A 111,467-nucleotide genomic window follows, 5' to 3' on the forward strand; every position below is an offset into this window, starting at 1 on the left:
GCCGAGCTGGAGGCGTTCGTCGCCGACATCGCCACGCGCCTGGGCCTGGACCAGCCGCAAGCGGTGGCCGAGGAAGCCATGCTGTGCATCGAAGGCATGATCGTGCGCTACCAGATGCAGCCGGATGCGGCGGTGGTCGAGGCGGGGCGGCGGTTGCTGGGCCGGCTGCAGGCCGGCTGATTGGCTTGGGGGCTGCTCACTGAGGCTGAGGACTGCCCGACGCTTCCTTCGTCTGGCTTAGCGCCGCGGCAGTATCCGGTGCGATTTGGCGTAATCGCGCAGTGCGTCGTTCATCAGCGTTTGCCATCCGCTGCCGGTGGCCTTGTAGGCGTCCAGTACATCGGGATCGATCCGCAAGGTCTGGTTGACCTTGCGCTCGCCAGCCGGCTTGGCCGGCCTGCCACGGCGTTTCACCAGCGCATCGGCTTTTTCTTTTCCCACTACCTGCTCGGGTACCTTGCGCGCCGAGCGCATCCGCTTGATTTGCTCGGTCGGCAACGACACCGCATCGGGGTCTCCGGCAATGCCGCGCGCAATGGCGGCATCCTCCGCGGGCGTCGGCATGGTGAGGTCAGGTTTCCTGTTCATAGTCTCGCACCTCTCGGGAGTTGGCTTTACGCAGGCTGATTACCCGTAGCGTGTTGCCGCGTATGGTGAATACCGGGCAATACAGGCGCCGGCCAATCGGCCCATATGCGATGTAGCGGGTTTCGCCATATGGCTTGCGGTCATCGATCTCCAGCAGGGCGCTACCAAGTCCATCAACCCCGCGGCGGCCAGTGACAACCCGTGTTGACGTTGGTTGATAGCGTCCTTTGCCAAGTCAAACTCGATTTCCATTCGGATTTACTGTAGCAGCAAGAAATAGGGTGGTGCGACATTTTTATGCTACAGCGTTAATCCTGGCATCGTAGTAAAGCGGAAAGCTGATCACTCTGCAGCAGGCAGTCCAGGGGGCCATAGAAAATGTCTCTCTTCTGACACATTCAGGCTACAATCTGTTGTAATTGAGAATTAGTCGTATTCGTAATCAGGATTTTCCACTTGCCACGCCGCGCCTGCGGGGTAGCTACCTTCCGATCCCTGAGTGATGTATCTCCACCCCACCAAGCGGGCAAAGCCGCGCTTTGCCTGCCCCGCGCTTGTCACCCCGCGCGGCCTTTCGCTGACCACCCTTGTGCTGAGCCTGCAGGCGGGCGGCGTGTTTGCCCAAGCCGGCGAAGTGCCTGCGCCGGCAACGGCCAGCGCGGCGGCTGAACTGCCGGCCGTCACGGTCCGCGCCAGCAGTGACGACGAAACCGCCACCGGCCCGGTCCATGGCTTCGTGGCAAAACGCAGCGCCTCCGCCACCAAGACCGACACGCCGGTGATGGAGACGCCCCAGTCGATCACCGTCATCACGCGCGACCGGATGGAGGCACAGGGCGCGCAGAGCGTGCAGCAGGCCATCGGCTACAGCGCCGGGGTCTATGCCGGCCCGTACGGCAACGATGCGCGTGGCGACTGGGGCAAGTTCCGCGGCACGGATTTCACGCAGTATCGCGACGGCCTGCTGAACCAGGTCGGCTTCTACAACAACGTGCGGCCCGATGTGTACGCGCTGGAGCGCATCGACGTGCTGCGCGGGCCGTCGTCGATGCTGTTCGGGCAGGGCGCGGTCGGCGGCATCCTGAACCTGGTCAGCAAGCGCCCGCAGCCTGAAGCGGCGCGCGAGATCGGCGTGCAGTTCGGCAACTACAACCGCAAGCAGGTGCAGGCCGACCTGACCGGCCCGCTCGATGCGGACGGCAAGTGGCTGTACCGGCTGGTGGCGCTGGCGCGCGACAGCGACACGCAGGTTGACTACGTCAAGGACAACCGCTACCTGATCGCGCCTTCGCTGACGTGGCGCCCGAGCCAGGACACCTCGCTCACGCTGCTGGCCAACTTCCAGCGCGATGAAAGCGGGACCTCGGTCGGCTTCTTCCCCTGGCGCGGCACGCTGCAGGCCAACCCGGCCGGCCAGATCCCCGATCACCTGTTTATCAGCGAGCTCGGCTTCGACCGCTACAACGCCGAGCAGGCGTCGGTGGGCTATGAGTTCCAACACAAGTTCAACGACACCGTGACGGTGCGGCAGAACCTGCGCTATTCGCACAGCACGGTGGACTACCGCAGCATCTACGCGACCGGCTTCAATGGCGCCGGCCACGGCTGGGTGGCGGGCAGCGATACGCTGATGCGCCGCACGGTTTACCTGAACCAGCCCACGCTGAACTCGTTCGCGGTCGATACCCAGGCGCAGACCAACTTCCGCACCGGCCCGGTCCAGCACACACTGCTGACCGGCGTCGACTACCAGCACGCCGAGATCACGGGGCGCGCCGGGGTGGGGGGCACGGCCGCGCCGCTTAATGTGTTCAACCCGGTCTACGGCAATTTCACCCTGCCGGGCACGCGCGACCTGAACCCCGCCACGCATGCGCAGACCGGCTTGTACGTGCAGGACCAGCTGTCGTGGAACAAGTGGCTGCTGATGCTGGGGCTGCGCTATGACTGGTCGCGCGCCGCGCAGGACAACACGCCTTCGGCCAGCCGCGACGACAGCGAGCTGACCAAGCGTGGCGGCCTGATGTACCGCTCGGACATCGGCCTCAACCCGTACGTCAGCTATTCCGAGTCGTTCCAGGGGCTGGCCGGCTTCAACAAGGCCAACCAGGCCTTCAAGCCGCTGCGCGGTTCGCAGTGGGAGGCGGGGATCAAGTACCAGCCGCCGGGCAAGAACGCCACGTTGACCATCGCCGCATTCGATATGCGCGAGAAAAACCGCAAGACCGCCGGCGTGGTCAACGGCATTCCCGATTCGGTCCAGGTGGGCGAGGCGCGTACACGCGGCATCGAGGTGGAGGCACTGGCCTCGCTGTCCAGCCGACTGGACCTGATCGCAACCTATACCTACCTGGATGCGCGCGTGATCGACGGCACGCCGGCCGAGGTGGGCAAGAAGCTGCCGAGCACGCCGTCGAACATGGCGTCGCTGTGGGCCAACTATCGCTTCAGGCTGTTTGGCGTGCCGGGCTTTGTCGCCGGCGGCGGGGTGCGCTATGTCGGTCCCAGCTATGACGGTGCCGACCAGAACCGGGTGGGCGGCGTCACGCTCTACGACGCGATGATCGCCTATGACCACGGCCCGCTGCGCGTCTCGTTGAATGCCAACAACCTGTTCGACAAGCAATTCCTGACCACCTGCCTGGCGCGCGGTGACTGCTACTTCGGCGCGCGCCGCACGGTGGTGGGCAGCGTTACCTACCGCTTCTGAGCCGCCTTGCGTGGGAGCGAGCCCGCGGCCATGGCGGCGAAAGCGGCGCGCTTACTCCGAGTCGGGGATTGGCGCTCCCTGCACTTTGGGCGCCGGTTCGGCCCGCATGGCGTCCGCGGGCAAGAGGGTCAGGAAGGTGCGCGCGACCTCGGGATCGCGGCAGGCGAGCCAGTCGTCCCACTGTTCACGCGGCACGATGACCACTGACCGTTTTTCATCGCCCGGCTTGTGGAAGCGCTGCATCACCGGGTGCTGGGCCGAGTTGATGGTCAGCATGGTGAAGGACAGCGACTGGTCCGGCCAGCTGCGCCACAGGCCCGCGATGCCGAAGGCCTGCTCGCCGGGTAGCCAGACGCGCCAGCGCACCGGCTTGCCGGACGTGCCGCCGGGCACTGCATCTTCGGGATACGCAAACTCATAGAACGCCGTGGCCGGCACCAGACACAACTGGCCCTGGCGCCAGTAGCGCGCAAAGGCGGGGCGCTCGCCCACGGTCTCGCTGCGGGCATTGGTGGTGTCAAAGCGCCGTGCGCCGGGCGGGATGCGCGGGCGCGGCACCATGCCGAACGAGGCCAGTGCGCCACTGCGCGCGCCATCGTCGGCGGCGCGCACGATCGGCGCCGCGTAGTCCGGATAGGTTTCAGCCTTGTACATCCCCGGCGGCGGTTCCACGCCGAAGATTTCGCGCAGGATCCGACGCTGGACCGGGGCGTAGTTGGTGCACATGCGCTGTCTCCTGGCGGTGATGCCCGTATCGTCGGCGCCGGGCGGTGCCGCGTCAAGGGTGGCTCGGGGTGCCTCAGGGCTCACGGCAGGAATGGCAAAAACCGTCAGCGGCGCTGGCGGAATCGGCTATTGCCTGCTCCCCTGGCGCTCGCGCACACTCTTGCGGCAGCCGCTGCGCGCCGCCATGCCGCGCGCACTGGCCACCTACCAAAAGGCACAAGCCGGAATACAGGAGACACCATGCGCGACTACGCCCAAGCCTTCGACGGATTTTCCTATGACGACGCCGTGGCACGGCAGCTGCACGGCAGCCTCGAGGCAATGAACGCCTGCGTCGAATGCTGCGACCGGCACGCGCTGCCCGGCCGTATCGCGCTGTTCTGGGAAGGGCGCGACGGCAATTCGCGCAGCTGGACCTTTACCGAGCTGCAGGCACTGTCCGCGCAGTTTGCCGGTTTCCTGAAGGCGCAGGGCGTGCAGCCGGGCGACCGCGTGGCGGGCCTGCTGCCGCGCAATGCGGAACTGCTGGTGACGATTCTCGGCACCTGGCGCGCCGGCGCGGTGTACCAGCCGCTGTTCACGGCCTTCGGCCCCAAGGCCATCGAGCACCGGCTCAATGCGTCCGGCGCGAAGATAGTGGTCACCGATGGCGCCAACCGCCCCAAGCTGGATGACGTGGATGGCTGTCCCGCCATCGTCACCGTGGCCGGCGACAAGGGCCGCGGCCTGGTGCGCGGCGACTTCAGCTTCTGGGCCGAGCTGGAACGCCAGCCGGCGTCGTTCGAGCCGGTGCCGCGCCGGGGCGACGACCCCTTCCTGATGATGTTCACCTCCGGCACCACCGGCCCGGCCAAGCCGCTGCTGGTGCCGCTCAAGGCCATCGCCGCGTTTGCCGGCTATATGCGCGACGCGGTCGACCTGCGCGCGGAAGATGCTTTCTGGAACCTGGCCGATCCGGGCTGGGCCTACGGCCTGTATTACGCGGTCACGGGCCCGCTGGCGCTGGGCCATCCCACCACCTTTTATGATGGCCCGTTCACCGTGGAGAGCACATGCCGTGTGATCCGCAAGTACGGCATCACCAACCTGGCCGGCTCGCCCACGGCATACCGGCTGCTGATCGCCGCGGGCGAGGCCGTGTCAGGCCCGCTGCGCGGGCGGCTGCGCGCCGTCAGCAGCGCGGGCGAGCCGCTCAACCCGGAAGTGATCCGCTGGTTCGCCAGCGAACTGGGCGTGACCATCCACGACCACTACGGCCAGACCGAGCTGGGCATGGTGCTGTGCAACCACCATGCGCTGGCGCATCCGGTGCGCATGGGCGCGGCCGGCTTTGCCAGCCCTGGGCACCGCGTGGTGGTGGTGGACGATGAACAGCGTGAACTGCCGCCGGGCCAGCCGGGCACGCTGGCGCTGGACCTGAAGCGCTCGCCGATGTGCTGGTTCGGCGGCTATCACGGCACGTCCACCAGCGGGTTTGCCGGCGGCTACTACCTGACCGGCGATTCCGCCGAGCTGAACGACGACGGCAGCATCAGCTTCATCGGCCGGGCCGACGACGTCATCACCACCTCGGGCTACCGCGTGGGCCCGTTCGACGTGGAAAGCGCGCTGATCGAACACCCGGCCGTGGTCGAGGCAGCGGTGATCGGCAAGCCCGATCCGGAGCGCACCGAGCTGATCAAGGCCTTTGTCGTGCTGGACCCGCAATATCGCGCCGCGCCGGAACTGGCCGAGGCGCTGCGCCAGCACGTGCGCAAGCGCCTGGCCGCCCATGCCTACCCGCGCGAGATCGAGTTCGTCGCCGAACTGCCCAAGACCCCCAGCGGCAAGGTCCAGCGCTTTATCCTGCGCAACCAGGAAGTGGCCCGTGCGCGCGAGGCAGCCGCTGCCTGAGAGCCGAGCCGTTCCCGGACCGCTTCCTATAATGAGGAAGCGGTTGCCAGGGCCCCGGGGGTGAAGGAGCCTGCGGCGCCGCGCCAGGCGCGCCTGCAGGCAGGGGCGCGCGTCTTCCATCTCCAGACCAATCGGGCGAGGCGAACAAAATGCAGAGTAGCGAAGCGGTGCTGACGCAGGCGCGCGCAGCCTTGGCGCATGTGCCTTATCAGGGTCATGTCCTCCATCCTACCATCCAGTTGCGGCTTTCCGACGGCGCGCTGATCCTGGAAGGCGAGGTGGCCGATATCGTCGACAAGACCCGGGCCGCGGCGACGGTGCGGCGCGTGGACGGCGTAACCAGCGTGATTGATCACCTGCGCGTGGCCGACGGCGGCATGCAGGTCGGCGACGGCGAACTGCGCGACGCGGTGTGCGAGCGCCTGCTCAATGCCATCGATTTCCGCAATTGCAAGATCTGCGCGCGCGTCAAGGGCAAGCCCGAGGCCATGCGCGAAGCCGTGGGCGAACGCAGCGGCTGGATTGAAGTGGAAGTGCACGACGGCGTGGTAACGCTGTGGGGGCAGGTGATCAGCCTGTCGCACATGCGCCTGGCAGGGGTGCTGGCCTGGTGGTCGCGCGGCTGCCGCTGCGTGGTCAATGAACTGGTGGTGGCGCCCGCCGAAGCCGACCGCGACGATGAAATCACCGAGGCACTGATGCTGGTGCTGGAGACCGATCCCTTCGTCGATGCCGGCCAGGTCAGCGTGCATACCGAGAACCGCGTGGTGACGCTGGAAGGCTGCGTCACCAGCGAGGACACGCGGCGCCAGGCCGAGCGCGACGCATGGTACGTGCAGGGCGTGGAGAACGTGGTCAACCACATCGCCTTGCGCACCTGAGCGCTGCCCTGGGCGCGGTCACTCCCCGGTGCCGCGCCGTACCGCCGCATCTTCCATGCGCCAGTAGCGCCGCCGCGCCCGCAGCGCAAAGCGGGCGCGATAGTCTGACATTGACATGCCCGTGGTGCGCTGGAACAGCCGCCGGAACGCAGCGGCGTCGCTGTAGCCGCAGGCTTCGGCAATGCCCTGCGTGCCGTGCAGCGTGACTTCCAGCAGCATGCGCGCGCGTTCCACGCGCAGGGTGTGCAGGTAGTCCAGAGGGCTCAGCCCGGTGACCTGACGGAAATGCCGCAGCAGCGTGCGTTCGCTGACCGCGGCCGCCTGGGCCACCGCGGCCAGCTTGTAGGGCTCGGACACATGTTTCTGCAGCCATTGGATGGCGCGATACACCGGGCTGTCGGCGGTGCGGCTGAGCCAGCGTTGCGACACCAGCGCCGGCACGCTGCGCTGGCGCTCGGGCTGGAACAGCATCAGCCGCGACGCCGCCTGTGCCAGGTCCGGGTCGTGCAGGTGGCCCAGCACGCGCAGCATGAATTCCACCTGCAGCGCCGGCGCCACGCACGAGAACACACGCTGGTGCACGCTCATGGCTTGGTCGCTGCCCAGGTCGCAATGCGGATACTGGCGCATCATCCAGCTCTGGTACATCCACGGCGCGCCGGTCCTGGCGCCGTCGAGCAGCCCCAGCTGCAGCGGAAAGACCATCCCCGACGAACACGCCGCGATCCAGCCGCCGGCCTGCGCATGGCGTTCCATCAGGCGCAGCGCCGCAGCATCGCGCTGCACGATCTCGCCCAGCTGCAGCGCATTGCTGGCCAGCAGGGCCGGGATCACCAGCAGCGTGCGGCGGTCCGCGGCCCGTGCGCGCCGGGTGGAGGACACCAGCCCCGGCAGGTCCGCCGCCAGCGTGCGCCCGTTGCTGCCGCACAGCTGCCAGCTCAGCGTGGGCGCGGCGTCGGGCCGCTGCAGGCTGGCGACGCCGGCCACGGTGCGGAGCACGTCGAGCGTGGTGAACAGGCTGCCCGGCATGGCTTGCGGCAGCCATAGCAGGCGGACATGCAGCGGGATGTTCTGTGACGGCTGCTCGATGGCGGCTGGCATGCCTGGGGGCGTGGTCGGGTGCATGGCGCGAGGAGTTGGCAGGATGCCGTGGCGGGATCGGCATCCGGATTGGCGATATTGATCCTCCCCTAAGGTTCTGGCAAGGGCTAGCATCGTGCAGTTGTGCCGTGGCGCTGCCCGTGCGCCGGGGCATGGCACCAACAAGACCAATCCGAGGAGATTCCATGCCGTTTTCCGTTCGCCACGTTGCCGTTGCCGCCGCCCTGACGCTTGCCGGGGCCGGCACCCTGGCCAGTGCCGCCCAGCCCGACGCCGCGCTGCTGTCCGCCGCGCAGTCGGCCCAGCCCGCGCTGGTGCAGTCGCTCAAGGAGATGGTGACGATCGAATCCGGCAGCGCCAACGCGAAGGGGCTGGCGCAGATGGCCGGCTATACCGAGAAGCGCCTGAAGGCGCTGGGCGCGAAGGTTGAACGCATGCCGGTCACCAAGGGCCCGGGCACCATGGTCAAGGCCACCTTCACCGGTACCGGCAAGCGCCGCATCATGCTGATCGCCCACATGGACACGGTGTACCCGGAAAACACGCTGGCCACGCAGCCCATCCGCGAGGAAGGCAACCGGCTCTACGGGCCGGGCATTGCCGACGACAAGGGCGGCATCGCCGTGATCCTGCATTCGCTGGAGATCCTGAAGAACCAGGGCTGGCGCGACTACGCGCAGATCACGGTGCTGTTCAACCCTGACGAAGAGGTCGGCTCGGTCGGCTCCGGCGAAGCCATTGCCGCGCTGGCCGCGCAGCACGACGTAGTGCTGTCGTGCGAGCCCACCGCGGCCAAGGATGTGGTCAAGGCCGAGTCGCTGCTGCTGGGTGCCTCTGGCACCGCCACTGCCACCATGCAGGTCAAGGGCCGCGCATCCCACGCCGGCGCCGCGCCGGAGCGCGGCCGCAATGCGCTGATCGAACTCGCCCACCAGCTGCAGCAGACGCGCGACACCGCCAGCCAGGTGCCGGGCTCGCAGCTGAATTGGACCCAGGCGCAGGCCGGCACGGTGCGCAACCAGATCCCGGAAAGCGCTGTCGCCTACGGCGATGTGCGCACCACCGCGGCCGGCGCTGCCGAGAAGCTGAAGGTGGCGCTGCAGGAAAAGGCCAAGTCCAGCCAGCTGGTGCCGGAGACGCAGACCACGGTGACGATGGAAGAGGGCCGCCCGCCGTTCGTGGCCGACGCGCGCGGCCGCGCGCTGGCCAAGCGCGCGCAAGAGATCTACGCCGAGCTGGACGGCCGCACGCTGGCCCTGGCCGAAGGCACCGGCGGCGCCACTGACGCCAGCTATGCCGCGCGCTCGGGCAAGCCCGCGGTGGTGGAAAGCTTTGGGCTGGCCGGCTTCGGCTATCACGCCCGCGACGAGTACATCGAACTGGACTCGATCGTGCCGCGCCTGTACCTGATGACCCGCATCCTGCAGGATATCGGGCGCAACTGAGGCGGTGCCGCCAGGCCTGCGCTGCCAGCGCCTGGTTGCCTCTCCCGGCAAGCCTGCTACAGTGTCATGGCTGCCCGCATGCGGCGGCCATGACAAAAGAGAGATTGCAGGGGGAGACGGAGATGAACCGCAAAGGCTTGCTGGACGCGGCCACGGCACTGGAAGACCTGGCCGCCGGCCGCACGCCCGAACCCGCGCAGGTGGCCGCCGGCGCCGCCGCGCTGGAAAAAATCCATGCCGATTATCCAGCCTGGCGTGACGTTGGCGATGCCTTGTTTGGCCTTAAGGCGCTTGCCGGCGGCAGCGGCATGGCGCTGGACACCAAGGGGCGCCAGCGCGCCGGCCGGCTGGCCGATGTGGTGCGCAGCCTGCTCGACCAGATCTGACGGGCCGCGCTCCCGGGTACCCGTTCTACAGCATCGACTCGATCGGCAGAATCGACATGAACCAGATGCTTAGCCGGCGCCACCAGCTGGTGTTCGGCTCGGTGTCGTGGCGGATGACTTCATCGTCGCGCCGTTCCAGCCAGTACAGCTTGCCGGTTTCATCTAGCCTGACCTGGTAGGCCGCGCTCGGCACCACGCTGGCAAAGGTGGATTCGATCCGGCCAGCCAGCTCCGGGCTGTCGATGACGAAGCCCAGTTCGGTGTTGATGGTGGCCGAGCGCGGGTCGAAATTGAACGAGCCCACGAAGACCCGGGTGCCGTCGACGGCAAAGGTCTTGGCGTGCAGGCTGGAGCCCGAGCTGCCGAAGGGGCCGGCGCGCTCTTCCTTCTTGCCGGGCGCGGCCGAGCGCCGCAGCTCATACAGGTCCACGCCGGCTTCCAGCAGCGCCTTGCGCCGCTTGGCATAGCCCGAATGCACGGCGGCCACGTCGGTGGCTTCCAGCGCATTGGTCAGCACGCGCACCGCCACGCCGCGCTTTGCCATATCGGCGAAATAGGACGTGCCGCCCGTCGATGGCACGAAGTAGGGCGAGACCAGGTCAAGCTCGCGCTGCGGGTCGCCCAGGATTTCACGCAGCTGGTGCGCCACCAGGGTGTCGCGCGACGCCTCGCCGAGCGCCTTGGCGGGGTTGTCGCTGACCATGCGCGTTGTTGCCCACTGGAACTGCAGCGTGCCGTTCAGCATCCGCTGCACGTCGGGCAGGTCGCGCACTGCGGCGAGGTAGGCGGTGGCAGCCGGATTCTGCTCGACGGCGCGGGCATTGCTGGCCAGCGCCTGCAGCCGTTCCACGCTGACGGGCGGCACCAGCCGGTCCACCGGGTAGGCCGACGCACTGGACCAGTAGCGGTCGAAATCGTGCGCCACGTCGCCGGCGGCTGGTCCGACGGCGATCACGTCGAGGTCGGCAAACAGCACGCCATTGGTGGCGCCGAAGTATTCGTCGCCGACATTGCGCCCGCCGATGATGGTGGCGACGCCATCGGCGGTGAAGGACTTGTTGTGCATGCGCCGGTTCAGGCGCCGGAAATCCGTCAGGAAATTGAGCGTCTTGGGGTGGCGGATCACGAACGGGTTGAAGATCCGCACCTCGACCTGCGGATGCGCGTCCATGGCCGCCAGCAATTCGTCCAGGCCGGCGATGCCGTTGTCGTCCAGCAGCAGGCGCACGCGCACGCCGCGGTCGGCGGCTTCATGCAACGTTTCCAGCAACAGGGTGCCGGTCAGGTCGTCGCGCCAGATGTAGTACTGCACGTCGAGCGTGCGCTGCGCGGTGCGTGCCAGATGCACGCGCGCCGCAAAGGCGGCGTAGGCATTCTCGAGCGGATGGATGCCGCTCAGGCCCGGATGGCGCGTCACTTCGCCGGCCACCGCCTGGCCCAGCGGCGTGGCCTGGGATTCGGCAGGCGTAAGCGCAGAGGATTCAGTGCGGTGATCCAGCGGCGGCAAGGCGCAGCCGCCGAGCAGGGCAGCGCAGCACAGCAGCAGCGAATTGGCGCGCAGGCGGCGGTGGGGGGCGAACGCGGCGTCTGTCGGCGATGGCATGACGGGTCCTTGCGGACCCCTCGCGGGGTCCGATCGTTACGGCAATTCCGTCATGTTGCCATGCCGCGCGGGCGGCGGGCTTAATTACGCACCGGGAGCGTGAAGTGGCGGGGCGCCACCGGGCTCCGGCGCATCGCTCAGGCCAGGGACGGGATAGACACGGGCGTGCTCTCCTTACGCCTTGAGGCGGCGGTCCGACGGCGCGGGCAGGAACTGGTCAGTCCAGATGTCCGCCACCGTCAGCGGCGCCTTGATGCCGAAGGCGCCGACGGTTTCATCCAGCGTTGCCTGCAGCCGTGCCGGCGTGGCCGCGCCCCAGCCGTCGCGCCGGGTGTCGGGCGTCTTCATGGTGCCGTCGACGATCAGGCGCAGGCGCTCCGTCTCCAGCGCCTGGTCGGCCAGCGGCTCACGCGCCTTGACCGCGGCACCGCCCGCGGCGGGATCGGCAATGGCGTCGAGCCAGCCGCGGGTCGAGGCCTTGACGAAGGCCTTCATCACCTCCGGATCGGATGTCATGCTCTTGCGGTTGGCCACCAGCCCGTTGCCGTAGGACTTCATGCCGTAGTCCGAGAAGCGGAACACCGTGATCTTCTCTGGCCCCATGCCGCGCGCCTTCAGGTTCAGCAGGCCGGTGAAGAAAAAATAGGCGGCGGCATCGAAGTCGCCCTTGACGAAGCGCGTGTCGCCGATATCGGGCGTGACGCTCTCCCACTTCACGCCGCCGGGGTCGAAGCCCTGCGCCCTGGCGAAGACAGGGAACAGCTTGCGCGAGGCATTGAACGGCTGGCCCAGGATGGACTTGCCGGCCAGGTCCGCGGGCCTGACGATGCCGCTGCCCTTGCGCACCAGGATCGCGTTCGGATTCAGGTCGTACTGGATGGCCACCGCCTTGAGCGCGGCGGACGGGTTGGTGGTGTTGAATTCGATCATCGCCGCCAGGTCGGCCGAGGCGCAGTCATAGGCGCCGCCCGCGACCAGGCTGATGGCCGAAGCCGAGCCGTTGCCAGTATCGATGGTGACGTCGAGCCCGGCGTCCTTGTAGTAGCCGCGCTGGTGCGCCAGCAGGAACCCCGCGCCCGAGGCTTCCACCTTCCAGCCGAGATTGAACTTGAACTTCTGCAGCGAGCCCGCCGCGCGGACATGGGGCACCGCGAACGGGGCGGCGGCAAGCAGGGCGGTGGCGCCAGTGGCGCGCAGGAAGGAACGGCGACGCATGTCTTTCTCCGGAACGAATGTCACTGGACGATGCGTGCGCGGGCGGCTGGCGCGGGTGCAGAAGGAGAGCGTGGCCTCCCGAGACACCGGCACCACGCCGCGCCGGCATGCGGCCAGGGCATGCGCGGGGACCGTGCACATCATCGGGAGCAATTTCCGGGCGGCGTGCCGCTGAACGCTTCTACTCCGTAGCGGTTTCAGCAGGATCCGTGCCGGGCGCTGCGCGGCGCCATGCACCAAGCCGTTGCCCGGCATGCGCCATCACAGCGCAATCCCCGGCGCAATGCTGCGATCCCGGTGCAAAACCCCTGGCCCGGAACCTGCATAACCTCAAGCAAGAGTAGAAGCGTTCACCATCCCCGCGGCGCGTCGCAGACGCACGCCGGATGGCCGGGAATTGCTCTTGAAGTCCGTGCCCCTCGCCATCGCGCAGGCTGGCACAGGCGACCTCAGGAGCGCGTTGTCCCGGCGTGCGTTGCCATGGGTGGTCTGCCTGTGCCGGCGAGGGGCCAATCCCTGACCCGCATTGCACAAGGAACACCATGAGCCAACCAGACACCGCCTACGCCCTGGCCGAACTCCACCGCGAATCGCGCATGGGCGCGTTCGGTTCGGAAACCCGCCAGCGCGAGATCCGCCGCATCGACCTGTCCGACTACGCGCGGCGCAAGGCGCAAATCGCCGATGAACTGTGGAAGGCATCGGTCGACGTCGGCTTCTTCCAGATCGCCAACCACGGCATCGACCTGGCCAGGGTGCGCGAAGCCTTCGCCATGACCGAGCACTTCTTCGCGCTGTCCGACGCCGTCAAGGCGCAATACCCGCTGCAGAAGGCCAACAACGCCGGCTGGGAAAGCCGCGCGCAGGTGCGCCCCTCGACCGGCACCCCGGACCAGAAGGAGTCCTACCAGATCACGCGCCCGCATATGGCCGGGCTGTGGCCCGGCGATGACGAACTGGAAGGCTTCCGCGCCACCATGCTTGCCTTCGAGGCGCAATGCTGGGAGGTGGGCATGAAGGTGCTGTCGTGCTTTGCCGGCAAGCTCGGCTTTGCCAGCGACTTCTTCACGCAGGCGCACGATCCGCGGGCGCCGGACTACCAAAGTACGCTGCGGCTGCTGCACTACTACGCGATCCCGCCCGAACTGCGCGACAAGCTGGACCTCTGGCGCGCTGGCGCGCATACGGATTTCGATTGCCTGACGCTGCTGTTCCAGCGCCCCGGCCAGGGCGGCCTGCAGGTCTGCCCCGGCAAGGAGATGGAGGCGCAGGCATGGACCCCGATCGAGCCGGACGAGGAAGTCATCACCTGCAATATCGGCGACATGCTGATGCGCTGGAGCGACGACCGGCTGCCGTCGAACTTCCACCGCGTGCGCAATCCCGCGCCGGATGAATACATGGGTCCGCGCTACAGCATGGCGTTCTTCTGCCAGGCCAACCGCAGTGCGATGATCGAAGGGCCCGGCGGCAAGTATCCGCCGATCAGCGCGGGGGATTACCTGCGGCAGCGGGTGAATGCGAATTTCAAGGGGTATTGAGGCAGCGAGTGATTGTCGCTGCCGAGGGAGAACACCGGTGGGCTTGTCAAAGCCCGCCGGCCGTTTGTGACGCGATCACGAAGCCGCCACCACGCCGCAAGCAATCCGCCCGCCCGCATTCCCGGTCGGCTGCGTCTTGTAGTCGTCCGGGTCCTTGTGTACCACCACCGCGCGGCCGATCACGCCGTTGGCGCCCGTGCCAACGGTCAGGTCCGGCAGCAGCATGCTGACGCGCACGTTGCCGTTGGCGTCCGCGGTGACGTTGTTCATGTCGCCGGCGTGGTGGTCGGGCATGGTCATCTGGCCGTGGGGCTTGCCGGTCGGGTTGAAGTGGCCGCCCGCGCTCATCGCGTCAGGCGCCGAGCAGTCGCCCTTCTCATGGACGTGGAAGCCGTGCACCGAGCTGGGCGGCAGGCCGGTGATCGCCGCGGTCATCATCACGCCGCCCGGCTGCTGCTGGAAGTTCACGGTGCCGGCGGTATTGGTGCCGCTCTTGGGCTGGAGCGTGGCCGTCGCCCTAGCGCTGGCGCTGGCGCTGGCGCTGGTGCTGGCGCCGGACGCGCTGGCTGCAGACGAGGAGGTCTTGCCGGAGCCGGCGCAGCCGGCCAGTGCAATGGTCGCTGCAATGCAGGCCGCCAGGGGGGTAAGCACTTGTTTCATCGGACTCCTCTTCTTGTCGTGATTTCGGAAGAAACAGTATAGGCTGGCCGGCGCCAGGCCGATTTCCGGTTTTGTCCTACATACCGCACTAGACTGCGGCCACTAGCCTATCACGCCATCAGGCCGCGACCGCCAGCCGCTGCTGTGCCGCACCAAAGTGCGGGTGGCGCGAGAACAGGTCCGCTGCCCAGTTGACGAACACCCGCACCTTGGCCGACAGGTGCCGGTTCTGCGGATACATCGCCGAGATCGGCAGTTCTTCGGTCTGCCAGTCGGTCATGATCTCCACCAGCCGGCCGCTGGCCACATAGGGCTCGGCCATGGCGCGCGAGACCCGTGCCACGCCGTGGCCTTCCAGCGCGCAGCCCATGTAGACATCGGCATCGTTGGTGGAAATGGCCGATGGCAGCAACACCTCGCTGCGCTCCATGCCGCGCGCCATGGGCCACGGCATCTCACGGCCGGTGCGGTTGGACAGGAAATTGACCGCCTTGTGCTGGGCCAGCTCGGCCAGGTCGTGTGGGGTGCCGAAGCGGTTCAGGTAGATCGGCGAGGCGTAGAACGCCAGTTGCACATGGCCGATGCGGCGGGCCACCATGGATTCCTCGACCGGCGTGCCCACGCGCAGCACCACGTCCACGCCTTCCTGCAGCAGGTCGATCGGCTTGCCGTTGATGGTCAGGTTCAGCTTCAGGTCCGGGTAGGCCTGGAAGAATTCATGCAGGTGGGGCACCAGCACCAGCTGCGCCAGCCCCGCGGTGGTGTCCACCGACAGCGTGCCGCGCGGCGAGTTATTCTGCCGCGTCAGCGACTGCTCGGCCTCCTCGACATCGGCCAGGATGCGCACGCACCGTTCGTAATAGGCCGCGCCGTCGTTGGTCACGCTGATGCGGCGCGTGGTCCGGTGCAGCAGCTTGACGCCCAGGTGGGTTTCCAGGTTCTGGATCAGGCGGGTCAGCGTGGCCTTGGGCAAGTCCATCGATTCCGCGGCGCGCGCAAAGCTGCCGACGTCCACGACCCGGGTGAATGCCTGCATTGATACGAGACGGTCCATGATGAGGTTCCGACGATAGATCCGAACGGCGTGCCGCGCGCGCTCGTGACGCACGTGGCCATGCTGGTTGTTGTTGTGGGGAGTCTGCGGGCTGGCTGGTACTGGGACTGCGCGCTGGCTGGGCGCGGGTTCCGGCATGGATTCTGATCGGGCGCGCACCGGCCTGGCAGACCGCCACGCGTGCCGAGAGCCGCAGTGAATCACAAAATCCAAGACCTTGTCATGCGTGGGGATATGCCGTTTCAGTGGCATGACGAGGCGGTTTGCGATTATTCCAATCCCGGAACAGTGCATTGGCGATCTCTCGCTTTATCCCATCCTCGTCAATCACCATAATCCGTTGCATCGCAACACTCAAGCGCATTGTTTCTTTCGTGCGCCAATGCCATGTCCCAGAAGCCAGGCCAACGCCCTGATGCAGCCAGCGCCGCCACTGCCCCCACGGCAGCCGGGCAGGGGCAGGCGCGCGTGGCCGAGCATACGGTGACCAGCGACGGGCGCGAGATCCTGGTGCGGGTGTGCTACCCGGCGGGCTATCCGGCGCCGGGTGCCGAGGGCGCGCCCCTGCTGCCCTGGCTGGTGTACCTGCATGCCGGCGGCTTTGTCGAAGGCGGCCTGGAACACGCATGCAAGCTGGTGCAGGACCTGGCCACCACGGTGCCGGCGGTGGTGGTAACGCCGGCGTATTCGCTGGCGCCGGACCATCCGTTCCCGGCGGCGCCGGAGGACGCGCACAGCACGGTGCAGTGGGTGCTGCGCAATGCCCGGCGCCTGAAGCTGGACAAGACCCGCTTTGCGCTGGTGGGCGAGGAGGCCGGGGGCAACCTGGCGATCGCGCTGGCGCAGATGCTGCGCGACCGCGGCACCGCGCAACCGCGCGGGCAATGGCTGATCCGCCCGGTGACGGACCCGTGCCTGCAGCATGCCTCTTGCGCGGGGTTCGACGGCGGGCAGGTGCCGATGGACACCCTGCGGCGCTTGGCCGACAACTATCGCGACTACCTGCCGACGCCGGCGGATACGGTGCATCCGTATGCCGCCCCGGCGCTGGCCTCGCGCCTGGCCGGGCTGCCGCCCACGCTGGTCCAGGTGGCTGAATACGACGCGCTGCGTGCCGAGGGCGAAGCCTTCGCCGGGCGCCTGGCCAAGGCCGGTGTGCCGGCCCAGGCCATGATCATGCCCGGCGCCTGCGGCGACGGCGTGGAAGAGGCCCATGACAGCTGTCAGGCATGGGTCGACGAAGGTGCGCGGTTCCTGCGGCGATGTCTGGCCGCGGCCGACGATACCTCATCCCTGACTGAACGCCGCGCTGACGCCAACGCCAGCCGGCCTGGAGCCAAGCCCGCCGGCTGAGCCGCTCCAGACAACCGCCAGCCGGCTCTGTTTCGGCCAGAGCCAGGACCGCCGCAATACGCAAGCGGTCCTAAGTCCGACCATCAGTTTGGCCATGGTTCCGGTCCGCCCACGCGGACCGGCAGGCGGCGTTCGGCCATTTGCTTTTCCGGTTGAAGAAAACCCGATCCAGGAGTTTGAGAAATGCAGCAGCAGAAACGACGTACCCTGATTGCCCTCGCCATCGTCTTGGTGCTGGGCGCCGGCGTGGCCGGCTCGATCCTGCGCCCGTGGCATAGCGGTGAAGCTCATGCCAACACCCCGCCGCCCGCGCCGGCGATTGAAGTGGCCGCTGTGGTCGGCCAGACCATCACCGAGTGGGACGAGTTCTCCGGACGGATCGAGGCCGTGGAGCGCGTAGAGATCCGTCCGCGCGTCGGCGGCACCATTGACGCCGTGCACTTCCGCGAAGGCGCGCTGGTGAAGAAGGGCGATCCGCTCTTCACCATTGACCCGCGTCCTTATGCCGCGGAAGTCGCCCGTGCCGACGCCGCGCTGGCCGCGGCGCAGGTGCGCGCCGCCCACGCGCAGAGCGAACAGACGCGCGCCCAGCGGCTGCTGGATGACAACGCCATCTCGAAGCGCGAGTTCGACGAGCGCATCAACGCGGCCCGCGAAACCAGTGCCAACGTGCGCGCCGCGCAGGCGCAGCTGGAAACCGCACGCCTGAACCTGGCCTACACTCGCATCACCGCGCCGGTGGCCGGGCGCGTGTCGCGCGCCGAGATCACCGTCGGCAACCTGGTGGCACCGGGCGCGGCCTCGCCGGCGCTGACCACGGTGGTATCGGTGTCGCCGGTCTATGCCAGCTTCGAGATCGACGAGCAGAGCTACCTGCGCTACACCGCGCCGGGTGCCGGCGGTGGCCAGCCCAACCTGCCGGTCTACCTGGGCCTGGCCAACGAGGACGGCAATCCGCATGAGGGCAAGATCCAGTCGGTCGACAACCGCCTGGACCCGCGCAGCGGCACCATCCGCGTACGCGCGGTGTTCCAGAACGAAGACGGACGCCTGCTGCCGGGCCTGTACGCCAAGGTCAAGCTGGGCGGCGGCGCGCCGCATGCGGCGGTGCTGGTCAATGACCGCGCCGTCGGCACCGACCAGGGCAAGAAGTTCGTGCTGGTGGTCGACAAGACCAACAAGCTGGTCTACCGCGAAGTGGAACTGGGGCCCAACCATGACGGCTTGCGCGTGGTGCGCAAGGGCCTGAAGCCGGGCGAGACCATCGTCGTCAATGGCCTGCAGCGCGTGCGCCCGGGCGACACGGTCCAGCCCAAGCCGGTGGCCATGGCCTTCCGCAGCGAACTGGAACCGCGCGGCACCACGCCCGACCGCAAGCAGGCCGCCAGCGGCAAGGCCAGTGCCGAAGGCGACGACGGCAAGCCCGTGATCTGATCCCCGGACCCGAGCAACCAGCACAGCCAGACAACTCCAGCGCTCCCCGTGATGTGGATGGCGCCCGCTTCAGCGGGCCGCCAGGGGAGCCGCTACGCCAACGCAGGCAGAGACCAAGATGAATCTCTCTAAATTCTTTATCGACCGCCCCATCTTCGCGGGGGTGCTGTCGGTGCTGATCTTCCTGATTGGCGCCATATCGATGTTCAAGTTACCGATCTCGGAGTACCCGGAAGTGGTGCCGCCGTCGGTGGTGGTGCGTGCGCAGTTTCCGGGCGCCAACCCCAAGGTGATTGCCGAGACGGTGGCTTCGCCGCTGGAAGAGCAGATCAACGGCGTCGAGGACATGCTGTACATGTCTTCGCAGTCCAACAGCGACGGCCTGCTCACGCTGACCGTGACCTTCAAGCTGGGCACCGACCCGGACAAGGCCCAGCAGCTGGTGCAGAACCGCGTCTCGCAGGCCGAGCCGCGCCTGCCGGAAGACGTGCGCCGGCTGGGCATCACCACGGTCAAGAGCTCGCCGGACCTGACCATGGTGGTCCACCTGGTCTCGCCCAACGACCGCTATGACATGACCTACCTGCGCAATTACGCGGTGATCAACGTCAAGGACCGGCTGGCGCGCCTGCAGGGCGTGGGCCAGGTGCAGCTGTTCGGCTCAGGCGACTACGCCATGCGCGTGTGGCTGAACCCCGAGAAGATGGCCGAGCGCCAGCTTGCCACCAGCGACGTGGTCAAGGCCATCCGCGAGCAGAACGTGCAGGTGGCGGCCGGCGTGATCGGCCAGTCGCCGGCGCTGCCGGGCGCGGACCTGCAGCTGTCGGTCAATGCGCAGGGCCGCCTGAGCACGGTGGAGGAGTTCGGCGACATCGTCGTGCGCACTTCCGCCGACGGTGCCGTCACCTACCTGAAGGACGTTGCCCGCATCGAGCTGGGCGCGTCGGAATACGCGCTGCGCTCGCTGCTGGACAACAAGCCGGCGGTGGCCATCCCCATCTTCCAGGCGCCGGGCTCCAACGCCATCCAGATCTCCGATGACGTGCGCAAGACCATGGAGGAGCTGAAGCAGAACTTCCCGGACGGCATCGACTACAGCATCGTCTACGACCCCACGCAGTTCGTGCGCCACTCGATCGAGGCAGTGACGCATACGCTGTTCGAGGCCATCGCGCTGGTGGTGCTGGTGGTGATCCTGTTCCTGCAGACCTGGCGCGCGTCGATCATCCCGCTGCTGGCGGTGCCGGTGTCGATCGTAGGTACCTTCGGGCTGATGCATGCGTTCGGCTTTTCGATCAACGCGCTGTCGCTGTTCGGGCTGGTGCTGGCGATTGGTATCGTCGTCGATGACGCGATCGTGGTGGTGGAAAACGTCGAGCGCAATATCGAAGAGGGGCTGACGCCGAAGGAGGCCACCTACAAGGCCATGCGCGAAGTCAGCGGCCCCATCATCGCCATCGCGCTGACGCTGATCGCCGTGTTCGTGCCGCTGGCCTTCATGACGGGCCTGACCGGCCAGTTCTACAAGCAGTTCGCGCTGACCATCTCGATCTCGACCATCATCTCGGCGTTCAACTCGCTGACGCTGTCGCCGGCGCTGTCGGCACTGCTGCTCAAGAGCCATGACGCGCCCAAGGACTGGCTGTCGCGCTGGATGGACCGCGTGTTCGGCGGCTTCTTCAAGCGCTTCAACCGCTTCTTCGGCCGCAGCGCTGAAAGCTATGGCCGTGGCGTGAAGGGCGTGATCCGCCGCAAGGGCTCGGTATTCGGGGTCTACGCGGTGATGCTGGTGCTGACCTGGGGCGTGTTCCAGCTGGTGCCCAAGGGCTTTGTGCCGGCGCAGGACAAGCAGTACCTGGTGGGCTTTGCCAAGCTGCCGGACGGCGCGACGCTGGACCGCACCGAGGACGTGATCCGCAAGATGAGCGACATCGCGCTCAAGCATCCGGGCGTGGAATCGGCGGTGGCCTTCCCGGGCCTGTCGATCAACGGCTTCACCAACAGCCCGAGTGCCGGCATCGTGTTCGCCACGCTCAAGCCGTTCGAGGAGCGCAAGACCAAGGAACTGTCCGGCGCGGCGATTGCGGCCGACCTGAACCAGAAGTACGCGGCCGTCCAGGATGCCTTTATCGCGGTGTTCCCGCCGCCGCCCGTGCAGGGCCTGGGCACCATCGGCGGCTTCAAGCTGATGATCGAGGACCGTGCGGCGCTGGGCTATGACGCGCTGTTCGAGGCCACCAACGCGTTTGCCAACAAGGCGCGCGCCACGCCCGAGCTGAGCGGCATCTTCAGCAACTACCAGGTCAACGTGCCGCAGCTCGACGTCAAGCTGGACCGCGTCAAGGCCAAGCAGCTGGGCGTGCCGGTGACCGAGGTGTTCGACACGCTGCAGACCTACCTGGGCTCGGCCTATGTCAACGACTTCAACAAGTTCGGCCGGACCTACCAGGTCAAGGTGCAGGCAGACGCGCCGTTCCGCGCCCATGCCGAGGACATCCTGCAGCTGAAGACGCGCAACGCCGCCGGCGACATGGTGCCGCTGTCGTCGCTGGTGCAGGTCAAGCAAGGCTTTGGTCCGGACAGCGTGGTGCGCTACAACGGCTTTACCGCCGCCGACATGAACGGCGGGCCCGCGCCCGGGTTCTCGTCGGGCCAGGCCCAGGCCGCGGCCGAGCGCATTGCCGCCGAGACGCTGCCCAAGGGCATGAAGTTCGAATGGACCGAGCTGACCTACCAGGACATCCTGGCCGGCAATGCGGGGGTGTGGATCTTCCCGCTGTGCGTGCTGCTGGTGTTCCTGGTGCTGGCTGCCCAGTATGAAAGCCTGACGCTGCCGCTGGCGGTGATCCTGATCGTGCCGATGAGCCTGCTGGCGGCGATGACCGGGGTGTGGCTCACGCGTGGGGACAACAACATCTTCACGCAGATCGGCTTCATCGTGCTGGTCGGCTTGTCAGCGAAGAACGCGATTCTGATCGTGGAGTTTGCGCGCGAGCTGGAGCATCACGGCCGCACCGTGGTGCAGGCCGCGATCGAAGCCAGCCGCCTGCGCCTGCGCCCGATCCTGATGACCTCGTTCGCTTTCATCATGGGCGTGGTGCCGCTGGTGATCTCCACCGGCGCCGGCTCCGAGATGCGCCATGCCATGGGCGTGGCAGTGTTCGCGGGCATGCTCGGCGTGACCTTCTTCGGGCTGTTCCTGACGCCGGTGTTCTATGTGGCGCTGCGCCTGCTGGCCACGCGCGGCCAGCGCCGCGCGGCTACGCAAGAGCAAAGCGCGCAACTGACTGCATCGGCTGAATAATGGTGATCAACATGAATGCCCCTGCATTTTCGACAACAAATTGGCTGCCTAAGCTGGCGACACTGGCGGCAGCGCTAGTCCTTGCGGGTTGCTCGCTGGCCCCGACTTACAAAGTGCCCGAAACGGCCACCGTGCCGGCCTTCAAGGAGGCTGAGGCCGCCCAGGCCGAAGGCGCGCAATGGAAGACCGCGACGCCGGCCGAAGGCCAGCATCGCGGCGAATGGTGGAAGATCTTCGGCGATGCCGAACTGGACCGCCTGATCGACGCGGCTGGCAGCTCCAACCAGGATCTGGCGATTGCCGCTGCCCGCCTGAAGCAGGCACGCGCCTTCACGGGTGCCACTGAGGCGGACCTCTACCCGCAACTGAGCGTCGGGCTGGACCCGACGCGCAGCCAGCCGTCGGCGGCCTCGCAGGGTCTGCCCGACGGCACGCGGGTCTCGCCGCAGACGGTGCTGAAGGCACGCGCCTTCGCCAGCTATGAGCTTGACCTGTTCGGCCGTGTCGCGTCCAGCGTCAATGCCGCCCGCGCCGAAGGCGAGGCCGCGGAGGACCTGTATCGGTCGGTGCAGCTGGCGCTGCAGGCCGACGTGGCGCAGGCGTACTTTGCGCTGCGCACGCTGGACAGCGAGCGCGACCTGCTCAACGCCACCATCAGGCTGCGCGAGGATGCGCTGTCGCTGCTGAAGAAGCGCTATGACGCCGGTGAAACCACCGACCTCGATCCCGCCCGTGCCGAAGCTGAACTCGGCACCGCGCGCGCGGACCTGGCCGGCATCGAGCGCCGCCGCGCCAACCAGGAGCATGCGCTGGCGGTGCTGACCGGCGTGCCGCCGGCGGCATTCTCGCTGCAGGCGCGCCCGTTCGACGCCGCGCCGATCGCGGTTCCCGCCGGGCTGCCGTCCGAACTGCTGGAGCGGCGCCCCGACATCGCCGCGGCGGAACGCCAGATGGCCGCGGCCAACGCGCGCATCGGCGTTGCCAAGGCGGCGTTCTTCCCGCGCATCACGCTGACCGGGCTGTTCGGCTTTGAATCGGCGGACCTGTCGAACCTGTTCAAGTGGTCGTCGCGCACCTGGATGCTGGGGCCGCTGATCGGCTCCACCATCGCACAGACCGTGTTCGATGGCGGCCGCAACAGCGCCAACCTCGCCGGTGCCCGTGCCGCGCATGAGGAAACCGTGGCCGGCTACCGGCAGACCGTGCTGGTGGCGTTCCGCGAGGTGGAAGACAGCCTGGCGGACGTGCGCTGGCTCAGCCAGCAGGCCGGCGCGCTGGACGGCGCACTTGGCGGCGCCCGGCGCGCAGCGCGGATCTCGCGCAGCCGCTATGACGCCGGCGCGGTCGATTACCTGACGGTGATCGATGCCGACCGCACCGTGCTGCAGTCGCAGCGCGAGGCCAACCAGGTGGCCGGCCTGCGCGCTGCCGCAACGGTGTCGCTGATCCGCCGGCTGGGCGGCGGCTGGGGCCCGCTGCCGGAGACGGTGGCGGCCGTGCCGGCGCCGGCGGCCGAGGGCGCGCCGGCCTCACAGGCCCGCTAAGCCGCGCGGGACTGGCGCGATGCTTCCCAGTCACTACACTGGAAGCATCGCGCCATGCGTACGGGATGCACGGGTGCGCCCCGGATGCGTCCTGTCCCGCCGCCATGCTTGTTCGACACAGGAAACCGTTCTGGGGACTGATCTTCGCCGCGATCACCGTGGGCATGCTGCTGGCGCCGCTGCCCTGGTCCGACCGCACCGCCATCCATGACGAGGTGGTGATTGCCCGCCCGGCGGCCCAGGTGTTCGACTACGTGTCGACGCCGCGGCACTGGCCGGAATGGCATCCGGCCTCGCTTGGGGTGGCGGGAGCGACCGACCATCCGCTGGGGCAGGGCGAGCGCGTGACCGAGACCTTCATGGTCGCGCAGCGCGGTGGCGCGGTGGTCTGGACCGTTATCGAAAGCCAGCGGCCGCGCACGTGGTCGATCGAGGGTGTGGCCGACGGGCGCAGGGTCGGCACCATCACCTACCGGCTTACGCCCGCCATGACGCCGTCGCTGACCCCATCGGCCGAACGCACGCGCATCGAGCGGGAATTCCGCTACCGGTCGCCTACGCTGCTCTTTGCGCTGATCAACCGCCTGATGTTGCGCGAGCGCGTCCAGGCCGAGTCCACCGTAGCCGTGCGCCGGCTCAAGGCGCTGCTGGAGGCGCCCGCTGCCGCCATCGCCTTGCGCGAGGCACCGATCCGGCCTAAGTTGGAGCCATCCCTCAATGCGTCCAGCGAGGCCCGTATGCCGTTCCAGCTGCAATCGACCGCATTCGCCCCGGGTGGCGAGATCCCCGCAGAGCACACCTGCGAAGGCGCCGATATTTCCCCGCCGCTTGCCTGGACCGGCCTGCCGCCCGGCACGGCCAGCCTGGCGCTGATCGTCGACGATCCCGATGCACCCGATCCCGCCGCGCCGAAAATGACATGGGTCCACTGGCTGCTCTACAACCTGCCGGCCCATGCCGAGGCGCTGCCGGGGGACATCGGCAAGGCCGGGCTGCCCGCCGGCACGCGCGACGGGCTGAACGACTGGCACCGCGCCGGCTATGGCGGCCCATGCCCGCCGATCGGCCGGCACCGCTACTTCTTCAAGCTCTATGCGCTGAACGCGGCGTTGCCGGACCTGGGGATGCCTGACAAGGCGGCGCTGGAGCGGGCGATGCGGGGCCATATCCTGGCCACCGCAGAGTTGATCGGCACTTACCAGAAGCTGCAGCGCTAGGACGCGGTGCGGCCGGAGGCTACATCATGTCGCACCGAATGCTTCGCCTCGATGCCCGTGGGCCGTGGTGGCGGCTGGCGGCTGTCGTGGCGCTGGCACTGCTGGCCGTGGCCGGCCCGCTGCGCGCCCAGCCACATGAATCCGGCCCGATCACCATCGGCGGTTCGGCGCAGGTGCAGGGGCCGCTGACCGTGCACGGCAAGCTGGTTGTCGCCGGACACGTCTATGCCAGCGGTCCGCTCACCGCGGCGTACTTCACCGGACCCGCCAGCGCGCGCGGGCTGCCGTACGGCGGCGGCTATCTCAAGGTCTTCAACGGCCCGGTGACGGTGCATGGCGACATGGTGGTCAGGGGCGATCTGAGCGTGGCCGGCCCGCTGACCGTGGACGGCCCCATTGCCGCCAGCGGCGGCATCGATGCCGACGGGCCGATGCGCGAGCGCGAATACGGACGCTGAAAGCGCGCACCGGCGCCATGCAGGCTGCTGCATTGCCTGCCAGTGTTGCACAATACCGGCTTTGCAATTCTTGCATCGACCGGGGACACCGCATGACAAAGCAGGGCGCACTGGGCCTGAGGGGCATCGCATTGTTTGAAGCCGCCAAGGGCTTGCTGGTGATCGTGGCCGGCCTGGGCCTGGCTGCACTGCTGCACCGCGACGCCCAGGCGCTGGCGGAAGCCATCATCCAGCGCATTCACGTCAACCCGGCCAGCCGCTATCCCACCATCTTCCTGTCCTTGCTTGCGCATCCCGACAACGCGCGCCTGTGGGCCATCGGCGGCTCTGCCGCGGTCTATGCGCTGATGCGCTTTGCCGAAGCGTACGGGCTCTGGCGCGGGCTTGCATGGGGCAACTGGATCGGGGTGTGGTCTGGCGGCATCTACATTCCGCTGGAACTGTACGAGGCCCTGGTCCACCCCAGCTGGCTGCATGGCACGCTGGCGGCAGCCAACCTGCTGGTGGTGCTTTACCTGGCGCGGGGGCTGCTGGCGAAGTCGACCACCAAGGGGTCGTGATCTGACGAACGGTAGGGGTCGGGCGCGTAGTGGCCCGGCACCGCAGGCGCACCCGGCGCCGGGGCGTAGGAGAAGGCCGGGGGCTCGTCGGCATTGATATGCCAGGCATGCACGGCGATGACATGCCGGGCCGCGACGGCATCGGCAAGCACATGATCGAGATAGCCGGCCTGGCCGTTGTAGACGTAGCTGTAGGCCGGCTTGCCGGCGAATTCCGCAACCATGTCGGCGTAGCCGTGGCGCGCCAGCACGCGCACGGGGTCTTCCATCGCATAGCTGTTCAGGTCGCCGATCACCAGCACGCCCGCGCCGGGCACGCCCGTCGGCGTCGCGCCCAGCCATTCGGCCAGCGCGTGGGCGGCCTGCACGCGCGCGGGATTCCAGCAACCCTGGCCATCGCCCTGGTCGGCCTGCGTGCCGGTGGCTTCGGTGCACGTCTTGGATTTGAAATGATTGACCACGACCGTGACCGGCGCGCCGCCAGCTGTCGCGCGGAAGGTGCCGGCCAGCGGCTGGCGGCTGCGCTCGCCCAGCCAGGTGGTGGCCGCACGCCCGGCGGGCACGGCGGTGCGGGCGTTGTACAGCAGGCCGACCGCAATGGCATCGCTGCCAAGCGCCGGCGTGCCGGCGTCGAGCACGCGCCAGTCCGGCCCGAGCCGCGTGGCCAGTTGGCGGATTGCGCTGTACTGGCCGTAGCCGTCGTTTTCTGCCTCCATCACGCCGATCACGTCCGCATCCAGCCCCCGCAGCGCGGCGAGCAGCTTGGCTTGCTGGCGCGCCAGCGCCTCGGCGCCCTGCGCGCCGCGGTTGCCGGGGGCATCGAAGCCGCCGCCCTGGCCGTCACCGTTGAAGTAGTTCTGCAGATTGAAGGCGGCCACGCGCAGCGTGGTGGCCGGATGTCTTGACGGCGCGCCGCGGCGCGGGTTGGTGGCCTGGAACACCGGCGCGCTCGCACCGGGCACCGGCTGCACGCGCCACTGCCCGTGGCGTTTTTCCAGCACCCCCTGGACGCCGCTGACCGTGTCCCCGGCACGCACCGGATGGTCCGCGGCCAGGCGCGGTGGCGGGTAGGGCACCGCGGCGGGATACTGGCGCGTCGAGCCATCGTCAAGCAACAGCCGGTTGCGGGCGTTGGCGGCGGCGGCTTGTCTGGCGGCCGTGCCCGGCAGTGCCTGTTGCGTCGGTGCGATGGGCCGGCCGTCGCTCAGCGCCAAGGTGCCATAGCGACCAAGTTCATGGGTGTCGGCAACCGTCAGCGTCTGCGGCAGGCGCACCAGCATGCCTTCACGCGCGGCAAGACCGGATTCGCCGGCGACCGGCAAGGTCACCGTCTGCGGCGTCACCGCCATGCCGCGCGCGCACACCGCCAGCGGGCCGGACAGCACCAGCTGCGTCTGCCCGAATTTCTCTTCGACCCTTCCGGACACGCGCACCATGTCGCCGGCGCGTGCCGTGGTGCGTGGCGCATAGACGAACAGGCCTTCCGACACGCCGGGCCGGTGCAGGCGTTGCGCGTCCGCGGTCTGCAGGAAGAAACCGCGCAGGCCGCCATCGCCGCTGAAGTCCGCGGTGACGACGGCCTCTACCTCCACCACGCTGCCCGCGAGCGGTGACGTCGCGGCTGCACTCTGGATCTCGGCAATCGGCGTCGCAGGCGTGCCGCATGGCTGCGATGCAGCATGCGCGCCCGCCATGCAGGTCAAGGCGAGGGCGGGCAATACGGCCCGGGCGAGGTGGCGCTTGCGCAGGGACAATCGCATGGCGTTATCGGCAGGTAGTGGCAGGGTGGACGATGCTAACCGCCGCGTGTAACGGAATGCTTGCAGCAGGCACGCGGCCCCGCGATCGTGCTAAGGTAGCAGACACCCGCCGGTGCGCCGGCTTCTACTCCATTGGTAAAACCACCATGATCAAGGAAATCGCACAACTCACCATCAAGCCCGGCATGGACAAGCAGCTGGAGCAGGGCGTGAGCCAGGCCACGCCGCTGTTCCTGCGCTCGCGCGGCTGCCACGGCGTGCAGCTGTTCCGCTCGATCGAGCAGCCGGAACACTACACGCTGGTGGTGGAATGGGAGACGGTGGAAGACCACATGGTCCATTTCCGCGAGTCGCCCGAGTTCCAGCAATGGCGAGCCCTGGTGGGCGAAACCTTTGCCGCGCCGCCGAACGTGCATCACGTGGCCAAGGTCCTGTAAGCGCGCACCATGAGCACCCGGCCGGAACGTCCCCGCCATTTCTCGATGCTGCGCGAGCTGCAGCTGGCCGATGTCTTTACGCTGGGCAACGCGGCCTGCGGCATGGGGTCGGTGTTCTTCGCCATGTTCTACGTGGCCGACCAGCAGCTGTCGCATTTCTTCACGGCGGCGGCGCTGGCGCCGCTGGCCTTTATCTTCGATGTGCTGGACGGCCGCATCGCGCGCTGGCGCCATGCGCATTCTGCGCTGGGGCGCGAGCTGGATTCGCTGGCCGACGTGATCTCGTTCGGCGTCGGGCCGGCCACGCTGGCCTTTGCCGCCGGCATGCGCGGCGGCTGGGACCTGGCCGTGCTGATCTACTTTGTCTGCTGCGGCGTGAGCCGGCTGGCGCGCTTCAACGTCACCGCCGAATCGCTGGCCGAGGGCAGCGACAGCGGCAAGGTGGCCTACTTCGAAGGCACGCCGATCCCGACCAGCGTGCTGCTGACCGCGGTGCTGGCATGGTGCGCCTGGCAAGGCCAGCTGGGCGGCGAGCTGCCGGGCGGCGCGTGGGTGCTGGGACCCACGGTGCTGCATCCGCTGGTGCTGCTGTTCGCGCTGTCGGGCACGCTGATGGTCAGCAAGACGCTGCGCATTCCCAAGTTCTGATCCGCCGGGGGCCTCAGGCAGGCACCGCGTTTCCCGCCTCAGGGCCTGCTGGCCGCGTGATGACCTGCCCGTTGCGCGACCCGCTGTGCGCGCCGTGCTGCCAGGTAATGGCGCCGTTGACGATCACGGTGTCGATGCCTTCGGCTGGCCGGGTGGGGGTCTCGTAACTGGCGGCATCGCGCACGTTGGCCGCATCGAAAACGACGATGTCGGCATGGTGGCCCACGGAGAGCGTACCGCGCCGGTGCAGGCCGAAGTTGCGCGCCGTCAGCCCGGTCATTTTCCAGACCGCCGTCTCCAGCGGGAACAGGCCGACCTCGCGGCAGTAGTGCCCCAGTACGCGCGGGAAGGTGCCCCACAGGCGCGGATGCGGGCTGGTGCCGACGGGGATGCCGTCTGAGCCGATCATGGTTTCGTCGAAGGCAAGGATGCGCTGGACGTCGTCCTCGTCCATCTGGAAGTAGATCGCGGTGCCCGGCTGCAGGCGGCGCGCGGCTTCTTCCTTGGGCACGCCCCATTCCCTGGCGATGTCGTCGAGGTCGCGGCCCGCGCATTCGGGGTGCGGCTGGCTGGCGGCGATCAGCACCCGGCCGTCGAGCATGCCGCGGTCGGTGCGGATCATGGTGGAGCCGGCCGTGTACGGGTAGCAGTCGAGCGACACGCACTGGTGCTTCATGGCCTCGCGGATAAAGGGCAGGGTTACCTGGCTCATGCCAAAGTTGGCCTGCCTCTGCACCTTGTGGTGCGACACCACCACCGGCACGTCGAGCTCGCGGCCGATGCGGAAGGTCTCGTCGAGCGAGGCCATGACGTGGTCGGACTCGTCGCGCATATGCGTGACGTAGAGTGCCTTGCGGGCACTGAGCGGCCGGCAGACTTCAATGATCTCCTCGGTCGTCGCCATGGCGGCGGGCGGGTAGAAGGTGCCGGTCGACAGGCCGATCGCGCCGGCTTGCATGGCCTCCTCGACCAGCGCCTGCATGGCGGCGATCTCTTTGGCATCGGCTGGCCGGTCCAGCGCCGCCATGGTGACCGCGCGCAAGGTGGAATGCCCGACCATGGCGGCTACATTGACCGAGCTCGGCATGGTACGCAGCGCGTCGAGGTAGGCGGCGAAGGTGGTGAAGCGGCCTTGCTCCGGTGTGTCGATCAGGCTCAGCGGCATCGGCAAATCCATGTCGGCACGCAGCGGCGCGGCGCTGATGCCGCAGTTGCCGGCGATCACGGTGGTGACGCCCTGCGAGACCTTGAACGGCATGTTGGGTTGCGACAGCACCGCCTGGTCATCATGCGTGTGCGCGTCGATAAAGCCTGGGGCGACGATCAGGCCCGTTGCATCCAGCACCCGGTCGGCCGTGTGCCCGCCGAGGTCGCCGATCGCCGCGATGCAGCCGTCGCGCACGCCGATATCGGCGCTGAAGCGAGGTGCCTTGCTGCCGTCGATCACGGTGCCGCCGGCGATCAGCAGGTCATAGTGCGTGGCGTGTGCAGAGGTGGGGTCGGACATGGGATTCCTTTCCTGGACTGGAGCGTATCGGTCAGCGGAAATGGCAGGCCACCAGGTGGATGCCGGTGGCGGAGGGACGTTCGGTCAGCAAGGGGGCCTGCTCCTTGCAGCGGGCTTGCGCATGCGGGCAGCGCGTGTGGAAGCGGCAGCCCGCCGGCGGATTGGCCGGGCTGGGCGGATCGCCCTGCAGCAGCAGGCGCCGGGCGGGCTTGCGCGGGTCGGGCACCGGCACGGCGGACAGCAGGATCTCCGTATAGGGGTGGCGCGGCGCCGAGAACAAGGTGTCGCGGTCGGCCAGTTCGACGATCTGGCCGAGGTACATCACGGCGACCCGGTGGCTGATATGGCGTACCACGGCCAGGTCGTGCGCGACGAACAGGTAGGCGATGCCGAACTCGGCCTGCAGGTCCATCAGCAGGTTGACCACCTGCGCCTGGACGGAGACATCGAGCGCAGATACCGGCTCGTCGCAGACGATGAGCTTTGGGTTCAGTGCCAACGCGCGCGCGATGCCCAGCCGCTGGCGCTGGCCGCCGGAGAACTCGTGCGGGAACTTGCGCACGGCTTCGGGCCGCAGGCCGACCTTGCTGAACAGCCATTGCACGCGCTCGTTACGCTCGGCACGCGACTGCAGGCCGAAGTTGCGCAGCGGCTCGCCCACGATCTCGCCCGCCGTCAGCCGCGGGCTGAGCGAGGCATAGGGGTCCTGGAAGATGATCTGCAGGTCGCGCCGGCGCTGCCGCATGGCGCTTGCCGGCAGGCCCAGCAGTTCCTCGCCGTCGAGCTGCACCGAGCCTGAAGTCGGCTCGATCAGGCGCAGCACCGACTTGGCAGTGGTGGTCTTGCCGCAGCCGGATTCGCCGACCAGCGAGAGCGTCTCGCCGCGCTCCACGGTGAAGGACACGCCGTCCACAGCCTGGATCGGAGGCCTGCCCGGTGCCAGCCAGCGCCGCGGTGCGAGGTAGTGTTTCTTCAGGCAGTCGACCTTGAGCAGGGGCGTTGGCGTGGCGGAGGTCGTGATCATGCGATGGCTTCCTGGGCTTGTGGGTTGCATTCGATGCGGCCTTCCTCGACGGCGAAGCAGGCCACCGCATGGTCGCCGCCGTGGCGTGTGAGCTGCGGCAGCTCGCGCGCGCAGCGCGCGTTGGCATGCGTGCAGCGTGCCGCGAAGGCACAGCCGCGGCGCGCTTCCTGTGGCGATGGCACCAGGCCGGGGATCTCGGCCAGGCGCCGGCTGCGGGTGTTCATCGATGGCATTGATGCCATCAATGCGCGGGTGTAGGGGTGCAGCGGGCGGTCGAACAGCTCAGTGACGCTGGCTTCCTCGACCTTGAGCCCGGCGTACATCACGATCACGCGGTCGCAGCATTCGGCCACCACGCCCAGGTCGTGCGTGATCATCACCACGCCCATGCCCAGTTCCTGCTGCAGGCGGCGGATCAGGTCCAGGATCTGCGCCTGGATGGTCACATCGAGCGCCGTGGTGGGTTCGTCGGCAATCAGCACCTCGGGATTGCAGGCCAGCGCCAGCGCGATCATCACACGCTGGCGCATGCCGCCCGAAAGCTGGTGCGGGTACTCGTTGACGCGGCGTTCGGGCTCGGGGATCTGCACCAGCCGCAGCATTTCCACTGCGCGCCGGAGCGCGACGGCGCGGCTCGCGCCCTGGTGCAGTTGCACGGTTTCGGCAATCTGGCGGCCAATCGTCAGCACCGGGTTCAGCGAGGTCATCGGCTCCTGGAAGATCATCGAGACGCGATTGCCGCGGATGCGGCGCATCTCGCGTTCGCTGAGCAGCAACAGGTCCGTGCCGCGCAGCCGCACAGCGCCGCGGATGCGTGCCGGCGGCGTGGGCAGCAGCCGCATGATGGACAGCGCTGTCACGCTCTTGCCGCAGCCTGACTCGCCCACCACGCCCAGCGTCTGGCCGGCGCGCACGGTGTACGAGACGCCGTTGACCGAGCGGGCCGGCCCGGTGAGCGTGTCGAAATGCGTATGGAGATCCTCCACTTCGAGCAGCGGCTCGCCCGTGGCCGGCGTAACGTGGGACAGCGCGCGCGACATCGTGATGGTCATGGTTGCGCTCCCGGATTCAGAGTTGCCGCGCCAGGCGCGGATCCAGCGCGTCGCGCAGGCCGTCGCCGAGCAGGTTGATGGCCAACACCGTCGCGGCCAGCAGGATGCCCGGGTACAGGATGATGTGGAAGGCCACGGCCACGAAATTGCGCCCCTCGGCCATCATGTTGCCCCAGCTCGGCATCTGGGCGGGCACGCCGACGCCGAGGAAAGACAGCGCGGCTTCCGTGAGCACGGCAGTGGCGGCCACGAAAGTAGCCTGAACGATCAGCGGCGCCACCATATTAGGCACCACGTGGCGCACCAGGATCACCGGCAGGCGGGTGCCGACCGCATGCGCCGCCTCGACGTAGAGCTGCTCGCGCAGGGTCAGCGCCAGCGAGCGCACCAGCCGCACCACGCGCGGCACCTCGGGTATGGCGATGGCGATGATCACCGCGCTCAGGCTGGCCTGCGTAACGGCCATCAGCGCAATCGCCAGCAGGATGCCCGGGATTGCCATCAGGCCGTCCATCACGCGCATCACCAAGGAGTCCGCCCGGCGCACGAAGCCTGCGACCAGGCCCAGCAGCACGCCGGACACGGTTGCGAGCAGCCCGACCGACAGACCCACGATCATGGATACGCGGCCGCCCCAGACCGCGCGGCTGAACACGTCGCGGCCCAGCGCGTCGGTACCGAACCAGTGCTCGGCCGATGGCGGCTGTATGCGCGCCAGCGGGTCGATGTCCTGCGGGTCGATGGTGGCAATCCAGGGCGCGCCGAGGGAGAGCACGGCGATCACCGCCAGCAGCAGCGCGCCCAGGATCAACGTGGGGTGCTTGCGCGCCCAGTGCCAGCGCGGCAGCACGAAAGGCGCATCGTCGGGTGCCGGTACGGCAGGTTCGGTCGCGGGCAGGGAAGTGGTCATGTCAGCAGGTCTCGCGGCGAAAGCCATCAGTACTTGATGCGCGGATCGAACAGCCGGTAGCTGAGGTCGATCATCAGGTTGATCAGCACGTAGACCCCGGCGGAGACCAGCAGCACGCTCTGGATCACCGGGTAGTCGTGGCGCTGCACCGAGTCGACCACCAGGCGGCCGACACCCGGGATCGCAAACACGGTCTCGGTCACGACCACGCCGCCGATCAGCAGCGCGATGCCCATGCCGACGGTGGTGGCGATCGGGATCGCCGCGTTGCGCAGCGCGTGGCCCAGCACCGGCAGCACGCCCAGGCCCTTGGCGCGCGCCGTGCGGATGTAGTCCTCGTGCAGGACTTCCAGCACGGTAGCGCGCGTCATGCGCGTCACCAGCGCGATATAGACCAGCGCCAGGTTGACGCAGGGCAGCACCAGGCTGCGCAGCCATGCGCCAGCGCCGTCGGCGAGGCGCGCATAGCCCTGTACCGGGAACCAAGGCAACTGGATGGCAAAGGCGTAGACCAGCAGGTAGCCCACCAGGAACACCGGCAGCGAGAATGCCAGCACCGCGAACAGCATCACCAGCCGGTCGACCCAGCTGCCGGCGCGGTATGCGGCCAGCGTTCCCAGTGGCACCGCGACCAGCAAGGTCAGCAGCATGGTCAGCGCGGCGACGGAGACGGTCGGCTCCAGCCTCTGTGCCAGCAACCGGGCCACCGGCACCTGGGTGAAGATGGAGGTGCCGAGGTCGCCGGTGGCGAGCCGGCCAAGCCACAGCAAAAACTGCCGCCACAACGGCTGGTCCAGCCCCAGTACGCCGCGCAGCCTGGCGATGTCGTCAACGGTCGCGAGGTCGCCTGCGATCAGCGCCGCCGGATCGCCCGGCGACAAGTGGATCAGCAGGAAGACCACCACGGCCACCACTGCCATCACAGGCAGCGTCGCGGCCAGGCGTCGGAGCAGGTAGCCCATTGTCGTGTTTCCCCCGGTGGTTCGTGCTTCGTGGTTATTTGTCGAGCATCCAGACCGTGGGCATGCCGGCCCACATCCTGTCGATGCCCTTGAGGCTGGCACGCGCCGCGAAGGCCGCCGAGTACTGGCCGGCGTTCACATAGGGCACCGCCTCATAGGCGCGCTTCTGGAAGGCATCGAGCAGTTCCTTGCGTTTGGCGGGCACGGTCTCGCGGATCCAGGCCGTGCGCAGTGCGTCGAGCGGCTTGTCGCAGGGCCAGCCGGGCAGGCTGGTGCCGCAGGCGGCGCCGAGGTAGGCATTGGTGATCGGGGAATCGGCATCGAACTCGCCCGCGACGGTCACGTACATATTCCAGCCCCCGGCCTCGGGCGCATCCCGCTTGGCGCGGCGCGCGCCGATGGAGGCCCAGTCCATGTTCTGCATGTCGACGTTCATGCCCATGCTGCGCATGGTCTGTGCCGCCATCAGGGCTTCAGCGTTGAGCTGGGGAATGTCGGTCGGCACAAGCAGCACCACCTTTTCGCCCTTGTAGCCCGCCGCGCCCAGCAACTGCTTGGCACGGGCCGGATCGGCCTTGCGATACGGTTCGGCGCCGGCAGCGGTATCGTTGGGGCCGCCGCAGATGAAGAAGGTGGCGCAGTAGTTGATGCGCATGTCGAGCGGGTAGCCCATGGCCGCGGTGAAGCGTTCCTGGCTGACCGCCTGCAGGAAGGCCTGGCGCACTTTCGGGTTGTTGAATGGTGGATGCAGCTGGTTCATCACCAGCACGCCCTGGTAGGCGCCGCCCGAGCCGAGCTTGATGCCGGCGTCGCCGCGCAGCGGGGTGATGTAGTCCGGCGGTACCTGCTCGATCAGGTCGACCTCGCCGCGCTTGAGCGCCGCGATGGCGCTGTTGGCGTCCGGCAGGTAGAGCCATTCGACGCGGTCCACGCGAGGCTGCTTGCTGCCGGCGAGGCCGCTCGCGGGCTCGCTGCGTGCCACGTAGTGCGGGTTGCGCACGAAGACCGCCTTGTTGCCCGGCACCCATTCGTCGCGCTTGAAGATGAAGGGGCCGGAGCCCAGCACCTCGGGCAGCGGTGCGGTGGCGGGCATCCTGGCCAGGCGCTCCGGCAGGATCACCGGGGGAAAGCCAGAGGGCTTGGCCAGCGCATCGAGCACCATGCCAAAGGGCTCCTTGAGCGTCAGCGTGAACGTGCGCACGTCGACCGCCTTCCACTCGGCGCCGGCTTCGCCCATGGCACGGCCCAGGCTGTCGCGCGCGCCCCAGCGCTGCAGCGAGGCGATCGCGTCCGCCGAGGTAACCGCGCTGCCGTCCGAGAACTTCAGGCCGGGGCGCAGGGTGAAGCTCCACTGCCGCGCATCCTTCGAGCTGCTGTACTTCTCGACCATCTGCGGTTGGGGCTTGCTCCTGGCGTCCTGCGCGAACAGGGTGTCGTAGACCATGTAGCCGAAGTTGCGCGTGATGTAGGCCGTGGTGAAGGTCGGATCGAGGATCTTCAGGTCGGCATGCGCCACGACCTTGAGCGTCTTGGTCTGCGCCAGCACGGGCAGGCTGGCGCCTGCCAGGACCAGGGCGCCCGCCGCGAGCGCGGCGGATAGGGGTCGGTTTGGTGTCATCTGCAGTCTCCGTTTTCGTCGTTGTCGTTGTTGTCGTGATCGCAGCCAGGCGGCCGGCGCTCAGGCCGCGGTGCTGTCCAGCGGCCACTTGGGCCGTTGGATCTTGCGATAGGCCAGGGTCGTGAGGTCAAGCGTGACGGCACCCGGGGCGCCCGCGTAGATCACGTGCCCTGCCACTTTCGAGTAGCAGGCGTAGAAGTGCTGCGAGGACTTGACCACGATGATCTGCTTGCGCGCCAGGTCACAGCCCAGCTGGGTGAACATGTCCGTGCCCATGGCCTGGTTGCGCAGCGTGATCAGCACGATGTCGATGCCGTTGGCTTCCACCAGCGCGCAGTCGCCCATCGGCACCGGCGCGTCGGACAGGCCGGTCATCACCATGTCGGGCAGCAGGGCCTTGACCGTGCAGTCCAGGTCCAGCGGGTCGCCGGATAGCGGACTGATCTTGCCACCGATGCGCATCGACAGGCGTGCGCCCACGCCGGCATCGAAGGCGATGCGCACCGCGATCGGGTCCCACATCGGGCCGACCGCCGCATTGCCGATGCCGCGCTCGATCATGCGGCGCAGGATAAAGGTGGAGTCGCTCGCTGCGCCGCCGCCGGGATTGTCGGCGCCGTCGGCCAGCACCACCGGCCCGGCGTCGAAGGCCAGCGCCTCGTCGAGCGAGGTGTCGATGTCCGGGTAGCGCACCGTGAGCCCGTCGCGCATGGCGATCAGTTCGTCGGCCAGTTGCCGCGCCAGCGCATCGGCCCTGGCCTGGTTGCCATCGGCGTAGACCAGCACCTTGGTGCCCATCCCTGGCACATCGCCCCATGAAAATCCATGCGCCACCGAGATCGACAGCACGCCGTCGCGCCCTTCCAGCGACTGGATGCGGTCGATGAAGCCGCGCGCCGGCTCGCGCGAGGTGTGGACCGTGACGATCATCCTGCAATCGACCACCGCCGCCACCGGGCGAACCTTGCCTTCCACCGTGGCCGCGCACAGGTCGACCAGTTCCAGCGCGCGTTCCAGCACGTCGGTATGCGGGTATTCCTTGAAGGCGACCAGCACGTCGGCGTATGCCACCATCTCGGGCGTCAGGTGGCAGTGCGGGTCCAGCTCAGCGCCGATCACCACCTCGGGTCCGACGATGGCGCGCACACGCTGCAGCAGGTCGCCCTCGCAGTCGTCATAGCCATCGGCCACCATCGCGCCGTGCAGGCCGAGCACCACCATGTCCACCGGCAGCGCCGCGCGCAGGTCGGTCAACAGTTCCTCGCGCAGGGTTTCGTAGGCATGGCGGGTGGTGGTGCCGCTGGGCTGCGCGCCGGCCACCATGCCTTCGCACAGCTGCCAGCCGCGCTCCTTGCCGCGGATCCGTGCTGCCCACAGCGGGCCTGAGAAAAACGTCATCTGGTCAGGATGCTGGCCGGCCGCGAAGTAGCCGCGGTCCCTGAAGGACGACAGGCCGGTGGGCATCGGCGCAAAGGTGTTGGTTTCGGTAGCGAGGGAGGCACTGAAGACACGCACGATGGTTGGCTCCTGGTCAGTCGGGGACTAGCGGTTGGGGGAAGACGCGATTCAGGCCGAAGCGGCCAGGCGGGCCAGGCGCGCCGGCCCGAGCATCTCGGCGCTCAGGCCGAACGAAGCGGGATGCGCCGGCACCGGCAGGCCGCGCGCCAGCGCGGCACAGGTCTCGCCCATGGCCGCCGAGGTCTGGATGCCGTAGCCGCCCTGGCCCGCCACCCAGAAGAAGCCCGGCACGGCGTCGTCGAACCCGCCCACCAGGTCGCCGTCGGCGACGAAAGAGCGCAGCCCGGCCCAGGTGCGCGCAGGGCGGCGGATCCTGAGCGAGGTCGCGGTCTCGATGCGGTCGATGGCGAGCGCGATATCCATTTCCTCGGGCTGGACGTCCTGTGGCTCGACCGGATCGGCATTGGCCGGGGAGCCCAGCAACATGCCGGCATCGGGCTTGATGTACCAGTCCTCGTCGGCACCGAAGACCATGGGCCAGCCGCTGGTGTCCATCTCCACGGGCGGCGCGAAGACGAAGGCAGAGCGGCGGCGGGGTTCAATCCCCAGCGGTTGCACGCCGGCCAGCCGTGCGATGACGTCGGCCCAGGCGCCGGCGGCGTTGAGTACCACCGGTGCCGCATATACCGCCCCGCCAGCATCCACGCGCCAGCGGTCCTGCACGCGTGCCATGGCCGTGACTTCGGCATCGCACACCAGCTTGCCGCCGGCCTGGCGCATGCCGCGCAGGTAGCCCTGGTGGATCGCGTCTACATCCATGTCTGCGGCGCCGGGCTCATAAACGCCGCCGGCCAGTTGCTCGGCGCGCAGCGCCGGTACGCGCTCGCACGCTTGCGCGGCACTCAGCAGGCGGGCGTCGGGATCGACGGCGCGCACCACGTCCCAGTGCGCGTCAAGCAAATGCTGTTGCCCGGGGCCGGCGACCATCAGCGCGCCGCGCGGCGTGAGCAGCGGGTGCGAGGCAAAACCCGGCGGCGGATCCTGCAGGAAGGCGCGGCTTGCCATCGTCAGCGCGCGGACCTGCGTGGTGCCGTAGCTTTCCATGAACAACGCCGCCGAGCGGCCGGTCGAGTGGTAGCCAGGCTGGGCTTCGCGTTCGAGCAGGATGACGCGGCCATGGGGCGCGAGCCAGTACGCGACGGAAGCACCGGCAATGCCGCCTCCAATGATGAGAAAGTCGGCTGGAATCGGTGAGGCAGCGTGAGTCGGGCGCATGGATCAGGTGGCATGAGAGCGCCTGCGAGGCGCTCGTGCATTCGGAATGGGAGTGAGTGTAGGTAAGAATTTGCGTATATGCAAATTGCGGATACGCAAATCTTGCGTTAAGGTGGGCGCCAGGGGATGAGCCTTGGCGCGGTCTGCTCTGTTAGCATTCCGTCCAATGGAAAAAAGGATGCAGGCTTGAAACCACACACCGCCCAGGGGCGCGGCAGCGGCATCGGGACCGATGACGACGAGTCGCGCACGCTCGACCGCGAAACCTTTGGCAAGCGCCTGCGCTCGGCGCGCAAGGCCTTCGGCTGGACGCTGGCGCACCTCGCCGAACTGTCGGGCGTCTCGATCACCACCATCTCGCGTGCGGAGCGCGGGCAACTGGCGCTGGGCTACGAGAATTTTGCTGCGCTGGGCCAGGCGCTGCAGATGGACATGGGCTCGATGTTCGCGGGTGCCGGCACGAAGACGTCACCGTTCCAGGGGCCTGTCGTGACCCGGGCCGGCGCGGGCGTGACCTACCGGGGATCGTCGCTGACCTATGAATTTCTTGGCGCAGAGGCCGTCGGCAAGCAGATGAGCCCGGTGGTCGGCACCGTGCATGCGCGCCGCATCGAGGGCCCCGGTGACTTCTCGCGCCATCCCGGCGAGGAGTTTGTCTATGTGCTCAGCGGCGAGATCGAAATACAGTTCGACAACGGCGAGAAGCTGCGCCTGGCGCGCGGCGATGCGTTGTATTTCGATGCCCGCATGGGCCACGCCTACATCAGCGTAAGCCGGCAGCTCGCCCGGATCGTGGGCGTGACCACCAGCGAAAGCAACTTCATGAAGTCGGCCCAGGCGGCGAAGCCGGAGGCGGTGCCAAAACGGACCGTCGGGCGCTCGCAGGGGAAAGCCGCCGCGACCAGGAGCAAGGGCAAAGGCTGAAGGGGCCGGAACCCGCGCTTTTCCGCTTGGACCAGCAGCTTCACCGTGGAGGCCAATGCCAACGGGCAGTGGCAGGTGGTCGCCAGCGGCAGCGACATCGGGCAAAACCGCTTCCTGTTGCTGCCCGGCCCGGTAGCGGCCTCGGCGCTGTGCATCAATGTCGTGTCGCGCGACCAGCGGCCGCCGAGCCTGTATTCGTTCGTAGCTTACGCGAAGGGCTGCTGAGGCTGGCACCGGGGCAGCGCAGGCTACGCCCGCGCTGCCTCGATTGCCGCCGCCGCGCGTGTCCGGCTGACCATCAGCGCCAGCAACGCCGCCACCATGCAAGCCGCACCGGCCGCATACAGCGCCGGCGTATAGGTCAGCAGCAGCGTACGGCTCAGCCCCGCGCCGAATGCCGCCACGGCCGCGCCGATCTGGTGGGCCGCGAAGATCCAGCCGAACACCATCGGCGCGCGTTCGCGCCCGAAAGCAGTGGCCGCCAGCTTGATCGTGGGCGGCACGGTGGCGATCCAGTCCAGGCCGTAGAACATCGCAAAGATCGACAGGCCGTACAGCGTGAAAGTCGAATGCGGCAGCCAGAACAGCGACAAGCCGCGCAGCGCGTAGTACCAGAACAGCAGCTTGCGACTGTCGTAGCGGTCCGACAGCCAACCCGACAGGATGGTGCCGACGAAATCGAACGCACCCATCATCGCCAGCGCCGAGGCGGCCGGCACCGGGCCCATGCCGAAGTCGCCGCACAGTGCAATGAAGTGGGTTTGGATCAGCCCGTTGGTGCTCAGCCCGCAGATGAAGAAGGTGCCGGCCAGTACCCAGAAGGTCTGGGTGCGGGCGGCATCGCGCAGCACCCGGAAAGGCCCGCGCAGCGTGAAGGGCGTGACGGGTTGCGCGGCGGGCGGCGTGGCTGGATGGGCCGGGACTTCGCCGAACGCAGCCAGGCCGACGTCGGCGGGCCGGTTGCGCATCAGGCCGAATACCAGCAGCGCCAGCGCCGCGCAGGCAGCCAGCACCGGCAGCACGGCCACGCGCCAGCCCATATGCTCGATCAGCCAGGCTGCCACCGGCAGGAAGGCCAGTTGCCCCGTCGCCGCGCCGGCCGTCAGGATGCCGATCACCAGCCCGCGCCGCGCGCTGAACCAGCGGTTGGCGATCACGGCCGCCAGCACCAGTGCGGTCAGCCCGGAGCCAACGCCCAGCATCAGACCCCAGGCGACAAAGAGCTGCCACAACTCGGTCGACACGGTGGCCAGCGCCATGCCGCCGGCAATCAGCGCCAGCGCGGCGCAGACCACGTTGCGCACGCCGAAGCGATCCATCAGCAGGGCCGAGAACGGCGCCATCAGCCCGAACAGCGCAAAGCGGAAGGCCAGGATCGATGAGATCTGGTCGGTGTTCCAGCCCATCTCCCTGGTCAGCGGCTTCAGGAAGGCACCGGGCAGGCCAAGCGCGGCCGAGGTGGTGAGTATTACCAGGAAGGTCAGGGCGGCGACCAGCCACGCGTAGTGGATGCCGCGCCGGTCGAGCCGGCTGGAAAGGGCTTGCGCGAACATGGGGGTCTCGTTGTCAGGGTCTGGGAGGCGTTGGCAAAGGGCAAAGCGAAGCCATCCCCGCCGTGTCTGACGGCGGCGGGGGTGTTTCAGGCTTCGGGAAAACGGGGTTTAAGCGGTGCTGCCCAGCAGGCGGCTCCGCACGGCGCTTAGCATCTCGTCGGAGAGCGGATCGCCGTCGGTGGCACGCGCCAGCGTGAGGGCGCCGACCAGCAGCGCCATGCGCACCAGCGCTTCATCGTGGCGCACCTGCGGGTCATCGGATTCAACGGTCTGCGCCATGTCGTCCACCATCAGGCGCAAGCCTTCCACGTAGGCCTGGCGCACGGGCTTGTCGGCGGGTTCGCGGGCCACGTCCACGGCCAGCGCCGCGGCGGCACAGCCCACGCCCGGGTTGGCGCAATGCGCGGCGGTCAGGTAAGGCTCTACCAGGTTGGCCAGCATGGCCTTGCGGTCGCCATCGGCGCGGGCCAGGCGGCGTTCCCAGCGGGCGGTCGATTCTTCAAACGCGCGCTTGCAGGCCTGCGCGGCCAGCGCGTCCTTGGAGGCGAAGTGGCCATAGAAGCCGCCATGGGTCAGGCCGGCGTCCGCCATCAACTCGGCCACGCTGACGCCATTCAGGCCGCGTTCGCGGAACAGGCGCGACGACGCCTGTTCGATCGCCTCGCGGTTCTTGTCGGTTTGTTCGCGTGATGCGCGTGCCATCTGAAGACCTCTTCGGAATTTCTACCTTGACCGGAGTTTAGATGATGATCATACTTTATTCAATAGATGACAGGCGTCATCTATGTGTAGTCTCCCTTTCGCCGCATTTGTGCCGATGCGCTGTCCAGGCGCCGGCTCCCAATCCTCACAGGAGTGATCAGTCATGCAGAACCTATTCGACCTTGGCGGCCGCGTTGCCGTCATCACCGGCTCCACCCGCGGCATGGGCTTGGAAATGGCGCGCGCGCTTGGCGCGGCCGGCGCCGCCGTGGTGGTGTCCGGGCGCGATGCGGGCGCGGCGCGCGACGCCGCCAGCCAACTGGAGGCCGAGGGCATCCGCGCCACCGGCATCGCCTGCGATATCGCCGACGTTGACAGCGTGCGCGCCTTCGCGGAGCAGGCGCTGGCCGCGTATGGGCGTGTCGATGCACTGGTGCTCAATGCAGCCGCGAGCGGCCAGCCCGGGTCGATGCTGAGCCAGGGACCCGAGGTGTTCGATGCTGCCATGGCGGGCAATGTGCGCGGCAACCTGGTGCTGGTGAACGCCCTGGCGCCGCAGATGATCGATCGCCGCGACGGCTCCATCATCTTCATGTCGAGCATTGCCGCCAAGCGTGGCTCTGCCTTCCTGGGGATGTACAGCGTGACCAAGGCCGCCATCGACCAGGCGGCACGCAGCCTGGCGCTGGAGCTGGGGCCGTCCGGCATCAACGTCAACGCGATCAATCCCGGCCCGGTGCGCACCGAGTTCTCCCGCGACGCGCTGTGGGGCGATCCGGAGCGCGAGGCGCGGCTGGCTGCCGGCGTGCCGATGCGGCGCATCGGCGAGGCCAGCGATGTCGCGGGTCTTGCCGTTCTGCTGGCGGCACCGGCCGGGCGCTTTATCCACGGGCAGAGCATCGGCGTGGATGGCGGGCTGTCGGTGCAGTAACTCCGGGAGCGTGGCACCGGCCAGTGCTCAGTGTCATTGGCCGGGCAGGGGGCGATAATGTACATACATATGAACGCGTCTTCAGCACGTTGAAGGGTTTTCCCGTATCGTCTTGACCTGACGATCACCATGCCTTGTGTGCAGCCCTTGCACCACCAGTCCCGGCATGGCGGCAACCGGTAAAGACATTGACCAGCACAGCCCCCCTCCAATCCGCCTCGACCGCGGACGCCGCCATGACTTCGCGCGAGCGCCGCGGCATGGCCGCCATCCTCATCGCCGTCGCCCTTGCCACCCTGGATACCGCGATCGCCAACACGGCGCTGCCGTCGATCGCGGCAGACCTGCGCGCCACGCCGGCGGCGTCGGTGTGGGTGATCAATGCCTACCAGCTGGCGATGGTGTCGACGCTGCTGCCGTTCGCCGCGCTGGGCGGCGTGCTGGGCCACCGGCGCATCTACCTTGGCGGCGTGGTGCTGTTCACCGCCGCCTCCGTGGTGTGCGCGCTGGCGTGGTCGCTGCCGACACTGGCGGCGGCGCGGGTGCTGCAGGGCATTGGCGCGGCGGCCATCATGAGCGTCAACACGGCGCTGATCAGCGCGCTCTTCCCCACGCACCGGCTCGGGCGTGGGCTGGGGTTCAATGCACTGGTGGTAGGCGTGTCGTTCGCGGTGGGCCCCACGGTGGCCTCGGTGATCCTCTCGTTCAGCACGTGGCCGTGGCTGTTTGCCGTTAACCTGCCGATCGGCCTGCTGGCGCTGGCGATCGGGCGCGGTTCGCTGCCGCAGACGCCGCGCAGCACGCACGGCTTCGACCGCGTCGCGGCGGGGCTCAGCGTTGTTGCCTTTGCCGCGCTGGTCCTTGCGCTGGGCGAAGGCGCGCAGCGCGCGCCGCTGCATCTGTCGCTGGCCGCGGCGGGCATCTTCGCGGTGACGTTCGGCCTGCTGCTGTGGCGCGAGCGCGGCCATCCGGCACCGATGCTGCCGGTGGACCTGTTCCGGCGGCCCATGTTCGCGCTGTCGACGCTGACCGCGGTGTGCTCCTTCGCCGCGCAGGGTCTGGCCTTCGTCTCGCTGCCGTTCTACTTCCAGCACGTGCTCGGGCGCGGGCAGGTCGAGACCGGTTTCCTGCTGACCCCATGGTCCGTCGTGGTGGCGCTGATCGGGCCGCTTGCCGGACGGCTGTCTGACCGCTATCCGCCGGCCGTGCTCGGCGGCGTGGGGCTGGCGGTGCTCAGCGCCGGCATGTTGTCGCTGGCCATGCTGCCGGCCGACCCCAGCGCGCTCGATATCGGCATCCGCATGTGCATCTGCGGCGCGGGTTTCGGCTTCTTCCAGTCGCCCAACCTCAAGGCGTTGATGACGAGCGCCCCGCGCGAGCGCAGCGGCGGCGCCAGCGGCGTGGTGGCCACGGCGCGGCTGCTGGGGCAGGCCAGCGGTGCGGCGCTGGTGGCGCTGTGCTTTGGCATCGCAGGCGACCACGGGCCGGGGTTGGCCCTGGCGCTGGGCGCGGGCTTCGCCGGGCTGGCCGCGATCGCGAGCTGGCTGCGGCTGGCAGCGCGCGATCCGTTGGCGGCGGCGTAGCGGCGTGGCCGGGCCGGCAGCAATTCCGGCGCCGGCCTAGAATCGATACTTCCTGTCCGATCCCTGCATGGAGCAGCACGCATGAGCCTTCTGTTCGAACCGCTCGCCATCGGCGATCTCACCCTCGCCAACCGCATCATCATCGCCCCGATGTGCCAGTATTCCGCGCAGGACGGCAATGCGGGCGACTGGCACATGATCCACCTCGGGTCGCTCGCGCTGTCCGGCGCCGGCATGCTAATCGTGGAAGCCACGGCAGTCTCGCCCGAGGGGCGCATCACGCCGCAGGACCTGGGCCTGTATTCCGACGAAAACGAGGCGGCGCTTGGCCGCGTGGTCAAGGCGATGCGCGCGCATTCGCCGATCGCCATTGCGATCCAGTTGGGGCACGCCGGCCGCAAGGCGTCGAGCCAGGCGCCGTGGGATGGCGGGCAGCAGATCGCGCCGGATGCGCCCGGTGGCTGGCATGCGGTGGCGCCTTCAGCGGTACCGCATGGCGCGGAAGAAGTCGCGCCTGTCGCGCTTGATCGTGCAGGCATGGACAAGGTGCGCGATGACTTTGTCGCGGCGGCAAGGCGTGCGGCGCGGCTGGGGCTGGATGGGATTGAAATCCATGCCGCGCACGGCTACCTGCTGCACCAGTTCCTGTCGCCGCTGGCCAACCATCGTGACGATGAATACGGCGGCAGCCTGGAAAACCGCATGCGGTTCCCGATCGAGGTATTCGACGCGGTGCGTGAGGTGTTCCCGGCTGAGCGTCCGGTGTGGATGCGTATTTCCGCAACCGACTGGGTGCCGGGCGGATGGGATATCGAAGGAACGGTGGCGTTGTCGAAGGCTCTCAATGCACGCGGCTGCGCGGCGATCCACGTGACCACCGGCGGCGTGTCGCCACAGCAGGCGATCAAGCTCGGGCCCGGCTACCAGGTGCCCTATGCGCAGCGCGTGAAGGCCGAGGTCGGCCTGCCGACGATTGCGGTGGGCCTGATCACGGAGCCGGAGCAGGCCGAGGCCATTATCGCCAACCATGAAGCCGACGCGGTGTCGCTGGCCCGCGCCATGCTATATGACCCACGCTGGCCCTGGCATGCGGCCGCGCGGCTCGGCGCAAGCGTGCAGGCGCCGAAGCAATACTGGCGGTCGCAGCCGCGCGAACTGAAGGACCTGTTCGCCGATGCGGCTTTCGGGCAGCGCTAGGCTGCCGGTCGAAACCGGAGGATCCCCGCCATGAAACCCCGGATTACGCTGATCACGCTGGGAGTCGATGACCTGCAGCGTGCGGTGCGCTTTTATCGCGACGGCCTGGGCCTGCCCACCGCAGGCATCGTCGGCGAGCAGTTCGAGCACGGCGCCGTGGCCTTCTTCGACTTGCAGGCCGGATTGAAGCTGGCAGTCTGGCCGCGCACCAGTCTTGCGCATGACACCGGACTGCCGGTGACGCCGCGCGCGCAGACGGATTTCTCGCTGGCGCATAACGTCGGCGACAAGGCGGAAGTGGATGCGGTGATGGCCCAGGCGCTGGCGGCGGGCGCCAGCGTGGTCAAGCCGGCGCAGGATACGTTCTGGGGCGGGTACGCCGGCTATTTCCAGGATCCCGACGGGCATCTGTGGGAAATCGCGTGGAATCCCGAGATGCTGCCCGCGGATTGAGACCAGCGCGGTGCGCGCCTTGCGCACGCCCGAATCCCTTGTATCAAGACATTGCTTTGCGGCGCTGCGTCATGACTGGTGCAGTGCCGCAAAGGGATTTCCATGATTGCCACGCTCCGTCGAAGTGGTGACTATCATTTCAACAGACAGCCATAGCATGCTGGCGACGGAGCGCCCCCCACGCATTCCCGCAAGACCCCGCATCACGCCCCGTCGGCAGCCCACCGAAGTAAAGCAATAAGAACAATGGCAAGGGAGACATCCATGCAAGTCTATGACAGCCTGCTGTATGTGACTGCGATGGTGCTGGTGTGTTTGTATGTGTATCTGGGCGTGCTGTCCCGCAGCACGGCGATCCGGCTGGGTTCCCCGGCGATCGTTGCGGGGCTGGTGCTCGCCTATTCGCTGTCCCCGCTGCACTCTGGCGGCTGACGCCACCGGCCCCCGGCTGAGCGGGGGTGCTGCTTACCTTGCCACGGCCGCCGTCTGACGGTCGGGGTTGCCTTCGCCCTGCGCCGCGGGGTCGCGCAGCAGCGTATCGATGGCTGCCTGCAATTCCTGCGGTACCACCGGTTTGTGCAGCAGCGCGGTGCCGGATGCGTGCGCGGTGCGCAGCCGGTCTGCCGCCGTATCCCCCGTGATGATGATCGCTGGCACGTGTCGGCCCAGCCGCTGGCGGATCGCGTCCAGCGCTTCCTGGCCGGTACGGTGGCCGCGCAGGCGGTAGTCCGCCAGGATCAGCGCCGGGGTGAAGGCTGACAGCAGCGCGAGCGCTTCTTCCTCGGATTCGGCCGTGCGGCACTCGCATTGCCACGCTGCCAGCAGTTCGGACATGGCGGTGCGGATGGCGGCGTCGTCGTCGATCACCAGCACGCGCAGCCCGTCCAGGCCGTGCGGCGCCGGCGGGCGTGGCGCTTCTTCCGGCGTGCCCCATGCCAGCGGCATGTTGAAGCGGAACACCGAGCCGCGCCCGGGCCGTGAGCCCAGCGTCACGCGCGTGCGCATGGTGCGCGCCAGGCCGTCGACAATGGCAAGCCCCAGGCCCAGCCCCTTGCGCTGGTCGCGCTCCGGATTGCCGAGTTGGTGGAATTCCCGAAAGATGTCACGGTGCTGCGCGGCGGGTATGCCGATGCCGGTGTCCCATACCTCGACCACGGCGTGCAGCCGGCGCATGCGGCAGGCCACCAGCACGCCGCCTTGCCGGCTATAGCGGATGGCATTGGCGATCAGGTTGCGCAGCACCAGTTCGACCAGCGTGGGGTCGCCGTAGAGCATGGCGGTGGTATCGCGCGTGCGGTACACCAGCCCGCGTGCGTCGGCCTGTGGCGCGAACTCGTTTTCCAGCTTGTGCAGCAGCGGCTGCAGGCGGAAGGCGCGCGCCCGGGGCGTGATCACGCCGGCCTCCAGCTTGGAGAAATCCAGCAGCGAGTTCAGCATCTCGCGCGCCGCGCTGGAAGAGGCTTCAATATGCGCCACCAGCTGGCGCTGGCGTTCATCCAGCCCGGTGCGCCCGAGCGATACCAGGAACAGTCCCATTGCATGTAGCGGCTGGCGCAGGTCATGGCTGGCGGAGGCCAGGAACACTGACTTGGCCCGGCTGGCGTCTTCGGCCGCATGCTGTGCGGCCTCGGCGCGCGCAGTCTGCTCGCGCAACTGCGAGATCAGCTCCACGTTCTCGAAGCGCAGCGCAATTGCGTGCCGCGCCACGCGCGCGTAGTTGCGGGCAAAGACCAGCAGCACGCACAGGTACAGCGGCGTGCCGAGAAACATCGGCAGGTACTCGATATCGCCGGTGGCAAGGAATGCGATCCAGACCGGCACGATCGCAGGCAGGAAGAAACCGATTGCCACCGGCAGGCATGCCGAGAACACGGCCAGTGCCGCCGCGCTCATGCCGGCGATCAGCGACAACACGCAGATCACCACCGCTGGCTGGCGCACGTCCAGGTATAGCCATGCCACCAGGCCCCACAGCGCGCCGATCAGCGTCAGCATCGCGGTCATGCCGCGCGCATAGCGCCCCGCGCCGGCTTCGGACAGCCGTCCCGGCAGCCGCAGCCGGCCGAAGTACGCAATCGCGCAGGCCAGGGCCATCGCGCACGCCCAGGGCAGGGCGCCGGGCCGGTTGCCGGTCAGGGTCAGGCCCGTCGCCAGGATAAAGGCCGCCAGCGAGCAGCCCAGCATGGCACTGCTGAAGCTCTGGTCGATCAGGGTCATCTGCGCGGCCAGCAACCGCGGCTCGTCGTAGCGGGGCAGCCACGGCAGCCGCATGCGTGACGATGCCGCCTGGTCCGCCATCACCGCGCCGCCTGCACCAGGCCGCGGCGTTGGGCTTCAAGGATGGCTTCCAGGCGGCTGACCACGCCAAGATGACTGAGGATGGCCGCGACATGGACGCGCACGGTGTTTTCGGACAGGCCCATATGGTAGGCAATGACCTTGTTCGAGCGGCCGAGCGTGAGCTGGTGCAGCACCTCCAGCTGGCGCGGCGTCAGCGCGCTGACGGCATAGGGCGCCGGTGGCGGTTGGATGCCGGCATCGGCATCGCCGGAAAAATGCGTGCCGCCTGCCAGGCAACAGGCGATCGCTTCCTCGATCTCGCGGGCATCGGCGGACTTGGGCAGGAAGCCCGCGATGTCGCGCCGCACCTCGGCCGGGATAATCTCCAGGCCCGACGTGCCTGACACGATCAGGATGCGTGCGCTGGAGAAATGCCGGCGTAGCACCTTGACGCCTTCGATGCCGTTCAGCCCCGGCATCTGGATGTCGAGCAGCAGGATGTCCACGGCCGCGCCGCCATGGTCCTGCACCGCCTGCATCACCGAGCCGGCCTCGATGATATGCGCCACGCTGGGGCTGTCGGCCAGCACCAGGCGCAGGCCGGTGCGGAACAAGGTATGGTCGTCGATCAGCAGCAGTCGGGCCTGGGACATGGGCGAGGGGCGGGCAGCGGGCGAAAGCCATTGGACAAGAATCCCGCGCGCTTGTCCATGCACAAAGTGCGTGCGTGCGGCTAGTCCGGAAAGATTATTTGCCGCGCGGCGTGGCGGTGCGAAGATTCGAGGCGTGGGCAGTTCCGCGACGTGCCCACACCGCTTTTCCTTACCCACTACCACCCGGCGGTGGGTATTTTTTTGCCTGCGGTCGGAGCGGGAAAAAAAAATGCCGGCGCCGCAGGGCGGCACCGGCTTGAATCGCTGTCCGGACTTGGCTGTCCGGATTGACGACTGGCAGCGGAGTTACGGACGGTTGACCGAGATGCTGAAGAAGCGGCGAGCCGTATTCACGCCGATCGCCACATTCAGGCCCGTGCTGCCGATCGACATGCTGGTGGTTTCGCTGCCGCCGCTGTTGTAGGGGGGCGGGGCGCGGTAGCGCAGGCCGTCGAGCGGGGTGTTCACCTTCCAGGTGTCCACCCGTCCGTCGTCGAGTTCATAGCCAAGACCATTCCCGCTGCAGGGTGGCTCAAATTCCCCGCCGCGTGACGCGGAAGCCGCTGCGTCAGGCAGCTGTCGGCACAAGGCCGGGCCAGGTGGGGGCAGGCACTGTGATGCGGCTGCCAGCCCGGCAATCTTCCACCAGGCGCACCGCATCGATGCCGAACCAGTTCTGCCAGCTGCGCGTCAGCGCGCTGCCGGAACGCAGGCCGGCATGCGCCGCCAGCACGTCCAGCGAGCACACCGGGCCGGCGGCGGCCAGCGCGTGCAGGGCATGGGCGGCGCGTTGCTCCCGCAGCAGCGGGTGCAGGGCCTCGCCTTCGGCGAAGAGCCGGGCGCGCACCTGGCGTGCCGGCACCTGCCATTGCGCGGCCAGTCGCTCGACATTCCAGTCGGTATCGGGGCGGGAAAAGACCAGGCCGGCGAAGCGGCGCGACCAGGGCCTGTCGCCGGGCTTGCCGGCCAGGCGGGGGCATTCACTGTCCGGGACGGCGGTCAGGACGATGGCGCAGGGGTGCTGCCACGTGCCGGGCAAGTCGCAGTCGAAGTGGGCAAAGGCGTGGACCACGAACGGGTCGCCGGGCCGCACCTCGCGCCGCGCATTGGCGTCGCGCAGGCTCGCCGTGCCGTGCAGGGCTTGTACATGCACGGCAAAGGGAAAGCGCAGGCGGGCAAAGCGGACGTGGTGACGGCTGACAAGCGGCATGCGGAAGACATCCCGGAAGCTGAGCGGGGGTGCGGCCGGTAACTGTCGCAGGATTCCACGGGCCGCGCAAGGCCGCGGACATCGTCCGTTCGATCGTTCAAGCGCCCGGTGACGGCGGCGTTACAGCTCGGACAGCCCGAAGTGGCGCAGCCGGGGCAGGTCGGTCACGCGGATGCTCTGGTAGGACAGGTGGACCATGCCGGCATCGGCCAGCCGGCGCAGCGCCTGGTTGACCCGTTGGCGCGACAGCCCGGTCAGCAGGCCGATCTCTTCCTGCGACAGCTCCAGCACGGGGCTGGTGCGCGGATACAGGTCCGGGTGGAACAGCTGCGCGATGGCCTGCGCCACGCGCGCATCGGCGCCCAGCAGGCGGTCGTTCTGCACGGTGGCGATGAACTGGCCCATGCGCTCGTTGAGCTGGCGCACGACAAAGCTGGCGAACGGCAGGCTCTGCGCCAGCAGCATGTTGAACACCGGCTCTGGCACCAGCAGCACCTGCGAGTCGCGGATCGCGATCACGTCATAGCGGCGGTCTTCGCGCTTGATCACGCTGCCTTCGCCGCACCAGCCGCCCGCGGGCACGCCTGAGAAGGTGCAGCCTCGCCCGTCTGGGGTGTACACCGCCAGCTTGATCAGGCCGCTGTCCACCCCGATCCAGTGGCGCGACGGCTCGCCGCGCCGGGCGATGAAGGCGCCCGCGGCAAAGGACTGCAGCAGCGTTTCGCGCGCGGCCAGCGCCTGGTGTTCCGGCGCCAGTGCGCCGAACCAGGCATGGCCGGCAAGGACTGCGGCAGGGGCGGAAATCGGGTCTGCAGGTTCGCTCATGGCATGGACGCGCGGCTCGGGCCGGGTCCCTGTAAGAATCGTGTAAGCCTTGCCTGGCGCGGGTTTGCGGCAGGTTTGTCGTCTGGGCGACAGTGCGCCAGCGTGTGCGATGATAGCCTTGTGCCAGAAAAAGTGACAGCGCCGGATGGCGCGGACAATGGTCACCTTGCCCCGGACATCGCTGCAGCCATGCAGCGCATTGACAGCATCACGCGGCCTGTTGCGCGGCCCCGCCGCCAACGCCGCAGATACGCGGAGACACAAGCAATGCCCACCGATTTCGACAGCGGCCTGGCCCGCAACGCGGCCAACTTCGTGCCGCTTACGCCCATCGACTTCCTGGTCCGCGCCGCCGAGGTGTACGGCGAGCGCCTGGCCATCGTGCACGGCCCGCTGCGCCAGAACTGGCGCGACACCTATGTGCGCGCACGGCGCCTGGCCAGCGCGCTGGCGCGGGCCGGCATCGGCAAGGGCGATACCGTGGCCGCGCTGCTGCCCAATACGCCGGCCATGGTGGAGGCGCATTTTGGCGTGCCGATGGCGGGTGCCGTGCTCAATGCGCTGAATATCCGCCTCGACGCCGCCAACCTGGTCTTCATGCTGCGCCATGGCGAGGCCCGCGTGCTGCTGGCCGATACCGAGTTTGCCGACCTCGCGCGCCAGATGGCGCTGGAGATCCCCGGCCTGAAGGTCATCGCCGTGCATGACGTGCTGGGCCCGCAAGAGGCGCCGTTCGGCGACACCGATTACGAAGCCTTCCTCGCCTCGGGCGACCCGGACTACGCGTGGCACATGCCGGCCGACGAGTGGGAGGCCATCGCGCTGAACTACACCTCTGGCACCACCGGCGACCCCAAGGGCGTGGTCTACCACCACCGCGGCGCGGCCATCAATGCCGTGTCCAATATCCTTGAGTGGGATTTGCCCAAGCACCCGGTCTACCTGTGGACCCTGCCGATGTTCCACTGCAATGGCTGGTGCTTCCCGTGGACCGTTGCGGCGCGCGCGGGCGTCAACGTGTGCCTGCGCAAGTTCGAGCCCAGGCTGGTGTTCGACCTGATGCGAGCAGAGGGCGTGACGCACTACTGCGCCGCGCCGATCGTGCATACCGCGCTGGTCAATGCGCCCGCCGCGTGGCGCGAGGGCGTGCGCGGCCCGGTGCGCGGCATGGTGGCCGGCGCACCGCCGCCGGCCGCGGTGCTGGCGCAGATGGAGGCGATGGGGTTCGAGCTGACCCATGTCTATGGCCTGACCGAGGTCTACGGCCCGGCCGCGGTCTGCGCCGAGCAGGATGACTGGAGCACGCTGTCCGAGCAGGACCGCGCGGTCAAGAAGGCGCGCCAGGGCGTGCGCTATCACCTGCAGTCGCAGGTGGCGGTGCTCGATCCCGATTCCATGCAGCCGGTGCCGGCCGATGGCGAGACCATCGGCGAGATCATGTTCCGCGGCAATATCTGCATGAAGGGCTACCTCAAGAACGAGAAGGCCACGCGCGAGGCCTTTGCCGGCGGCTGGTTCCATACCGGCGACCTGGGCGTGTGCATGCCCGACGGCTATATCAAGATCAAGGACCGCAGCAAGGACATCATTATTTCCGGCGGCGAGAACATCTCCAGCGTGGAGGTGGAAGACGCGCTCTACCGGCATCCCGCGGTGCTGGCCGCCGCGGTGGTGGCGCAGCCCGATGTCAAATGGGGCGAGACCCCATGCGCGTTTGTCGAACTGAAAGACGGCGCCAGCGTCAGCGCGGAAGAACTGATCGCGCATTGCCGCACGCTGCTGGCGGGCTTCAAGGTGCCCAAGGCGGTCTACTTCGGGCCGCTGCCCAAGACCTCGACCGGCAAGATCCAGAAGTTCGAACTGCGCCGCAAGGTGAAGTCGGATTCGGCGATCGACGTTTGACGAACAGCAGCGGCACTAGTGCATCGCCGCGTCTTCGGCATCGTGCTGGCCGGCGATGTGCGTGTCGATGGCCTCGCGCCCCCAGGCAACGCCCGCGCGCGTGGCGTCGGTGGCGCAGCCAAAGCGCGTCTGCGCGGCCGGGCAGGGCAGAGCCAGCTTGTTGCCGTGATGCCAGATCTCCGCGCGCAGCGTCCACCACCCGTCATGCTGGCCGCCATAGCGCAGCGCCGCGACATGGATGCGGTGGCCGCGGTACGTCACGTTCTGGTCATGCCATCCGCTGGGCATAGGCGTCGGGCGCGCGGGGCAACTCAGCGCGCCCGCATCTCGGCGGGGGTGCCGGGCTTGGGCGGGCGGTGCCAGTCCTGATCGATGTCGGGGAACACCTCACATTCACCCCGCACGATGTTTTCAATGGTGGCGCATACGCATTCGGTGCCGCGCGGCCCCACGCAGACCAGGCTGCGCGGATGGTCGGTGTGCTGCGGGATGGCATAGACGCGCATGCCCTCGCGGAACAGGGGATGCTTGGCGAGGCGCTCGTTCATCAGTTCAACGAAGCGCTGGGGCGTGACGACCGGCTTATCCATTGCATGCTCCTGCGGCCTTGCCCACCGTGCCCGTTTCTAGGGGCGGCATGGCGACCAGGTCAGTTAAGGCCAGGAATATGACAGGCAGGTGGCAGGAAGCGCCCCGGGCAGCATACGTTGCCCGGGCGTGGCCGGAACGGAAAACCGCGGGTAAATGCATACCCCGCGTTGCCACTGCCACGCTTCCAGACTAGGACACGGGGCACGTAGTGCAAGTATTGCGCGACGCCGCGGACGCTTCAGGTGGCGCGCAGTTCGCCTGCGGCGCGCGGACCGTTCAGTATGCCGTTGCCGGCGGCCCAGCAGGCGGCCTCGGCCTCTGCACGGGAGCCGTAGGTGGATGGCGCTGCGACAGTGCAATCCTCGTCGGCGGCGCCACAGCGTTCTTCCATGACGATGCGCCAGGTGAACTGGCCGGGTGCATCTTCCAGGACGTGAAGCACCAATGTGCGGTGATCGTCAGTCAGCGTGAGGGGCAAAGTCGACATGGGTTTCTCCCATTCGCGGGGGGGCGCCATTGATGCTAGCAACTGGACGCCGCAAATGCCATGACTGTCTTTCGGCCGCGGCATGGCAAGATACGGCCTTTGCGGCCTCCGCCGCGCCTGTACTTCGTCGCCAGATCATGCCCATCTCGCCTGAGCTCATCCAACGGGTCGCCGCCCTGACGGCACATTACGATGCCACCGTGCTGCCGCTGTGGACCGCCAGCGGCTGGAATGCCGACCTGCTGTTGCCCTACGAGGCACTCGACGGCGCCAGTGCCGCGCCGCTGCCGCCGGCCCGCTATCGCGCCATGGCGTGCGCCCGCCAGCTCTATGTGTTCTCGCTGGCCGGCAACCATGCGCATGCGGATACGCTCTTCGGCTCGCTGCAGGCCTACTTCGGCAATGGCGAGGGCGCGTGGATCTACAGCGTCGATCCGGCCGGCACGCCGCTCGATGCCACGCGCGACCTCTACACCCATGCCTTCGTGATCTTTGCCTGCGCCACTTATCATGCGCGGCGCGGCAACCCTGATGCACTCGACGTGCTCGATGAAACCGTCGACATCGTCGAAGACCGCTTCGCGGACGGCGCGGGCCTGTACCAAGCCGCGCTCACCGAGCATTTCCGGCCCAAGGGCGCCGGCGTGCTGCAGAACCCCATCATGCACCTGACCGAGGCCTACCTGGCCGCGCTGGATGCGACCGGGGACGAGTGGTATGCCGAACGCCTGCGCGAGATCGCGATGGCCGTGCATGAGCGCTTTGTCGATCCGGCCAGCGGCTGCATTGCCGAGCTGCCGCAAGGCAGCGCCGGCAACCGCATCGAGCCGGGCCACCAGTTCGAGTGGTTCTCGCTGGTGGGCGGCAGGCCGGCATTGTTCGGCGACTTGCCACTGGCCGAGACGCTGCGCCAGGCCTTTGCCTTTGCGCAGCGGCACGGCGTGGTGCCGTCGACGCAGGGCGTCAGCGCGGCACTGAACGCCGATGGCTCCATGCTGGACGATACCCAGCGCATCTGGGCGCAGACCGAGTACGCGCGCGCGCTCGCCGTGCATGGCGCGCCGGAGTCGATGGCGGCGCTGGAAGCCTGGACGCAGCAGTTCCGCAGCCGCTTCCTGCAGGAAAAAGGCTGGCATGAATGCGTGGCGCGCTCGGGAGAGGTGGTGCGCGCGGAGATGCCGTCGACTTCGCCCTATCACCTGGCCACGTCATACAGCGCGCTGGCCGCGCTGACCGGCGCGGTGTGGCCGGCCACGCCAGCGGTCTAGGCAGCCCTGCGCGGGTCTCCTGCGCTCACTTTCCCCATGCGCTGCCTGCTGCGCGGGCAGCGCTCGCCAACACGTCTTCCAACCGGGCCACGCCATGCCTGCAATGGAAGGCGACAAGCAGCCTCCCTCTGCCTGCATCTATCGGAAGACATGAACGTTCTTATGCGCAGGTTTTCCGATTCTCGGTCCCAGCCCGAGCGCAAACCGCTCAAAGGCTTCATGCCGCTTCAGGTCGATGGCATTGGTGACAAAGATGTCGCCAATGCCGGACGGATCCTGCCGATAGGCGGCCTCGCATACCAGCATCGGATAGTGGGGCGGTCAGTTAAGCCCGTTTTCCCACTGGTGCGTGACGACGATGTCGGTGAAGCGCGCAAGAAAATACGGCGTGCTGTAGCGCGCCTCGAACGAGGCCTTGCCCGCCTGCACGGTGACGGCCTATGACGCGCTGCTGCGCGGCGTTTGTGGCGGTCCAGGCCTTGCGCCGGCAGTGGCGTAGCTGCTACGGCGCTCTTATCAATTCTTTGCAGTCGTCGGTGGGCACCGCGCCTACACTCAAGCCCGCGCTCCGGCCCGTGCTGTTGTTCTTCTTAACCACTGGTCGTCGTTCTGAAGTTACGGGCCGGGGCGCACCCGATGCGGCTCAGCGCCGCGCGCCCAGGACCTGCGACAGCCGCTCCGGCTGTTGCGCAGCGTGGGTCTGGATCAGGCCTGCGCCCGCGGGCTTCACCCGGACGGCCATTTGCTCGACCCTTTTGGCGGCCTGGGTCTCGGCGTGGTCATTCAGGATCAGGCACAGCAGTGTCAGCAAGGCTGCTGCGATCATGCTCAGCGCGATCCAGGCCAGGCAGTGCTTGCGTTCCATGGTAGGCGGGAGGGGGGCGTCATCAGTGCGCGAAGTTTACGCGCCCGCGCGCAATGCAACTGTCAATCTTTGCAAACGCCGCCCGCCGTCCCGCCCGCTATTCCGTCACGCCGTTTTCATGCAGCAGCCGCTCGCATTCTTCGAGCATGTCGTAGGCAAATGCAGACTGGTAGTTGGGATCGAGGGCTTCCATCATCTCGTGCGCGGCATACAGGCCGGCCTCGCGTGACAGGGTCTCAGCCAGCTGGCGTGCGAACTGGTCGCTCAGTTCCGACAACAGGCGCCGCTCGGACAGCGGCAACTGCAGTTTCGAGCGCGACAGCCATTCGCCGGCCAGCGTCGCACCCTGGGCGTCGGTCATCCATTGGCGGTGTTCGTAGTAGGCCGACAGCCGTTCGGCGGCCAGCGCGAACAGCAGTGCCTTGCGGGTATTGAAATCGATCCTGGGCAGTGGGGCGAGAGTCATGCTTGCGGCGTGGTGCGATGCGCGGCGCAGCGGCCGGCAATCATCTTGTCAGGGAGCGGATCAGGACTGCGCGGTGGCTGCCTGCGCAAAGCGCGCTGCCAGCCATGTGCCGATGGCGGCGATCTCTTCCAGGCAGACCGAATGGCCCATCGGATAGGTGTGCCACGTCACCGGGTGCTGCCGCGCCTGCACGAAATCGCGGGCGGCGACGCCCAGCTGCAGCGGCACCACGTCATCCTGCGTGCCATGGGCGGCAAACACGGGCGTGGTGGCGTTGGCGGCGTTGGCCTCGGCCGCCAGCGCTGCCGGCGCAGGGATGTAGGTGGACAGCGCGACGATGCCGGCCAGGGTCTCGGCATGGCTCAGTCCGGCCGTGTAGGCAATCGCGCCACCTTGCGAGAAGCCTGCCAGCACGATGCGGTGCGTGGGGATGCCACGGGCGTTTTCGCGCGCAATCAGTGCGCGAATGGCTTCGCATGAGGCACGGATGCCGGCTTCATCGGCGCGTCGGCCGGCTTCATCGAGGGAATAAATGTCATACCAGGCCGGCATGACATAACCGCCGTTGCAGGTCACGGGGATAGCCGGCGCGTGCGGGAAGATAAAGCGCACGCCGGGCGATGCGGGCAGGCGCAGCTCAGGCACGACCGGGGCGAAATCGCTGCCGTCGGCGCCCAGCCCATGCATCCAGATGACGGCGCTGGCGGGATTGGGCGCGGTTTCGAATTCGATCGCGGGCAGCAGTTCGCTCATGGGGCTGGTTCCTGTGGATAGTGCGCCTGCGCGCCGCACGGGCGCCAGGCAGCGCGAGTATCGCACAGGTCGGGGCCAGCCCCGGCTGCGTCAGGCCGCGGACGGAACGATCGGGACCGTGGTGAGGCCGGGCGTGCGTGCCGGCAGCTCCGGCACGGCAGGCGGCGTGGCGCGACGCTTGTCGACCACGTCTTCCACGCCCTTGGCCGCAACGGCTTCCAGGAAAGCCACCATGTCGCGGTAGTAGGCCACCTGCATCTGCGCTTCGAGCAAGCGTCTTTCGGCCTGGAACAGCGTCAGCCTCATGTCTTGCAGTTCCCTCTCGGCGATTTTCTCCGGGGTCGGCGGACTGAACAGGTTTGCAAGCCTACGCATGGCAGTACCTCCAGTGCTGTCAATGGCGAAATTGCGATGCTCGTGCCATGGGGTCCAATATAGACAAGAATCCGGCAGAAAGTCTCTCAGGCACCTCGCCGTGGCGCCTCGCCCACAAGGATGATTGCCGGTGGCGGACGTCTGCGGTAGATTGTCCGGCCAGGGTCCGGCCGTCCCGCGACCCTACTGCCCGCGCTTGCCGCTTGCTGTCGCCAACGTGCCTGTGCGACTGCCCGGTGTGCCTGCCTGATCCGTGTTTCCAGGTGGATCGCCTTCATATTTCGCGTCGTTTCCTGCCAACAGTGCCTGCACGGCATCGCCGTCCTGCGCGCGCACAAAGCGCAGGATCGGCGGCCAGAATGCATCGATATGTTCCGGCAGGATGGCTGCGTCATGCGGCATGGCTTCCAGCATCACCAGCGCATGCAGATGCCTGGCCGCACGGGCCACGCGTTCCGCGTGGGGTGGGACGATCACCGCGTCGTCTCGGCTGTGCACCACCAGCAGCGGCCGCTCCAGCCGGCTGGCACGCGCGGCGTTGTTCCACGGATCCGGCAGCAGCCACGCGGCCCATGCGGGGATGCGCCCGGTCTGCACCGCGGCCAGGCGCGCCGAACTGAAGCCCGCCGCAATGACATAGCCATCGGGCTGCGGATCGAAGCGCTGCGCCACCTCCAGCAGGATGCCCGATCCCAGCGAATGCCCCAGCACCACGCGCCGTCTTGCCTGCGGCGTGGTTGCCAGGAATTGCCGGTAGGCGGCCAGCGCATCCTCGCGCAGGCGGCGCACGCTTGGCCGCCCGCTGCTGCGGCCGTAGCCGCTGTAGTCGAAGACGTAGGAGGCGATGCCCGCGCCGGCCAGCATGGCCTGGACCGGGGCCCAGTCGGGCAGGCTCTCATTGTCGCCGTGGCACACCATCAGCGCCGGCGCTTCGGGGTCCGCGGCCGGCATGAAGGCGGCGTGCAGGATGCGACTGCCGCTGGCGAACGTGGCATGGCGCACCGTCAGGGCTGAAATGTCGGGTGCTGCCGCATCCTTTGTTTCATCCGTCGGCGTGACAAAGGCTTTGCGTTCCACCGCACGAAACAGTAGATGCCGCGCAACACCCGCGGCCACGGCGAGTGCCGCGGCGGTGGCGAGCCAGCGGTGGCGGGATGCCGGCTGAGCGCTGCGGGGGCCTTCAGGCATGGCGATGTTTCGGGGAGGGCGTTCCCTTCAGGCTAGCAGGCTATCGGTGTCCGGGTGAAGAAAAGTTCATTCGCATGCGTGCCTCAAGTGGATTTGCGTCCCTATCGTGCAGCGTCGGCAGGCGGCTATCGACCCGATAGAAAACTTTTGCCTTGACTATCTACCTAGTAGTAGATAGCATTCAGTCCATGGCACCGCTGCACCGCCGGAAGCAAGCAAGAACGGGCGGAAAAGTGGCGATCCCATCGCAAGACCGGCGCGGTCATTTTTTTAGCACCTGGCATCTATCTACTGGTAGATGCGGCTCGAAAGAGTGACCCTGCCACAGCCACTGATACCGAATTGACGCGATCCCGAAACATCGCACCCAGGAGCCCATCATGAATGCAAAGTTCGCCAAGACCCTGATCGCCGCCGCCACCCTTGCCGCCGCACTGGCAGGTGGCGTGGCGCAAGCCGCCAGCGTGCAAGACAACACCTCGGCTGGCGACAAGTACGGCTACAGCTACCGCGCCGGCAAGTTCGACACCTTCACGGAAGGTGCCCGCACCGGCAAGTTCGACCCGTTCACGGAAGGCGCCCGCGTCGGCAAGTTTGATCCGTACACCGACGGCGCCCGCGTCGGCAAGACCGATCCCTACACGGACGGCTACCGCACCGTTGCTGGCCTGGACCGTAGTGGCGTGTCGGCCGGGCCGGCCCGCAGCTTCGACCCGTACACGGACGGCGCGCGCGTCGGCAAGGCTGACCCCTACACCGACGGCGCCCTGGCCTGATTGCTGCCGGCCTTGAGGTCGGCGGCCAACAACTTTACGGCGGCGGTCACGCTGACTGCCGTCCGATGGAGTTCATCATGAGTTTGCGTGACAGTATCCTGCTGCTTGGCGGATGGCTGGTGCTTTGCGTGACGAGTGGCTCGATGATCACCTTCGCCGCGCAGGTCCTGCCTGGCTAAAGCACATGCCGCGGATGCCCCTGGGCTAGGGAATTACCCCAGCCCCGGGGCATTTCAACTTGAGCGCCTATCTTCGCGTAGATACACTGCTTTCATGAAAACGCAATCAGTACGCGAGCAACTGCTCGAGCACACCCTCGTCCTGATCCGCCGCCGCGGCTTCAACGGCTTCAGCTACCGCGACCTGGCGGAACTGGTGGGGGTCAAGACCTCCAGCATCCATTATTACTTCCCGGCCAAAGAGGACCTGGTCCTGGAGGCGGTGAAGGAATACAGCGCCCGCCTGGCCGAGCGCATCCGCTCCATCGACACCAGCCTGCCGGTTACCGAGCAGGCGGCCATCTACCTGGCGCCGTTTCGCGCCAGCTGCGGCTCGGACCAGATCTGCCTGTGCGGCATGTTGTCGACCGAGACACTGTGCCTGCCGGAGTCCGTGCACAAGCTGTTGCAGGGCTTCTTCCTGATGAACGAACAATGGCTGGCCGGCCTGCTGGAGCGCGCGCAGCCGCAGCGCAGCACGCCGTTCCCGGTGCCGCCGGCGCGGCTGGCGCAGGTGGTGTTTGGCTCGCTGCAGAGCGGGCTGATTGCGGCGCGCCTGTTCGGGACGTCTGACCGGGTTGAGGCCGCGGCGGACACGCTGATGGCCGCCGTCGCCGGCTAAAGTTTTCGCGCATATCAGTGGCGCGTCTGAAGCCGTCATGTGGCGCAAGCTGCATGGCGGCTTTTTTATTGACAGCCTGCCGACGCTGTGGGATCGGTGATAAGCGCTTTTAAAACAATGAGATAGAGCCAAGAAAGGCATAGGCTATCGGGCCGATAGAAATGTTTTTCCTTGACTCTCTACCTAGTAGTAGATAGTATTTGACTCATGGAAGCGCTGCACCGCCGGCAACAAGCAAGACAAGGCGAAAACGTGGCGGTCCCATTGCATGACCGGAGGCGGTCATTTTTTCGAGACTGAGTATCTATCTACTAGTAGATGCGGGATCGAAAGAGCGATCTGCCACAGCCACTGATACCGAATTGACGCGATCCCGAAACATCGCACCCTGGAGCCCATCATGACCAAGATCACCAAGACCCTGATTACCGCCGCCACCCTTGCCGCCGCGCTCGCGGGCGGTGTTGCGCAAGCGGCCAGCGTGCAGGACAGCACCTTCACCGGCGACAAGTACGGCTACACCTTCCGCACCGGCAAGTTCGACACCTTCACGGAAGGCGCCCGCACCGGCAAGTTTGATCCGTTCACCGAAGGCGCACGCGCTGGCAAGGCCGATCCCTACACCGATGGTGCCCGCGTTGGCAAGGCTGATCCCTACACCGACGGTGCCCGCACGGTAGCCGGCCTGGATCGCAGCGGTGTCTCGGCCCAACCGTCGCGCAGCGTCGACCCGTACACCGACGGTGCCCGCACGGTAGCGGGCCTGGACCGCAGCGGCGTGTCGGCCCAACCGTCGCGCAGCTTCGACCCGTACACCGATGGTGCCCGCGTGGGCAAGGCTGATCCCTACACCGACGGTGCCCGCACGGTAGCGGGCCTGGACCGCAGCGGCGTGTCGGCCCAACCGTCGCGCAGCTTCGACCCGTACACCGACGGTGCGCGCGTGGGCAAGGCTGACCCCTATACCGACGGCGCCATCGCCTGAGAGCCGGCCGGTGTGATGCCGGCCATTGAAACCCGCCGGGCCGCCAGCGTGCGGCCCGTCTTCAGGAGTTGATCATGCGTTGGCGTGACACTGCGCTGATCCTTGGCGGATGGGTAGGGCTTTGCTTCGCAAGCGGGTCCCTCATCACGCTGATCGCACAAACGCTGCCGGCCTGAACGGCGCGGCAGCAAGACGATGGAGTTGATGCCATGAACACCCGATCCGTACGCGAGCAACTGGTCGAACATGCGCTGGTGCTGATCCGCCGCAGGGGGTTCAACGGCTTCAGCTACCGCGACCTGGCCGACCTGGTCGGGGTCAAGACCTCGAGCATCCATTATTACTTCCCGTCCAAGGACGACCTGGTGCTGGAAGCGGTGCGCGAATACGGCACCCGCAGGCGGGCGCGCCTGGATGCGATCGACGCCGGCCTGCCTCCTGCCGAGCAGGCGCGGCAATACCTTGCACCTTTGCTCGCGGGTGCCGGCACCGACCAGGCTTGCCTGGTGGGCATGCTGTCGGCCGACGTGCTGATGCTGCCAGACGCGGTGCGCGCCGCGATGCAGGACTTTATCCGCCTCAATGAGCAATGGCTGGCCCGTTTGTTCGAGCGCGCCGCCGCGCAGCGCAAGGCGCCCTATCCGGCGCCGCCGCAGCAGCTGGCGCAGGTGGTGTTCGGGGCGTTGCAGAACGGCTTGACCAGTGCACGGCTGTTTGGCACGCCGGACCGGCTGGATGCCGCGGCGGCGCTGCTGACCAGTGCCATGCCGGCGGAGCAGGCCTTAGCCGCGGCTTAGCACCACCGAGCCGGCGACGGCATTGCACAGCCACTGCGGGTCATCGTGGGGCAGGTCATGCCCGGCCCAGTGGTGTGTCAGCAACTGGGCGTCCCAGGCTTGCGCGATGCGCGCCGAGCACACCGGGTTGACCAGGCGGTCGGCCGCCGAGGCAAGCATCAGCGCCGGACAGCGCGGCGCACTGGCCGGGGCACGATAGCGGGCTGCGGCCAGCAACTGTGCCAGCGCGGATTGGCGGCTCACCGGTGCGTCGGCGGCAATGGCCTGCCAGGTCTCGATGTCGCGCGCCAGCGTATCGGTGCGCGCACAGGTGATGGCATGGATAGTCCGCTCGCAGTATGCGCGGTCTTGCCAGCGCTGCGCCACGTGCAGCAGCTTGCCCCAGTTGCGCGGCCGCAGGCGCTGCGCCGGCGTGCAGAACGGCCGCATGCTGGTATTGACCAGCACCAGGCCGCCGACTTCGTCCGGATAGGCGCTGGCCCACTCGGTCGCGGCCATCGCGCCGAGCGACATCGCCAGCACGCGGTATGGTCCGGGCGCGCCGGCGGCAGACAACTGGCGCCGCACCGCGGTGACCATCTCAGGCACGCTCCACGGCGCCGGCTGCGCGGACAGCGCGCCGTTGCCGGGCAGGTCGGGCAGCAGTGGCCGCCCCAGCCCGGCCGCTTCCCAGCGCGCCGGCAAGCTTCCCCAGTGGCGCGATTCCCGCGTCAGTCCCCGCAAGAATACCCATCGGCTCATGGCGGCGCCTCCGTCTGCCAGTGTGCGCGTGCCTGCAGCAGCAGGTCGTCGCGCTGCGCGCCGCGCGGCAGCCAGCGATCTGGCGCAAAGGCCACGCGGCCCAGGAAGTCGAACAGGCTCACATGTCGGCGCAGCACGCGTGCGGTGCGGTGCGCCTTGATCGGGTTGAAGATGCCCTCGCGCGAGAACAGCTGGCGCGGGTTTTTCTTGATCCACAGCCACGAGCCCAGTTCCAGCGTCATCGGCAGGAACAGGTTGCCGTGCGGCGTCAGGTCATAGGCATGGTCCCACAGGTCGCCGTGCAGCAGGTACTGGTGGCTTTGCGGCTCGAAGGTGTAGCCGTGGTGCGGGTGGGCCTGCTCGAACAGCGTCTTGAGCAGGTACATCTCGGGCAGGTGCGCCATCGGCCGGCGCGTGCCCGCGTACGGAAACCAGATGCTGTCGCGCCAGCCGTAGCCTGAATGGCAGTCCACCGCAAAGCTGAGCGGGCGCGGCAGCAGTTCTTCCTGCACCACGCGCAGCAGCGCGCGGCTTTCCGCTTCCATCGGCGCGCCCGCCGTGCCGCGGTACCAGGGCAGCCAGGCGCCGATGCGCTGGCCGCCGGCCAGGAAGGGCACGCGCGCATCGGCGTCCTGCGGGCCGTTGCGCATCAGGTCGACGCCGTTTGGGTTGGCGCGGGTGCCGGCCCACATGCCACCGGGGTTGACGATCGGCATGAATACCAGCCGCACCGACTGCAGCTCGCGGTGCAGCAGCTCGTCCCACGCCAGCCGGCTCAGCACCGAGCGCAGGTAGTCCAGCACCAGTTGCGTGCCGATGCGCTCCAGCCCGTGGATGCCGCCGAAGATGCCGATCGCGGGCGCGCCCGGATCGCGGCTGCCGAGCGTGGCGGCATGGACGCCGAAGCGACGGCCCTGCACCATGGTTTCGCAGACCACCCGCGTATCCAGCACGTGGCTGCCCGTATCCAGCAAGGCCAGCAGCTGGTCGTACTCGGGGAAGCCGGCGTGCGGGTGCATGGGATCAGGCGGTGGGCACGCCGGCCGTGCCGAACAGGTGCAAGACCGGCCACCCGCGTGACTCGGCCGCGTCCTTCAGCGTTGAATCCGGATTGACGGCGACCGGGTGGCCAACGCTTTCGAGCAGCGGCAGGTCGTTGCGGGAGTCGCTATAGAAGGTGGCCTGCGCCAGCGCCGTGTGCGCAATGCCCAGCGTCTCGAGCCACGCCAGCACCCGCAGGACTTTGCCGGGGCCGAAGGCCGGTACGCCCGCCAGCGCGCCGGTGAATTCGCCATGCGCGTCGTGTTCGGCTTCTACCGCCAGCAGGTGCGGCACGCCCAGCTGGCGCGCGATCGGTTCGGTGACAAAGCGGCAGGTGGCGGTGACGATGCAGCACAGGTCGCCGGCGGTGAGGTGGCGCGCCAGCAGGTCGAGCGCTTCGGGCCGGATGGCGGGCACGATCACCTCGCGCATGAAGTCCGCGCGCCATTGCGTGAGGCGTTGGCGCGGGTGGCGTGCCAGCAAGCCCAGGGCAAAGCGGGCATGGCCGGCAAAGTCCAGGCGCCCGGCCTGGTAGGCGGCCAGCCAGCGCGCATTGTGCGCATCGATCTCGGCGGCCTCGGCGCCGCCCATGGCGACGAGGTAGCGGGCCCACTCATACTCGCTGTCCAGCGGCAGCAGGGTGTGGTCGAGGTCAAACAGGGCAAGGCGGGGGGCAGCGGGCATGCGCGATAGCTCAGTTGGCGAAACCGGCAAGCTTGGCGCGGCGTGGTGACCGCGCGGTGATGAAGGACCCAAGTTTTCCGATACCGGCATTGGCGCTTTATCTGCCGCGGCAAGCATGCGGGTGTCAGGCGGCGTGGGTGGCGGCGGTCGGCTCGTCCAGCGCCACGCAGTCCAGGAAGGCGCCGACCAGCCGAGTCTCGCGCCGGCTCTGCAGGCAGTATAGGTATTCATGCAGCACCGGCGCGCCTTGCGCGAACGGCACCACGCGCAGCAGCGGGTCGCGCGGGACCTCGCCCAGCGGCACTACGCTGGCGCCCAGGCCCTGGCGGATGGCCTCGTAGATGGCCTCGCGGCTGCCGATCACGGTGTGCGGCGGCAGCTCCAGCCCGCACGCGGCCAGCGCCGTCTCGGTGGCCTTGCGCGTCATCGAGCCGTGCTCGCGCACCAGCAGGTGGCAGCCGCGCAGTTGCGGCAGCTCGACCTGCGGCAGCCGCGCCAGCGCATGGTCCGGATGGACCACCAGCACCATCGGGTCCGACGCCAGCCGGATGCAGGCAAGCCGGTCGTCGTCCACCGGGTGCGACGACACCGCGGCGTCGATGCGGTACTCGAACAGCGCCTCCAGCATCTGCTGCGAATTGCCGATGTCCAGGCTCACGTCGATCGCCGGGTAGCGCTGGCGGAACGCCGCCACCGCGCGCAGGATGTAGTAGGGGCCGGTGGCGCCGATGCGCAGGTTGCCGAAGCGCAGGTTGCCGGCGTTGCGCAGCAGGTAGTCGGCATTGCCTTCCTGCTGCATCAATTGCTCGACCACCGGCATCAGCGCCACGCCCACGTCGCTCAGGTCGACGCGGCTGGCGCGGCGGTGGAACAGTTCCACGCCGTAGGTCTCTTCAAGCTGGCGGATGCGGCCGGTGACGGTGGGCTGGCTGATGTGCAACTGCCTCGCCGCCATGGTGATGCTGCCCTGGCGCGCCACTTCGAAAAAGGTCATCAGCAGGTCGCCAAGCATGGTTATCCGCAGGAAAGTTGGGGGGGCAGCCCGGACAGGCCCGGACGACCGCGCAGTCTAGCGGGCCAATATGACAAAACGGCGACGCCCGCCCGCGGCCGGAGCGGCCGGGGGCGGGCGTAGCGCTGCCCGTCAGGCGACGTGCGCGTCAGCCGTTGAGGCCCATCGCCGGATCGGACACGCTGTCCTTGCCGGTCTCGATGCGCCCGGCGAAGCGGCGCGTGAAGCCGCCTTGCGCGGTGGTGACGGTGAAGTCGTACCAGTTGCCCTGGCGGGCCACAGGCCAGTGCTGCTGCAGCTGCATGCCGGCCGGCACCTCGTAGGTCCAGGGACCGTCGGTGCGGTAGGCGTTGGGCTGCACGGTGAAGGTGCAGGGGGCGCTGCCGGTGTTGATCATGTCCACGTACACCGCGGCATTGGCGATGTCATAGCAGACGCGGATCTCCGGGGCGCTGGCACCCGCCGCGGTCACGGCCCCCGCATTGCCGCGGAAGGCGCGGTGGAAGCCGTTGGGGCCAAGCACCCACAGGTCGTACTTGCCGTCGTCGCTGGCAAAGACGTCCCAGCTGCCATGCAGTTCCTTGCCCGGTTCGACCATGTAGCGGCGCGGCACGCGGTCCAGGTGCAGGCGGTCGTAGACGTGGAACACCGCCGCCGCCGTGCCGGTGTTGCTGAACAGCAGCCACACCGCGCGCTGGTCGCGGGCGTCTTCTCGGGCGCTCACGTGCAGCTCATAGGGCAGGGCGCGCGACGGGCGCGTGCCGGTCTCCTGCTGCGGCATCTGCTGGCTGCTGGCCGATGGCAGCGGTACTTGCGGCAGCACGCCTTGCGCGGTGCGGATGGCATCGGCGCTGGCCTTGTCGCGGCTGGGCAGCGTGGGCAGCGGGTTGGTGTTTGGGCTGACGAAGTTGAAGGCCGAGGTCAGGTCGCCCGCCACCGCACGGCGGAAGCTGCTGATATTGGTCTCGGCCACGCCAAAGCGGGCTTCCAGGAAGCGCAGCACCGAGGTGTGGTCGGACACCTGCGAGTTGACCCAGCCGCCGCGGCTCCATGGCGAGACCACGTACATCGGCACGCGCGGGCCGGGGCCGTAGGGGTGCTTGTCGACGTGGTATTCCGGCCTGACCTGTTGTGGGTCGAGCGTGGTGGCGCCGGCCAGCGTGTCGCCGTCGTAGGCGGGCGCGCACGGCGGCGGCACGTGGTCGAAGTAGCCGTCGTTCTCGTCGAAGTTGATCAGCAGCACGGTCTTGCTCCACACCGCCGGGTTGGCGGTCAGGGCATTCAGCACCTCTTGCGTATACCAGGCGCCCTGCACCGGGCTGGAAGGCCCGGGGTGCTCCGAGTACGTCGCCGGCGCCACGATCCACGACACCTGCGGCAGCTTGCCCGCGGCAACGTCGTCGCGCAGCGATTGCAGGAAGCCGCCGTCAGGCATGGTGTTGGCCACGCCCTTGAGCAGCGGGCTGATGGCTTCGTCGGCGCTGGTGTATGCCGGGTAGGGGCTGCCGTTGGCCTGGTTGCCGCGCGCGGCGTTGGCGTCGCGGTATTGCTTGAAGCCCGCCAGCGGGTTGTCGGTGAAGTTGTCCGGCATGTTCTGGTAGACCTTCCAGCTCACGCCGGCGGCTTCCAGGCGCTCCGGGTAGGTCTTCCAGGTGTAGGGCGGGGCCGACCCCGTGAACGAGTCGCCGCTGTTGTCGATCACCGGCCCGCCGTTGGCGCCGCTGGGGTCATTGGTGCCGGTCCAGTGGAACAGGCGGTTGGAGTTGGTGCCGCCATGGAAGCTGCAGTGATAGGCGTCGCAGAGGGTGAAGGCATTGGCCAGGGCCACCTGGAAGTCCAGTTCGGCTTCGGTGTAGTAGCCCATCGACTGGGTCTGCTTGTAGGTCGGCCACTTGTTCATGCGGCCCAGGTCCCAGGCGTTCTGCGCATCCGGGTACGAGTGCGGCGTGCCGCTGACGCGCTGCGCATTGCCGGCACTGCTGTCGAGGTGGTAAGGCAGCACGGTGCGGGTGGTGCTGCCGTTAGTATAGGTCTGCTGCCACACATTCAGGCCGCCCGCCAGCGGGATCGGGAAGCGGTCGCCAAAGCCGCGCACGCCGCGCAGCGTGCCGAAGTAATTGTCGAACGAGCGGTTTTCCTGCATCAGGATGACCACGTGCTCGACGTCGCGGATGGTGCCGGTGGCGTTGTTGGCCGGGATCGCCAGCGCGCGGCGGATGGACGGCGGGAAGGCCGCCAGCGCGGCGGTGGCGGCGGCGCTGCCTCCGGCGAGCTTGAGGAAGTTGCGTCTGCTTTGCGGGTTCATGGATTCTGTGCCGGGTGGTTTCTGGAGGGGGAGACGGGCCAGGCCCGGCTTCAGGGCGCGCAGCGCAGTTGCGGCTTCACGGCGGGCGTCTCGCCCGGCCGGTCGCTGCCATTCCCCTGGCCGGGGTTGCCGCCGGTGCCCGGGCCACCCGGCGTGGTTGGTGCCGCGTTGGGCGAGCCGGTGGGGCTTTCGCCGGAGTCGCCGCCGCAGGCGGCGAGTGCTGCGCACATCAGCAGGGCGGCGAGCCAGTGCGGCCGCGCCAGGGTGGAAGGTCGGAAAGTCATGGTGTCAATCTCCTGCAGGGGATCGGGCGGGGGTAAGGGTCGGTGAGGAACCCGTTCCATGACGAAACGGGTTCCGGCCGGATTTATGGATTCAGCGTGGACAGCGGCTGGCGTGCGCCGGTGACGGTCTTCAACTCGTCCAGCGACAGCACTCGCGTCCACATCGCCAGGTCGTTGAAGCCCATCACGCCCTTGAGCGCGCCGGGGTTGTTGCCCACGTAGTTGTGCGTGGCATCGTCGTTCACGCCCCAGCCGGTGCCGAGCCCGGCCAGCTTGGTCACGTCGGTGTTGGCGATTGCCTTGTTCTCGGTCTTCTGCACGCCCAGCACCGGATCGATGACATAAGCGCTGAAGCGTTTGGCTGCCGCATCGACCGACAGCGCCAGGTAGGCCCACTGGTTGGCCGACACCTTCATGCCGTTGATGTCGTCGCGCTTGCCGCTGCCGCTGCCAAGGTTGAAGCGGATCTCGCAGCTGCCGAACAGCGCGACGGCAATGCCGGGGTTGGCGCCCGAGATGTAGTTCTTGTTGGACAGGATGGGCTCGCCGGTGCCGTTGCCCTGGGTGCAGTCGGTGCGGAACCAGAAGCCGATGGTGAACTGCGGGCTTTGCGCGATATCGGCAGCGTTGTAAGCCAGCTTGTAGCTGTCGACACGCGAGTCCAGCTGCAGCGACTGGCCGCTGAAGTTGTCGGCAGCCAGCGTGCCGCCATCAAGGCTTGCCACCCACGGGCCGAGCGTGGCGGCGTTCTTCGCGTCGGCGAACGGCTTGCTGTCGAGGCTGAAGTACGTGGCCAGGCCATTGAGCAGCGTCGGCGCCAGCGTGACCGGCTTGACGTAGTGGATCTGCACCAGGTACGACACCGGCACGTCATTGCGCACCAGCGTGTAGTTGAACTGGTACAGGCCCGTGGCCATGTTGAAGGCCTTGTCGGTGAACTGCCGCACCTCCGGTCCCAGCGAGGCGATCTGCACGCCGTCGCGCAGCACGCGGGTGACGCCGAAGGCTTCGGTCGGGTTCTGCCAGCTCAGCGTGATGGCGTCGTTGTACTGGCTGATGCTGGCGCCGATGGCGCGCACGCCTGCGGTGGCGGTGGTCAACGCCGAACCGTCCAGCCGCGTGGTGGCCGGGTCAAGCGCCACGCCGGCATGGGCCAGCAGGGTGGGGACGATGTCGGCTTCGGTCGGCAGCGCGGACAGGTCCGCCGGGGTGTCCGGCGCTGCTGCGCCAGGTCTGGCCAGCGCGCCGTTGAGCGTCTTGTTGGTGGCGAGGAAGGCGGTGCGGTTCTCCACCGTCGGCACCGTGGTGGTTGCGCCGGTGGCATCCAGGCCGTGGCTGGTGGTGACCATCACCAGCCAGTCTTCGGCCGGCTGCCCCTGGTGGCGCGCGGCGACGGCGCCGAGCAGTTCGCCCAGCGCCTTGTCGATGCCCGCGAGGGCCGTGGCATAGGCGCCGTTGCCGAAGCCGCCGGCTTCCGCCGCCTGTGCCGGCGCGCTGTATTGCGCAAACACCACGCCATAGCCGGACTGCACTTGCCGTACGGCGTTCTGCGTGACGCAGCTGTCGACCCCGGCGCAGTCAACCAGCGTATCGAGCATGCCAGCTTCCTGCTCGGCCTTGAGCAGGCCAGGCAGCGCCCCCGAACTGGTGGATGCGCCCTGCTGCAGGCCGGGTTTGCCGGCCGCGCGCAGGTAGCGGAATACGGTGGGGGCCTGCAGTGCGGTGCTGCCGGTATCGTCTTCGATGCCGTGGCGGTTGGCCCAGGCGCCGGTCAGCACCGTGGCCCAGCTGGGCGCGTCCAGCGGCGGCTGCGCGGTGATGGTGCCGGGCATGCCCCCGGTAGCGGTGGGCACCAGGTTCAGCTGGGCCAGGTTGGGCAGCTCACGCCGCAGGAGTGCGCCCTGCACCTGGGCATAGGTGGCACCGTCCACGCCCACCAGCAGCACGCGCGGGCCGCCGGCACCGGCTGGCGGCGGGGTCTTGATGGTGGTGTCGTTCGGTGCGGCTGCCGGCGCGGCGTCATCGCCGCCGCCGCAGCCCGCCAGTGTTGCTGCCAGTGCGGCGATCACGGTGCCGGCCAGCACACGGCCGCGCGCCATCCCCGCCAGGCTGCCCGGTGCAAGGTTCCCTGCCATCTTTGATTCCCCTGTTCGTCTGCGTTGTTGTGTGCCGGCGGCAGGTGCCGCGTGGCCGATTGCGTTTGCCGCAATGCGCTCGCAGAGTAAGAACCGGGGTTGTCACCATGGTGACAGCGGGGCAAAGAATGCTGATGGGGCTATTCGGATTCTTGAGGTGAGGGTGGCGCCAGCGTCCTATGCTTGCGGCATGCCGCCGGCATCGCTTGCCTGGATCAGCAGCACCGCGTCGCGCTTGTCCAGCAGGTGCTGGCGCAGGATGGCGGCAAGGCGCTTGCCATCGCGCGCTTCAAGTGCCTGCAGCATCTCTTCGTGGTCGCGGATGGCGCTGTCCCACTTCGGCTTCTGATAGTTGGAGCGGAAGCGCAGCGCCTGCAGCCGCCGGTTCACCGACAGATAGGTCTGGCGCAGCGCCGAATTGCGGGCCGCCAGGTTGATGCGGTCATGGATCTGGTGATTGATGCGGTAATAGCCGGGGAGGTCGTCATTTGCCCGGCAGGCCAGCATCGCATAGTGCAGGGCCTTGATCTCGGCCAGTTCGACGGCCGTGATGCGTTCGCAGGCCAGTTCGCCGGAAAAGGCTTCCAGCCCGCTCATCAGCTCAAACGTGTCCTGGATCTCCGCGCCGGACAGGCGCGATACGGTCGCCCCGCGGTTGGGCGAGATATCGATCAGCCCCTCTGCCGCCAGCACCTTCAGGGCCTCGCGCAGCGGCGTGCGGGAGATGCCCAGGGTCTCGCACAGTTCGCGCTCATTGAGCTTCCTGCCCGGTTCCAGGGTGCCCTCGACAATGAACGTGCGCAGGTGGGCCACCACGGTGTCGTGCAAGCGTTGCCGTTCGAGCCTGGGTAGTATCGGGGCCGGCGAATCCGAGCCGGAAGTGGCGGAAATTTGCATTCAAAATTCCTATCACGTGATTGCGTTCAATTTTAGCAGACTCTCAACTGGAACTCAAAAACACATGTAAACCCTTATTTTTTCGGGTAAACGCTAGAGAATTTCCGCGCAATCTCCGCTGTTTTTCCATCCCTCCTCTGATAAAGTATTTTGCATTCAAAACTCAACAGGAGGAGTCAAATGCTGAATCTCAACTTCCATCCCGCCGGCCGCCACTTCCTGCAGATCCCCGGACCGAGCCCGGTTCCCGATCGCATCCTGCGCGCCATCAGCTATCCGACCATCGACCACCGCGGCCCTGAATTCGGCGCGCTGGGCCTCAAGGTGCTGGACGGCATCAAGAAGATCTTCAAGACTGAGCAGCCGGTGGTGATCTATCCGGCTTCGGGCACTGGCGCCTGGGAAGCGGCGCTGTCGAACACGCTGAGCCCCGGTGACACGGTGCTGATGTTCGAAACCGGCCACTTCGCCACGCTGTGGAAGAAGATGGCCGAGAACCTGGGAATCAGGCCCGAATTCCTCGGCCTGCCGGGCGTAGAGGGCTGGCGCCACGGGGTGCAGGCCGACATGATCGAGGCCCGCCTGCGTGCCGACAGCGCGCATGCGATCAAGGCGGTGTGCGTGGTGCACAACGAGACCTCGACCGGCGTGACCTCGGATATCGCCGCCGTGCGCCGCGCCATCGATGCGGCCGGACACCCGGCGCTGCTGCTGGTCGACACCATTTCCGGGCTGGCGTCCGCCGATTACCGGCATGACGAGTGGGGCGTGGACGTGACCGTGTCCGGCTCGCAGAAGGGCCTGATGCTGCCGCCTGGCATCAGCTTCAATGCGGTGTCGCCCAAGGCCATCGCAGCCTCCCGCACGGCCCGGCTGCCGCGCAGCTTCTGGGGCTGGGATGAAATCATCGAGATGAACCGGACCGGCTACTGGCCCTACACCCCCAGCACGAACCTGCTCTATGGCCTGTCCGAAGCCCTCGACATGATCCTTGAGGAAGGGCTGGACAACGTCTTCGCCCGCCACCAGCGCCTGGCCGAAGCCTGCCGCCGCGCGGTCAAGGCCTGGGGCCTGGAGATCCAGTGCGCGGACCCCGCCGTCTACAGCCCGGTGCTGACCGGCGTGATGATGCCCGAGGGGATCGACGCGGACGTGGTGCGCAGGAACATCTATGACCGCTTCAACATGTCGCTAGGCGCCGGCCTGGGCAAGGTCAAGGGCCGCATGTTCCGCATCGGCCATCTGGGCGACTGCAACGACCTCACGCTGATGGCCACGCTGGCCGGCTGCGAGATGGGCCTGAAGATCTCGGGCGTTCCGCTCGCGGGCAACGGCACCGTTGCCGCCATGGACTATCTCGCCGCGCACGCCACGCCGCTGTCGCTCAAGGCTGCCGCCTGACGAGAGCCTCTGCCATCCGAGACGGGGGCGGGCGCCGCGCGTGCGCAACGCCCCCGCCGGACTGATCGCAACGGATCAGCGCAGCACTGCCGTACCTGACAAAAAACAGAGGAGACGCTGTGGATACAACCCTGCAGGCGGGAACAAAGATCAGGACGTTCGAGGATGCGACCTATCGCAAGGTGAGTTGGAGGCTGGTGCCATTCCTGATGGTCTGCTTCCTGATCGCTTATCTCGATCGTGTCAACGTAGGTTTTGCCAAGCTCCAGATGTCGCAGCAACTGGGCTTCAGCGAGACCGTCTACGGGCTGGGCGCCGGGATTTTCTTTATCGGCTACTTCCTGTTCGAGGTGCCGAGCAACCTGGCACTGCACAAGTTCGGCGCCAAGGTGTGGATCGGCCGGATCATGATCACGTGGGGGCTACTCTCCGCGTGCTTTGCGTTCGTGCAGACGCCAACCCAGTTCTACACGCTGCGCTTCCTGCTGGGGCTGGCCGAAGCCGGCTTCACGCCAGGCATCGTGTACTACCTGTCGTGCTGGTACCCGTCGCACCGGCGTGCCAAGATCATGGCCATCTACTGCATGGGTTCGCCGCTGTCCGGCATCATCGGCAATCCGCTGTCCGGCTACCTGATGGGCAGCATGGCCGGCGTGGCTGGCCTGGGCGGCTGGCAATGGATGTTCTTCATCGAGGCGGTGCCGGCGGTGCTGCTGGGGTGCTTCTGCTTCTACTACCTGGACAACTCCATTGCCAAGGCCAAATGGCTGACCAGCGCGGAGAAGCAGGTCCTTGAACTGGCCAAGTCGGAAGACGTCAAGGCGGTGGACCCGCAGGCACGCGTCGGCAAGGTGTTTACCGATCCGCGCGTCTGGCTGATCAGCCTGATCTGCTTCTGCTATGTCACGGGCCAGTACGGCATCACGCTCTGGCTGCCCACGTTCATCAGGTCGACCGGTGTCAGCGACCCGCTCCATATCGGCCTGCTGAGCGCGATCCCGTATATGGCGGCCATTGTCGCGATGTACTTCTTCGGTCGCAGCGCCGACAAGCACCGCGAGCGGCGCTGGCACCTGATCATCCCGTGCATGATGGGTGCGATCGGTTTCCTGGCGTTGCCCTGGGTTATGCACAACACCGCGCTGTCCCTGGTGTTCCTGTCGATCGCCGCAGCCGGCATCCTGACCTGCACGCCGCTGTTCTGGTCCCTGCCGACGGCTTTCCTCAGCGGCGCGGCGTTGGCCACGGCCATCGCCATGAGCAACTCGATCGGCAACCTTGCCGGCTTTACCAGCGGCTACATGATCGGCTACCTGCGCGACGTGACCCAGAGCGGCAACAGTGCTTACTACATGATTGCCGGGACGCTGATGCTGGGTGCGTTCTGCATCTGGACAATACCTGCCCGCCTGGTCAACCGATAGCGAGACAAAGCGGGGTGCGGCACCGTACCGCTGCCCCGCCTGCCCATCACCTCGCAAACACTTCGCGCCCTTGCCGGCGCATGGAAGGCTCTCATGACAAACTCGTACCAACCGGTGCCGGACGACCCCGGCCATCACGCGCCGTTCAGCGTGGTGGAAGCCACCGTCGCCAGCGCGCATGCCGCGATGCGCGACGGCAGGCTGACGGCGCGCCAACTGGCCAGCGCATGCCTGGCGCGCATCTCGGCCTATGACCAGGACGGTCCCGCCCTGCGCAGCATCCTGCAGCGCAACCCGCAGGCGCTGGAAGAGGCCGGACACATCGACGCCATGGCCGGGCGCAACCCGTCGCAGGTGCTGGCGCCGCTGCATGGCATCCCGGTGCTAGTCAAGGACAACATCGAATGCGGCGGCATGGAAACCACCGCCGGCGCCGCCTGCCTGCGCGGCAACCTGTCCACCGGCGATGCCTTCGTGATCCGCCGGCTGCGCGAGGCGGGTGCCGTCGTCCTGGCCAAGACCAACCTGCACGAGCTTGCCTCCGGCGGCGAGACCGTTAGCACCCTGTCTGGCCAGACCCTCAATCCCTATGACCTGACCCGCACGCCCGGCGGTTCCAGCGGCGGGACCGGCGCCGGCATTGCCGCCAGCTTCGGCCTGCTTGGCATCGGCACCGACGGGGTCAATTCGATCCGCTCGCCGGCCTCGGCCAACAACCTGGTCGGCCTGCGCCCGACCATGGGCCTGATCAGCCGGGCCGGGCTGGTCCCTTGCGGGCTGACGCAGGACACCATCGGCCCGATCACCCGCACCGTCGCCGATACGGCGCTGCTGCTCGATGTCATCGCCGGCTATGACCCGGCCGACCCGGTCACCAGCCAGGGCGCGTCCCACATCCCGGCGAGCTATGCCGCCAGCCTTGACCGCGACGGACTCAGGGGCGCGCGCATCGGCGTGCTGCGCCATTTCTTCGGCGACCAGGAGGTGCACCGTCCCGTCAACACCGTGATGCAGGCAGCGCTGGCCACCATCGCAGCACAAGGCGCCGAGCTGGTCACCCTTGACGACGCCATCAGCCCGGATGAGCTGCTGGCGTCCACGCTTGTGCACCACTACGAGATGGAGCACGATCTCGACGCCTACCTGGCGGGGCTGCCCCCCGGCGTCCCGGTGCGATCGATGCAGGACATCATCGCTGCCGGTTCTGTCCATCCAAGCGTGGCGGGAACCCTCGCCACCGCAGCGGCGCTGAGCGAGCGGGAAGGAGAGTACCGCGAACGCCTGCAGCGCCAGCAGGCATTGCGCCAGCGGCTGCAGGACCTGATGGCGCGGCATCGGCTTGACGCGCTGGCATTTCCGCACCAGCGGCGCCTGGTGGTGCCGGTGGGCGAGACCCAGGCAGAGCGCAACGGCGTGCTCGCGTCGGCCACCGGATTTCCGGCCATCGTGATTCCGGCCGGATTTTCGGCGCCGGACGGCAATGCCCCCCAGGGCGTGCCGGTCGGGCTGGAGTTCTTTGGCTTGCCCTTCACCGAACCCGTGTTGATACGGCTGGCCTATGCGGCCGAGCAGGCCTTGCGCGCGCGCCGGCCGCCGCACTCGACGCCCGCGCTGGAATAGGCGCGCGCCGGAACGAAGTTTTATCGCTGCTCTACAAACGCCAGCCGGACACGGCGGCGACAAGGTCGCGGACACACCGCGACAACCTCGAAACGAGGAGGAGACAAAGATGGGCGCAGAAACTGTAGTTCAATCGCCGAATTCCCCACAGCAGCATGAGCTCGACCGGGCCATGGATGGCATCGGGGTGACGGCGTCGCACAAGAAGATCATCTTCATGATCATGCTCGGGGTGATGTTCGATGTCTTCGAGCAGAACGCCGTCGGCCTGATCGGCCCCATGCTGCGCGAGCAGTGGGGCATCTCGGTGGCGGAGATCGGCTTTCTCAATACGCTGACCTTCAGTGCCGCCGCGCTGGGACGCATCGGCTCCGGCTATATCGCGGACCGCTACGGCAGGCGCACGATGCTGAGCGCCAACCTGCTGCTGTTCACGCTGGGCGCCATCATCTGCGCGCTGGCGCCGAACTATGGCGTGCTGGCGGCGGGCCGCTTTATCGTCGGCATCGGCCTGGGCGGGGAGATCTCGATCGCCGTGACCATGCTGGCCGAGCTGTGCTCGACGCGCTTCCGCGGTACCGCGGTGGGCCTGGTCAGCGTGGGCAGCGGCGGCCTGGGCAATATGCTGGCGCCGGCCTTCGGCCTGGCTGTATTCGCCATGTTCCCGGGTCCGGACAGCTGGCGCTGGCTGTTTGCCTGCCTGGTGCTGCCGGCATTCTTCGTCGTGTTCTACCGGCGCTTTATTCCGGAGACGCCGCGCTTCCTGCTGTCCAAGGGGCGCGTGGACGAGGCCAACCGGGTGCTGTCGGTGCTCGCATCCGGCCGCCTGGGCAAGCTCGACGGCGAGCCGACGCCCTATATCAAGGCCGCGATCCAGGACGAGGCGCCGCGCACCAGGGTGCGCCTGAGCGACATCTTCAAGGGCCGCCTGGGACGGCGCACGATCGCGCTGGGGATTGCGGTGTCCATGACGTACGGCGCGCAGATCTCGGTGCTGACGCTGATGCCGACCATCCTGATGTCGCAGGGCTACACCATCTCCAAGAGCTTTCTCTTCACCATGGTGATGCAGAGCGGCAGCCTGTTCGGCGCGCTCGCGGCGTCGTACTGCGGCTATCACTTCCCGCGCAAGCGGGTGCTGACGATAGGCGCGGGGCTGGCCTGCGCGGCCGGGTTGTGCTTCGGCTTCCTGACGTATAACGTGGGCTTGGTGCTTCTGTTTGGCGCCGCCTTCACGTTCTGCGTGGTGTTGCTGAACACGTCGATCTGGATCTTCGCGCCGGAGCAGTATCCCACCCACGTGCGCGCGTTCGGCACCTCGCTGATCCTGGCGCTCGGCACCCTGGCCGGCGCGCTGACGCCGCTGATCAGCGGGCGCGTGTTCCAAACCTACGGCGTTGGCGGCATGTTCAGCATGCTCGCGGCGATGTACGCAGTGTTTGCGCTGGCCGTGCAGTTCGCGCCGGAAACCTTCGGCCGCGCCATGGGCGAGACCGCCGCCGACGACGAAAACGGGCCTGCCGTCAGTGGCACCGCGCCCAGCGCCAGCGGTTCCTGAGACCGGCCCGCTCCCGGCAGCGTGCTGCGCGCGCTTGCCGGGAGCGGGATACCGGGCAATATTCATCCCTCATTCAAGGAAATACCCAAGGCATGACATCTTCCAATATCGATCGGGTCGCGCAGGCCCTGCTCAGCGCGCGTAGCGAACAGGGTTGCGCCGATGCAGGGCAATTTGCCAGCGCGCTTGAGAATGCGGAACAGGCCTACGCCGTACAGTCGGCCGTGGCCCGCGCGCTTGGCTGGCCAGTGACAGGCGCCGGCTACTGGAAATCCGGCGGCGCCACGCGCGAGGCGGTGCTGACGCATGCCCAACTGCCGCCGGCCGGGGTCTGGACCAGCCCCGCGCATGCCGGCGGCTGGCCGTTCACATGGCGCGGCATCGAGGCGGAAATTGCGTTGCGGCTGGGGCAGGGCGTTGACGCCGCGCAGGCTGCCGCCCTCGACTACGCCGGCGCGGCCGGGCTGATCGAAGCGATGGCGGTGTCGATTGAAATCGTCGATTCGCGCTGGCGGCAGTATCTCGCCGCGCCCGCGCTGCTGAAGCTGGCCGACCTGCAGTCCCACGGCGCACTGGTGCTTGGCGAATGGCGTGACTATGCGGCGCGGGACTGGGCGGCACAGCATTGCCGGGTGCGGATCGGCACGCAAACGACCGAGCGCCGCGGCACCCACGCGCTGGGCGATCCGGCCTATGGGCTGGTCGCCTGGCTGCGCCACGCCACGCGCGACGGGCGACGCGTAGAGGCCGGCACGGTCGTCACCACCGGCACCTGGGTTGGCATCCTGGATGCATCGGCTGGCGACCTGGTGACTGCGGAGTTCGATGGCATCGGCGAGGCCTCGGTCCAGCTCTGAGGCCAACTGACCGGGGCACGGGGCGTCAGCTGCGCAAGCCGACGCCCTGCATGATGATCCGCAGCACCCACGCGGCCACGCCCAGTGCCGCCACGCTGGCGGCCCAGATCAGCACCAGCCAGCCGATGCGGCGCAGCCAGGTGCCGCTGCCCGTCCCTGTCCCCGGGCGCTGTGTATCCATATCCATCAGTGGTAGCCGTCGCCGTGGCGCACCTTGCCGCGGAACACGTAGTAGGCCCACACCGTGTACATCAGGATGAAGGGAATGATGAACAGCGCCCCCACCAGCGCAAAGCCCTGGCTTTGCGGCGGTGCGGCGGCATCCCAGATCGAGATGCCCGGCGGGATGATATTGGGCCAGACACTGATTGCCAGCCCGCTGTAGCCCAGGAACACCAGCCCCAGCGCATACATGAACGGCGAGATATCCGGCTCGTGCCGCAGCGCGCGCATGAGCATGAACATGCACAGCGCCACCAGGATCGGCACCGGCGAGAACCAGAACAGGTTGGGCAGGCTGAACCAGCGCTCGGCAATCTCGGGATGCGTCAGCGGCGTCCACAGGCTGATCACGGCGATCACCGCCAGCAGCAGCCACGCCAGCGTGCCGGTCAGCTTGATCATGCGCTGCTGCAGCTCGCCCTCTGTCTTCATGATCAGCCAGGTGCTGCCCAGCACCGTGTAGGCCACCATAAGCCCCACGCCGCAGAACAGCGGGAAGGGCGTGAGCCAGTCCAGCGGGCCGCCGGCAAAGCGGTGGCCCTCCAGCTTGATGCCGTCGATATAGGCGCCCAGCGCCACGCCCTGGAAGAAACTGGCCGTGGCCGAGCCCAGGATAAAGGCGGCATCCCACACCGGGCGCTCGCGGTCGTTGGCCTTGAAGCGGAACTCGAACGCCACGCCGCGGAAAATCAGGCCCAGCAACATCAGCATCAGCGGCAGGTAGAGCGCGCTCAGCACCACCGAATACGCCAGCGGGAACGCCGCCAGCAGCCCGGCGCCGCCGAGCACCAGCCAGGTCTCGTTGCCGTCCCAGACCGGCGCCACCGTGTTCATCATGACATCGCGGTCATGCCGGTCCGGCACGAACGGGTAAAGCATGCCGATGCCCAGGTCGAAGCCGTCCATCACCACGTACATCATCACGCCGAAGAAGATGATGACGATCCAGAGAAGCGAGAGGTCGATGCCCATGGTGTCAGCTCCGGGTGCGTGCAGTGGTGGCGGGGGCGAGCGCTTCGTCGTCATCCACCGCTGACAATGGCCGTGCCGGCGTATGCCCGCGTCCGGGGCCGCCTTCCGGCTTGGCTTCTTCCAGCGCCGGACCCTTGCGCACCAGCCGCATCATGTAGGCGATGCCCACGCCGAACACGAAGAAGTACGCCACCACGAAGATCGCCAGCGTCGCCGCCAGCTCGGGCACGCCGTGCGGCGACACCGCGTCGGCGGTGCGCTGCAGCCCGTAGACCACCCACGGCTGACGCCCGACTTCGGTGGTGAACCAGCCGGCCAGGATGGCGATCAGGCCGGTGGGCCCCATCCACAGCGCCATATGCAGGAAGCCGCGCGAGCGGTACATGCGCTCGCCCCGGCGCAGCAGCAGGCTCCACACGCCCAGCAGGATCATCAGCAGCCCCAGCCCCACCATCACGCGGAACGACCAGAACAGGATCGTGGAATTGGGCCGGTCCTGCGGCGCGAACTCCTTCAGGCCCTTGATCTGCCCGTCCCAGGTATGGGTCAGGATCAGGCTGCCCAGGCGCGGCACCTCGACCGCGAAGCGTGTCTCTTCGCGCGCCATGTCGGGCCAGCCGAACAGCAGCAGCGGCAGGCCTTCATTGCCCTTGTTCTCCCAGTGGCCTTCCAGCGCGGCGATCTTGGCGGGCTGGTGCTTGAGCGTGTTCAGGCCGTGCATGTCGCCGATCACGGCCTGGATCGGCGCGACGATCAGCAGCATCCACATCGCCATCGACAGCATCTTGCGGATGGCGGGGTTGTCGCGCCCGCGCAGCAGGTGCCAGGCGGCGGACGCGCCGACGAACAGCGCCGTGGCCAGGAACGCCGCCACGCTCATATGCACCAGTCGGTAGGGGAACGACGGGTTGAAGATGACTTCGAACCAGTTGGTCGGCACCACGCGGCCGTTGATGATCTCGAAGCCCGCCGGCGTCTGCATCCAGCTGTTGGATGCCAGGATCCAGGTGGCGGAGATCAGCGTGCCGAGCGCCACCATCACCGTGGCAAAGAAATGCAGCCCCGGCCCGACGCGGTTCCAGCCGAACAGCATCACACCCAGGAAGCCTGCTTCCAGGAAGAAGGCGGTCAGCACCTCATAGGTCAGCAATGGCCCGGTGATGCTACCCGCGAACTCCGAGAAGAAGCTCCAGTTGGTGCCGAACTGGTAGGCCATCACCAGCCCGGACACCACCCCCATGCCGAAATTGACGGCAAAGATCTTGGACCAGAAGTGGTAGAGGTCGCGGTAATGCGTGCGCTGCGTGCGCAGCCAGCAGCCTTCCAGCACCGCCAGGTAGGCGGCCAGGCCGATGGTGATCGCCGGAAAAATGATGTGGAAGGAAATCGTGAACGCAAACTGCGTGCGGGCGAGGTCTAGCGCGGTCAAACCAAACATGTTGTTCTCCGTGGCGCTGGCCTGGCGCACGCCTGTGACGGGCGCGGCACTGCCGTCTGGCAGGCCGGGGGCCGGTCGGCAGGGCGCGCCGGGGCGCGGGCCGTAGGCGCGTGCGGTAAAGCGTAGTGTACGCCGCGCGCGCAGCAAAGGGCACCGTTGCTGCCGGTGTCGTACGGGTGACATATCGCCGCACCCGGTGCCGCCGGCGCCGCTTCCCGCGGCCCGGTGCCCTTGTTGATAGCGACCATGCTAACGGAGCCCGGATGAACGAAACAGCATCACCTCATTGAAAAAATACCGTATCAGTTTTGCGCGGCGCAGCAGAGGCAGCGGCTGACAAGCAGGGCAAAGAAGTGCATAGTCATGCGCTTCCCAGAAGCCTTTGAACATCGCGTCCGCCACTGCCTGACGCGGCCCCGCCTGCCATGGATTCCACCTTGCTGATCGTGATCGCCGGCGCCGCCGTGGCCGGCTTTGTCCAGGGGCTGTCGGGCTTTGCCTTCGGCATGGTGGCGATGTCGTTCTGGGCCTGGGCGATCGAGCCGCGTCTGGCCTCGGCCATGACCGTGTTCGGCGCGCTTACCGGCCAGCTGCTGGCGGCGGCGTCGGTGCGTCGCGGGCTGTCGTGGCGGCGGCTGTGGCCGTTCGTGGCCGGTGGCGTGGCCGGCATCCCCCTGGGCGTTGCGATCCTGCCGATGCTCGACGCGCTGTGGTTCAAGGTCGTGCTCGGCGGCTTCCTGACCCTGTGGTGCCCGGTGATGCTAATGGTGCGCAAGCTGCCGCATATCGGGGTGGGCGGGCGCGTGGCCGATGGCGTTGCCGGTGCGGCCGGCGGCGTGATGGGCGGCATCGGTGGCTTTTCCGGCGTGATCCCCACGCTATGGTGCACGCTGCGCGGATTCGACAAGGACGAGCAGCGCGCGGTGATCCAGAACTTCAACCTCGCAACGCTGGCCATGACCATGGCCGCCTATGTGGGCAAGGGCATCGTCACGCGCGAGATGCTGCCGATGTTCCTGGTGGTGGCTCCCGCAATGCTGGTGCCCACGCTGCTGGGCACGCGGCTTTACCTGGGTATCAGCGAGGCCACCTTCCGCAAGGTCGCGCTGACGCTGCTGACCGTATCCGGCGTGGCCCTGCTGGCCACGTCGGTGCCCGTATTGATGGCGCGTGCGGGCTAGACGGCCCTGACCTGCGCCGCAGCCTCGCGCAGGCATTCCACCAGCTGGTCGGTGCCGAGCGACGGCGCCCGTTCGCGCAGCGTAATAATTCCGACCGGGGGCAGGTCGACCGGCACGGCCATCTTCAGCACGTGCAATTGGCCTTCCTCCTGCAACGACAGCGCCACCGACTCAGCCATGAAGCCGGCCGCACCGCGCTGGCCGACAAAGGTGGCCTGCGCCAGGTAGGACGAGGTCTCGATGACATCCTGCGGCGGGTGCAAGCCGTAGCGATAGAAGGCCTGCTCGATTTTCACGCGCAGCGAGGCCCACGGCGGTGGCAGCACGCAGGGCATCGCCGCCAGGTCGGCCCAACTGGGGCGGGCCTTGCGCGCCAGCTTGTGGCCGCGCCGGACCACCACCACCATCGGTTCTTCATAGAGAGCTTCGGTCAACAGGTCCGGCGCCGCATAACCCGGCTCCAGCCGGCCCACGATCAGGTCCAGCTCGCGCAGGCGCAGCTTGGGCAAGAGGTGGGTCAGGTCGCCTTCCTCCACCAGCACGGTAGCGCGCGCGTGGCGGTCCTTGAGCATGCCCACGGACTGCGCCAGCAGCACCGGCAGCGCCGCCCCCATCGAGCCCACGCGGATGCGGCCGGAAGCGCCGCTCTGCACCGCGGCGATCTCGTCGCGGGTCTGCTCGTACTGGGCCAGCACCGAGCGCGCAAAGCGCACCAGCGATTCCCCGGCGGGGGTGGGCTCGGTGCCGCGGGTGGAGCGCGTGAACAGCGACAGACCCAGCATCCTTTCGACTTCGGTCAGCACCTTGGACACCGCCGGCTGGCTTACGGACAGGAACTCCGCGGTGCGGCCGAGGTGGCGGAACTCATCCAGCGCCACCAGCAATTGCAGGTGGCGCAGCTTGATATTGGAGCGCAGCGCGCGATCGATCTGGACCATGCCCGCCAGTCTATCTAACCTTAAGGTTATGAAGCAATGCCGTTTTTTGATTGGATTGTTATGTTGAGGCGCGACAGAATGCGGGCATGACGAGGCTGGCTGCGCCGGTCCCGCCGATAATGAAAACATCGGAGACACCCGCAAATGACTCAAGGCTTCACCATCGATTCCAAGCGCCGCCGCCTGCTCATCGGAGCCGCAGCGGGTGCTGCCGCGGGCGCCGTCGGCGTGCTGCTGCCTGCTGCACGGGCGCTGGCCGCCGAGTATCCCGAGCGTCCCATCACCTTTATCTGTCCCTGGCCGGTGGGCGGCACCGCTGACCAGTCGATGCGCGCGCTGTGCCAGGTGGCCGGCGGCATTCTCAAGCAGTCGATCGTGGTCGAGAACCGCGCCGGCGCCTCCGGCATGATCGGCACCAAGGCCCTGGCGCGCGCCAATCCGGATGGCTACACCATCGGCCAGATCCCGATCTCGGTGACGCGTTTCGCGCAGCTCGGCATGCTGCAGCTGGATCCGCGCAGCGAGCTGACCTACCTGGCGCGCACCTCGGGCCAGACCTTCGGCATCGCCGTGCCGGCCAATTCGCGCTACAAGACGCTGCAGGACGTGGTGGCCGCCGCCAAGGCCAGCCCCGGCAAGATCACCTATGCGCACGCCGGCATCGGCGGCGCCACCCACGTCGGCATGGAGCAGTTCGCGCTGGCCGCGGGCATCCAGTTCAATGCGATCGCCTACAAGGGCGGTGCCGCCGCGCTGCAGGACGTGCTGGCCGGGCAGGTGGACCTGCTGGCCGATTCCAGCTCGTGGGCGCCGCACGTGGAAGCCGGCAAGCTGCGCCTGCTGGCCACCTGGGGCGAACAGCGCGCGACCCGCTTCAAGGACACGCCGACGCTCAAGGAGCTGGGCTACAACGTGGTGGTGGAAGCGCCCAACGGCATCGGCGCCCCGAAGGGCCTGCCGCCCGCCGTGGAAAAGAAGCTGCGCGACGTCTTCCGCGCCGCGGTGGCCAGCAACGAGTTCAAGCAGGTGGCGGCGCGCCTGGATGCGCCCGTGATGTACCTGGACGGTCCTGACTACAAGAAGTACGTGGCCAGCGTCTATGACCAGGAAACCCAGCTGATCCAGCGCCTCAAGCTCAAAGAACTGCTGCAGCAAGGCTGATTGCCGTCAAAGGCCAAGTCCAAGTGAATCCCAATCCCGTCATCCGCCTGCACGCCAACGACAACGTGCTGGTCGCCCGCAGCGACCTCAGCCTTGGCCAGCAGCTGGCCGACCCCGCCGTGCGCGTGCGCGCACAGGTGCCGGCCGGCCACAAGATCGCTGCCTGCGCCATCGCGGCCGGCACGCCGGTGCGCAAGTTCGATACCGTCATCGGCGTGGCCGCGCGCGATATCGCCCAGGGCGACCACGTGCATTCGCACAACCTGACCCTGGTCGATTTCTACCGCGACCCGGCGTTCTGCCAGGACGTGCGGCCGGTGGACTATGTGCCCGAGGCCCGGCGCGCCACCTTCAACGGCTTTGTGCGACCGGACGGGCGCGTGGGCACGCGCAATTTCATCGGCATCCTGTCGTCGGTCAATTGCTCGTCCACCGTGATCCGCCAGATTGCCGCGCATTTCACAGCGGAGCGGCTGGCAGCGTATCCGAATGTCGATGGCGTGGTCGCCTTCGCGCAGACCAGCGGCTGTGGCATGTCGTCGCCGAGCGAGCACTTCGACGTGTTGCGCCGCACGCTGGCCGGCTACGCGCGCCATCCCAACCTGGCCGGCGTGCTGATCGTCGGCCTGGGCTGCGAGCGCAACCAGGTGGCCTCACTGGTGGAATCGCAGGGGCTGGAGCCTGGCCCCGCGGTGCACACGCTGGTGATGCAGGATGCCGGCGGCACGCGTGCCACCATTGCCGCAGGCATTCGCGCGATCGAATCGATGCTGCCCGCGGCCAATGCCGCGGTCCGCCAGCCGGTATCGGCCAGCCATCTGAAGATCGGGCTGGAATGCGGAGGCTCGGACGGCTTTTCCGGTATCAGCGCCAACCCGGCGCTGGGCGCGGCGATGGATATCCTGGTGCGCCATGGCGGCACCGCCATCCTGTCCGAGACCCCGGAAATCCATGGCGTTGAGTTCATGCTGACGCGCCGCGCGGTAACCCCCGAGGTCGGCCAGAAGCTGCTGGACCGCCTGGCCTGGTGGGAGCGCTACACCGCCGGCCACAACGCCCAGTTCAACGGCGTGGTCGGCCACGGCAACCAGCAGGGCGGCCTGGCCAATATCTTCGAGAAATCGCTGGGCTCGGCCATGAAGGGCGGCACCACGCCGCTGCAGGCGGTGTACGAATACGCCGAGCCGATCGACCAGGCCGGCTTTGTGTTCATGGACTCGCCCGGCTATGACCCGGTGGCCGTCACCGGCCAGATCGCCAGCGGCGCCAACCTGATCTGCTTTACCACGGGCCGCGGTTCGATGTTCGGCTCCAAGCCCGCGCCGACGATCAAGCTCGCATCCAACTCGGCGATGTATAACCGCCTGGAGGAAGACATGGACATCAACTGCGGGCTGGTGCTCGACGGCGAGCTGACCGTGCCGCAGATGGGCCAGCGGATTTTCGAACATATCCTGCGCGCGGCCTCCGGCGAGCCGACTAAGAGCGAGGCACTGGGCCTGGGCGACAACGAGTTCGTGCCCTGGCACCTCGGCATCGTCAGCTGAGCGGCCTCCTGCAAATCTCTCTCCCACACACTTATGCTGACGCTTTCCGAGCAAGCGCTGCTGCGCAGCCAGAACCTGATTGACGACCGGTGGTGCGATGCCGGCCTTGGCGCCCGCCTGCCGGTCGCCGACCCGGCCACCGGTGAGACCTTTGCCAACGTGCCAGACAGCGATGCCGGCGATGCCCGCCTTGCCGTCGATGCCGCTGCCGCCGCCTTCCCGGCGTGGAGCCGCCGGCCCGCGCGCGAACGCGCCCAGTTGCTCAAGCGCTGGCATGCGCTGATCCTCGCGCACCAGGAAGACCTGGCGCGCATCATCTCGACGGAGCAGGGCAAGCCCCTGAAAGAGGCACGCGGCGAGGTGCAGTACGGCGCGTCGTATGTCGAGTGGTTTGCCGAAGAGGCCACCCGCATCTGCGGCGATATCGTCGCCGAAGCCGTGCCGGGCCGCAAACTGCTGGTGCTGAAGGAACCGGTGGGCGTGGTCGCGGCGATCACGCCGTGGAACTTCCCGCTGGCGATGATTGCCCGCAAGATCGCCCCGGCGCTGGCCGCCGGCTGCACGGTGGTGGCCAAGCCCGCCGAGGACACGCCGCTGACCGCGCTGGCGCTGGTATGGCTGGCGCAGCAGGCCGGCATGCCCGCGGGCGTGCTCAACATCGTCACCGCATCGCGCGAGCACACGCCGGGCGTGGTCGACGCCTGGCTGGCCGACAGCCGCGTGCGCAAGATCACCTTTACCGGCTCCACGCCCGTGGGCAAGCACCTCGCGCGCGAATCGGCGGCCACGCTGAAGAAGCTGTCGCTGGAGCTGGGCGGCAATGCGCCCTTCATCGTCTTTGAGGACGCCGATCTCGATGCCGCGATCGATGGCCTGATGGCGTCCAAGTTCCGCAACGGTGGCCAGACCTGCGTGTGCCCGAACCGCGTCTATGTGCACGACGCCGTGCACGACGCCTTTGTCGAGCGCCTGGCACAGCGCGTTGGCGCGCTGCATGTCGGTCCGGCCACGGAAGAGGCCGCGCAGATCGGTCCCATGATCAATGCCCGCGCCGTCGACAAGATCGCACGCCATGTGGAAGACGCCGTCGCCCGGGGCGCGCGCGTGGTCACCGGCGGCAAGCGCGTGCGCACCGCCGATGGCCCGCACTACTACGCACCAACGGTGCTGGCCGATGCGACCCCCGCGATGGAGCTGTCGTGCGAAGAGACCTTCGGCCCGGTCGCGCCAATCTTCCGCTTCCGCGATGAAGCCGAGGTGATCCTCGACGCCAACGACACCCCGTTCGGCCTCGCCGCGTACTTCTACTCCAACGACATCCGCCGCATCTGGCGCGTGGCGCAGGCGCTGGAAACCGGCATGGTCGGCATCAACGAGGGCGCGATCGCGGCCGAGGCGGCGCCGTTTGGCGGCGTCAAGGAATCCGGCTACGGGCGCGAGGGCTCGCGCCACGGGCTGGACGACTATATGCATACCAAGTACCTTTGCCAGGGCCAGCTCGGCTGAAGCGCCGGGCCCAGCGATCATCGAACCGGAACACACCATGCCCGCAAACAATCCCTTCAAGACCGCGCTGGCCGCCCGCCAGGCGCAGATCGGCCTGTGGCTGTCGATGGCAACGCCGTACCTGGCCGAAGTGTCGGCCACCGCAGGCTTTGACTGGCTGCTGATCGACGGCGAACACGCCCCCAACGACCTGCGCTCGACACTGCACGCGCTGCAGGCCGTGGCACCATACCCGGTCCAGCCCGTGGTGCGTGCCGTCGCCGGCGAAGTGCCGCTGATCAAGCAGTTGCTCGACATCGGCGCGCGCAGCCTGCTGGTGCCGATGGTGGATACGGCAGAACAGGCCCGCATGGTGGTCAGCGCCACGCGCTACCCGCCACAAGGCATCCGCGGCGTGGGCAGCGCGATTGCGCGCGCCTCGCAGTGGAGCGCCCGCACCGACTACCTCGATGTGGCCGACGATGAAGTCTGCCTGCTGGTGCAGGCCGAAACCGTCACCGCATTGCAGAACCTGGAAGCAATCTGTGCGGTGGATGGCATCGACGGCGTCTTTATCGGCCCGGCCGACCTGGCTGCGTCGATGGGCCACCGCGGCCGCCCCGGACACCCGGAGGTGCAGGCCGCCATCGAAGGCGCGATGCGTACCATCATCGCCAGCGGCAAGGCCGCCGGCACGCTAACGTCGGACCCGGCACTGGCACGCCGCTACTTCGACCTGGGCTGCACCTTCGTGGCCACGGGCGTGGACGTGATGTTGTACGCCAACGCCGCGCGCAAGCTTGCCGCATCGTTCCGTGCGCAGCCCGCGGACGCTCCCGCTGCAGACAAGCCCTCCGCCGCGTACTGACCTGTATTTCCTAGGCCTTACACACATGCCAGCTGACCTCCCGACCCCAGACACCACCTTGCGCGCGATGCATGCCATCGTCGGCGCCAACGCCTGCCGCAGCGGCGACGCCGACACGCAGGCCTATGTGACCGACTACCGCGGCATCTACCGCGGCCAGGCCCAGGTAGTGGTGCTGCCGTCATCGACGGAAGAGGTCAGCCAGGTGCTGCAGTGGTGCCACGCCCAGCGCGTGCCGGTGGTGCCGCAGGGCGGCAATACCTCGCTGATGGGCGGCGCCGTACCGGACGACAGCGGCACCGCCGTGGTGGTCAACCTCAGCCGCATGAACCGGGTGCTGGACATCGACACCATCAACGACACCATGACCGTGCAGGCCGGCGTCACACTGAGCGCGGCACGCGGCGCCGCCGAGGCCCGGCAGCGCCTGTTCCCGCTGCGCATCGGCTCCGAAGGCTCGTGCCAAATCGGCGGCAACCTGTCGACCAATGCCGGCGGCACCGCGGTGCTGCGCTACGGCAATATGCGCGACCTGGTGCTCGGCATCGAAGTAGTGCTGCCCGATGGCCGCATCTACTCGTCGCTGCGTGGCCTGCGCAAGGACAACACCGGCTACGACCTCAAGCACCTGTTCGTCGGCGCGGAAGGCACGCTGGGCATCATCACCGGCGCCGTGCTCAAGCTGATGCCGCAGCCGCGCAGCAGCGCCGTGGCCTTTGTCGCCGTGCAGGACCCCGCCGCGGCCGTGGCCTTGCTGGGCGAAGCCAAGCGCCTGTCCGGCCAGGCCGTGACCGCGTTCGAGCTGATCTCGCGGCCCGCGCTGGAACTGGTGCTTGAGTATCTTGGTAACGTGGCTTCCCCGCTGCAGGACAAGCACGACTGGATGGTGCTGATCGAGCTCACCTCCGGCACCGATGCGGAAAGCCTGAACGCTACGCTGATGGAAATCCTCGAATCCGGCTTCAGCCAGGGCCTGGTGCAGGACGCCGCCGTGGCCGCCAGCCTGTCCGATGCCCAGACCTTCTGGCGCATCCGCGAAGAGATCTCCGACGCCCAGACCCGCACCGGCGGCAGCATCAAGTGCGATGTCTCGGTGCCGCTGTCGCGCATCGCCGCGTTTGTCGAGGAAGCCTCGGTCAAGGTGCTGGAACTGGTGCCGGACGCGCGCATGGTGATCTACGGCCATATGGGCGACGGCAATGTGCACTTCAACCCGCTGCGGCCCAGGGATCAGCCAGGCAAAGCGTTCCTGGCTCAGTGGTATGAGCGGGTCTCGGCGCTGGTCGACGGCATGGCCCACGCGGAAAACGGCTCGATCTCGGCCGAGCATGGCATCGGCGTGGCCAAGCGCGATGACCTGACGCGCTACAAGTCCCAGGTGGAGCTGGAGCTGATGTGGCAGGTGAAGCAGGCGCTTGATCCGTTGAACCTGCTTAATCCGGGCAAGGTGCTGCCGGCGCCGGCCCGATAGCTCACGGCTATTCCACACCACGGAACGCGGGCAGGGCGCGCGTAGCATGAATCGCCCATCTGGGCTAAGGTATCTGCTATCCAGAACGCGCGGAGCCGGGGCATTGCCGCACCGGCCACTGCGCACAGCACGGCCGGCCCACCGGCCCAGATACCGATGAGCGCCCATTCTCCCGACATCGCCCTCGCAGCTGCCCCCATCTCCCTCGAAAAGCCCGAACTCGACTACCCCTGCGGTGACGCCCCCGAACCCGGCCGCGCCTGCGAGGTAGCGCCCGGTGTACTGTGGCTGCGCATGCCGATGCCGCTGGGCCTGAACCACATCAACCTGTGGGCCATCCGCGACGGCAATGGCTGGGCCGCCGTCGACGCCGGGCTGCAGACGCCGGAAACCGCCCAGGCCTGGCGCGCGCTGTTCGCCGAAAGCGGGCCGCTCGCCGGCGGCCTGACGCGCCTGTTCGTGACCCATATGCACCCCGACCACATCGGCATGGCCGGGTGGCTGACCGGCAAGTTCGATTGCCAGCTGTGGATGACGCGGCTGGAATACCTGATGTGCCGCGTGCTGGCAGCGGATACGGGACGAGCGGCGCCGGATGACGCGACCGATTTCTATCGCAAGGCCGGCTGGGACGACGAAGCGATCGAGGTGTACCGCACCCGCTTCGGCGGCTTCGGCAAATATGTCCACGCCTTGCCCGAGAGCTTCCACCGGCTGTCCGATGGCGACACCGTGCGCATCGGCGCGCACGACTGGCAGGTCATCGTCGGCACCGGCCACTCGCCCGAACATGCCTGCCTGTACTGCCCGGCGTTGAAGCTGCTGGTGTCCGGCGACCAGGTGCTGCCGCGCATTTCTTCCAATGTCTCGGTGTTCCCGACCGAGCCCGATGCCGATCCGATGCAGGACTGGCTGGCCTCGCTCGACAAGGTACGCGCCGCCGTGCCGGACGATGTGCTGGTGCTGCCGGCGCATAACGAGCCGTTCCGTGGGCTGCATGCGCGCATCGATTATTTGCGGGCGAGCCAGATGCAGGCGCTGGACCGGTTGCGTGGGGCGTTGGGGACGCCGAAGCGGGCGGTGGATGTGTTTGGTGAGTTGTTCTCGCGCCCCATCACCGGAAGCGGCGGGCTGCTGGGGATGGCTACCGGCGAAAGCATTGCGCACCTGAACTACCTGCTGGAGCGGGGCGAGGCGGTGCGCGAGACCGGTTCCGATGGCTGCCACTGGTACCGCATGAGGTAATCCCGGGGCGGCGGGAACTGCCGCGTCGCCTTGACTTCCGATCGTACGATATATATCGTAAGATATGTTTTACGACATATCGGAGGTAATCATGCGCCATCATTCCCACCCTTTGGGCTTCTCAGGCCGCGGCCGTCACCTGTTGATGCGCCTTGTGCCGCACTTTGAGCGCCACTTCGCCCACCACGCCATGGGCCGCCACGGCGGCGGCTTCTGGGGCGGCGGCCATGACGACGGCTTCGGCCCGGGCGGCGCCGATGGTCCCGGCAGCTTCGACGGCGAAGGCTGGCGCCGGGGCCGCAAGTTCAGCGCCGATGACCTGCAGTTGCTGCTGCTCGCCATGCTCGAAGAGAAGCCGAGCCACGGCTACGAACTGATCAAGGCGATCGAGACCCGTACCAACGGTTTCTACAAGCCGAGTCCCGGCGTGGTCTACCCGGCCCTGACTTACCTAGAGGAAGTCGGCTACGCCACCGTCGATACGGAAGGCAACAAGAAGCGCTACCAGCTGTCCGAGCCCGGCAAGGCCCACCTGGCGGCCAACCGCGAGCGGGTCGAGGTGATGATTGCCAAGCTGCGCCACGTGGCGCGCAAGGTGGAGTGGATGCGGCGCGCCATGAGCGGCGAGCCGCAGGCTGAGCCGGAGCAGGGCGGCTGGCTGCCCGAGCTGATGCAGGCCCGTGCCGCGATCAAGCGAGCCATTGCGCTGCGCAGCGATGCGGGCGCCGACGAGCAGCGCCGCATCGCAGAAATCCTGCTGCGCGCGGCGGCTGAGATCGAAGCGGTCCGCAAGGCCTGACGCGTGGCACTGACGCTGGCTGCGGCCATCGGCAACCTGACCCGGCAGGCGCCGGGTTTAATCCCAAGGATTTCCAATATGAGTGAGAACAACCAAGCCTCCGCACGCGACTTGACTGTGCAGCGCGTGCGCCATCCGCTCAAGATGCGCCTGCTGCAGGTGGTGCGCACCACGCAGGTGTCACCGCAGCTGCTGCGCGTCACGCTGGGCGGCGCTGATCTGCAGGACTTTGTCTCGGCGTCGTTCGACGACCACGTCAAGGTCTTCTTCCCGGTTGATGGCGCAGACAAGCCGGTGTTGCCGCAGGTCACCCCGGACGGCATCACCTTCCCCGAAGGCCAGCCGCGGCCGGCCGCGCGCGACTACACGCCGCGCCGCTACGACGCGGCGAAGCAGGAACTGGATATCGAGTTCGTGCTGCATGGCGATGGTCCCGCCTCGACCTGGGCTGCCCAGGCGCAGCCGGGCCAGTACCTGGGCATGGGCGGGCCGCGCGGCTCGTTCGTGGTGCCCACGGCGTTCGACTGGCACCTGCTGATCGGCGACGATACCGCGCTGCCGGCAATCGCCCGGCGCCTGGAAGAGCTCGGGGCCGATACGCGCGCCATCGTGGTGGTGGAAGTAGGCGATGCCGCGGCGCAGATTCCGCTGCCGACGTCCGCGCAATGCGATGTGCATTGGCTGAATCGTGGCGATGGGCTGGAAGGCAGCCTGCTGGAAGGGGCGCTGCGCAAGCTCACGCTGCCGCGCGGCGAGGGCTATGCGTGGGCCGCTGGTGAAGCGGCGGCGATGAAGGCCGTGCGCCAGTATCTGGTCAGCGAGCGCGGCATCGACAAGAAGCGCATCCGCGCATCGGCCTACTGGAAGCGCGGCGACGCGGCGGTGCACGAGACGCTGGACGACTGAGCCACGGCGGCGATATGGTGTACGAGGGCGCGGCGTTGCCATAAGATGGCAGGCAACGTCACCGCCGGGAGGACTGCCGTGTTGCCTGCATCCAAGCCGTTGCGCATCATCGCCGCCGCCGCGGCATCCGTTGCCATCCTGGCCGCCTGTGCGCCGGACGCCGTGCGCAATCGCCAGGCGACCGACTTCAATGCCTATCTCGATTCGCTGCGGACCGCGTGCCCGAACATGATCGTCGGGACGAACAATATCAGCGACTGGCTGCGCACCAGCGGCAGCCGCAGCGACGACGACTACGTCTACTGGCTGGACCAGACGTCGCGCCTGTACTACCAGCGCATTTCTGCGCAGCAGTACCGCGATTCGGTCAGCGCGGCGCTGGGCGGGCGCTCCGATTCTCCCGCGCTGGACTGCATCGTGCGCCATCTGCCCGCGAACCGGCCGACCGGTCTGCCGGGGGGCAGGCTCTAGGCATCTGCGCACGCCGGTTGTGCAATGGCCGCATCCCCGCTAACATGAGTCCCGGCAGCCGAGACAACGGCTGCCGACGTCGCTCGGACGGTTCCGGGCGCTTACGTAAAGGACTCCCTCCATGACTGCCGCTTCTGGCAAGCGCCGCTTTGCGCGCATCGATCGCCTTCCCCCGTACGTTTTCAATATCACCGCCGAGCTGAAGATGGCCGCCCGCCGCCGTGGCGAGGACATCATCGACATGAGCATGGGCAACCCCGATGGCGCCACGCCGGCGCATATCGTGGCCAAGCTGACTGAAGCGGCGCAGCGGCCCGATACGCACGGCTACTCGGCCTCCAAGGGCATCCCGCGGCTGCGCCGCGCGATCGCGCACTGGTACCGCGAACGCTATGACGTGGAGATCGACCCGGATACCGAGGCCATCGTCACCATCGGTTCCAAGGAAGGCCTGGCGCACCTGATGCTGGCCACGCTGGACCGCGGCGACACGGTGCTGGTGCCCGATCCCAGCTACCCCATCCATATCTACGGCGCGGTCATTGCCGGCGCGGATATTCGCTCGGTGCCGCTGGTGCCGGGCATCGATTTCTTTGCCGAGCTGGAGCGCGCCATCCGCGGCAGCTATCCCAAGCCGAAGATGATCGTGCTGGGCTTTCCGTCCAACCCCACCGCGCAATGCGTGGAGCTTGACTTCTTCGAGCGCGTCATTGCGCTGGCACGCAAGCACGATATCTTCGTGGTGCACGACCTGGCCTATGCCGACATCGTCTTCGATGGCTGGAAGGCTCCGTCGATCATGCAGGTGCCGGGCGCCAAGGACATCGCGGTGGAGTTCTTCACGCTGTCCAAGAGCTACAACATGGCGGGCTGGCGCGTGGGCTTCATGGTGGGCAACCCGGACCTGGTGGCGGCGCTGACGCGCATCAAGAGCTATCACGACTACGGCACCTTCACGCCGCTGCAGATCGCGGCCATTGCCGCGCTGGAGGGCGACCAGCAATGCGTCAGCGAGATCGCCGCGCAGTACCAGTCGCGCCGCGACGTGCTGGCGCGCGGGCTGATCGAAGCGGGCTGGCCGGTGGAGATCCCGAAGGCGTCGATGTATATCTGGGCGCGGATTCCCGAGCCGTACCGCGCGCTGGGCTCGCTGGAATTCTCCAAGCAGCTGCTGGCCAAGGCCAAGGTATCGGTCTCGCCGGGCATCGGCTTTGGCGACTATGGCGACGAGTATGTGCGCTTTGCCCTGATCGAAAACGAATCGCGCATCCGGCAGGCGGTGCGGGGCATCAAGGCGATGTTCCGGGCCGACGGGCTCGTGAAGGGCTGAGGGGCTGCGAGCGGGGCCTAATTCCGGCCTTTCATTTCCCCCGAACGGGTCATGTGGTGTGCCGCGATGCGATGCTTTAATGTTTGCGCATCGCGGCGGCCCGACAAGAAGGTCGCCGGAAAACTATAACTTCCGGGTCCTTCTGTCATGATCTCCCTTGCCAGCCGTGCGCACGCGTCCACGTATCCTGCTTGGCGGCACTTCCTCCAGTCTTGCCTCGTTGTCCTGGCCTTGCTGTGGGCAGCCATGCTGTCCGGATGCGTTGCCGAGGAAGATGCAGCAATCGAGCCGCCAGCAGGCCTCAACTACAGCATGCCATCCGCCAGCTACGTGCAAGGCGAGGCGATCGTGCCGAATCGTCCCAGCGCCAGCGGCGGTGCGATCGCCCGGTATATGGTGGCGCCGCCGTTGCCGGCGGGGCTGAGCCTCGATGAGGGCACGGTGTCATCGCCGGGACGCCGACAACCACCACGGCTGCCACGATCCACGTTGTGACCGGCACGAACAGCGCAGGTTCGGCGACTGCCCGCGTGCAGATCGAGGTGCGCGACGGCACGGTGGCGCCGACTGGCCTGGCGTATCAGGCGTTGGCCGTCATCTTTACCGTTGGCGATCCTGTTGCCGCCAGCGGCCCCACCAGCAGCGGTGGCGCGATCACGCACTACAGCATTGCGCCCGCGCTGCCTGCCGGACTTGCCTTCGATGCGCAAACGGGTGTCATCAGCGGGACGCCCGCCGCTGCGGCCGCGCAGGCGCTCTACATCATCACGGGCACAAATTCGGCGGGCAGTACCACGACGGAACTCCGCATGGAGGTGCAGGCCGCGGTCGCGCCGCCCGCCAGCCTCCAGTACGGCAATACAGCAGCCCTGTACGTGGTGGGGGAGGTCATCGTTCCCAACCCGCCGCAAGTCACCGGCGGCGCTGTCGCCAGCTTCTCCGTTGCGCCCGCGTTACCGGGCGGGCTGAGCCTGAACACACAGACCGGCGTGATCGCCGGTACGCCACAGTCCGTGCAGATGCAGGCCAGCTACACCATCACCGCAAGCAATCGCGCGGGCAGTGTGCAAGCGCAGGTGCGGATATCTGTGACGGCGCGTGGCAGTTGGGTGGCTGCCGCACCCATGCCGCAAGCGAAGCACTACCACACGGCAACCCTGCTCGCCGACGGCAAGGTGTTGACCGCTGGCGGCATTGGTGCGGGGGGCGTGACAACAGGCGCTGCGCTCTATGACTCCAGCGTAAATGCCTGGTCTGCGACCGGAAGCCTTGGCATGCCCCGGTATGAGCACACCGCCACGCGCCTGCTGAATGGCAAGGTCCTGGTTGCTGGCGGTGCATCGGGTATCTCGACGCCACTGGCTTCGGCAGAGCTGTTCGATCCGGCTACCGGAACCTGGACCCCGACCGGCAGCCTGGCAGCGGCTCGCGTCAGGCACACGGCCACGCTGTTGCCGGATGGAAGAGTCCTGGTCATCGGTGGCAATCAGTCAGGGGTGGCGCCCCTGAGTACCGCTGAACTGTACGATCCCGCCCTCGGCGCCTGGACCGTGGCAAGTATGACTCTGACAACGCCGCGCACCCAGCATGCCGCGACACTGCTGCCGGATGGCGCCACCGTGCTCGTGGTCGGTGGTCTCAACAGCACGGGAGCGGTCCTGTCAGCCGAGTTGTTCCCCGCGAGCGGCAGTGGCGCCAGCGTGACAGTGCCGTTCCCCGGCGGGTCGCACAACGTCGTGCAGTCCGTCCTGCTGGGCAGTGGGAAGGTACTGGTCGTGGGGGACTTTGCAAGTGCCCCGCAGGCCTGGGTGTACGGTCCCGCAACGTCAGGCTGGACCGGCAGCACCATGAACGCCCGGCGTCTGTTGCCTGCCCTGATTCTGCTGGCCGATGGCCGGGTGCTGGCAGTGGGGGGAAGCCTCCCGGCAAGTGCGGAGATCTATCACCCGGATGCCAATGCCTGGACCGCAGCAGCCTCCGTGTCCGTTCCGCTCAGCGGGGTCGCCGCCGCCCTGTTGCCGGACGGGCGGGTGCTGGTGACAGGTGGCGCCGATGGCGGTGTTGAGTCCGATGCCACGGAGCTATATCTGCCCTAGCAACGTTCGCCCGTTGGCGGCGCGTAGCGATGCCGGACAGCCCCGGCGCTCAATACCGCCGCAATCCTTCCAGCTCCAGCACGTGCACGACGCCATAGTCGACGCGCACCAGCCCATGCTGCTCCAGCACCTTGAGCGCGGCATTGGCCCGCTGGCGCGAGATGCCCGCCAGCAGGCCGACTTCCTCCTGCGTCAGATGCAACGCCGGACCCAGCCCAGGACATAACACGGGATGGAATAACGTGGCCAGCGCCCGGGCCACGCGGCCTTCGATGCCGTGCAGCCGCTCATGCTCGACGGTGGCGATGAACAAGCCCAGCCGTTCGTTGAGCTGGTCTAGCAGATAGCGGTTGAAGGGCAGGCTGGTCTCCTGCAGCCAGCGGAACGTCGCCGCAGGCATGCAGGCGATGCTTGAATCGCGCAGCGCGACCACGTCATAGCGCAGCGCCTCGCGCTTGAGCAGGGAGCCTTCGCCAAGCCAGCCGCCGGCCGGCACGCCGGTCAGGGTGGCGCGCTTGCCCGATGGCGATGCGCAATGCACCTTGACCAGGCCCTGTGCGATGCCAAGCCAGTTGTCGGCCAGGTCGCCCTTGCGGCTGACATAGGCGCCTTGCGGCACGGCACGTTCACGCAGTTCGGCGCGCACGCGCTGGCGTTGTTCCGGGGTCAGTGCTGCCGCCCAGGGGCTGCACGCCAGCAGCGCGTCGAGGCTCACAATGGCGCATCCGCTCAGGCGGGCAGGGCGAGGGGCAGCGGCTGTTCGCCCGGCGCCCACCACGGCCGGAACAGCGCCTGCACGGCGGCGTCATCGACGGCGTCATAGCTGGTGATGCGCCAGTGCGGCGTGTTGTCCTTGTCGACGATCAGCGCACGCACGCCTTCGATGAAATCCCCCTGCGAAAACGTGCCGACCACCACCGCCAGCTCCATGCGGAAGCAGTCGGCCAGGTCCATGCGGCGGCCGCGCAGCAGCAGCTCGCGCGTGGCGCAGGCGGACAGCGGCGAGCGGGTGCGCAGCACGTCGATAGTGCGGGTGGCCCAGGCGGAGTAGGCCGGGTCGTCCTGGCAGGCCAGTCCGGCCAGGATCTCGGGCAGCGTTGCATGCGCGGGGAAATGCCGCAGCAAGGCCGGCAGCACTTGCAGCAGCGGTGCGTCGGCGGCGCTGGCGACATGCTCGCGCACCAGCGCATGGCGCAGGTCTGACAGCGCGTCCTCGCTCCAGGCGATGCCGTCGAGCGTCTGCTCCAGGCCGGCCAGTGTGGCGCTGTCGACCGCGGCGTCGGCCAGCCCGCACAGCAGGGCATCAGCCGCGCCGATGGTGACCCCGGTCAGCCCCAGGTACAGGGCCAGCTGCACCGGCAGCTTCGACAGGAAATGGCTGGCGCCCACGTCCGGCACCAGGCCGATGCCGGTTTCGGGCATGGCCACGCGCGAGCGTTCGGTGACGAGGCGCAGGTGTGCGGCTTGCGCCAGGCCCATGCCGCCGCCCATGACGATGCCGTCCATCAGCGCCACCAGCGGTTTGGGGTAGCGGTGCAGGCGGTAGTCCAGCGTGTATTCGTCGATAAAGAAACGCCGGTGCAGCGGGGTGCTGTCGCGGTAGCTGTCGGTCAGCGCGCGGATGTCGCCGCCGGCGCAGAAGGCCTTGGGGCCGGCGCCGCGCAGCACCACTGCACGGACGGCGTCATCCTGCGCCCAGGCTTCCATCTGCGCACCGAGCGCGACGATCATCGGGTACGACAGGGCATTGAGCTGGCGCGGCCGGTTCAGCGTGGCAATGCCGACACCGTTGACGACTTGGAACAGCACCTCCGGCTCGGCGGCATCCAGGTTGGCGGCCTTGGTCTCTTCAGTCAGGCGCACGGCGGCCTCCTAGGCGTTGCGCCATTGCGGCGTTCGTTTCTCGAGGAAGGCGTTGACCCCCTCGCGCTGGTCGACATCGTCGAACAGGTCGACAAAGCGCTCGCGCTCCAGGGCCAGCGCGGCCTGGCGCGGCACGCCCTGGCGCGCCAGATGTACCAGCCGCTTGCTGTGGGCGGCGGCCCGGGGACTGACATTGCAGGCGCGCTCAGCCATCGCCAGCGCGGTGGCGAAGGCCTGGCCGCGCGGCACGACTTCTTCCACCAGCCCGATGCGCAACGCCGTGGCGGCATCCACGCGCTCGTTGGTCAGGATCATGCGCTTGGCCCAGCCTTCGCCCACCAGCCACGGCAGCGTCTGGGTGCCGCAGCCGCACGGCAGCAGGCCGACGGCGGCTTCGGGCAGGGCCATCTGCGCCTGTTCCTCGGCGATGCGGATATCGCAGGCCAGGGCGCATTCCAGCCCGCCGCCCATGGCATAGCCGTTGATCGCGGCGATCACCACGGGCCGCGCGTTCTGCAGTGCCTCGAAGGCGCTGCCGAACTGCTGCGCCATCACGCGGGCATGGGCACGGTCGCCCTCGGCAAAGCCGTTCAGGTCCGCGCCGGCGCTGAAGAACTTCGCGCCGGCACCGGTGACCACCACGGCGCGCACTTCGGGGTTGGCGTCGATCCTTGCCACCAGCTCGCGCAGCTGCTGCAGGCCTTCTGCAGTGAAGGCGTTGGCGGGCGGGCGGCTCAGCGTCAGCGTGGCGACGTGGCCTTGCAGGGCGAACTCGATCATTGCTTGCCCTCCTTGTCGGCGGCGGACAGATACTGGCGGATCACACCGGAGAAGTCGAGCTGGCCGTCGCCGGCATGGCTCACGGCCTGGTAGACCTGCTGCGCCAGCGCGCCCAGGAACAGCGGCTGCTTCACGCTGCGCGCGGCGTCGTTGGCCAGGCCCAGGTCCTTGAGCATCAGGTCGGCGCCAAAGCCGCCGGTGTAGCCGCGCCCGGCCGGCGCGGTCTCGATCACGCCGGGCCAGGGGTTGCAGGTATCCGAGGCCCAGCAGCGGCCGGTGGAGGTATTGACGATGCCGGCCAGCACGTTGGCGTCGATGCCGAGCTTGACGCCCAGCGCCATCGCCTCGGATACGCCAATCATGGAGATGCCGAGGATCAGGTTGTTGCAGATCTTGGCGACCTGGCCGGTGCCGGTGCCGCCGCAGTGGACCAGGTTGCGCCCCATGCCGGCCAGCACCGGGCGCACCTGGGCGAACAGCGCTTCGGAGGCGCCGACCATGAAGGTCAGCGTGCCGGCCTGCGCGCCAACGGTGCCGCCGGAGACCGGTGCATCGGCCAGCGCATTGCCGTGCGCCTCGGCGGCAGCGGCCAGTTCGCGCACGGTGGCGGGGTCGATGGTGCTTGAGTCCACCAGCGGCACGCCCGGGCGCACGCCCGCCAGCACGCCTTCCGGGCCCAGGTAGGCGCTGCGCACATGGGCGGCGGCGGGCAGCATGGTGATGACAAAGTCCGCTTCGGCCACCGCCTTGCGGGCGGAATCCGCGGTGGCGGCGCCCTCGGCGCACAGCGACGCCACCGCCGCAGCGTTGAGGTCGAATACGGTCAGCGTATGGCCGGCCTTGAGCAGGTTGCGCGCCATGGGCGCGCCCATGTTGCCCAGGCCGATGAAGGCGATATGCATGGGGTCTCCTTCCGTGTCGTTCTTGAATGTCGGCCGATTACTTCAGGCTGATGGTGGTGTTCACCCCATCGTTGACCGTCGCGTCATCAAACCACCGCGCCGTCACCGTCTTGGTCTGCGTATAGAACTGCACCACCTGCTTGCCATACGGACCCAGGTCGCCCAGCTTGGAGCCACGCGATCCGGTGAAGCTGAAGTAGGGCACCGGCACCGGGATGGGGATGTTGATGCCGACCTGGCCCACGTCGATCTCGCTCTGGAACTTGCGCGCCGCGGCGCCGCTCTGCGTGAACACGCCGGTGCCGTTGCCAAACGGGTTGCGGTTGACCAGGGCGATGGCCTCGTCAAGCGTATCGACGCCGACCACCACCAGCACCGGCCCGAAGATCTCTTCGGTGTAGATCGACATGTCGGTCCGGACATCGGTAAAGATGGTCGGGCCGATGAAGTTGCCCTGCGGATAGCCCGGCACCTCCACGCCACGGCCATCCAGCACCAGCGTCGCGCCTTCGCGCTCGCCGGCGGCGATGAGGCCGAGGATCCGTTCTTTTGCCGCCACCGATACCACGGGGCCGACATCGGTGCCAGCCTCGGCGCCGGCGCCGACTTTCAGGGTCTTGGCGCGTTCGACCAGGTCGGGCACCCAGTCGCGTGCCGCCCCCACCAGCACGATCACCGAGGTGGCCATGCAACGCTGGCCGGCCGCGCCGAAGCCTGCACCGGCCAGCGCGTTCAGCGTCTGCTCCTTGTGCGCATCAGGCAGCACGACAGCATGGTTCTTGGCGCCCATCATCGACTGCACGCGCTTGCCGTGCGCGCCGGCCAGGTTGTAGACGTGGGTGCCAACGGCGGTCGAGCCCACGAACGACACGGCCTTGATGTCCGGGTGCGTGCACAGCGCATCGACCACGTCCTTGGCGCCGTGCACCACGTTCAGCACGCCCGGCGGCACGCCGGCTTCCAGCGCCAGCTTGACCAGCTCCACGGTGGACAGCGGGTCCTGCTCCGAAGGCTTGAGCACGAAGGTATTGCCGCAGACGATCGCCATCGGGAACATCCACAGCGGAATCATCGCCGGGAAGTTGAACGGTGTAATACCCGCGCAGACGCCGATCGGCTGCTGCAGCGTGTAGGTGTCGACGGTGGCGGCCACGTTCTCGGCAAAACCGCCTTGCTGCAGGGTGCCGATCGAACAGGCGTGTTCCACCACCTCCAGCCCGCGGAAGATGTCGCCCTCGGCATCGGCCAGGGTCTTGCCCTGCTCGGCGGTCAGGATGGCGGCGATACGCTTGCTGTGCTCGCGGATCAGTGCCTGCAAGCGCAGCATGACGCGCAGCCGCGCGCCGATGGGCGTATGGCGCCACGTGGCAAAGGCGCGGTGCGCGGCGCCCACGGCAGCGGCGACCTCGCTTGCTGTGGCCAGCGGCACGCGTGCGAGCACCTCCTGCGTGGCGGGATTGACCACGTTGCGGAACTCGGTGGCGGACGAATCCACCCATTCGCCATTGATCAGCAGCGGCACGGTCGGCACGGCATTGTCGGTCTTGGGCACGGCAGTCATGGTTGTCTCCGGAAGGTCTGGTTCTGTTGGCAAGGGATGGTGGGACTACAGGCTGCGCGCGATCAGCATGCGCTGGATCTCGCTGGTGCCTTCGTAGATCTGGGTGATGCGGGCGTCGCGGTAGTGACGCTCGACCGGGTAGTCTTCGAGATAGCCGTAGCCGCCGTGGATCTGCAGCGCCTTGGAGCACACGCGCTCGGCCAGTTCCGACGCATACAGTTTGGCCTGCGAGGCTTCGGACAGGCACGGCACGCCTTCGCTGCGCATGCGCGCGGCGCGGTGCACCAGCAGGCGCGCGGCGTTCAGCTCGGTGGCCATGTCGGCCAGCATGTTGGCGATGGGCGGGTGTTCGCGCAGGGCGCGGCCGAACTGGATGCGTTCCGATGCATAGCGGCACGCCGCCTCGAAGGCCGAACGCGCAATGCCGATTGCCTGCGCGGCGATGCCGATGCGCCCGCCTTCCAGGTTTGACAGCGCGATGCGGAGGCCCTCGCCGGGCTCGCCCAGCAGTGCGTCGTGCGGTACGGTGCAGTCTTCCAGCGTGATCGCGCAGGTGTCCGAGGCTCGGATGCCCAGCTTCTTCTCGGGGGCGTGGACGATGAAGCCGGGGGTGTTTGTGGGGACCAGGAAGGCCGAGATGCCCTTCTTGCCGCGCTCGGGCTCGGTCGAGGCGAACACTACGGCGACACCGGCGCGCTGGCCGTTGGTGACGAACTGCTTGCTGCCGTTGAGCACCCAGCCGTTGTCGGTGAAGCGGGCGCGCGTGCGCAGGTTGTGCGCCTCGGAGCCGGCCTGCGGCTCGGTCAGGCAGAACGCGCCGATCAGCTCGCCGCTGGCCAGGCGCGCCAGGTAGCGTTCTTTCTGCGCATCGGTGCCATAGTGCAGGACCGGCCCGCAGCCGACCGAGTTGTGCACGCTCATCATGGTGGCGCAGGCGGCGCAGCCGGCGGCGATTTCTTCGATGGCCAGCGCATAGGCGACGTAGTCGGTATAGGTGCCGCCCCATTCCTCGGGCACGATCATGCCCAATAGCCCCAGCGCGCCCATTTCGGCGACGACTTCATCGGGCAGGCGGCCGTCGCGGTCCCATTGCGCGGCGCCCACGGCCAGCCGTTCGCTGGCAAAGGCGCGCGCGCTGTCGCGGATCATGGTTTGCTCTTCGGTATAGTCGCTGTGCATGGCAGTTAGGGGTGGGCGTTTTGAGCCGCGCGGCAAGTCAGGCAGAATGCGCGCTTGGCGTTTGACCTGCGGGCAGTGTAGGAACGCCGGGGGCGGGCTCCTATGCCAAAATCCGCCAATCTTCTTGAACTCGTTTGCCACCCGCCAGCGCCATGGAAAAAGGCAGTGTCGCCATCTGTTTCGTCCACCACGCCATCGCGGGGCTGCGCGCGCGTGGCATCGACCCCGATCCGGTGCTGCGTAGCGCCGGCATTGCGCCGGCGCTACTGGCGGTGCCGCAGGCGCGCGTCTCGTCCGCCAGCTACAGTGAGCTGTGGATGGCCGTGGCGGCGGCGCTGGACGATGAATTCTTCGGGCAGGATTCGCGCAGCATGAAATGCGGCAGCTTTGCCATGCTGTGCCACGCGGTGGCCGGCAGCCGCACGCTTGCGCAGGGGCTGGAGCGCATCACGCGGTACTTCCGGCTGCTGCTGGACGATATCGGCGTGCGGCTGGAGCGCCACGGCGATGAGGCCGCGTTGGTGCTGACCGCGCCCTGCGCGCACTTGGGGCGGCAGCCCGGCGTGTTTGCCAAGGAAACCATGCTGATCATGCTGCATGGCCTGATGAGCTGGCTGCTGCGGCGGCGCGTGCCGGTGCGGCTGGCGGCCTTCGACTACGACGAGCCGCCGTACAGCGCCGAATACCGCGTGATGTACTCGCGCCAGCTGGCCTTCGACCAGCCCGCCACGGCGCTGGTGTTCGACGCTGCGCTGCTGGACCAGCCGGTGCGCCAGGACGAGCGCAGCCTGAAAGCCTTCCTGCGCGATGCGCCGCACAACGTGGTGGTCAAGTACTCCGACCGCGCCAGCGTGGGCGCACGGGTGCGCCGGCTGCTGCGCAACCAGCGGCCCGAGCTGTGGCCCACCTTCGACGCGCTGGCGGTCAGCCTGAACCTGTCGGCCTCATCGCTGCGGCGCCGCTTGATGGACGAGGGCGTGAGCTACCAGGACCTGAAGGACGGGCTGCGGCGCGACCTTGCCATCGAGGCGTTGAGCCACTCCGGGCGCCCCGTGGCGGATATTGCGGCGGAACTCGGATTTGCCGAGCCGGGCGCGTTCCACCGGGCATTCCGGCGCTGGACCGGATCGCGCCCCGGCGCTTACCGTAAGTTTGCGGACGAAGCCTGACCGCGGCCGATCGGTCAAAGTGGACGGGGCTAAACTGGCTTTGGCCTCGAGGGATTGAAGGTCCTGCTGCGGGCCGGGGCTGGGGTGGTCTCGGCCGATGAGGCTCTGGTGATCGAGCGCAGTCCGCCACACGTCCAAGCGCGGTGCGGCCCAAGCTCATTACTTCGCTGCAACTCGCTGATCGCGTGCCAAACCGCATCGTGTCCGTACCGCCTTGCGCCGGCGCGGCGCCGCTTTCTTATCCGGCAAGAAAACAACAGGCCTAAAGCATGAAGCCCTCAGCCTTGGACGAAGGCACCACCTGTGGGCTGTAGCAATCCTTGGCTGTCGTCAAAGCTGTTTGCTCCAGCAGTTGCACTCGACCCGTATCGTGGCTGGGGTCGACATCCGTGGGCACACATCCGCTGGCCTTCTGGCCTCGCATGTCCATGACAGCACCGCGAGGCGCGCACCGTTGCAGAAGGTGACATGCGCTGGCGTATCCCGCGGGATGCGGGAGCTTGGCTCCGCCGTCGAATACAGCCGGCGTGGCGCGGGTTCGTGGGCGTCAGCGTGACCTGTCATGATGACCTGCAAGATGCACGCCGCCTGCGCGACGTGCCGCGCTGCCTCTCCGAGATCTTCAGCGTGGGTTTCTCTGGGCATGAAGCCTTCTTGCAAATGTGCAGTTCATCGGATGCACAACAGCATGAATGCCTTGGATGAGACCGGCAGCAAGAAAGCTGGACGGCATGGATACCGACTTATGATCGATGGGAAACGGTTGCCGCAGTGGTAGCGTCAATGGCGGCAGCCTGCGGGGCGAGAAACTCGCCTCACGAGGGCGGGTGGAACCCGGTGGGACCGCAGTAAGACTACCCCCAAGGGGATGCCCAGGATACGCCACAGGTGAATCGCCTCGGCCCGTGCCATGTTGCTAGTGCATTCCTTGGCGTGGCGGGCGATGCTGTGGGTCAGGCTTATCTGCATGTTGAGCGCGATGCGCCACAGCTACATCACATACAGGTCGTCGTCGATCAGCGAGTCCGGTATTACGAGGCGGCCGAGCAGCGACTCCCACAAGGCCACGCCCATGGATGAGCAGTCAATATAGCGCCAGCGCAGGAGAGTCGTCCCTGCGCCAATGGTTTTCGTGGCCAGTTGCACATCGAGCAGGTCAAATGGGTAGGCGCTTGCCTGGGGCAGCACGCGCCGCTGTGCCAGGACGATCAAGCTGGCGCGCAGCGCCAAGTCATTGGCTGGTCAAGGCCTCCAGACTCTCCCTTACCTTTAAAAGGTTGTAAAAGGCCTTTTAGGTAGGCTACGTGTTCCAGCCGTTGGAAGGCCGGCTGTGCCAGCTATCCCCTGGGGATAGCTGGCAGTGTTCGGCTAGTTCATGGGCTGTGCACGCTGTACCTCTCGTGCTCAATACCAGGCGACCTGTTTGTCAGTGCGCGTCTGCCTTCTTCCTCAAGCCCCATGCCTGGGGCGAGTCGGATGGTTGGGCTTGGAGCGGCGCTTGCAAGCGCGAATCTTGACCCTTCAGCCCTTCTACAGACGGATATCAACGGAAGTTGGCGTGGCGAATAGCTTGGGTTCCTTGCCGAGCGGAAACCCGATCACGTACAGGACGTTAGCTGGCATTGGCCTGTCCGGGTCCGAGCTTCCCTTCAGCAGCACTTGGCGCTCGGCATAGCAGAGCGAAACGCCAAGGGTCTTGAGCACATCGATGTTGGCTTGCATCGTGTCCGACGCCTCGCGCTTCTCTGCTTCGGTATAGGCGTCCAGGGCATCGCGGTAGTTGCGGAAATATTCCATCAGTGCGGCGAAGCGTTTGTCCGCTTCGCCGCCCATTTCGAAGGCCAGCTCCGACATGTCCATCGTGCTGGTCTGCGCCAGCTCCGCCAACTGCTTACCCGTGGTCAGCCGAATCGCCGCGAAGGTGACGTGCTCCCGGTCGAACTGTTCCTGCGCTGCCTTGAGTTCGTCTTCTGGTGGAATCGCGAATGGCTTGTTAAGCGCGTCGATGTCCAGGAAATCGAACGCGCTAGCCAGCGCCCGGCAGATGTCGGGGCCAGCGGGCCAGCCTTGTTCGACGCGCTGAACGGTCCGCACGTTGAGTCCTGCGATCACGGCTAGCTGCTCTTGCGTCCATTGCCGGGCGTCGCGGAATACCTTGATGCAGACAGCCAGCTCGGCGGGAGTCAGTAGGCGTACTGGTGGCGTGTTTTCCGTTGCATTCATTTCGTTGCTCCTTCGTTATCGACTGACTTGGCCAGCCGTGCTGGCCACGCCATTGCGCATGGCATGGCCGCATTTGGCGAGGGGCCAGAGCGCTAGCGAGAGGCCGACAGCTGCCAGTACTGCCACATAGTGAGCCGGCGCCATTGCGTCGTGCTGTAGCCACAGCGTGAGGATCATCGGCGTGACGCCGCCAAAGACTGCGTAAGACATGTTGTAGGCAAACGAGAGACCGGTGAACCGCACCGGTGCCGGAAAGGCACGCACGCCGGCAATCGGCACAGTGGCGATGGTGCCGACGAACAGACCCAGCAGTCCGTAGTGCCAGAACAGCGTGCCAGGCGTGCCGGGCAGGCTGTCGTAGAAGAGGTAAGCGGTCACGAACAGGCCACCCCAGCCGATCAGCATGACGGCGCGGGTGCCAATGCGGTCGCTCGCCCAACCGACGATCACGCAGCCGATGGTCAGCGCGAGTGTAGCGAAGGCATTGGTCTCGAGCGCAAGCGCGGCGGGAATGTGGTGCACCTTCTGTAGGTAGGCGGGCGTGTACAGCACCACCACGACGATAGAGGTAGAAAGTACCCAGGTCAGCAATGCGACGAACAGACTGGCCGAGCGGTGCTCGCGCAGCACGGTGCGGATCGGGAGTTCGCGCGCCAGATTGCTGCGCTCAGCCAACTCGCGGAACACGGGGGTCTCATGAAGAAACCGGCGCAGGTACACCGACACAAGTCCGAAGACGCCGCCCAGGATAAAAGGGATGCGCCAGGCGAAATCGCTCACCTGCTCAGGCGTGTAGTGGCGATTGATGGCGACCGCCACGAGCGAACCCAGCAGGATGCCACCCGTGATGCCCGAGGTCAGGGTCCCGATGCCGAAACCGTAGTGCCGGCTCGGCACGTGTTCGCCGACAAACACCCAGGCACCAGGCATCTCGCCACCGATGGCCGCGCCCTGCAGCACGCGCATCGCCAGCAGCAGCAGCGGTGCCGCGACGCCGATGCTGGCGTAGGTGGGCAGCAGGCCGATCATCAGCGTGGGCGCGGCCATCAGCAAGATCGACAGCGTGAACATGCGCTTGCGGCCAAGCCGGTCACCAAAGTGGGCGATCACGATGCCGCCCAGCGGGCGTGCCAGGTAGCCGGCGGCGAAAATGCCGAACGTCTGCAGTTGTCGCAGCCAATCTGGCATGTTGGGCGGGAAGAATAGCGCGCCCAGTACCGTGACGAAGAAGACGTAGATGACGAAGTCATAGAATTCGAGCGTGCCGCCGAGGGCGGCAAGACCCAAGGTCTTGTAGTCGCGAGCAGCCAGCGTGCGCGCCGGTGCGGGTAAGGCGCCGCCCGGTACGCTCAGGAGATTCACATGCGGTTCTTGTTGTGGATTCACGTTCGGTCCTCGTCAGGTAGTGATCAATGGACTTCGGTCAGGGCCGGTCCTTTTGAGACCAAGACCCCCATCGTTTGCGCGTGAGGGATGCCGATCAGGCATCGTCCGGTGCGCCACGCCTGCATGGAAATGCACAGTTGGTGCGCGGACATCAAGTCGTGCGCACCTTCTTTCCATGCTGGTCTTTGTGCGGAATCGACGCCGTGCTGCAACCAATGAGGCGCAGCAGAGGGCTGCCGGGCCGGCTACCGGAATGGCCAGCGGGTCCGGTCAGTCGGGGATCGAACCGTCAACCTGCGCCAGCTGCGCATACGCCGAAAGCGGTCGGTTTGGCCGGAAGTACAGGTCGCGAAGAATCGGCTTTTTGAGCGGTCCAACGATGGATGCCAGGTCGGACAGCTTCACATGGCCCAGTTCGGGCATGCCGATACCCACGTCGCACAAACCGTATGCGGTGTCGCCATCGGCGGGGTCGAGCGCGGCCAAGACCCATGTCGCATGCGCGTCAGGGGTAAACAGCCGCACCACGGGCAGCGGGTCGCTGGCGTGGCCGGTTGCGTACGCGCGGCCGTTTGCGAGCAGTTGCTCGCGTTGTTCGACGGTGATCAGGGGTTGATTCATGGTTGCATCCTCATGAGAGATTCGCTCCACGGCGAAGCGAAGCGATACCGGCCGCACGCCATAGCGCGAGCCGTGAGACCCGAACACGGTCGATGCGGGCCGGCGTTGACGGCTAGCGGCGTGCGGCAGCGTTGAACACTTTTCCCCGCAGCGTGAATAGCGGCGGCCGCGGAACACGCTCGCCCATGGCCTACTGGCGCGGGTTCGGCGGGAGGTTGAGGCTAGCATGCGCGTCCGGCGTGAACAGCCGCACCACGGGAAGCGGGTCAATGCCCTGACGGGCAGCGCGCGCCTCGCCATCGCCGAGCAGTTGCGCACGTTCATCAATAGCGGTGAGCCGACGGACGGTGACGGAATCGTGGATAGCAGAAAAAGCACGGATGTGGCCTCCCTAATCTGTCTGAATCCGCAGATGCAGATTTCAAGGAAAAGCGTTGGGCGAACAACAAACACAGGCTGCACCGCTTGCAATCGAGGCACAGTGGTGAACCTGGAGGGGCGAGCCATTTTCCCGCCCCAACGGACGGCTTCCCACTCGGGGAATATCCCATTTTGGACTATTCCAAAACAGACTGCAAGGTGCTGCTTTACCTCAGCCTCGCCTTGCTGTAATGGAAAAGACGATCTACACGGAGCAATACGGCCACATGCTCGCAGCCCTTCGTTCAGCCAGAGAAGCGGCGAAGCTCACCCAGATTCAACTTGCTGAGAAGTTGGATGCTCCGCAGTCGTTCGTGAGCAAATGTGAACGCGGAGAGCGAAGATTGGACGTCATCGAGTTGCGGCTCTGGTGCGCCGCTCTCGGTGTATCGCTGAGCGAGTTCGTCACCAGTCTTGAACAGGCGATTGCCCGTTCCAAAGGGCGCTGAGCGATTGGCGCGAGCGGTAGAGGATATGCAAAGGCACATCGCGATCAGGACTGCCAAAAGGGCGACGACCGGGCGCGTTCGTAACAGGCTGAGTCAGCGGCATAGTTCCCCGGCGCCATGGGATCGTTTTGGGGTGAATCAGGCCGCTTGCTTACTGCGCGGCCAGTTCAGGTTGTGCATGCTGTCGTCTTCCTTGATCAGACGAACGTAGATCGTCGCCGGAGCGAGGGATCACCGATGGTCACGGACGGGTAGGATCGCTCGGACTGGCTAACGCTCTTCCACGCCGCCCCAATGTACGTGGCCGCAGGGATGCGGAAATCGAGGGCTCTTGCTGGACGGGCCCGTTCGCGACGCGCACGCGAGTGTGTTGATTTGAGCCGATCGAGGTGCGGGCGGGTTGTATTCGCCCGAAGGTTGCTTGCAACGACGGGTTCATCTTACGATGGACGTCGGCGTACGAGGTGCAAGGGTTGGCCGGTCTTGCGTGGTTGGCCCTGGCCGCTGCCCTAGAGCCTGGTGGCCAAGCTGGAGGACGAATGTGCTGGAGCGAACGCCCAGTCAGGCATCCTACCAAAAGGGACTTGACATACTAAAGCTGCCGCAAGTTGGCAGCCGAACTTGGCAATGTATTGTCTCTCCGCGATGCAACGCAGCCAGTCAAGCATGGCGTTCGTCCTCTTCGAATTAATGCCCGCAGGATCTCCATCGATCAGAGCGCGTGCGCGGCCTCTGGTGCCGCGTGAGTAGCCGAGGCAGACTCGCTATGCGCCGTTACGCGATTGCGCCCGCCCACCTTGGCGCGATACAGCGCCGCATCGGCACGCGCGCTCAGCTGCGCCAGCGTCAGGCCCGGATGCCAGTCGGCGGTGCCGCCGCTGACGTTATAGCGCACGGTGTGGCTGGCGCCGTCCGACGCGACCGTCGTGACCGCTTGGCGCTGCACGCTGGCGCGGATGCGCTCCGCCAACGCGCTGGCACCCGCCTCGCCGGTCGCGGGCAGCAGCACCATGAACTCTTCGCCGCCGAGGCGGCCCAGCAGGTCGCCGGGCCGCAGTTGCGCCGCCGCCAGTCTTGCGAACGCCTGCAGCACGGCATCGCCGGCCGCGTGGCCGTAGGTGTCGTTGACCGACTTGAAATGGTCGATGTCGACGATCAGCAGCGCGGGGGCCGGATTGCCGCCGGCGGCGCGCGCCAGCTCGCGCTGGGCGCCTTCCTCGAACGCCTTGCGCGACAGCACGCCCGTCAGCGTATCGGTATTGGCGACCGCTTCAAGCCGGCGCACGATGGCGTCATGGATCATCAGCACCGCGCCCATGGTCATCGCCGGCATCACCAGTGCGCCCAGGGTCAGGAAAAAACTGTGTTGACCAGCATCGATTCCGGCAGGTAGGGATTGCCCAGCCACTGCAGCGCGGACAGTGTGCCGCGCACTGCATGGCCGGTGGCGAAGAACAGCGCGAAGCAGGCGGTCGTGATAAAGAACCGTGCCGATTGTCCGCGCGGGCGGCGGCGCAGCAAGGTCAGCCCGACCAGCGCGCACAGCACCGCATGGAAGACCGAGACAATGACGACGCGCGTGGTGAAGACGTCGACGGCATGGCGCCAGACAATCACGCCCGCAGTTGTCACCGCCGTTGCCGCCAGCAGCCGCCGCCACGGCGGCACGCCGCCGCAGAAGCGAACGCTGCCGGCGTAGAACAGCGCCAGCGACCACGCCAGCGCGGCGTTGGCAACGCCGACCGACAACAAATCCGGAATCATGCTGCGCAGCGAGAACAGCACCAACGCTCCGGTTGCGGTCAGGTTGGCATTGCACCATTCGCCCACGCCGGGCAGCTCGCAGCGGCGCAGCGACCACACGATGGCCAGCATCATGGCGCTGAGCGCAGTCGTGATGGTGAGCAGGGCGATCGGCACGGACATCGGACAGGGGCTGGCGGCGGCGTGGCTGGAATGCGCCGGACCGGCGCGACCCGTAATGATAAGGGGCGAGCGGGCCCTGCGGGCGCCGCCGGGGGGCGCCGTCGCGCTGTCCGTGGCATGTGAGGCGGCCGCCTCCTGTGCCGGGGCTGCCGCGGCGCCTGGGCTAGTCGCTTCGTCGTGGCGCTTCGCGCGGCTAGTCGGCGCACAGCGCCGGGTCATTGCGCAACAACCACCGCGCGGCGATCAGCAGCGCTGCCAGGCAGCCGAGGATATAGCCGCCGAGGGAGACGACGTGGTTCATGATGTGACCCCATCTTGTTCCGGCTCTGGGGCCGGTCGAGCAGCAATTATGGGGTCGGGCCCGGCACCGGGCATCCCCTGATTGGGGGGGCGGTGCGGGGCAGTGGGTGCGTTTGAGCGCTCAGGCGCTAGAGCTGTCCGGCGTGATGCCGGATGTGGTCGGCGATAAAGGTCGTAATGAAGTAGTAGCCGTGGTCGTAGCCGCTATGCCGGCGCAGCGTCAGCGGCTGGCCGACGGCCTGGCAGGCCGCCGCGAATGCTTCCGGATGCAGCTGGCTTTGCAGGAACTGGTCGTCCAGTCCCTGGTCGACCAGGATGCCGGCCGGGAAGGGCGCGCCCTGCTGGCGTGCCATCAGCTCGCTGGCGTCATATTCGGCCCACGCGGCGCGGTCGCTGCCCAGGTAGCCGGTAAAAGCCTTCTCCCCCCACGGGCAGCGTGACGGCGCGGCGATCGGCGCAAACGCCGACACCGAGCGGAAGCGCTGCGGATGGCGCTGTGCCAGCACCAGCGCGCCGTGCCCGCCCATGGAATGCCCGAAGATGCCGACACGGCCGGCATCGCCCGGCAACGCGGTGGTGACCAGCCCGAACAGCTCGTCGGCCACGTAGCTTTCCATGCGCCAGTACTCCTGCCACGGCGCCTCGGTGGCATCGACATAGAACCCGGCACC

107 protein-coding genes and 3 pseudogenes (2 of these 110 running past the window's edge) are annotated in these 111,467 nt (G+C 67.5%); 48 read left to right on the forward strand and 62 right to left on the reverse strand.

Annotated elements, in window-relative coordinates:
- Nucleotides 1–180 carry the 3' portion of a TetR/AcrR family transcriptional regulator gene (locus CNE_RS23275; protein ID WP_013952731.1) on the forward strand. 369 nt of this gene lie to the left of the window's left edge, so only the last 180 of its 549 coding nucleotides appear in the window; its start codon lies beyond the left edge, outside the window; the stop codon is at nt 178–180.
- A 57-nt stretch (nt 181–237) separates the two neighbouring features.
- Here the strand turns inward: CNE_RS23275 and CNE_RS23280 are convergent, their stop codons facing one another.
- Entirely contained in the window at nt 238–588 is a 351-nt protein-coding gene (locus CNE_RS23280; RefSeq protein WP_013952732.1) for a BrnA antitoxin family protein, read from the reverse strand.
- On the reverse strand, nt 572–745 hold the full coding sequence (locus CNE_RS42905) for a BrnT family toxin (protein ID WP_330995914.1): 174 nt from the start codon (nt 743–745) through the stop codon (nt 572–574). The genes CNE_RS23280 and CNE_RS42905 overlap by 17 nt, the downstream gene beginning before the upstream one ends.
- A gap of 345 nt (nt 746–1,090) precedes the next feature.
- On the opposite strand from CNE_RS42905, the gene CNE_RS23285 reads away from it, so the two are divergent.
- The gene (locus CNE_RS23285) at nt 1,091–3,298 is read left to right on the forward strand and encodes a TonB-dependent siderophore receptor (protein ID WP_013952733.1); all 2,208 of its coding nucleotides are present in this window, start codon (nt 1,091–1,093) and stop codon (nt 3,296–3,298) included.
- Nucleotides 3,299–3,349: 51 nt separating this feature from the next.
- Here the strand turns inward: CNE_RS23285 and CNE_RS23290 are convergent, their stop codons facing one another.
- Complete coding sequence (locus CNE_RS23290) at nt 3,350–4,024, reverse strand: SOS response-associated peptidase (protein ID WP_013952734.1); 675 nt, start codon at nt 4,022–4,024, stop codon at nt 3,350–3,352.
- Nucleotides 4,025–4,264: 240 nt separating this feature from the next.
- Between CNE_RS23290 and CNE_RS23295 the strand changes: the two genes are divergently transcribed.
- Together CNE_RS23295 and CNE_RS23300 are read left to right on the forward strand one after the other, a co-directional pair.
- Nucleotides 4,265–5,917, forward strand: a complete 1,653-nt coding sequence (locus CNE_RS23295) for an AMP-binding protein (protein WP_013952735.1) — start codon at nt 4,265–4,267, stop codon at nt 5,915–5,917.
- Nucleotides 5,918–6,066: 149 nt separating this feature from the next.
- Nucleotides 6,067–6,798 carry a BON domain-containing protein gene (locus CNE_RS23300; RefSeq protein WP_013952736.1) on the forward strand — a complete coding sequence of 244 codons (732 nt, stop codon included), beginning with the start codon at nt 6,067–6,069 and terminating at the stop codon, nt 6,796–6,798.
- An 18-nt stretch (nt 6,799–6,816) separates the two neighbouring features.
- On the opposite strand, the gene CNE_RS23305 is transcribed toward CNE_RS23300, so the two are convergent.
- Nucleotides 6,817–7,899, reverse strand: a complete 1,083-nt coding sequence (locus CNE_RS23305) for a GlxA family transcriptional regulator (protein WP_041228610.1) — start codon at nt 7,897–7,899, stop codon at nt 6,817–6,819.
- A gap of 185 nt (nt 7,900–8,084) precedes the next feature.
- Here CNE_RS23305 and CNE_RS23310 point away from each other — a divergent pair, with 185 nt between their 5' ends.
- A complete protein-coding gene (locus CNE_RS23310; RefSeq protein WP_013952738.1) occupies nt 8,085–9,344 on the forward strand; it encodes a M20/M25/M40 family metallo-hydrolase in 1,260 nt (419 codons plus the stop codon).
- Between the two features lie 122 nt (nt 9,345–9,466).
- On the forward strand, nt 9,467–9,730 hold the full coding sequence (locus tag CNE_RS23315) for a hypothetical protein (protein ID WP_013952739.1): 264 nt from the start codon (nt 9,467–9,469) through the stop codon (nt 9,728–9,730).
- 25 nt (nt 9,731–9,755) lie between these two features.
- Here the strand turns inward: CNE_RS23315 and CNE_RS23320 are convergent, their stop codons facing one another.
- Together CNE_RS23320 and CNE_RS23325 are read right to left on the reverse strand one after the other, a co-directional pair.
- Nucleotides 9,756–11,333, reverse strand: coding sequence for a phospholipase D family protein (locus CNE_RS23320; RefSeq protein ID WP_013952740.1), 1,578 nt, complete (start codon nt 11,331–11,333; stop codon nt 9,756–9,758).
- 174 nt (nt 11,334–11,507) lie between these two features.
- The gene (locus tag CNE_RS23325; protein ID WP_013952741.1) at nt 11,508–12,548 is read right to left on the reverse strand and encodes an ABC transporter substrate-binding protein; all 1,041 of its coding nucleotides are present in this window, start codon (nt 12,546–12,548) and stop codon (nt 11,508–11,510) included.
- A gap of 542 nt (nt 12,549–13,090) precedes the next feature.
- Between CNE_RS23325 and CNE_RS23330 the strand changes: the two genes are divergently transcribed.
- Nucleotides 13,091–14,089 carry an isopenicillin N synthase family dioxygenase gene (locus CNE_RS23330; RefSeq protein ID WP_013952743.1) on the forward strand — a complete coding sequence of 333 codons (999 nt, stop codon included), beginning with the start codon at nt 13,091–13,093 and terminating at the stop codon, nt 14,087–14,089.
- Between the two features lie 75 nt (nt 14,090–14,164).
- Here CNE_RS23330 and CNE_RS23335 read toward each other — a convergent pair whose 3' ends face one another.
- On the reverse strand, nt 14,165–14,749 hold the full coding sequence (locus CNE_RS23335; RefSeq protein ID WP_013952744.1) for a superoxide dismutase family protein: 585 nt from the start codon (nt 14,747–14,749) through the stop codon (nt 14,165–14,167).
- Between the two features lie 118 nt (nt 14,750–14,867).
- Nucleotides 14,868–15,803, reverse strand: coding sequence for a LysR family transcriptional regulator (locus tag CNE_RS23340; protein ID WP_041228611.1), 936 nt, complete (start codon nt 15,801–15,803; stop codon nt 14,868–14,870).
- A gap of 387 nt (nt 15,804–16,190) precedes the next feature.
- Between CNE_RS23340 and CNE_RS23345 the strand changes: the two genes are divergently transcribed.
- From CNE_RS23345 to CNE_RS23380, 7 genes are all read left to right on the forward strand, one after another.
- Nucleotides 16,191–17,156 carry an alpha/beta hydrolase gene (locus tag CNE_RS23345; RefSeq protein WP_013952746.1) on the forward strand — a complete coding sequence of 322 codons (966 nt, stop codon included), beginning with the start codon at nt 16,191–16,193 and terminating at the stop codon, nt 17,154–17,156.
- 183 nt (nt 17,157–17,339) lie between these two features.
- Nucleotides 17,340–18,590, forward strand: coding sequence for an efflux RND transporter periplasmic adaptor subunit (locus CNE_RS23350; RefSeq protein WP_013952747.1), 1,251 nt, complete (start codon nt 17,340–17,342; stop codon nt 18,588–18,590).
- Nucleotides 18,591–18,708: 118 nt separating this feature from the next.
- Nucleotides 18,709–21,894 (forward strand): efflux RND transporter permease subunit, encoded by a 3,186-nt coding sequence (locus CNE_RS23355; RefSeq protein ID WP_013952748.1) that lies wholly within the window; start codon nt 18,709–18,711, stop codon nt 21,892–21,894.
- A gap of 11 nt (nt 21,895–21,905) precedes the next feature.
- Nucleotides 21,906–23,438 (forward strand): efflux transporter outer membrane subunit, encoded by a 1,533-nt coding sequence (locus tag CNE_RS23360; RefSeq protein ID WP_013952749.1) that lies wholly within the window; start codon nt 21,906–21,908, stop codon nt 23,436–23,438.
- A gap of 104 nt (nt 23,439–23,542) precedes the next feature.
- Nucleotides 23,543–24,655: a YbhB/YbcL family Raf kinase inhibitor-like protein gene (locus CNE_RS43105; RefSeq protein WP_080569585.1), complete on the forward strand. Its 1,113-nt coding sequence runs from the start codon at nt 23,543–23,545 to the stop codon at nt 24,653–24,655.
- Between the two features lie 26 nt (nt 24,656–24,681).
- A complete protein-coding gene (locus tag CNE_RS23375; RefSeq protein WP_013952751.1) occupies nt 24,682–25,113 on the forward strand; it encodes a hypothetical protein in 432 nt (143 codons plus the stop codon).
- Nucleotides 25,114–25,205: 92 nt separating this feature from the next.
- Complete coding sequence (locus tag CNE_RS23380; protein ID WP_013952752.1) at nt 25,206–25,673, forward strand: DUF2127 domain-containing protein; 468 nt, start codon at nt 25,206–25,208, stop codon at nt 25,671–25,673.
- Here CNE_RS23380 and CNE_RS23385 read toward each other — a convergent pair.
- Nucleotides 25,625–27,433, reverse strand: coding sequence for an ExeM/NucH family extracellular endonuclease (locus CNE_RS23385; RefSeq protein ID WP_013952753.1), 1,809 nt, complete (start codon nt 27,431–27,433; stop codon nt 25,625–25,627). The two genes, CNE_RS23380 and CNE_RS23385, sit on opposite strands and share 49 nt — an antisense overlap.
- Nucleotides 27,434–27,579: 146 nt before the next feature.
- On the opposite strand from CNE_RS23385, the gene CNE_RS23390 reads away from it, so the two are divergent.
- Nucleotides 27,580–27,870, forward strand: a complete 291-nt coding sequence (locus CNE_RS23390; RefSeq protein WP_041228612.1) for an antibiotic biosynthesis monooxygenase family protein — start codon at nt 27,580–27,582, stop codon at nt 27,868–27,870.
- Nucleotides 27,871–27,879: 9 nt separating this feature from the next.
- Nucleotides 27,880–28,518 (forward strand): CDP-alcohol phosphatidyltransferase family protein, encoded by a 639-nt coding sequence (locus tag CNE_RS23395; RefSeq protein ID WP_013952755.1) that lies wholly within the window; start codon nt 27,880–27,882, stop codon nt 28,516–28,518.
- 13 nt (nt 28,519–28,531) lie between these two features.
- Here the strand turns inward: CNE_RS23395 and CNE_RS23400 are convergent, their stop codons facing one another.
- The 8 genes from CNE_RS23400 to CNE_RS23435 are packed head-to-tail and all read right to left on the reverse strand — an operon-like array spanning nt 28,532 to nt 38,324.
- Nucleotides 28,532–30,025 (reverse strand): N-acyl-D-amino-acid deacylase family protein, encoded by a 1,494-nt coding sequence (locus CNE_RS23400; RefSeq protein WP_013952756.1) that lies wholly within the window; start codon nt 30,023–30,025, stop codon nt 28,532–28,534.
- Between the two features lie 31 nt (nt 30,026–30,056).
- Complete coding sequence (locus CNE_RS23405; protein WP_013952757.1) at nt 30,057–31,049, reverse strand: ABC transporter ATP-binding protein; 993 nt, start codon at nt 31,047–31,049, stop codon at nt 30,057–30,059.
- Complete coding sequence (locus CNE_RS23410) at nt 31,046–32,101, reverse strand: ABC transporter ATP-binding protein (RefSeq protein ID WP_013952758.1); 1,056 nt, start codon at nt 32,099–32,101, stop codon at nt 31,046–31,048. Before CNE_RS23410 ends, CNE_RS23405 begins: the two co-directional genes overlap by 4 nt.
- A gap of 16 nt (nt 32,102–32,117) precedes the next feature.
- Entirely contained in the window at nt 32,118–33,011 is an 894-nt protein-coding gene (locus tag CNE_RS23415; protein WP_013952759.1) for an ABC transporter permease, read from the reverse strand.
- A 26-nt stretch (nt 33,012–33,037) separates the two neighbouring features.
- The gene (locus CNE_RS23420; protein ID WP_013952760.1) at nt 33,038–33,973 is read right to left on the reverse strand and encodes an ABC transporter permease; all 936 of its coding nucleotides are present in this window, start codon (nt 33,971–33,973) and stop codon (nt 33,038–33,040) included.
- A gap of 34 nt (nt 33,974–34,007) precedes the next feature.
- Complete coding sequence (locus CNE_RS23425) at nt 34,008–35,591, reverse strand: ABC transporter substrate-binding protein (protein WP_013952761.1); 1,584 nt, start codon at nt 35,589–35,591, stop codon at nt 34,008–34,010.
- 60 nt (nt 35,592–35,651) lie between these two features.
- Nucleotides 35,652–37,106: a M81 family metallopeptidase gene (locus CNE_RS23430; RefSeq protein ID WP_013952762.1), complete on the reverse strand. Its 1,455-nt coding sequence runs from the start codon at nt 37,104–37,106 to the stop codon at nt 35,652–35,654.
- A gap of 51 nt (nt 37,107–37,157) precedes the next feature.
- Nucleotides 37,158–38,324 (reverse strand): NAD(P)/FAD-dependent oxidoreductase, encoded by a 1,167-nt coding sequence (locus tag CNE_RS23435; protein ID WP_013952763.1) that lies wholly within the window; start codon nt 38,322–38,324, stop codon nt 37,158–37,160.
- Nucleotides 38,325–38,510: 186 nt separating this feature from the next.
- Between CNE_RS23435 and CNE_RS23440 the strand changes: the two genes are divergently transcribed.
- Entirely contained in the window at nt 38,511–39,248 is a 738-nt protein-coding gene (locus CNE_RS23440; RefSeq protein WP_041228613.1) for a helix-turn-helix domain-containing protein, read from the forward strand.
- Between the two features lie 45 nt (nt 39,249–39,293).
- On the forward strand, nt 39,294–39,473 hold the full coding sequence (locus CNE_RS23445) for a hypothetical protein (protein WP_013952765.1): 180 nt from the start codon (nt 39,294–39,296) through the stop codon (nt 39,471–39,473).
- Between the two features lie 23 nt (nt 39,474–39,496).
- Here the strand turns inward: CNE_RS23445 and CNE_RS23450 are convergent, their stop codons facing one another.
- Together CNE_RS23450 and CNE_RS23455 are read right to left on the reverse strand one after the other, a co-directional pair.
- Nucleotides 39,497–40,801 (reverse strand): MFS transporter, encoded by a 1,305-nt coding sequence (locus tag CNE_RS23450; protein ID WP_013952766.1) that lies wholly within the window; start codon nt 40,799–40,801, stop codon nt 39,497–39,499.
- A gap of 108 nt (nt 40,802–40,909) precedes the next feature.
- Nucleotides 40,910–41,503: a TetR/AcrR family transcriptional regulator gene (locus CNE_RS23455; protein ID WP_013952767.1), complete on the reverse strand. Its 594-nt coding sequence runs from the start codon at nt 41,501–41,503 to the stop codon at nt 40,910–40,912.
- 163 nt (nt 41,504–41,666) lie between these two features.
- Here CNE_RS23455 and CNE_RS23460 point away from each other — a divergent pair, with 163 nt between their 5' ends.
- The 5 genes from CNE_RS23460 to CNE_RS41745 all read left to right on the forward strand — a co-directional run bounded on the left by CNE_RS23460 (nt 41,667) and on the right by CNE_RS41745 (nt 46,099).
- Nucleotides 41,667–42,434, forward strand: coding sequence for an SDR family NAD(P)-dependent oxidoreductase (locus tag CNE_RS23460; protein ID WP_013952768.1), 768 nt, complete (start codon nt 41,667–41,669; stop codon nt 42,432–42,434).
- Between the two features lie 236 nt (nt 42,435–42,670).
- Complete coding sequence (locus CNE_RS23465) at nt 42,671–44,017, forward strand: MFS transporter (RefSeq protein WP_013952769.1); 1,347 nt, start codon at nt 42,671–42,673, stop codon at nt 44,015–44,017.
- Between the two features lie 81 nt (nt 44,018–44,098).
- On the forward strand, nt 44,099–45,214 hold the full coding sequence (locus CNE_RS23470; protein ID WP_013952770.1) for an NADH:flavin oxidoreductase/NADH oxidase: 1,116 nt from the start codon (nt 44,099–44,101) through the stop codon (nt 45,212–45,214).
- A gap of 30 nt (nt 45,215–45,244) precedes the next feature.
- On the forward strand, nt 45,245–45,667 hold the full coding sequence (locus tag CNE_RS23475) for a VOC family protein (RefSeq protein ID WP_013952771.1): 423 nt from the start codon (nt 45,245–45,247) through the stop codon (nt 45,665–45,667).
- Between the two features lie 264 nt (nt 45,668–45,931).
- Nucleotides 45,932–46,099, forward strand: a complete 168-nt coding sequence (locus CNE_RS41745; RefSeq protein ID WP_010812488.1) for a hypothetical protein — start codon at nt 45,932–45,934, stop codon at nt 46,097–46,099.
- 33 nt (nt 46,100–46,132) lie between these two features.
- Here CNE_RS41745 and CNE_RS23480 read toward each other — a convergent pair whose 3' ends face one another.
- The 5 genes from CNE_RS23480 to CNE_RS23495 form a co-directional block, all read right to left on the reverse strand.
- On the reverse strand, nt 46,133–47,965 hold the full coding sequence (locus tag CNE_RS23480; protein WP_013952772.1) for an ATP-binding response regulator: 1,833 nt from the start codon (nt 47,963–47,965) through the stop codon (nt 46,133–46,135).
- Nucleotides 47,965–48,600 carry a response regulator gene (locus tag CNE_RS23485; protein ID WP_013952773.1) on the reverse strand — a complete coding sequence of 212 codons (636 nt, stop codon included), beginning with the start codon at nt 48,598–48,600 and terminating at the stop codon, nt 47,965–47,967. Before CNE_RS23485 ends, CNE_RS23480 begins: the two co-directional genes overlap by 1 nt.
- Nucleotides 48,601–48,906: 306 nt before the next feature.
- Nucleotides 48,907–49,068 (reverse strand): hypothetical protein, encoded by a 162-nt coding sequence (locus CNE_RS41070; protein ID WP_193351083.1) that lies wholly within the window; start codon nt 49,066–49,068, stop codon nt 48,907–48,909.
- A gap of 100 nt (nt 49,069–49,168) precedes the next feature.
- On the reverse strand, nt 49,169–49,810 hold the full coding sequence (locus CNE_RS23490; RefSeq protein ID WP_013952775.1) for a hypothetical protein: 642 nt from the start codon (nt 49,808–49,810) through the stop codon (nt 49,169–49,171).
- Nucleotides 49,811–49,930: 120 nt separating this feature from the next.
- On the reverse strand, nt 49,931–50,635 hold the full coding sequence (locus tag CNE_RS23495; protein WP_013952776.1) for a Crp/Fnr family transcriptional regulator: 705 nt from the start codon (nt 50,633–50,635) through the stop codon (nt 49,931–49,933).
- A 267-nt stretch (nt 50,636–50,902) separates the two neighbouring features.
- Between CNE_RS23495 and CNE_RS23500 the strand changes: the two genes are divergently transcribed.
- Nucleotides 50,903–52,537, forward strand: coding sequence for an acyl-CoA synthetase (locus CNE_RS23500; protein WP_013952777.1), 1,635 nt, complete (start codon nt 50,903–50,905; stop codon nt 52,535–52,537).
- Nucleotides 52,538–52,552: 15 nt separating this feature from the next.
- Here the strand turns inward: CNE_RS23500 and CNE_RS23505 are convergent, their stop codons facing one another.
- The 3 genes from CNE_RS23505 to CNE_RS23515 all read right to left on the reverse strand — a co-directional run bounded on the left by CNE_RS23505 (nt 52,553) and on the right by CNE_RS23515 (nt 53,615).
- The gene (locus CNE_RS23505) at nt 52,553–52,798 is read right to left on the reverse strand and encodes a hypothetical protein (protein ID WP_238553129.1); all 246 of its coding nucleotides are present in this window, start codon (nt 52,796–52,798) and stop codon (nt 52,553–52,555) included.
- Nucleotides 52,799–52,848: 50 nt separating this feature from the next.
- Nucleotides 52,849–53,127: a hypothetical protein gene (locus tag CNE_RS23510; protein ID WP_013952779.1), complete on the reverse strand. Its 279-nt coding sequence runs from the start codon at nt 53,125–53,127 to the stop codon at nt 52,849–52,851.
- A gap of 239 nt (nt 53,128–53,366) precedes the next feature.
- Nucleotides 53,367–53,615, reverse strand: a complete 249-nt coding sequence (locus CNE_RS23515) for a hypothetical protein (RefSeq protein ID WP_013952780.1) — start codon at nt 53,613–53,615, stop codon at nt 53,367–53,369.
- Nucleotides 53,616–53,752: 137 nt separating this feature from the next.
- On the opposite strand from CNE_RS23515, the gene CNE_RS23520 reads away from it, so the two are divergent.
- Nucleotides 53,753–54,883, forward strand: a complete 1,131-nt coding sequence (locus CNE_RS23520) for an AGE family epimerase/isomerase (RefSeq protein WP_041228614.1) — start codon at nt 53,753–53,755, stop codon at nt 54,881–54,883.
- 138 nt (nt 54,884–55,021) lie between these two features.
- On the opposite strand, the gene CNE_RS43110 is transcribed toward CNE_RS23520, so the two are convergent.
- The 7 genes and pseudogenes from CNE_RS43110 to CNE_RS23545 form a co-directional block, all read right to left on the reverse strand.
- On the reverse strand, nt 55,022–55,189 hold the full coding sequence (locus tag CNE_RS43110; protein ID WP_013952782.1) for a DUF2827 family protein: 168 nt from the start codon (nt 55,187–55,189) through the stop codon (nt 55,022–55,024).
- An 18-nt stretch (nt 55,190–55,207) separates the two neighbouring features.
- Nucleotides 55,208–55,312 (reverse strand): annotated as a pseudogene (locus tag CNE_RS39390) (DUF2827 family protein); the annotation flags it as partial.
- A 214-nt stretch (nt 55,313–55,526) separates the two neighbouring features.
- Nucleotides 55,527–55,748, reverse strand: coding sequence for a hypothetical protein (locus tag CNE_RS23525; RefSeq protein WP_013952783.1), 222 nt, complete (start codon nt 55,746–55,748; stop codon nt 55,527–55,529).
- Nucleotides 55,749–55,845: 97 nt separating this feature from the next.
- Nucleotides 55,846–56,214: a hypothetical protein gene (locus CNE_RS23530; RefSeq protein WP_010812498.1), complete on the reverse strand. Its 369-nt coding sequence runs from the start codon at nt 56,212–56,214 to the stop codon at nt 55,846–55,848.
- 60 nt (nt 56,215–56,274) lie between these two features.
- On the reverse strand, nt 56,275–56,967 hold the full coding sequence (locus tag CNE_RS23535) for an alpha/beta hydrolase (RefSeq protein WP_013952784.1): 693 nt from the start codon (nt 56,965–56,967) through the stop codon (nt 56,275–56,277).
- Nucleotides 56,968–57,057: 90 nt separating this feature from the next.
- Complete coding sequence (locus tag CNE_RS23540; protein WP_013952785.1) at nt 57,058–57,342, reverse strand: hypothetical protein; 285 nt, start codon at nt 57,340–57,342, stop codon at nt 57,058–57,060.
- Nucleotides 57,343–57,525: 183 nt separating this feature from the next.
- Complete coding sequence (locus tag CNE_RS23545) at nt 57,526–58,530, reverse strand: alpha/beta hydrolase (RefSeq protein ID WP_013952786.1); 1,005 nt, start codon at nt 58,528–58,530, stop codon at nt 57,526–57,528.
- 380 nt (nt 58,531–58,910) lie between these two features.
- Here CNE_RS23545 and CNE_RS23550 point away from each other — a divergent pair, with 380 nt between their 5' ends.
- The 4 genes from CNE_RS23550 to CNE_RS23565 all read left to right on the forward strand — a co-directional run bounded on the left by CNE_RS23550 (nt 58,911) and on the right by CNE_RS23565 (nt 61,928).
- A complete protein-coding gene (locus CNE_RS23550; RefSeq protein ID WP_013952787.1) occupies nt 58,911–59,306 on the forward strand; it encodes a hypothetical protein in 396 nt (131 codons plus the stop codon).
- A 273-nt stretch (nt 59,307–59,579) separates the two neighbouring features.
- Nucleotides 59,580–60,146, forward strand: a complete 567-nt coding sequence (locus CNE_RS23555) for a TetR/AcrR family transcriptional regulator (RefSeq protein ID WP_013952789.1) — start codon at nt 59,580–59,582, stop codon at nt 60,144–60,146.
- A 400-nt stretch (nt 60,147–60,546) separates the two neighbouring features.
- A complete protein-coding gene (locus tag CNE_RS23560; RefSeq protein WP_013952790.1) occupies nt 60,547–61,131 on the forward strand; it encodes a hypothetical protein in 585 nt (194 codons plus the stop codon).
- Nucleotides 61,132–61,340: 209 nt separating this feature from the next.
- On the forward strand, nt 61,341–61,928 hold the full coding sequence (locus tag CNE_RS23565; protein ID WP_013952791.1) for a TetR/AcrR family transcriptional regulator: 588 nt from the start codon (nt 61,341–61,343) through the stop codon (nt 61,926–61,928).
- Here CNE_RS23565 and CNE_RS23570 read toward each other — a convergent pair.
- The 8 genes from CNE_RS23570 to CNE_RS23605 all read right to left on the reverse strand — a co-directional run bounded on the left by CNE_RS23570 (nt 61,914) and on the right by CNE_RS23605 (nt 71,027).
- Complete coding sequence (locus CNE_RS23570) at nt 61,914–62,669, reverse strand: alpha/beta fold hydrolase (protein WP_013952792.1); 756 nt, start codon at nt 62,667–62,669, stop codon at nt 61,914–61,916. The two genes, CNE_RS23565 and CNE_RS23570, sit on opposite strands and share 15 nt — an antisense overlap.
- Nucleotides 62,666–63,688, reverse strand: coding sequence for a M14 family zinc carboxypeptidase (locus CNE_RS23575; protein WP_013952793.1), 1,023 nt, complete (start codon nt 63,686–63,688; stop codon nt 62,666–62,668). The genes CNE_RS23570 and CNE_RS23575 overlap by 4 nt, the downstream gene beginning before the upstream one ends.
- A 4-nt stretch (nt 63,689–63,692) precedes the next feature.
- A complete protein-coding gene (locus tag CNE_RS23580; RefSeq protein WP_013952794.1) occupies nt 63,693–64,394 on the reverse strand; it encodes an HAD family hydrolase in 702 nt (233 codons plus the stop codon).
- 124 nt (nt 64,395–64,518) lie between these two features.
- On the reverse strand, nt 64,519–65,406 hold the full coding sequence (locus CNE_RS23585) for a LysR substrate-binding domain-containing protein (RefSeq protein ID WP_013952795.1): 888 nt from the start codon (nt 65,404–65,406) through the stop codon (nt 64,519–64,521).
- A gap of 148 nt (nt 65,407–65,554) precedes the next feature.
- Nucleotides 65,555–67,711 (reverse strand): phosphocholine-specific phospholipase C, encoded by a 2,157-nt coding sequence (locus CNE_RS23590; protein WP_013952796.1) that lies wholly within the window; start codon nt 67,709–67,711, stop codon nt 65,555–65,557.
- A gap of 50 nt (nt 67,712–67,761) precedes the next feature.
- Entirely contained in the window at nt 67,762–67,995 is a 234-nt protein-coding gene (locus tag CNE_RS23595; protein ID WP_013952797.1) for a hypothetical protein, read from the reverse strand.
- A gap of 83 nt (nt 67,996–68,078) precedes the next feature.
- The gene (locus CNE_RS23600) at nt 68,079–70,130 is read right to left on the reverse strand and encodes a LamG-like jellyroll fold domain-containing protein (protein WP_041228615.1); all 2,052 of its coding nucleotides are present in this window, start codon (nt 70,128–70,130) and stop codon (nt 68,079–68,081) included.
- A 177-nt stretch (nt 70,131–70,307) separates the two neighbouring features.
- Nucleotides 70,308–71,027, reverse strand: a complete 720-nt coding sequence (locus CNE_RS23605) for a GntR family transcriptional regulator (protein WP_013952799.1) — start codon at nt 71,025–71,027, stop codon at nt 70,308–70,310.
- Between the two features lie 180 nt (nt 71,028–71,207).
- On the opposite strand from CNE_RS23605, the gene CNE_RS23610 reads away from it, so the two are divergent.
- The 5 genes from CNE_RS23610 to CNE_RS23630 all read left to right on the forward strand — a co-directional run bounded on the left by CNE_RS23610 (nt 71,208) and on the right by CNE_RS23630 (nt 77,887).
- Entirely contained in the window at nt 71,208–72,428 is a 1,221-nt protein-coding gene (locus CNE_RS23610; RefSeq protein ID WP_013952800.1) for a pyridoxal-phosphate-dependent aminotransferase family protein, read from the forward strand.
- Nucleotides 72,429–72,547: 119 nt separating this feature from the next.
- Nucleotides 72,548–73,852 carry an MFS transporter gene (locus tag CNE_RS23615; protein WP_013952801.1) on the forward strand — a complete coding sequence of 435 codons (1,305 nt, stop codon included), beginning with the start codon at nt 72,548–72,550 and terminating at the stop codon, nt 73,850–73,852.
- A 93-nt stretch (nt 73,853–73,945) separates the two neighbouring features.
- Nucleotides 73,946–75,472, forward strand: coding sequence for an amidase family protein (locus tag CNE_RS23620; protein ID WP_013952802.1), 1,527 nt, complete (start codon nt 73,946–73,948; stop codon nt 75,470–75,472).
- Nucleotides 75,473–75,581: 109 nt separating this feature from the next.
- Nucleotides 75,582–77,030, forward strand: coding sequence for an MFS transporter (locus CNE_RS23625; RefSeq protein WP_013952803.1), 1,449 nt, complete (start codon nt 75,582–75,584; stop codon nt 77,028–77,030).
- Between the two features lie 92 nt (nt 77,031–77,122).
- A complete protein-coding gene (locus CNE_RS23630) occupies nt 77,123–77,887 on the forward strand; it encodes a fumarylacetoacetate hydrolase family protein (protein WP_013952804.1) in 765 nt (254 codons plus the stop codon).
- A 25-nt stretch (nt 77,888–77,912) separates the two neighbouring features.
- Here the strand turns inward: CNE_RS23630 and CNE_RS39395 are convergent, their stop codons facing one another.
- Genes CNE_RS39395 through CNE_RS23640 form a run of 3 tightly spaced genes read right to left on the reverse strand, consistent with a single transcriptional unit; the run spans nt 77,913 to nt 80,519 of the window.
- Nucleotides 77,913–78,074, reverse strand: a complete 162-nt coding sequence (locus tag CNE_RS39395) for a DUF2474 domain-containing protein (protein WP_013952805.1) — start codon at nt 78,072–78,074, stop codon at nt 77,913–77,915.
- Entirely contained in the window at nt 78,074–79,081 is a 1,008-nt protein-coding gene (cydB, locus tag CNE_RS23635) for a cytochrome d ubiquinol oxidase subunit II (RefSeq protein WP_013952806.1), read from the reverse strand. The genes CNE_RS39395 and cydB overlap by 1 nt, the downstream gene beginning before the upstream one ends.
- Nucleotides 79,082–79,085: 4 nt before the next feature.
- Nucleotides 79,086–80,519 (reverse strand): cytochrome ubiquinol oxidase subunit I, encoded by a 1,434-nt coding sequence (locus CNE_RS23640; RefSeq protein ID WP_041228616.1) that lies wholly within the window; start codon nt 80,517–80,519, stop codon nt 79,086–79,088.
- Nucleotides 80,520–80,944: 425 nt separating this feature from the next.
- Here CNE_RS23640 and CNE_RS23645 point away from each other — a divergent pair, with 425 nt between their 5' ends.
- Nucleotides 80,945–81,700, forward strand: coding sequence for a sulfite exporter TauE/SafE family protein (locus CNE_RS23645; RefSeq protein ID WP_013952808.1), 756 nt, complete (start codon nt 80,945–80,947; stop codon nt 81,698–81,700).
- On the opposite strand, the gene CNE_RS23650 is transcribed toward CNE_RS23645, so the two are convergent.
- On the reverse strand, nt 81,697–82,638 hold the full coding sequence (locus CNE_RS23650; protein ID WP_041228617.1) for a LysR substrate-binding domain-containing protein: 942 nt from the start codon (nt 82,636–82,638) through the stop codon (nt 81,697–81,699). The two genes, CNE_RS23645 and CNE_RS23650, sit on opposite strands and share 4 nt — an antisense overlap.
- 144 nt (nt 82,639–82,782) lie before the next feature.
- Here CNE_RS23650 and CNE_RS23655 point away from each other — a divergent pair, with 144 nt between their 5' ends.
- The 11 genes from CNE_RS23655 to CNE_RS23705 all read left to right on the forward strand — a co-directional run bounded on the left by CNE_RS23655 (nt 82,783) and on the right by CNE_RS23705 (nt 96,017).
- Nucleotides 82,783–83,799: a tripartite tricarboxylate transporter substrate binding protein gene (locus CNE_RS23655; protein WP_013952810.1), complete on the forward strand. Its 1,017-nt coding sequence runs from the start codon at nt 82,783–82,785 to the stop codon at nt 83,797–83,799.
- A 23-nt stretch (nt 83,800–83,822) separates the two neighbouring features.
- Nucleotides 83,823–85,346 (forward strand): UxaA family hydrolase, encoded by a 1,524-nt coding sequence (locus CNE_RS23660; RefSeq protein ID WP_013952811.1) that lies wholly within the window; start codon nt 83,823–83,825, stop codon nt 85,344–85,346.
- 33 nt (nt 85,347–85,379) lie between these two features.
- On the forward strand, nt 85,380–86,852 hold the full coding sequence (locus CNE_RS23665) for an NAD-dependent succinate-semialdehyde dehydrogenase (RefSeq protein ID WP_013952812.1): 1,473 nt from the start codon (nt 85,380–85,382) through the stop codon (nt 86,850–86,852).
- A 37-nt stretch (nt 86,853–86,889) separates the two neighbouring features.
- Entirely contained in the window at nt 86,890–87,699 is an 810-nt protein-coding gene (gene hpaI, locus CNE_RS23670) for a 4-hydroxy-2-oxoheptanedioate aldolase (protein ID WP_013952813.1), read from the forward strand.
- A gap of 25 nt (nt 87,700–87,724) precedes the next feature.
- Nucleotides 87,725–89,170, forward strand: a complete 1,446-nt coding sequence (locus CNE_RS23675; protein ID WP_013952814.1) for an FAD-binding oxidoreductase — start codon at nt 87,725–87,727, stop codon at nt 89,168–89,170.
- A 156-nt stretch (nt 89,171–89,326) separates the two neighbouring features.
- On the forward strand, nt 89,327–90,415 hold the full coding sequence (locus tag CNE_RS23680) for an MBL fold metallo-hydrolase (RefSeq protein ID WP_013952815.1): 1,089 nt from the start codon (nt 89,327–89,329) through the stop codon (nt 90,413–90,415).
- A gap of 91 nt (nt 90,416–90,506) precedes the next feature.
- Nucleotides 90,507–91,214, forward strand: a complete 708-nt coding sequence (locus tag CNE_RS23685) for a PadR family transcriptional regulator (protein ID WP_013952816.1) — start codon at nt 90,507–90,509, stop codon at nt 91,212–91,214.
- Between the two features lie 78 nt (nt 91,215–91,292).
- Complete coding sequence (locus CNE_RS23690; protein ID WP_013952817.1) at nt 91,293–92,120, forward strand: siderophore-interacting protein; 828 nt, start codon at nt 91,293–91,295, stop codon at nt 92,118–92,120.
- Nucleotides 92,121–92,198: 78 nt separating this feature from the next.
- Nucleotides 92,199–92,591 carry a hypothetical protein gene (locus CNE_RS23695; protein ID WP_013952818.1) on the forward strand — a complete coding sequence of 131 codons (393 nt, stop codon included), beginning with the start codon at nt 92,199–92,201 and terminating at the stop codon, nt 92,589–92,591.
- A 121-nt stretch (nt 92,592–92,712) separates the two neighbouring features.
- On the forward strand, nt 92,713–93,921 hold the full coding sequence (gene alaC, locus CNE_RS23700; RefSeq protein WP_013952819.1) for an alanine transaminase: 1,209 nt from the start codon (nt 92,713–92,715) through the stop codon (nt 93,919–93,921).
- A 530-nt stretch (nt 93,922–94,451) separates the two neighbouring features.
- Nucleotides 94,452–96,017, forward strand: coding sequence for a kelch repeat-containing protein (locus tag CNE_RS23705; protein WP_148271654.1), 1,566 nt, complete (start codon nt 94,452–94,454; stop codon nt 96,015–96,017).
- Between the two features lie 49 nt (nt 96,018–96,066).
- Here CNE_RS23705 and CNE_RS23710 read toward each other — a convergent pair whose 3' ends face one another.
- The 6 genes from CNE_RS23710 to CNE_RS23735 are packed head-to-tail and all read right to left on the reverse strand — an operon-like array spanning nt 96,067 to nt 102,302.
- On the reverse strand, nt 96,067–96,732 hold the full coding sequence (locus tag CNE_RS23710) for a Crp/Fnr family transcriptional regulator (protein ID WP_013952822.1): 666 nt from the start codon (nt 96,730–96,732) through the stop codon (nt 96,067–96,069).
- Between the two features lie 14 nt (nt 96,733–96,746).
- The gene (locus tag CNE_RS23715) at nt 96,747–97,880 is read right to left on the reverse strand and encodes an enoyl-CoA hydratase/isomerase family protein (RefSeq protein ID WP_013952823.1); all 1,134 of its coding nucleotides are present in this window, start codon (nt 97,878–97,880) and stop codon (nt 96,747–96,749) included.
- Between the two features lie 9 nt (nt 97,881–97,889).
- Nucleotides 97,890–98,660 carry an enoyl-CoA hydratase gene (locus CNE_RS23720; RefSeq protein WP_013952824.1) on the reverse strand — a complete coding sequence of 257 codons (771 nt, stop codon included), beginning with the start codon at nt 98,658–98,660 and terminating at the stop codon, nt 97,890–97,892.
- Nucleotides 98,657–99,562 carry a 3-hydroxyisobutyrate dehydrogenase gene (gene mmsB, locus CNE_RS23725; RefSeq protein ID WP_013952825.1) on the reverse strand — a complete coding sequence of 302 codons (906 nt, stop codon included), beginning with the start codon at nt 99,560–99,562 and terminating at the stop codon, nt 98,657–98,659. Before mmsB ends, CNE_RS23720 begins: the two co-directional genes overlap by 4 nt.
- 37 nt (nt 99,563–99,599) lie before the next feature.
- Nucleotides 99,600–101,123, reverse strand: coding sequence for a CoA-acylating methylmalonate-semialdehyde dehydrogenase (locus CNE_RS23730; protein WP_013952826.1), 1,524 nt, complete (start codon nt 101,121–101,123; stop codon nt 99,600–99,602).
- Nucleotides 101,124–101,168: 45 nt separating this feature from the next.
- Nucleotides 101,169–102,302 carry an acyl-CoA dehydrogenase family protein gene (locus tag CNE_RS23735; RefSeq protein ID WP_010814121.1) on the reverse strand — a complete coding sequence of 378 codons (1,134 nt, stop codon included), beginning with the start codon at nt 102,300–102,302 and terminating at the stop codon, nt 101,169–101,171.
- A gap of 152 nt (nt 102,303–102,454) precedes the next feature.
- Here CNE_RS23735 and CNE_RS23740 point away from each other — a divergent pair, with 152 nt between their 5' ends.
- Nucleotides 102,455–103,471 (forward strand): AraC family transcriptional regulator, encoded by a 1,017-nt coding sequence (locus tag CNE_RS23740; protein ID WP_013952827.1) that lies wholly within the window; start codon nt 102,455–102,457, stop codon nt 103,469–103,471.
- A gap of 780 nt (nt 103,472–104,251) precedes the next feature.
- On the opposite strand, the pseudogene CNE_RS39400 reads toward CNE_RS23740, so the two are convergent.
- From CNE_RS39400 to CNE_RS39405, 6 genes and pseudogenes are all read right to left on the reverse strand, one after another.
- Nucleotides 104,252–104,659 (reverse strand): annotated as a pseudogene (locus CNE_RS39400) (DUF3158 family protein).
- Nucleotides 104,660–104,679: 20 nt separating this feature from the next.
- Nucleotides 104,680–104,808 carry a DUF3158 family protein gene (locus CNE_RS43305; RefSeq protein WP_456236803.1) on the reverse strand — a complete coding sequence of 43 codons (129 nt, stop codon included), beginning with the start codon at nt 104,806–104,808 and terminating at the stop codon, nt 104,680–104,682.
- 193 nt (nt 104,809–105,001) lie between these two features.
- Complete coding sequence (locus tag CNE_RS23750) at nt 105,002–105,694, reverse strand: helix-turn-helix domain-containing protein (protein WP_013952831.1); 693 nt, start codon at nt 105,692–105,694, stop codon at nt 105,002–105,004.
- A gap of 15 nt (nt 105,695–105,709) precedes the next feature.
- The gene (locus CNE_RS23755) at nt 105,710–107,080 is read right to left on the reverse strand and encodes an MFS transporter (protein ID WP_013952832.1); all 1,371 of its coding nucleotides are present in this window, start codon (nt 107,078–107,080) and stop codon (nt 105,710–105,712) included.
- 270 nt (nt 107,081–107,350) lie between these two features.
- Nucleotides 107,351–107,701 carry a DUF2958 domain-containing protein gene (locus CNE_RS23760; RefSeq protein WP_013952833.1) on the reverse strand — a complete coding sequence of 117 codons (351 nt, stop codon included), beginning with the start codon at nt 107,699–107,701 and terminating at the stop codon, nt 107,351–107,353.
- Nucleotides 107,702–107,921: 220 nt separating this feature from the next.
- Nucleotides 107,922–108,065, reverse strand: a pseudogene (locus tag CNE_RS39405) (DUF2958 domain-containing protein); the annotation flags it as partial.
- A 247-nt stretch (nt 108,066–108,312) separates the two neighbouring features.
- Between CNE_RS39405 and CNE_RS23765 the strand changes: the two are divergent.
- Nucleotides 108,313–108,570 (forward strand): helix-turn-helix domain-containing protein, encoded by a 258-nt coding sequence (locus tag CNE_RS23765; RefSeq protein ID WP_013952834.1) that lies wholly within the window; start codon nt 108,313–108,315, stop codon nt 108,568–108,570.
- Nucleotides 108,571–108,767: 197 nt separating this feature from the next.
- On the opposite strand, the gene CNE_RS43115 is transcribed toward CNE_RS23765, so the two are convergent.
- From CNE_RS43115 to fghA, 4 genes are all read right to left on the reverse strand, one after another.
- Nucleotides 108,768–108,884: a DUF736 family protein gene (locus tag CNE_RS43115; RefSeq protein ID WP_407919951.1), complete on the reverse strand. Its 117-nt coding sequence runs from the start codon at nt 108,882–108,884 to the stop codon at nt 108,768–108,770.
- Nucleotides 108,885–109,282: 398 nt separating this feature from the next.
- Nucleotides 109,283–109,903, reverse strand: coding sequence for a GGDEF domain-containing protein (locus CNE_RS42215; protein WP_238553130.1), 621 nt, complete (start codon nt 109,901–109,903; stop codon nt 109,283–109,285).
- Between the two features lie 17 nt (nt 109,904–109,920).
- Nucleotides 109,921–110,496, reverse strand: coding sequence for a hypothetical protein (locus CNE_RS42220; protein ID WP_238553131.1), 576 nt, complete (start codon nt 110,494–110,496; stop codon nt 109,921–109,923).
- 428 nt (nt 110,497–110,924) lie between these two features.
- Nucleotides 110,925–111,467, reverse strand: partial view of an S-formylglutathione hydrolase gene (fghA, locus tag CNE_RS23775; protein WP_013952835.1) — the 3' portion only. 300 nt of this gene lie beyond the right edge of the window; 543 of the gene's 843 nt are visible here — the last part of the coding sequence; the start codon falls outside the window, past its right edge; it ends in the stop codon at nt 110,925–110,927.

This window comes from Cupriavidus necator N-1 (assembly GCF_000219215.1).
GTDB classification, from domain to species: domain Bacteria; phylum Pseudomonadota; class Gammaproteobacteria; order Burkholderiales; family Burkholderiaceae; genus Cupriavidus; species Cupriavidus necator.

What these genes read in the sequence shown, in the direction of transcription:
- CNE_RS23280 (WP_013952732.1), bottom strand. Translation starts at nt 588, where the DNA reads ATGAACAGGAAACCTGACCTCACCATGCCGACGCCCGCGGAGGATGCC.
- CNE_RS23285 (WP_013952733.1), top strand. Translation starts at nt 1,091, where the DNA reads ATGTATCTCCACCCCACCAAGCGGGCAAAGCCGCGCTTTGCCTGCCCC.
- CNE_RS23290 (WP_013952734.1), bottom strand. Translation starts at nt 4,024, where the DNA reads ATGTGCACCAACTACGCCCCGGTCCAGCGTCGGATCCTGCGCGAAATC.
- CNE_RS23295 (WP_013952735.1), top strand. Translation starts at nt 4,265, where the DNA reads ATGCGCGACTACGCCCAAGCCTTCGACGGATTTTCCTATGACGACGCC.
- CNE_RS23300 (WP_013952736.1), top strand. Translation starts at nt 6,067, where the DNA reads ATGCAGAGTAGCGAAGCGGTGCTGACGCAGGCGCGCGCAGCCTTGGCG.
- CNE_RS23305 (WP_041228610.1), bottom strand. Translation starts at nt 7,899, where the DNA reads ATGCCAGCCGCCATCGAGCAGCCGTCACAGAACATCCCGCTGCATGTC.
- CNE_RS23310 (WP_013952738.1), top strand. Translation starts at nt 8,085, where the DNA reads ATGCCGTTTTCCGTTCGCCACGTTGCCGTTGCCGCCGCCCTGACGCTT.
- CNE_RS23315 (WP_013952739.1), top strand. Translation starts at nt 9,467, where the DNA reads ATGAACCGCAAAGGCTTGCTGGACGCGGCCACGGCACTGGAAGACCTG.
- CNE_RS23320 (WP_013952740.1), bottom strand. Translation starts at nt 11,333, where the DNA reads ATGCCATCGCCGACAGACGCCGCGTTCGCCCCCCACCGCCGCCTGCGC.
- CNE_RS23325 (WP_013952741.1), bottom strand. Translation starts at nt 12,548, where the DNA reads ATGCGTCGCCGTTCCTTCCTGCGCGCCACTGGCGCCACCGCCCTGCTT.
- CNE_RS23330 (WP_013952743.1), top strand. Translation starts at nt 13,091, where the DNA reads ATGAGCCAACCAGACACCGCCTACGCCCTGGCCGAACTCCACCGCGAA.
- CNE_RS23335 (WP_013952744.1), bottom strand. Translation starts at nt 14,749, where the DNA reads ATGAAACAAGTGCTTACCCCCCTGGCGGCCTGCATTGCAGCGACCATT.
- CNE_RS23340 (WP_041228611.1), bottom strand. Translation starts at nt 15,803, where the DNA reads ATGGACCGTCTCGTATCAATGCAGGCATTCACCCGGGTCGTGGACGTC.
- CNE_RS23345 (WP_013952746.1), top strand. Translation starts at nt 16,191, where the DNA reads ATGTCCCAGAAGCCAGGCCAACGCCCTGATGCAGCCAGCGCCGCCACT.
- CNE_RS23350 (WP_013952747.1), top strand. Translation starts at nt 17,340, where the DNA reads ATGCAGCAGCAGAAACGACGTACCCTGATTGCCCTCGCCATCGTCTTG.
- CNE_RS23355 (WP_013952748.1), top strand. Translation starts at nt 18,709, where the DNA reads ATGAATCTCTCTAAATTCTTTATCGACCGCCCCATCTTCGCGGGGGTG.
- CNE_RS23360 (WP_013952749.1), top strand. Translation starts at nt 21,906, where the DNA reads ATGAATGCCCCTGCATTTTCGACAACAAATTGGCTGCCTAAGCTGGCG.
- CNE_RS43105 (WP_080569585.1), top strand. Translation starts at nt 23,543, where the DNA reads ATGCTTGTTCGACACAGGAAACCGTTCTGGGGACTGATCTTCGCCGCG.
- CNE_RS23375 (WP_013952751.1), top strand. Translation starts at nt 24,682, where the DNA reads ATGTCGCACCGAATGCTTCGCCTCGATGCCCGTGGGCCGTGGTGGCGG.
- CNE_RS23380 (WP_013952752.1), top strand. Translation starts at nt 25,206, where the DNA reads ATGACAAAGCAGGGCGCACTGGGCCTGAGGGGCATCGCATTGTTTGAA.
- CNE_RS23385 (WP_013952753.1), bottom strand. Translation starts at nt 27,433, where the DNA reads ATGCGATTGTCCCTGCGCAAGCGCCACCTCGCCCGGGCCGTATTGCCC.
- CNE_RS23390 (WP_041228612.1), top strand. Translation starts at nt 27,580, where the DNA reads ATGATCAAGGAAATCGCACAACTCACCATCAAGCCCGGCATGGACAAG.
- CNE_RS23395 (WP_013952755.1), top strand. Translation starts at nt 27,880, where the DNA reads ATGAGCACCCGGCCGGAACGTCCCCGCCATTTCTCGATGCTGCGCGAG.
- CNE_RS23400 (WP_013952756.1), bottom strand. Translation starts at nt 30,025, where the DNA reads ATGTCCGACCCCACCTCTGCACACGCCACGCACTATGACCTGCTGATC.
- CNE_RS23405 (WP_013952757.1), bottom strand. Translation starts at nt 31,049, where the DNA reads ATGATCACGACCTCCGCCACGCCAACGCCCCTGCTCAAGGTCGACTGC.
- CNE_RS23410 (WP_013952758.1), bottom strand. Translation starts at nt 32,101, where the DNA reads ATGACCATCACGATGTCGCGCGCGCTGTCCCACGTTACGCCGGCCACG.
- CNE_RS23415 (WP_013952759.1), bottom strand. Translation starts at nt 33,011, where the DNA reads ATGACCACTTCCCTGCCCGCGACCGAACCTGCCGTACCGGCACCCGAC.
- CNE_RS23420 (WP_013952760.1), bottom strand. Translation starts at nt 33,973, where the DNA reads ATGGGCTACCTGCTCCGACGCCTGGCCGCGACGCTGCCTGTGATGGCA.
- CNE_RS23425 (WP_013952761.1), bottom strand. Translation starts at nt 35,591, where the DNA reads ATGACACCAAACCGACCCCTATCCGCCGCGCTCGCGGCGGGCGCCCTG.
- CNE_RS23435 (WP_013952763.1), bottom strand. Translation starts at nt 38,324, where the DNA reads ATGCGCCCGACTCACGCTGCCTCACCGATTCCAGCCGACTTTCTCATC.
- CNE_RS23450 (WP_013952766.1), bottom strand. Translation starts at nt 40,801, where the DNA reads ATGTTCGCGCAAGCCCTTTCCAGCCGGCTCGACCGGCGCGGCATCCAC.
- CNE_RS23455 (WP_013952767.1), bottom strand. Translation starts at nt 41,503, where the DNA reads ATGGCACGCGCATCACGCGAACAAACCGACAAGAACCGCGAGGCGATC.
- CNE_RS23460 (WP_013952768.1), top strand. Translation starts at nt 41,667, where the DNA reads ATGCAGAACCTATTCGACCTTGGCGGCCGCGTTGCCGTCATCACCGGC.
- CNE_RS23465 (WP_013952769.1), top strand. Translation starts at nt 42,671, where the DNA reads ATGACTTCGCGCGAGCGCCGCGGCATGGCCGCCATCCTCATCGCCGTC.
- CNE_RS23470 (WP_013952770.1), top strand. Translation starts at nt 44,099, where the DNA reads ATGAGCCTTCTGTTCGAACCGCTCGCCATCGGCGATCTCACCCTCGCC.
- CNE_RS23475 (WP_013952771.1), top strand. Translation starts at nt 45,245, where the DNA reads ATGAAACCCCGGATTACGCTGATCACGCTGGGAGTCGATGACCTGCAG.
- CNE_RS41745 (WP_010812488.1), top strand. Translation starts at nt 45,932, where the DNA reads ATGCAAGTCTATGACAGCCTGCTGTATGTGACTGCGATGGTGCTGGTG.
- CNE_RS23480 (WP_013952772.1), bottom strand. Translation starts at nt 47,965, where the DNA reads ATGGCGGACCAGGCGGCATCGTCACGCATGCGGCTGCCGTGGCTGCCC.
- CNE_RS23485 (WP_013952773.1), bottom strand. Translation starts at nt 48,600, where the DNA reads ATGTCCCAGGCCCGACTGCTGCTGATCGACGACCATACCTTGTTCCGC.
- CNE_RS23490 (WP_013952775.1), bottom strand. Translation starts at nt 49,810, where the DNA reads ATGCCGCTTGTCAGCCGTCACCACGTCCGCTTTGCCCGCCTGCGCTTT.
- CNE_RS23495 (WP_013952776.1), bottom strand. Translation starts at nt 50,635, where the DNA reads ATGAGCGAACCTGCAGACCCGATTTCCGCCCCTGCCGCAGTCCTTGCC.
- CNE_RS23500 (WP_013952777.1), top strand. Translation starts at nt 50,903, where the DNA reads ATGCCCACCGATTTCGACAGCGGCCTGGCCCGCAACGCGGCCAACTTC.
- CNE_RS23510 (WP_013952779.1), bottom strand. Translation starts at nt 53,127, where the DNA reads ATGGATAAGCCGGTCGTCACGCCCCAGCGCTTCGTTGAACTGATGAAC.
- CNE_RS23515 (WP_013952780.1), bottom strand. Translation starts at nt 53,615, where the DNA reads ATGTCGACTTTGCCCCTCACGCTGACTGACGATCACCGCACATTGGTG.
- CNE_RS23520 (WP_041228614.1), top strand. Translation starts at nt 53,753, where the DNA reads ATGCCCATCTCGCCTGAGCTCATCCAACGGGTCGCCGCCCTGACGGCA.
- CNE_RS43110 (WP_013952782.1), bottom strand. Translation starts at nt 55,189, where the DNA reads ATGCTGGTATGCGAGGCCGCCTATCGGCAGGATCCGTCCGGCATTGGC.
- CNE_RS23525 (WP_013952783.1), bottom strand. Translation starts at nt 55,748, where the DNA reads ATGGAACGCAAGCACTGCCTGGCCTGGATCGCGCTGAGCATGATCGCA.
- CNE_RS23530 (WP_010812498.1), bottom strand. Translation starts at nt 56,214, where the DNA reads ATGACTCTCGCCCCACTGCCCAGGATCGATTTCAATACCCGCAAGGCA.
- CNE_RS23535 (WP_013952784.1), bottom strand. Translation starts at nt 56,967, where the DNA reads ATGAGCGAACTGCTGCCCGCGATCGAATTCGAAACCGCGCCCAATCCC.
- CNE_RS23540 (WP_013952785.1), bottom strand. Translation starts at nt 57,342, where the DNA reads ATGCGTAGGCTTGCAAACCTGTTCAGTCCGCCGACCCCGGAGAAAATC.
- CNE_RS23545 (WP_013952786.1), bottom strand. Translation starts at nt 58,530, where the DNA reads ATGCCTGAAGGCCCCCGCAGCGCTCAGCCGGCATCCCGCCACCGCTGG.
- CNE_RS23550 (WP_013952787.1), top strand. Translation starts at nt 58,911, where the DNA reads ATGAATGCAAAGTTCGCCAAGACCCTGATCGCCGCCGCCACCCTTGCC.
- CNE_RS23555 (WP_013952789.1), top strand. Translation starts at nt 59,580, where the DNA reads ATGAAAACGCAATCAGTACGCGAGCAACTGCTCGAGCACACCCTCGTC.
- CNE_RS23560 (WP_013952790.1), top strand. Translation starts at nt 60,547, where the DNA reads ATGACCAAGATCACCAAGACCCTGATTACCGCCGCCACCCTTGCCGCC.
- CNE_RS23565 (WP_013952791.1), top strand. Translation starts at nt 61,341, where the DNA reads ATGAACACCCGATCCGTACGCGAGCAACTGGTCGAACATGCGCTGGTG.
- CNE_RS23570 (WP_013952792.1), bottom strand. Translation starts at nt 62,669, where the DNA reads ATGAGCCGATGGGTATTCTTGCGGGGACTGACGCGGGAATCGCGCCAC.
- CNE_RS23575 (WP_013952793.1), bottom strand. Translation starts at nt 63,688, where the DNA reads ATGCACCCGCACGCCGGCTTCCCCGAGTACGACCAGCTGCTGGCCTTG.
- CNE_RS23580 (WP_013952794.1), bottom strand. Translation starts at nt 64,394, where the DNA reads ATGCCCGCTGCCCCCCGCCTTGCCCTGTTTGACCTCGACCACACCCTG.
- CNE_RS23585 (WP_013952795.1), bottom strand. Translation starts at nt 65,406, where the DNA reads ATGCTTGGCGACCTGCTGATGACCTTTTTCGAAGTGGCGCGCCAGGGC.
- CNE_RS23590 (WP_013952796.1), bottom strand. Translation starts at nt 67,711, where the DNA reads ATGAACCCGCAAAGCAGACGCAACTTCCTCAAGCTCGCCGGAGGCAGC.
- CNE_RS23595 (WP_013952797.1), bottom strand. Translation starts at nt 67,995, where the DNA reads ATGACTTTCCGACCTTCCACCCTGGCGCGGCCGCACTGGCTCGCCGCC.
- CNE_RS23600 (WP_041228615.1), bottom strand. Translation starts at nt 70,130, where the DNA reads ATGGCAGGGAACCTTGCACCGGGCAGCCTGGCGGGGATGGCGCGCGGC.
- CNE_RS23605 (WP_013952799.1), bottom strand. Translation starts at nt 71,027, where the DNA reads ATGCAAATTTCCGCCACTTCCGGCTCGGATTCGCCGGCCCCGATACTA.
- CNE_RS23610 (WP_013952800.1), top strand. Translation starts at nt 71,208, where the DNA reads ATGCTGAATCTCAACTTCCATCCCGCCGGCCGCCACTTCCTGCAGATC.
- CNE_RS23620 (WP_013952802.1), top strand. Translation starts at nt 73,946, where the DNA reads ATGACAAACTCGTACCAACCGGTGCCGGACGACCCCGGCCATCACGCG.
- CNE_RS23625 (WP_013952803.1), top strand. Translation starts at nt 75,582, where the DNA reads ATGGGCGCAGAAACTGTAGTTCAATCGCCGAATTCCCCACAGCAGCAT.
- CNE_RS23630 (WP_013952804.1), top strand. Translation starts at nt 77,123, where the DNA reads ATGACATCTTCCAATATCGATCGGGTCGCGCAGGCCCTGCTCAGCGCG.
- CNE_RS39395 (WP_013952805.1), bottom strand. Translation starts at nt 78,074, where the DNA reads ATGGATATGGATACACAGCGCCCGGGGACAGGGACGGGCAGCGGCACC.
- cydB (WP_013952806.1), bottom strand. Translation starts at nt 79,081, where the DNA reads ATGGGCATCGACCTCTCGCTTCTCTGGATCGTCATCATCTTCTTCGGC.
- CNE_RS23640 (WP_041228616.1), bottom strand. Translation starts at nt 80,519, where the DNA reads ATGTTTGGTTTGACCGCGCTAGACCTCGCCCGCACGCAGTTTGCGTTC.
- CNE_RS23645 (WP_013952808.1), top strand. Translation starts at nt 80,945, where the DNA reads ATGGATTCCACCTTGCTGATCGTGATCGCCGGCGCCGCCGTGGCCGGC.
- CNE_RS23650 (WP_041228617.1), bottom strand. Translation starts at nt 82,638, where the DNA reads ATGGTCCAGATCGATCGCGCGCTGCGCTCCAATATCAAGCTGCGCCAC.
- CNE_RS23655 (WP_013952810.1), top strand. Translation starts at nt 82,783, where the DNA reads ATGACTCAAGGCTTCACCATCGATTCCAAGCGCCGCCGCCTGCTCATC.
- CNE_RS23665 (WP_013952812.1), top strand. Translation starts at nt 85,380, where the DNA reads ATGCTGACGCTTTCCGAGCAAGCGCTGCTGCGCAGCCAGAACCTGATT.
- hpaI (WP_013952813.1), top strand. Translation starts at nt 86,890, where the DNA reads ATGCCCGCAAACAATCCCTTCAAGACCGCGCTGGCCGCCCGCCAGGCG.
- CNE_RS23675 (WP_013952814.1), top strand. Translation starts at nt 87,725, where the DNA reads ATGCCAGCTGACCTCCCGACCCCAGACACCACCTTGCGCGCGATGCAT.
- CNE_RS23680 (WP_013952815.1), top strand. Translation starts at nt 89,327, where the DNA reads ATGAGCGCCCATTCTCCCGACATCGCCCTCGCAGCTGCCCCCATCTCC.
- CNE_RS23685 (WP_013952816.1), top strand. Translation starts at nt 90,507, where the DNA reads ATGCGCCATCATTCCCACCCTTTGGGCTTCTCAGGCCGCGGCCGTCAC.
- CNE_RS23690 (WP_013952817.1), top strand. Translation starts at nt 91,293, where the DNA reads ATGAGTGAGAACAACCAAGCCTCCGCACGCGACTTGACTGTGCAGCGC.
- alaC (WP_013952819.1), top strand. Translation starts at nt 92,713, where the DNA reads ATGACTGCCGCTTCTGGCAAGCGCCGCTTTGCGCGCATCGATCGCCTT.
- CNE_RS23720 (WP_013952824.1), bottom strand. Translation starts at nt 98,660, where the DNA reads ATGATCGAGTTCGCCCTGCAAGGCCACGTCGCCACGCTGACGCTGAGC.
- mmsB (WP_013952825.1), bottom strand. Translation starts at nt 99,562, where the DNA reads ATGCATATCGCCTTCATCGGCCTGGGCAACATGGGCGCGCCCATGGCG.
- CNE_RS23730 (WP_013952826.1), bottom strand. Translation starts at nt 101,123, where the DNA reads ATGACTGCCGTGCCCAAGACCGACAATGCCGTGCCGACCGTGCCGCTG.
- CNE_RS23735 (WP_010814121.1), bottom strand. Translation starts at nt 102,302, where the DNA reads ATGCACAGCGACTATACCGAAGAGCAAACCATGATCCGCGACAGCGCG.
- CNE_RS23740 (WP_013952827.1), top strand. Translation starts at nt 102,455, where the DNA reads ATGGAAAAAGGCAGTGTCGCCATCTGTTTCGTCCACCACGCCATCGCG.
- CNE_RS23750 (WP_013952831.1), bottom strand. Translation starts at nt 105,694, where the DNA reads ATGAATGCAACGGAAAACACGCCACCAGTACGCCTACTGACTCCCGCC.
- CNE_RS23760 (WP_013952833.1), bottom strand. Translation starts at nt 107,701, where the DNA reads ATGAATCAACCCCTGATCACCGTCGAACAACGCGAGCAACTGCTCGCA.
- CNE_RS23765 (WP_013952834.1), top strand. Translation starts at nt 108,313, where the DNA reads ATGGAAAAGACGATCTACACGGAGCAATACGGCCACATGCTCGCAGCC.
- CNE_RS42215 (WP_238553130.1), bottom strand. Translation starts at nt 109,903, where the DNA reads ATGCCGGCGATGACCATGGGCGCGGTGCTGATGATCCATGACGCCATC.
- CNE_RS42220 (WP_238553131.1), bottom strand. Translation starts at nt 110,496, where the DNA reads ATGTCCGTGCCGATCGCCCTGCTCACCATCACGACTGCGCTCAGCGCC.